The following is an 88,699-nucleotide window of genomic DNA, read 5'->3' as shown; positions in this document are numbered from 1 at the left end:
CGAGCCCCCTGAGTAACCCCCCGCCCGCCCCCGGCAGGGTTTCGGGAAGGGGCGGGGTGGGGGAAATCGATGGTTCTGCCCCGATCCTGGATACGCTCAGACCATGAGCTGGCTCCGGGCGTTGAAGGAGACCGCCCGCTCCGGGCTCACCGTCGAGCGGCGACGGCTCGAGCCCGCCATCGCCGCCCGCGCCGCCCTCGGCCTCGCCCTCGTCGTGGGTTTCTCGCTCGCCCTGTTCGGCCCCGCCGTAGCCGCCTCCTCCGCCTTCGGCGCCTTCCAGGCGGCCATCGCCACCTTCCAACGTTCCTGGCGCCCCCGTCCCACCCTCGCCCTCGCCTCGGGCGCCAGCCTCGCCGTGTCGACGTTCCTCGGCTATCTCACGGGCGCCCACCAGGCCTTCTTCCTCGCCCTGCTGCTCCTCTGGACGTTCCTCTCGGGGCTCGCCTGGGCCGCAGGCCCGACCGCGGGCATCATCGCCTCCTCGAACGTGGCGATGATGCTGGTGACGGTCACCCTCCCCACCTCCGTCGCCACCGCCGCCGGCCACGCGGTCATGATCTTCGCGGGCGGTGTCGTCCAGGCCGCCTTGGTCGTCGTGCTGCCGGTCCGCCGCTGGGGCGCCCAGCGCGACGCCCTCGCGGACGCGCTCGCCGCCGAGGCCGACTACGCCCGCCGGCTCCGCCACGACCCGGTGGCCCCTTTCGACCCCGTACCGCTCATGACGGCCCGCAGCGCCGCCGCCGTGACGCCACGCCAGGCCCGCCGCCGCCCGGCGGAACTGCACGGGGCACGGGGTCTCGCGGAGCGCATCCGGCCGGTGCTCGCCTCGCTCGCGGACCCGGCGGTCGGCGTGCCGGAGGAGGGTCCGCAACGGGCCCGGGTGCGGGAGCTGCTCGCGGCGGCGGCAGCGGTGCTGGACGCCGCGGCGCACGCGATCCGGCACGGCGAACCGGTCACCCTTCCGCCGCCCGCCGTCGCCGTCCTCCGGACCCCGGACACGCACGCGATCCTCACCGGCCCGTCCCGCCGCGCCGCCCTCCGGCTCGCCGCGCTGCTCGGCGACGTCGTCGAGACGGCGGAGCCGAGGACGGAGACCACGGAGGCCACGGAAGCCACGAGGGCCATGGGGGCCACGGAGACCCCAGTAAACCCAACAACCCCAACAACCACGGGCCACGCCCCCGCATCCACCCGCGCCCGCCCCACCCTCGTCCGCCTCGCGCCGCTCGTCGTGGCGAAGGCCCGCGGCGAGCTGCGCCGGGACTCCCCGGTGCTGCGCCACGCGATCCGCGTCTCGTTGGTCACGGCCGCCGGATACCTCCTCGGCGCCGCGCTCCCCTTCGGGCACGGCTACTGGGCGCCGATGGCCTCGGTGATGGTCATGCGCCCGGACTTCTCGCAGACGTACGCGCGCTCGGTGGCGCGGTTCGGCGGCACCCTGGTCGGCGTGGCCCTGGCGACGGCGGTGGTGAGGTCGGCGGACCCGGGCACGTACCTGTCGGCGGCGCTCGCGGTGGTGTGCGCCTTCGCGATGTACCTGCTGATGCGGTCGGGGTACGCGGCCGGTCAGGTCTTCGTCGCCGCGTACGTCGTGTTCCTGCTCGGCATGGAGGGCGCCGGCCTGACCCAGACCGTGCGGGACCGGGTGACGCTGACCCTGCTCGGCGGGGTCCTCGCGATGCTCGCGTACGCCGTCTACCCGGCCTGGGAGACGCCCAGGCTGCGCGCCCGGCTCGCGGACTGGCTGGCGGCGGTCGGCCGGTACGCGGCGGTCGTCACGGCGCGGTACGCCGATCCGGCGGGTACGGGCAGCCCCGACGTACGGGAGGCGCTCCTCGACACCCGGGCGGCCAGGATCGCCTGGCAGGAGGCGGTGGAGCGCGCGACGCACGAACCGGTACGGCACCGGGGCCTCTCGCACGCGGCGGTGGAGCAGGCCGACCACGCGCTCGCGGAGTTCGGGCGGGTGGCGATGCTCCTGGAGGCACACCTGCCGGAACACGGCGCTCCGCCCCTGCCGCCCGCCGCGACCCTCGCGGAGTCCCTGCACCGGGCGACGGAACGGGGCGCCAAGGAGGTACGGGAACACAAGGAGCCGCACTGGGACGACCTGCGCGAGACGCTGGACGCCTGGTCGGACGACCCGCCGGACCACTTCCTGCTGCACAAGGGCGCCACGCTGCTCCTGGAGGCCCTGGACGAGGTCACGACGGCGCTGATGGAGTCCACGCGCGCGCGGTGAGCCCGGCGGTCCTGGCCGGCCGGCTCATCGCCCGCGGGGCGGCGCGGAGCCCCGCGACCCCACCGGGCGTCCGCCTCTCACCAAGAAGCCTTGCGCACCCCCGGAAGGAACCCCGCGTGCGCCTGCCCCCTGACCCGGACCCGGGACAGGCCGAACTTCCGCAGGTGGCCGCGCGGGCGGCCGTCCACGGCGTCGCGGTTGCGGACCCGGGTGGCGCTCGCGTCCCGCGGCTGGCGGTTCAGTTCCCGCACCGCCGCCTCGCGTTCCGCGGCGGGGGTTCCGGGGCGGCGGATGGTCTCCTTCAGCTCGGCCCGCCGCTCGGCGTACCGCGCCACGACCGTCTTCCGGTGCTCGTTGCGGGCGATCTTGCTGCGCTTGGCCATCAGACCTTCCCTCCGCGCGCGCGGATGCGGGCCACGGCGGCCTCGACGCCGATGGTGTCGACGGTCTTGATCGCGCGGGCGCTGAGGGTGAGCCGGACGTACCGGCCCTCGCCGGGCAGCCAGTAGCGCTTGTGCTGGATGTTGGGGTCGAAGCGGCGTGAGGTGCGCCGGTGGGAGTGCGAGATCCGGTTGCCGAATCCGGGGCGTGCTCCGGTCAGCTGGCAGTGGGCGGACACGGGTGACCTACCTCTCCGTCGAGACATTGGAAAATGGGAACCATTTTCATTTACTCTACACGCCATGGCACGCAACGAACTCCGCCCCGTCATCAAGCTCCGGTCCACGGCCGGCACCGGATTCACCTACGTCACGCGGAAGAACCGCCGCAACGACCCCGACCGCCTCACCCTGCGCAAGTTCGACCCGATCGTGCGCCGGCACGTCGACTTCAGGGAGGAGCGCTGACCGTCTAGGGGCGCCCTCTGTCGGCGTACCCGCGTCGCTCCCGCCTACCGGCGAGTAGCACGCTGAGTGGCGTAGCCACTACGCCACCCCCCGTGCACGTGCATCTGCTCATGCATCGACCTGGTGAACACGGCTATGATCCGAGGAAGTTGACTACTGCACCACGCAACTCGGGGAGCTACCAGTGCATCCTGCGCATCACGCGTACAACGGCATGGCGGCCACGGAGCTGCGAGGTGTCCAGTGGCAGAAGAGCAGGCACAGCAACTCCCAGGGGTCCTGCGTGGAGTTCGCCAAACTGCCGGGGGGAAACGTTGCCGTACGCAACTCGCGTCACCCCGAAGGCCCCGCTCTCGTCTACACGCCCGCGGAGATAGAGGCGCTCCTGCTCGGCGTCAAGGACGGGGAGTTCGACCACCTGGTCTGAGATCTCGCCGCTCGTGCGGACCGGACCTCCGAGGTCCGTTCGTACGGACCGGACATGAGAAGGGCCCGGGCGGTATCCGCCCGGGCCCTTCTCATGTCCTTGTCCGTGTCCGTGTGGGTCATGTCCCGCTCAGGTCGTGCCCTGCTCCGGTCCGACCCGGAACAGCGCCCACACCACCTTGCCCCGCAGGGTTCCGGCGAGGGGGTGCCACCCCCAGCTGTCGCTGAACGAGTCCACGAGGAACAGCCCGCGTCCCGACTCGGCGGCGAAGTCCTCCTCGCCGGCGCGCGCCTCCGGGCTCTCCTGGCTCGGGTCGCGCACGGCGCACACCAGGCGCGAGGACCAGCGCATCAGGTGCAGCCGAACCGGTGGGTTCTGGCCTTCTTCCGGGGGCGCGTCGGCGGGCACCGCGTGGCGGAGCGCGTTGGTGACGAGTTCGGAGACGACCAGGGCCACGTCGTCGAAGCGCTCGGTGAGTTCCCAGCGGTCCAGTGTCGCGCTGGTGAACTTCCGGGCCCCGCGCACGGCTTCGTACCGTGCGGGCAGAGCGCAGGAGGCCGAGGTGGAGACGGCGCCGGGATCGATCGGCGGAAGGCCCTGCCGTAACGGCTCGAGCACGGTCGATCCATTCGTCCCCATGCGAGGCACTCCCGGGAATCGCGACTGTGGTGCGACAACACGACAACACGAACGAGTACGCGGCTGCGCGGGCTCCATGGTTCCGAATGCGACCACTGGATGCAAGGGCAGATGCACGTGCACGCGCCTGACCTGTCCGCCCCCGTGCCTAATCTGTGCATAAGTCATCCACAGGTTCCGGGAAACTTCCGAGAAACTTCGGGGCGGCGACCCCGGTATCCGCCCGCGCCGCACGCGCCGGTGCCCGGAACTCGCCGCCTTTCCGTAATCGAATGTGTACGCGCTGAAGCGTTTGGTGGCAGAATCCGGGGCTCGACGGGGGCTCGACACCGTAAAGGGGAGGCTGAGAGCCGTGACCGCAGGCGAATCGAGCGGAACGAGCGGGAGCGTGGTGCGGCGCATCCTGCTGGGCTCCCAGTTGAGGCGGTTGCGCGAGTCGCGCGGGATCACCCGCGAGGCGGCCGGCTATTCCATCCGCGCGTCCGAATCCAAGATCAGTCGTATGGAGTTGGGACGGGTGAGCTTCAAGGCCAGGGACGTCGAGGATCTGCTCACGCTGTACGGGGTCGGGGACGAGGCCGAGCGCGGCTCGCTCCTCGGGCTCGCCCGTGAGGCCAACATCGCCGGCTGGTGGCACAGTTACGGCGACGTCCTGCCGGGCTGGTTCCAGACGTACATCGGCCTGGAAGGCTCGGCCTCCCTCATCCGCGTCTACGAAGTGCAGTTCGTCCACGGCCTGTTGCAGACCGAGGCGTACGCCCAGGCCGTCGTCAGCCGGGGCATGCCCGGCGCCCCGAACGCCGAGATCGACCGGCGGGTCGCCCTGCGCCTCGAACGGCAGAAGGTCCTCGTCTCCGAGCGCGCCCCGCAGTTCCACGTCGTCCTCGACGAGGCCGCGCTGCGCCGCCCGTACGGTGACCGGGCCGTCATGCAGGGGCAGTTGAGGCACCTGATCGAGATGTCCGAGCACCCGGGCGTCACGCTCCAGGTCATGCCCTTCAGCTTCGGCGGCCACGCGGGCGAGAGCGGCGCCTTCACGATGCTGCGCTTCCCCGAGTCCGACCTCTCCGACCTCGTCTACCTGGAACAGCTCACCAGCGCCCTCTACCTCGACAAGCGCGAGGAGGTCGCCCAGTACGAACGGGCGATGGAGCGGCTCCAGAAGGACGCACCGGATCCGGCCGAAAGTCGTGATCTTCTCCGGGGCATCCTTCAACTCACCTGACACATCAGTACGATGACGTGACATCAGTTCCGACGTCACTTCTGTCATCCGTGCAGAGGTAGAGCGGGTAGAGGGGTCTCGATCCATGTCGCACTTCACCGACCTGGCCCACCAGTACATCGACGGCGAGTGGAAGCCGGGCAGCGGCTCGTGGGACATCATCGACTTCAACCCGTACACCGGGGAGAAGCTCGCGTCGATCACCGTCGCCACCGCCGGTGAGGTCGACCGCGCCTACCGGGCCGCCGAGCGCGCCCAGACCGAGTGGGCCGAGACCAACCCGTACGCCCGCCGCCTCGTCTTCGAGCGGGCGCTGCGGATCATCGAGGACCGCGAGGAGGAGATCGCCGAGACGATCGTCGCCGAGCTCGGCGGCACCCGTCTCAAGGCGGCCTTCGAGCTGCACCTCGCCAAGGAGTTCCTGCGCGAGGCGGTGCACCTCGCGCTGCGCCCCGAGGGCCGCATCCTGCCGTCGCCGGTCGACGGCAAGGAGAACCGCGTCTACCGCGTCCCGGTCGGCGTCGTCGGAGTCATCTCGCCGTTCAACTTCCCCTTCCTCCTCTCGATCAAGTCGGTCGCGCCCGCGCTCGCGCTCGGCAACGCGGTCGTCCTCAAGCCGCACCAGAACACCCCGATCTGCGGCGGCACGCTCGTCGCCAAGGTGTTCGAGGAGGCCGGTCTGCCGGCCGGTCTGCTCAACGTCGTGGTCACCGACATCGCCGAGATCGGCGACGCGCTCCTGACTCACCCGGTCCCGAAGGTCATCTCCTTCACCGGCTCCGACAAGGTCGGCCGCCACGTCGCCACGGTCTGCGCGCAGAACTTCAAGCACGCCGTCCTCGAACTCGGCGGCAACAGCGCCCTGATCGTCCTCGACGACGCCGACGTCGACTACGCGGTGGACGCGGCGGTCTTCAGCCGCTTCGTGCACCAGGGCCAGGTCTGCATGGCGGCCAACCGCATCCTGGTGGACCGCAGCCTGGAGGAGGAGTTCACCGATAAGTTCGTGGCGAAGGTGAAGACCCTGCGCGTCGGCGACCCGGCCGACCCCGCCACCCACATCGGTCCGCTCATCAACTCCCAGCAGGCGGAGGCCGTCTCCTCGCTCGTCGACCAGACGGTGGCGGCCGGTGCGACGGCGCTGCTGCACGGCACGGTGGAAGGCAACCTCGTCTCCCCGTCGGTCCTCACCGGCTTCGCGCCGGACGCCCCGATCCTGGGCCAGGAGATCTTCGGCCCGGTGGCCCTGATCGTCCCCTTCGACGGCGAGGCGGAGGCCGTACGGATCGCCAACGACACCCCGTACGGGCTCAGCGGCGCCGTCCACACGGCGGACGTCGAGCGGGGCGTGCGGATCGCCAAGCGCATCCACACCGGCATGATCCACATCAACGACGGCACCGTGCACGACGAGCCGATCGTGCCCTTCGGCGGCGAGAAGCACTCGGGCATCGGACGGCTCAACGGCGACGCGATGGTGGACGTGTTCACCACCCAGAAGTGGATCTCGATCCAGCACGGCCGGAGCCGTTTCCCCTTCTGATCGCACTTTAGGACGCATGCTGTCCGCAAGCCTCCGTAGCGTGGTCGGTGTCGAGAAGGTCCACGGACACGGACGTACGGAAGGCGGACATCATGGTTGCCCTTGTTCCCACGGAGGCCCACGGTGACGAGCGCGGCGCGCTCCTCAACTTCATCGAGGCCCAGCGTGCCGCGATCCGCCGCTCGCTCCTCGGACTCACCGAGGAGCAGGCGGCGAGCCGGCCCAGCGCCAGCGAGCTGAGCCTCTCCGGCCTGCTCAAGCACGTCGCCGAGGTCGAGCTGAACTGGCTCCGGCTGGCGCAGCAACGGCCGAACGAGCGGCAGCGCACCCAGGAGACCTGGGGTGACGCCTTCCGGCTCGTGGACGAGGAGACGATCCCGGAGATCGTGGAGTTCTGGGCGGGCGTGGCGAAGGAGACCGAGGACTTCGTCCGCTCCGTGCCGGACCTGGACGACACCTTCCCGCTGCCGGAGGCGCCCTGGTTCCCGAAGGACGGCCGGGTGTCGGTCCGCTGGATGCTGCTGCACCTCGTCCAGGAGGCGGGCCGGCACGCCGGCCACGCGGACATCATCCGCGAGTCCCTGGACGGCAAGGGCTCCTTCGACCTGATCGCGGAGGAGCAGGGGCGGTGACCACGCGCGCGCGTACCCTGGTCAAAATTGACTAGGAGGTACGTGGGATGTCGGCGATCCGTCTTCTCGTCCTGGGCGCGGTCAAGCAGCACGGCCGCGCCCACGGCTACCAGGTGCGCAACGACCTGGAGTACTGGGGCGCGCACGAGTGGTCCCACGCCAAGCCCGGCTCGATCTACCACGCGCTGAAGCAGATGGCGAAGCAGGGACTGCTGCACGCGTACGAGGTGGCGCCGAGCACGGTGGGCGGGCCGCCGCGCGTCGAGTACGAGCTGACGGACCTCGGTACGGAGGAGTACTTCACGCTGCTGCGCGAGGCGCTGACCACGTACGACCAGAAGATGGACGTCCTGTCGGCCGGCATCGGCTTCATCGTGGACCTGCCCCGCGAGGAGGCGGCGGAGCTGCTGCGCCGGCGGGTGCGGGCGCTCGACGAGTGGCGGGCGGCGGTCACCGAGTACTACACGCCGGAGGGCGGCCCCGGCCAGCTCGGGCACATCGGCGAGATCATGCACCTGTGGGTGCACTCGGCCGACGCCGGCAAGGAGTGGACGCTCGGCCTGATCGAGCGGATCGAGGGCGGGGCGTACGTGTTCGCCGGCGAGGGGGAGCCCTTCGTGGGCGTCCTCGCCGAGGGCCAGGAGAACCCGTTCGCGACGGGGCAGGCGGAGCAGGCGGCGGGGATCCGGCCGGCCGATGCGGCGGAATCCGTCGACTAATCAAGGTTGACTAGAAGCCTGCGAGGGCATACCTTCCTCCGTCGGTGGCAAGTGGTCAAATTTGACTAAGGCGTTTTCGGGAGGAATCGGATATGAACAGGGACGCGATCCTCGTGGAGGGCGCACGCAAGCGGTACGGCGAGAAGGACGCCCTCGCGGGCCTCGACCTGACCGTCGGACGCGGCACCGTCCACGGCCTGCTCGGCCCCAATGGCGCGGGCAAGACCACGACGGTACGGATCCTGGCGACCCTGCTGCGTCACGACGAGGGCGTGGTCCGGGTGGCGGGGCACGACGTACGGACCGAGGCCCGGGAGGTACGGCGGCGCATCGGGCTGCTCGGACAGCACGCGGCCCTCGACGAGGAGCTGGGAGGCCGGCAGAACCTGGAGATGTTCGGCAGGCTCCACCACCTGGGCGCGCGCCGCGCCGGGATCCGGGCCGACGAGCTCCTGGAACGCTTCGGCCTCGCCGACACCGGCCGCAAGCCCGTCAAGCAGTTCAGCGGCGGCATGCGGCGCCGGCTCGACCTGGCGGCCTCGCTGATCACGGAGCCCGAGGTGCTCTTCCTCGACGAGCCGACGACCGGTCTCGACCCCCGGGGTCGCGGCGAGGTCTGGGAGTCGGTCCGCTCCCTCGTCGGCGGCGGTACGACGGTGCTGCTCACCACCCAGTACCTGGAGGAGGCCGACCAGCTCGCCGACCGGATCTCGGTCGTGGACCAGGGCAGGGTCGTGGCGGACGGCACGGCCGACGAGCTCAAGGCACGGGTCGGCGTGGACCGCATCGACGTGGTCGTACGGGACGCGGCGCGGCTCGAAGAGGCGGCGGGGCTGCTGCCCGCGGCGCGGGCAGAGGTCGGCGTGGACGTCGACCGGCGGCGGCTCAGCGCGCCGGTGGCGGACCGGATGGCCTCGCTGACCGCGACCGTACGGGCCCTCGGGGAGGCCGGGATCGAGGCGGAGGACATCGCCCTGCGGCGGCCGACGCTCGACGAGGTCTTCCTGCATCTGACCGACGGGGAGCCGGGCCGGGACGCGTCCCGGCGGAAGGAGGTGGCGGCATGAGCGCGGCGTACGTGGTGAGCGACTGCTGGACGATGACCCGCCGGGAGCTGGCGCACTGGGCGCGGCAGCCGGTGCAGGTCCTGGTCGGGCTCGTGTTCCCGGTGATGATGCTGCTGATGTTCGGCTACCTGGTCGGCGGCGGGCGGAGCGTCGAGGGTGACTACGTCGACTTCCTGGTGCCCGGGATGCTCACCCTGACCATGGTGTTCGGGCTCGAAGGCACCATGACGGCGGTGACGCAGGACCTGAACAAGGGCGTGATCGACCGGTTCCGCTCCATGCCGATGACCGACGGGGCGGTGCTGGTGGGGCGGTCCGCCGCCGACATGCTCCAGTCGACGGTCGGACTCCTGGTGATGGTCGGGGTCGGCTACGCGATCGGCTGGCGGGCGAACGGAGGCCTCGGAAGCACCCTGGGGGCCCTGGGACTGCTGCTCCTGCTGCGCTTCGCGATGCTGTGGATCGGGATCTTCCTCGCACTGGTCGCCGGGCGGGCCGAGCTGGTGCAGGCGGTGCAGATCCTGGTCTGGCCGATCGGGTTCCTGTCCAACGCCTTCGCGTCGCCGGACTCGATGCCGGGCTGGCTCGGCACGTTCGTGGAGTGGAACCCGATGTCGGCGACCGCGACGGCGGTCCGTGAGCTCTTCGGGAACCCGGGCGGCGAACCGGGGCAGATCTGGGCCGCGGTGGTGTGGCCCGTGGTGCTCCTGGTGCTCTTCTTCCCGCTCGCGGTACGGAGGTTCGGGCGGCTGGGGAAGTAGCGGCGCGGAGGTGGGAACCCGGGGGCGGCGAGCGGTGTATTGAAAGCAGCGGTTCACCGCGGACCGCCCCGGGGAGGACAGGGGGACGTGCGATGCGCAGGCCGGTGGGTGGGGTGGCCGGCGCCGTAGTGGCGCTGGTGACGGTGTGGGCGTTGGTGGTACTGGCGGGGTGTACGGGGACGGGGGAGGGAACGGGGACGGGGCCAGGGGCCTCGGGTTCGTCGGGTTCGGCGCGTCAGACGGGTGCCCCCGGTTCGTCGGGTGCCCCGGGCCCCTCCGGTTCGGCGGCTTCCGCGCCGCCGGGGACGTTCGGGGCGCCGCCGCGGATACCGTCCGCGCCGGGGCTGCCCGGTGAGGCGCACAGCCTGGGCCTCGCGCGGGACGGCAGCGGGTTCGCGCTGCTCGCCGAGTGCGTGAGCGACCCGGCGACGCCCGAGACCGGCTTCTGCCGGCAGCACGTGGCCGTGCGGGACACCGGGGCGAAGGAGTGGGTGCTTCGGAAGTCCCCGCTGCCCCGGACCACGGGGACGGACGGCATCTCGGCCCACCTGCTCGCGCTCGGGCCGGGCCGGGCGCTCATCGAGGACGGGGGCGTCGAGCCCCCGGGCGCGCGGAACTGGTTCACCCGGGACGGCGGCCGCACCTGGCGGGCGGTGGACCGGCGTACGGTCGGGACGACCCCGGAGATACCCGCGGGCGCGGTGCTCACCACCGAGTGCGCCTCGCCCCCCCGGGGGCCATCCCGACGCGTGCGAGCGGGAGCGTCTCGTGGTCGTCTCGCCCCGGGACGGGCGGCGCCGGGCGCTGGCCAGGGTGCCGCTGCTCGGGGCGCATCCCCTGCCCGCGGGGCAGCCGGAGCCCGACGGATCCTGGTGGGTCTCCGGCACGGACCCGCTGTCGGGGCGGGCGGCGGTCGCCGTCTCCCGCGACGGGGGGCGCTCCTGGTCGGTCGGCCGGCTGCCGAGCCCGCCGGCCACCGGCCACGGGTGGTACACGTCGGTCGCGGTGGGCCCGGACGCGGTGTACGCGGCGGAGATGGGGGAGCTGACGGGCGGTGAGCCCGTCAAGAACCCGATGCGGGCGCTGCACAGGTCTCTCGACGGCGGCAGGACGTGGCAGCGGATGTGGACCACGGGCCCGACCGCGCAGCCGCGCACGCTCCTTGGCCTGCCGGTCCCGGGGCCCGGTGGCCGGGTCGAGATCGGCGGGGAGCGGGCGGGCTACCGGAGCATGGACGGCGGCCGCACCTTCGTCCCGCTCGACGAGGGAGGCCACCACACCCGCCGCACCCCGCTCGGGCTGCTGCGCGAGTCGTCGAGCTGCCGGTACGAGTTGACCCGCGACGGGGTGCGGTGGTCGGAGTTCGGTCTGGCCTGTGAGAACCGGGCGCCCTGACCGTTCAGTGGTGGAAGGAGGTCGCCGCGCTCTTGTCGTGGGTGAAGGGGCCGGACTGGCGCCGGAGTTCGGGCAGCAGCCGGTTCAGGTCCTCCACGAGGAGTCCGGCCAGGTCGGCCGAGAAGCCGTTGCGGCAGACCACGCGCAGGACGGACAGGTCCTCGCGGTCGGCGGGGAAGGTGTAGGCGGGGACCAGCCAGCCCCGTTCGCGCAGCCGCCGTGACACGTCGAAGACGTCGAAGGAGGTGACGTCGGGAGCGGTGGTGAAGGCGAAGACGGGCAGTTGGTCGCCGCGGGTGAGGAGCCGGAAGTCGCCCATGGCCTCGATGCGTTCGGCGAGGCCCCGGGCGATGTCCCGGGAGGTCTGCTGCACCGCCCGGTAGCCCTCCCGGCCGAGCCTGAGGAAGGTGTAGTACTGCGCGACGACCTGGGCGCCCGGACGGGAGAAGTTGAGGGCGAAGGTGGGCATGTCGCCGCCCAGGTAGTTGACGCGGAAGACGAGTTCCTCGGGGAGTTCGGCGGGGGAGCGCCACAGGGCCCAGCCGACGCCCGGGTAGACCAGGCCGTACTTGTGACCGGAGGTGTTGATGGAGGAGACGCGGGGGAGCCGGAAGTCCCACACCAGGTCCTCGTCGAGGAAGGGGGCGACCATGGCGCCGGAGGCGCCGTCGACGTGGACGGGGATGTCGAGACCGGTCCGTTCCTGGAGCGCGTCCAGAGCGGCGCAGATCTCGGCGACCGGTTCGTAGGAGCCGTCGAAGGTGGAGCCGAGGACGGCGACGACTCCGATGGTGTTCTCGTCGCAGAGCGCGGCGGCGGACTCGGCGTCGAGGTGGAAGCGGTCGCCCTCCATGGGGACGAGCCGGGCCTCGACCTCCCAGAAGTTGCAGAACTTCTCCCAGCACACCTGGACGTTGACGCCCATCACCAGGTTGGGGCGGGCCGAGCCCGGATAGCGGTCGGCGTTCCGCTGGGCCCAGCGGCGCTTGAGGGCCATGCCGGCCAGCATGCAGGCCTCGCTGGAGCCGGTCGTGGAGCAGCCGACGGCCGTGGCCGGGTCCGGGGCGTTCCACAGGTCGGCGAGCATGGCGACGCAGCGGCGCTCCAGTTCGGCGGTGCGCGGGTACTCGTCCTTGTCGATCATGTTCTTGTCGCGGCACTCGGCCATCAGCACCGCGGCCTGGGGCTCCATCCAGGTGGTGACGAAGGTGGCGAGGTTGAGCCGGGAGTTGCCGTCGAGCATCAGCTCGTCGTGGACGAGCTGATAGGCGCTCGCCGGGGGCAGGGGCCCGTCGGGCAGCCGGTGGTGGGGCGGGGCCTCGGTCATGCCGCCGACCGGGTCGGCCTCCCCGAAGAAGGGGTTGAGCGCGAGCCGTCGTTCCGGCTGGGAGGGGGAGGCGGCGGGACCCTGGTGCAGCGGCATGGGAACTCCTTCGGTCCGGAGGGGCGGGGCGGCGGGGGGAATGGGCTCAGCGCAGGGCGTTGCCCCGTTTGTCGAGTTCGAGCTGGGGGCGGCCGGTGACGATCAGCCAGGCGGGCAGGGAGGCGAGGCAGAGCAGGGCGAGCATCGCGGGGGAGGAGGCGAGGACGGCGCCGGTGAAGAGACTGATCCAGCCCTGCCGGGTGGTGGCGAGCAGGACGCCGAGGACCGCGGAGGAGACGGCGACCGCCGGATGGACCTCGGGGACGAGGGCCTGGGCGAGGAGGCCGAAGGCGGCGCCGATGAAGACGGCGGGGAAGATCCGGCCGCCCCGGAAGCCGCACGAGGCGGCGACGAGGAGGGCGAGGAGTTTGATCACGGCGAACTTGGCGAGCTCGCCCGAGGACCAGGCGCCGACCGAGGAGGTGAGTTCCTTGACCTCCTCCAGGCCCTTGAAGAGGGTCAGCTGCCCGCCGAGGGCGCCCAGGAGGCCGAGGACGAGGCCGCCGAGGGGCAGCATCACCATCGGGTGGCGCAGGCGTCGGAAGGCGGCGTGGACGTAGGGGAACAGATAGCAGGAGGCGAGGCCGAAGACGGCTGCGGCGGAGGCGATGACGACGGCGGCGAGGAGATCGCCCCAGCCGGGGTCCGTGAGGGGCGGGAGGCCCAGGTCGAAGCTGGGTTCGGCGAGGAGCTGGGTGGTCATCGCGCCGGCGCCGGCGGCGACGAGCGGGGCGAAGAGCCGGTCCCAGAGGGAGCCGGGCCCCGGCTGCCCCGTGAGGGCCTCGGAGATCACGAGGGCGGCGGCGACGGGGGTGCCGAAGAGGGCGCCGATGGTGGCGGCCGAGGCGAGGGCGACCCAGACGGCGCCCGGCACTGCGGGAGCGGCCTTGCGGCCGAGCCAGTAGGCGAGGGCGATGTTGCACGCGATGATGGGGTTCTCGGGGCCGAGGCTGACGCCGCCGGCGAGTCCGAGCGCGCTCGCGAGCAGCAGTCCCGGTACGACCATGGGGGCGAGCGGTGGTCCGCCGAGGCCTTCGGAGGCCGGGTCCGGACCGGCGTGCCCGGGCACCTTCCAGATGACCAGGCCCACGGCGATGCCGGTCGCCGTGAGCATGGTGATGATCCAGAGGGAGGAGTAGCCACCGATGCCGAGGGCGTCCGGCAGGTCGTGCCAGAGGACGTCCTGGAACTCCTCCGAGAGCGCGCTGATCCCGAGGAACAGCAGACCCGCCCCCACCCCGACCACGAGCGCGGGAAGCACCAGCGGCAGGAGGACCCGCAGCGGGGCCTCGTGGGCGGGGGGCGACGACGGGGGCGGAGCATGATCGGCAGCCACCGCCCCACCATAAGTGAACGAATGCCTCATAACACCCCGAGACCGGGACCGAACGGACGTGCACCTCACGACGCGTCAGGCCGCCACACGAACCGGACCGGCCCCGAAGAGTCCGATCCCCGCCGTCCGGTTCAGGCGCGTGGCGCGATGACCACCGCCGTGCCGTACGCGCAGACCTCCGTGCCCACGTCCGCCGCCTCCGTCACGTCGAAGCGGAACATCAGCACCGCGTTCGCGCCGCGCGCCTGAGCCTGCTCCACCAGGCGTTCCATCGCCTGGTTGCGGGTCTCCACCAGGGTCTTCGTCAGGCCCTTCAGCTCCCCGCCGATCATCGACTTCAGACCGGCGCCGATCTGACTGCCCAGGTGACGGGAACGGACGGTGAGGCCGAAGACCTCGCCGATCACCTGCCGGACCTCGAACCCCGGCACGTCGTTCGTCGTCACGACCAGCACGTCGGGATGCGGCCCCTGGCCGCCTCCGTACTCCTCGATGCCCATCGGCATACACCTCCTGACCCCCAGCCTCAGGGGCGGACGGCCCGTCCGCATCCCGTGGACCCCGGGTGGAACCGGGGGCGTTCCGCTCGCGTTGATAGCTTGGGGCCAGCCCGTCCCCCATGCCCCCACCGACCGCAGGAGCCCGGAACCCGTGAACACGCTTGCCCTCGGACCGAGCTGGCTGGACCCGGACTATCTGATCCAGACCTTTGGTCTGATCGGTGTCCTCGTCATCGTCTTCGCCGAGTCCGGACTCCTCATCGGCTTCTTCCTGCCCGGCGACTCGCTGCTCTTCACCACCGGCCTGCTCGTCACCACAGGAAAGCTCGACCAGCCGCTGTGGATGGTCTGCACCCTGATCGTGGCCGCCGCGATCATCGGCGACCAGGTCGGCTACCTCTTCGGCCGGAAGGTGGGCCCGGCCCTCTTCAAGCGGCCCGACTCGAAGCTCTTCAAGCAGGAGAACGTCGAGAAGGCCCACGAGTTCTTCGAGAAGCACGGCCCGAAGTCGCTGATCCTGGCCCGCTTCGTCCCCATCGTGCGGACGTTCACGCCGATCATCGCCGGCGTCAGCCGCATGAACTACCGCTCGTTCATCACGTTCAACATCATCGGCGGCGTGCTGTGGGGCGCGGGCGTGACCCTGCTCGGCGCCTCCCTCGGCAAGATCGACTTCGTGCACAGGCACATCGAGATGATCCTCATCGGCATCGTCCTGATCTCCGTGATCCCGATCGTGATCGAGTTCCTCAGGGCCCGCTCCCAGTCCAAGAAGGAGCAGACGCGGGGCGACCACGACGCCCCCGGCACCGCCAACCCCCAGAACCCCCGCGGCCGCCACGCCAAGCGCTGAGGTCCACGGGCCGGCGCCCAGAGAAAGCCCTCAGAACCCCCGGGTGCGCTTCGCCGCACGCCGCGCCGCGGCCGCGCCCGGGGCCTGCATGAAGAGGCGGGCCAGCTCGCCTCCCAGGTTCACCCCGATCGCGATCGCCAGGGCCAGGGCCGCCGCCTTCGCCAGCGACGCGAAGCCCTGGTCCAGGTTGTTCTGGGCGATCGCGAGCACCCCGAAGTACGTCGCGGAACCGGGCAGCAGCGGGCCGATCGCCGCCGTCACGTACGGCAGCGACGACGTGTGGTGGTAGCGGGCGATCAGCTGCCCGAAGAGCCCCACCAGACCCGCCGCCACCGCCGTCGCCATCACCGCGGAGCCCTCCGCGGTCACCGCGATCGACGCGTAGATCACCCACGCCACCCCGCCGTTCAGGGTCGCGAACAGCACCGTCGACCGCGACTGCTGCAACAGGATCGCGAAGGTCGCGCACAGCACCATCGACGCCAGGATCTGCGTCACCGGCCGCTCCACCGCCCGCAGCGCACCCTCGGGATTGAGCTGCGCGTCGAACTGCACGGCGATGTAGAGCACCGACAGCACACCCACCACGATCGCGACGAAGAAGTACGCGACCTCCAGGAGTCTGGCCGACGCCGTGATGTAGAAACCGGTCAGACCGTCCTGCACCGCCGCCACGAGCGCCCGCCCCGGGATCAGCGCGAACAGGCCACCCGTGATCACCGCCGACGGCCGCAGATCCGCGTGCAGCAGCGTCAGGAGCACACCCATCGCCGCCGGCGGCATCGCCGCCACCAGGAACTGGTAGAACTCCGGCAGCCCGCGCCCCGCGCAGAACCACGCCAGCCGGTCACCGAGCACCGCGCCGAGCGCCGCCACGAAGAAGACCGTCGTATCGCCGCCGAGGAGCACCGAGGCCGCACCGGCCAGCACCCCGGCCGCCGACGTGAGCACCCAGCCCGGGTACGGGTGCCGGTTGCGCCGTATCTCCGCGAGCCGCCGGTAGGCCTCCTCGGGCGTCACCTCGTGGGCCTGCGCGTTGATGTCGGCGAGCAGCGTGTACACCGCCGCGAGCCGCGTGTAGTCCGTTCCCCGGCGCCGTACCGTCCGGTTCGCCGTGATCGGATCGTCCACGAGGGACGGCTGGTACGTGACGGCCAACAGGGTGAAGGTCACCGTCGGCTCGACCCGGTCGAGACCGTACGAACGGCAGATGGCGAACATCGCCGCCTCGACGTCCTCCGCGCCCTCCCCGCCCGCCAGCAGCAGCTCGCCGATGCGCAGCGTCAGGTCGAGCACACGCGGCACCGAAGGACCCGACTCGTCCTCCTTGCGCGGCGCCTCCGGCACCGGCCGCTCACCCACCGGCAGCCGCAGCATGGTCCGCATCCGGTCCTGCCACGGCGCGTCCTGCGACATCCGCACCAGCGGCACCCCGTACGCCGGGGTGAAGGCGGGCGGCGAGTTCTTGGCCGAGTAGGTCGCGGGCGTCGCGAACGCCGAACCCTCCGGCTCGGCCGGCGGCTCCGTCGTGAGTCCTGGAGGGAGGGCGAACTCGGAGGTCGGATGCTCCTCCTCCGGCGGCGCGGGCTGCTCCACGCCGGCCGGCGGCACGAACGCGCTCCGCGCCTCGTCCGACTGCGGCTTCCGGTCCTCCGGAGCCTCTTCCGGACCGTTCTTCGAGCCGTCCGGCTCCGCCACCACTCTGTCCGCCTCACTCCCCAGGGAATCGTGGATTCCAGTATGGGCATGCGACGGACGTGCGAAAGGCGGTGCACCCCAAGAGGTGCACCGCCTTTTCACACGATCGGAACGGGGGGCTCAGTGACCGCCCTGCTCCTTGGCGCGCGCGTACGACTTCTCGATCTCTTCCTCGGCCTCGGCGCGGCCGACCCAGTCGGCACCCTCGACCGACTTGCCCGGCTCCAGGTCCTTGTAGACCTCGAAGAAGTGCTGGATCTCCAGGCGGTCGAACTCCGCGACGTGGTGGATGTCCCGCAGGTGCTCCATGCGCGGGTCCGTGGCCGGGACGCACAGCAGCTTGTCGTCGCCGCCCGCCTCGTCCGTCATGCGGAACATGCCGATGGCGCGGCACTTGATCAGGCAGCCCGGGAACGTGGGCTCGTCGAGGATGACGAGCGCGTCCAGCGGGTCACCGTCCTCGCCGAGGGTGTTCTCGACGTAGCCGTAGTCGGTCGGGTAGGCCGTCGACGTGAAGAGACGACGGTCCAGGCGGATGCGACCCGTCTCGTGGTCGACCTCGTACTTGTTCCGCGATCCCTTCGGGATCTCGATGAGAACGTCGAACTCCACGGGTGGCTCCTCCTGAATCAACACAAGTGAATGCTCGCGACGACGCGCGGTGATTAAGTGTCCCTCACGCATGTGTGTGATCGCGAAAGGGGCTGGTCAGCAATGCCCGAGCCGAGGATGTGGCAGCTCACGGCGGGCTCCGCCGCCCTCGGACTGGCCCTGGCCGCCGTAGCGGTGACCGCGGCCGGTCCGTGGGACTCGGGTCAGCGTACGGCCGAGCGGGCCCGCGCCGCCGCCCCGCAGGCGGGTGGCGCACATCACGCCCCGGCCCCCGCGCCCGCCCCGCCCCGGCGCCCCGCCCCCGCCCCCAGCGCGCCCGGGGTCCTGACCGCCCTGCACGCCCCCGCCCCCGGCGGGCGCCCGGCGGACCTCGCCGCGCTCCTCGTCCCCCTGCTCGCCGACCCCGGCCTCGGACCGCTCCGCACCGCCTCCGTCGTCGACACCGCCACCGGCGAGCAGCTGTACGGCGAGGGCGCCGGCACTCCCATGACCCCCGCCTCCACGGTCAAGATCGCCACCGCGGCGGCCGCCCTCTCCGCCCTCGGACCCGACCACCGCATCCCCACGACCGTCACCGCGGCCCCCGACGGCCGCACCGTCACCCTCACCGGCGGCGGCGACCCGACCCTCGACCCGGCCCGCCTGAAGGCCCTCGCAGCCGACACCGCACGGGCCCTGAAGAAGCGCGGCCACACCTCCGTACGCCTCACCTACGACACGAGCCTCTACCCGGGCGCCACGCTCCACCCCATCGGCCCCAACGAGAACATCGCTCCCGTCGTCGCCCTCATGACCACCGGGGGCCGCCTCGACGACAGCCGCAGCGGCCCCGCACCCCGCACCGCCGACCCGGCGGGCGACACCGCCAGAGCCTTCGCCGCCCTCCTCACCGAGGCCGGGACCAAGGTCACCGGCGAGCCCACACCCGGCCGCGCCCCGAAGGCCGCCCCCCTCGCCCGTACCGAATCGGCCCCCCTCAACGACCTCGTCGAGCGCACCCTCACCCACAGCGACAACGACCTCGCCGAAGCCCTCGCCCGGCAGACCGCCCTCGCCAGGAAGCAGCCCGCGAGCTTCGACGGCGCCGCCAGGGCCGTACATGACGAACTCGCCCGGCTCGGCCTCCCCGTCGCCGGAGCCCGCTTCGCCGACGGCAGCGGACTCGACCGCCGCGACCGCGTCTCCGCCGCCCTCCTCACCGCCCTCCTCACCCGGGCGGCCGACCCCGCGCATCCCGCCCTGCGCCCCCTCCTCACCGGACTGCCCGTCGGCGGCTTCACCGGCACCCTCGCCGACCGCTTCGGCACCGCACCCGCCACCGCGGGCGCCGGACTCGTCCGCGCCAAGACCGGCACCCTCACGGGCGTCAACACGCTCGCCGGCACCGTCGTCACCGCCGACGGCCGCCTCCTCGCCTTCGCGTTCCTCGCCGGCCGCACCCTCTCCCCGTACGAGGCGCAGCCCGCCCTCGACCGCCTCTCCGCGGCCCTCGCCGGACAGCGCTGACCACGCACCGACCACCCGCGGGACCCCCGGCCGCCCCCACCCCACCCGTGTCCGACCCGCCCCGAACCCTCACCGAACAGGCGCCGAGACCGTACGGTTGACACATGACGAGCATCGGTGGCGCAGGCACATCCGGGATGGTCGACTGGAACCTCGCGGTCGCGACCGCGACCCGCCTCGTGCGGCCCGGACCCGAAGTCAGCCGCGACGAGGCCCGCGAGGTCGTCGCCGAACTCCGCAGGCACGCCAAGGCCTCGGAGGAACACGTCCGCGCCTACACGCGGATGATCCCCGAGGGCACGGAACCGCACGACACCCCCGTCCTCGTCGTCGACCGGGCCGGCTGGATCAAGGCCAACGTCGCCGGCTTCCGCGAACTCCTCACCCCGCTCATCGGCAAGATGCAGGAACGCCGCTCCGCCACCCCCGGCAGCGCCGTGCTCGGCGCCGTCGGCGGCAAGGTCACCGGCGTCGAACTCGGCATGCTCCTGTCGTTCCTGGCCTCCCGCATCCTCGGCCAGTACGAGACCTTCGCCCCCGCCACCCGCGAACTCCCCGCAGGCGCCAACGGCGGCGGACGGCTCCTCCTCGTCGCCCCCAACATCGTCCACGTCGAACGCGAACTCGACGTCAACCCGCACGACTTCCGCCTCTGGGTCTGCCTCCACGAGGAAACCCACCGCACCCAGTTCACCGGCGTCCCCTGGCTCCGCGACCACCTCCAGGGCGAGATCCAGTCGTTCCTCGCCGCCACCGACGTCGACCCCGGCACCGTCGTCGAACGCCTCCGCGAAGCCGTCCAGGCCCTCGCCGGCGGACGCCCCGAAGGCGAGGAGGGCGAACCCTCCCCGTCCCTCGTCGAACTCGTCCAGACCCCCGAACAGCGCGAGATCCTCGGCCGCCTCACCGCCGTCATGTCGCTCCTCGAAGGCCACGCCGACTACGTCATGGACGGCGTGGGCCCCCAGGTCGTCCCCACCGTCGCCGAGATCCGCGAGAAGTTCCAGGCACGAAGGGCCCGCGGCGCCTCCCGCCTCGACCTCGCCCTCCGCAAGCTCCTCGGACTCGACGCCAAGCTCCGCCAGTACCGCGACGGCGAGCGCTTCGTACGCGCCGTCGTCGACCAGGTCGGCATGGACGGCTTCAACCGCGTGTGGACCTCCCCCAACACGCTTCCCACCAAGACCGAGATCGCCGCCCCCGCCGACTGGATCGCGAGGGTGCACCGTAAGGCAGACTCCTGAGACGGGTGCGGCAGACGACACGGGGACACGTCGGAACAGCCCACCAATCACCCATCCGAGGGACCCTGAGCATGGGGTGAGGCGTGCAATGCTCGGGTAACGGCCGGGTTTCTGTCACCATCGACGCACTCTGAGTGACCGAACCCCCCTTTCCGACCGTTAAGACTCCGACCGAGGCACCCCACCCCCATCACGAAGGGCACCGGACATGGGTCCCCATCCTGCGGTCGCGGCGATACGCCTGGCGGTCCGCCGCGTACTCCACGACGTCCTCACCGAACACACCACCGGCGACGAACCGCTCGTGCTCGTCGCCTGCTCCGGAGGCGCCGACTCGATGGCGCTCGCCTCCGCCCTCGCCTTCGAGGCCCGCAAACTCCCCCTGCGCGCCGGCGGCATCACCGTCGACCACGGACTCCAGCACGGCTCCGACACCCGCGCCGACGACGTCGCCGGACGCATGACCGCCCTCGGCCTCACCCCCGTCGAGGCCGTCGCCGTCACCGTCGGCCGCGAAGGAGGCCCCGAGGCCGCCGCCCGCGACGCCCGGTACGCGGCCCTCGACGCCGCAGCCGAACGCCACGGAGCCGCCGCGGTCCTCCTCGGCCACACCCGCGACGACCAGGCCGAAACCGTCCTGCTCGGCCTCGCCCGCGGCTCCGGCATCCGCTCGCTCTCCGGCATGGCCGCCGTCTCCGGCGCCGCCGGACGCTACCGGCGCCCCTTCCTCCAGCTCGACCGCCAGACCGTCCGCAAGGCCTGCGTCGCACAGGAACTCGCCGTCTGGGACGACCCCCACAACAGCGACCCCGCCTACACCCGCTCCCGGCTCCGCCACGAAGGCCTCCCCGCCCTCGAGAAGGCCCTCGGCAAAGGCGTCGTCGAAGCCCTCGCCCGAACGGCCCAGCTCTCCCGCGACGACGCCGACGCCCTCGACACCTGGGCCGCCGACGCCGAGACCTCCGTACGCGACGAGGCGGGCGCCCTCGAATGCGCCAAGCTCTTCGGCCTGCCCCCCGCCGTACGCCGCCGCGTCCTGCGCCGCGCCGTCATCGCCGAGGGCGCGCCCGCCGGCTCGCTCTTCGCCCGGCACATCGAAGAAGTCGACCGGCTCATCACCGGCTGGCGCGGCCAAGGGGCCATCAACCTGCCCGGTCGCGTCGAAGCCCGTCGGCAGGGTGGCAGACTGGTCATCCGGCAAGGCTGACGCACGCTGCAACGAAAGTGACCCGGGTGAACGAGAAGGACATGGGCACCGACCTCCAGTCGGTGCTCATCACCAAGGAAGAGATCGACGCCAAGCTGGCAGAGCTGGCCGCGAAGATCGACGCGGAATACGCGGGCAAGGACCTGCTCATCGTCGGCGTCCTCAAGGGCGCCGTGATGGTGATGGCGGATCTGGCTCGCGCCCTTTCCACCCCCGTCACCATGGACTGGATGGCCGTCTCCTCCTACGGCGCCGGCACCCAGTCCTCGGGCGTCGTCCGCATCCTCAAGGACCTCGACACCGACATCAAGGGCAAGCACGTCCTGATCGTCGAGGACATCATCGACTCCGGCCTGACGCTGTCCTGGCTGCTCTCGAACCTCGGCTCGCGCGAGCCCGCCTCCCTCGAGGTGTGCACGCTCCTGCGCAAGCCCGAGGCCGCCAAGGTCGCGATCGACGTCAAGTGGATCGGCTTCGACATCCCCAACGAGTTCGTCGTCGGCTACGGCCTCGACTACGCCGAGAAGTACCGGAACCTTCCGTTCGTCGGCACGCTCGCCCCGCACGTCTACGGCGGCTGAACATCCGCCCGTACGGGGAACCCCGGCCGCCTTCCCCCCGTTGAACCACGGGAAGGCGGTCGTCGGCGTCGATGCTGAGGTACCGTCCGAAGAACAGCTTTTTCACACTGCAGCTCTCACAGCAGCATTTTCCTACGGGCAGGAGGGACGGAGCGTTCTCGCTCCGTATGGATGGACGTGAAGCGATACTTCCGTGGGCCGGTCATGTGGATCGTGCTGGCCGTCCTCGCCGTGGTCGTGCTGATGCAGGTCGTCGGCTCGTCCGAGGGCTACAAGACGGTGGACACCGGCAAGGTCGTCCAGGCGATCGACAAGAACCAGGTCAAGCAGGCAAAGGTCACCACCGGTGACGAGCAGATCATCAAGATCGAGCTCATCGACGGCCAGAAGATCGACAAGAGCAGCAAGGTCCAGGCCAGCTACATCGGCAGCCAGGGCGTGGACATCGCCGACAAGCTCCAGGAGAAGTTCGAGGCCGGGCAGATCGAGAAGGGCTACACCGTCTCCCCGACGAAGCAGTCGCCCTTCGTCTCGATCCTGCTCTCCCTCCTGCCCTTCGTCCTCATCGTGGTCGTCTTCCTCTTCCTGATGAACCAGATGCAGGGCGGCGGCTCCCGCGTCATGCAGTTCGGCAAGTCCAAGGCGAAGCTGATCACCAAGGACACGCCGAAGACCACCTTCGCCGACGTCGCCGGCTCGGACGAGGCCGTCGAGGAACTCCACGAGATCAAGGAATTCCTCCAGGAGCCCGCGAAGTTCCAGGCCGTCGGAGCCAAGATCCCCAAGGGCGTCCTGCTCTACGGCCCGCCCGGAACCGGCAAGACGCTCCTCGCGCGCGCCGTCGCCGGCGAGGCCGGCGTGCCCTTCTACTCGATCTCCGGCTCCGACTTCGTCGAGATGTTCGTCGGCGTCGGTGCCTCCCGGGTCCGCGACCTCTTCGAACAGGCCAAGGCCAACGCGCCCGCCATCGTCTTCGTCGACGAGATCGACGCCGTCGGACGCCACCGCGGTGCCGGCCTCGGCGGCGGCCACGACGAGCGCGAGCAGACCCTCAACCAGCTCCTCGTCGAGATGGACGGATTCGACGTGAAGGGCGGCGTCATCCTGATCGCCGCCACGAACCGGCCCGACATCCTCGACCCGGCGCTCCTGCGCCCCGGCCGCTTCGACCGGCAGATCGCCGTCGACCGTCCGGACATGCTGGGCCGCCTGGAGATCCTCAAGGTCCACCAGAAGGGCAAGCCGGTCGCCCCGGACGTCGACCTCGGCGCCGTCGCCCGACGCACCCCCGGCTTCACCGGCGCGGACCTCTCCAACGTCCTCAACGAGGCGGCGCTCCTCACCGCCCGTTCGGACAAGAAGCTGATCGACAACCACTCGCTGGACGAGGCGATCGACCGTGTGGTCGCGGGCCCGCAGAAGCGGACCCGGATCATGTCGGACAAGGAGAAGAAGATCACCGCGTACCACGAGGGCGGACACGCCCTGGTGGCGGCGGCCTCGCCGAACTCCGACCCCGTCCACAAGATCACCATCCTGTCCCGCGGCCGTGCCCTGGGCTACACGATGGTCCTGCCGGACGAGGACAAGTACTCGACCACGCGCAACGAGATGCTCGACCAGCTGGCCTACATGCTGGGCGGCCGCGCTGCCGAGGAGCTCGTCTTCCACGACCCGACCACGGGCGCGGCGAACGACATCGAGAAGGCCACCGCCACGGCCCGTGCGATGGTCACGCAGTACGGCATGACCGAGCGTCTCGGCGCCATCAAGTTCGGTGGCGACAACACCGAGCCGTTCCTCGGCCGTGAGATGGCGCACCAGCGCGACTACTCGGAAGAGGTTGCGGCGCTGGTCGACGAAGAGGTCAAGAAGCTCATCGAGACCGCGCACAACGAGGCCTGGGAGATCCTCGTCGAGAACCGTGACGTCCTCGACAACCTGGTCCTCGCCCTTCTGGAGAAGGAGACGCTGGGCAAGGAGGAGATCGCCGAGATCTTCTCCACCATCGTCAAGCGCCCGGCCCGCCCGGCCTGGACCGGCTCCAGCCGCCGTACCCCGTCCACGCGTCCGCCGGTGCTCTCCCCCAAGGAGCTGGCCCTGACGAACAGCGCGAACGGCTCGGCGACCCCGACGGTCGACACCACGAAGGGCATCGAGATCGCCCCCGTGGAGACTCCCGAGGACTGACGCCCCCGGCACCCCGGAATGGCTGCCGCGCCCCCACAGGTTCTAGCCTGTGGGGGCGCGGCTATTTCGCGCGCACACAGTCAGACGGAACGAGGCACAGGATGACCGACCCGGTGACGCTGGACGGCGAGGGCACGATCGGCGTATTCGACGAAAAGCGCGCCGAGAACGCCGTACGAGAGCTCCTCATTGCGGTCGGCGAGGACCCGGACCGCGAGGGTCTGCGGGAGACGCCGGCGCGGGTGGCGCGGGCGTACAAGGAGCTTTTCGCGGGGCTGTGGCAGAAGCCCGAGGATGTTCTGACGACGACGTTCGACCTGGGCCACGATGAGATGGTCCTGGTGAAAGATATCGAACTGACGTCCCAATGTGAACATCATTTGCTGCCATTTCACGGCGTAGCTCACATTGGATATATTCCGGCTGAATCGGGCAAAATTACCGGCCTGTCGAAGCTGGCCCGCCTCGTGGACGTCTTCGCCCGCCGTCCGCAGGTGCAGGAGCGCCTGACCACGCAGATCGCCGACTCGCTGATGCGCATCCTCGAAGCCCGTGGTGCGATCGTCGTTATCGAGGCCGAACACATGTGCATGGCGCTGCGTGGCGTCCGTAAGCCGGGCGCGAAAACGACCACCTCGGCCGTACGTGGTCAACTTCGTGACGCTACTACACGCGCTGAGGCTATGTCCCTGATATTGGCCCGTTAGTAGCGGGCTGCCCGCCTTGCTCCATACCGTCCCCGATCAGTGGAGTTGATCACTGAGCAAGGGGGATCGGTATGGGGTACGGGCCGACCAGCAAGATGCTGGTGAACCTGGTGGACGGCTGCGTCCCGGCGAGGGGCGTGGCTACGGGCAGCGCGATGTGGACGCTGGACGGCGACCGGACGGTGCAGACCACGGTCGTGGGCGTGACAGCGGTGAAAGCGCGTGCCGCTGTCGAGGTGGTCACGGACCACATGACCTTCACCGTCAGTCCGGATCTGCTGCTCTTCACACCGGCCGGCTGGGTGCACGCGGCTGACGCCGTGGGAACGACGGTGGCCTGGACCCATGCGCGGAAGCTGTGCCGGGAACGGCCGACGATCAGGCCGGGGTACGAGTTCGGCTATTTTGTCGGGGCTACGTGCGCTGACGGAACCGTCTACAAGAACTACGTGTCCTTGATCGTCAACGACGAGGGTTTCGCTTCCCGGTATGCGGCCGCTTTGACCGCCAGCACAGGGCTGCTCGCTCGCCTTGAGGCCGTGACCCGGCCGTCTGGCTACCTGAAGCGGGACTTGCCGGGCTTCCGGGTGCGGGTCGTGTCTTCGTACCTCTCCGACGCTATGCGGCACTACGTGGGAGGCGATGCCCACCATATGCGGCAAGGCTTTCCGCGTGTGGTGTTGAGGGACCCCGTCACTTTCCAAGGCTTCCTCGACGGGTACATCGACGGGGACGGCTGTGACCTCAAACACGGCTGGGGCCGCATCATCACCAGCGCCAACGCGCCGTTTCTGACCGAGCTGGCGCAGGTCATCGGTGCGCGGTTCACGCCGTCAAGAAAGCGTGGGTTGGTCTCGCAGCTCTATGTCTCGAATCGCTGGGAGAGTCGCGGTACCTTCATCCCCGAGCACCACCCCATCGAACCGCCCGAATCCTCCTGGGTCCAGGTCCAAGAGGTCCGTCCCCGCCCCGCCCTCGGCACCAAGCCCTTCACTTTCTACAGCTACAGGCTGGCCCCGTACCCCACCTTCCTGGTGAACGGGCACCTCGCTCGCGAGGCCTGGTGACGGCCGCGTTCCGGTATCTACGCTGACCCCCACCGGACCGGCGACAGGGCGGTGGGACCGGGAGCAGGTCAAGGCGTTCAGGCCGCCGGCGCCCGGTTCTCGTCGTCGTCCTCGGGGAGCTTGCAGACGCGTTCGAGGAAGAGGGCCGCGGCGATGACGCCGATGCCCGCCGCGACCGCGAAGGCCGCGTAGAGGGCCTGGTCGCGGCGGGCCGGGACGTCCAGGAAGGCGAGGAGGTAGACGCCCGTGCCGCCGTACATGCCGGCGACGAGGGCGGCCACCAGGGCGCTCGCCTGGCCGAAGACGACCGCGCGGGCCGCCATCAGGGGTTCGACGCCCTTGGCGCCGGGACGGCGCTCGCGCTGGGCCTTGAGGCGGGCGCGGATCGAGAGGGCGGTCGCGGTGAGGACGGCCGCGATCACGGCGAGGACGATGGGCGCGGCGATCGGCACGCTGGGGAGAGTGCCGACCGAGTCCCAGAGGCGGGCGGCACCCCAGGAGAGGATGCCGGCGACGAGGAACAGTCCGGCGAGCACCTTGAGCCGCAGTTGTTTCACCGGATGTCCTTCGCGTGGTCGTCGGTCGCGTTTGTGGCGTCTGCCACGAAGCGTAACGACTACTCGGGCAGACGGAGTTCCAGGTCGGTACGGGGAGTGACGCCCGTGCTGCCGACGGCGGTGAGGAGGGCCGCGACCGGGCCGTGGCCGGTGAGCTGGGCGTCGGGGTCGACGTCGTGCCAGGGGGCGAGGACGAAGGCGCGCTGGTGGGCGCGGGGGTGCGGGAGGGTGAGGACGGGGTCGTCGGAGACCACGTCCGCGTAGGCGACGATGTCGACGTCGAGGGTGCGGGCGCCCCAGCGCTCCTCGCGGACGCGGTGGAAGGCCTCCTCGACGGCGTGGGCCCGCTCCAGGAGGGAGGAGGGCGGCAGCGTCGTCTTCACGAGGGCGACCGCGTTGAAGTACGCGGGCTGGGTGCCGGGCTCGACGCCCCACGGCTCCGTCTCGTACACGGGGGAGACGGCCTTGACCCGGAGGCCCGGGGTGTCGGCGAGGGCGTCGACGGCCCCCTGGAGGGTCTCCAGGCGGTTGCCGAGGTTGGCGCCGAGGGCGAGGACCGCCCAGCGGGGGTTGGACAGGGTCACATCGGCCGCGTCGACGGTGGCGACGACGGAGGCCGGTACGGGCTGGACGGTGGGGTCGCTCTGCGTCGGCTTCATCGTCGGCTCCGGGTGATCGTGATGGTCACGTCGTCGAAGGGCACGGTGATGGGCGCGTCCGGTTTGTGGACGACGACTTCCACCTCCTGGACCCCGGGGTGGCTGAGGCATTGCTGGGCGATGCGCTCGGCGAGGGTTTCGATGAGGTCGACGGGTTCGCCCTGGACGACGTCGACGACCTCTTCGGCGACGATCCCGTAGTGCACGGTCTTCGTCAGGTCGTCGTCGGCGGCGGCCGGGCGGGTGTCCAGGCCGAGGACCAGGTCCACGATGAAGGTCTGGCCCTCCTCGCGCTCCTTGGGGAAGACGCCGTGATGGCCCCGGGCCTTGAGGCCGCGCAGCGCGACACGATCCACGCGAATCACTCCTGCTGTCGTAGTTCGGTGGCCACGCAGCCGGGTGCGGACGGCCGGGTGTCCGCCATCGAATCTACCTGCGGGCACCGACAGCGCTTGCCCGTGGGGGCCGTGGGCGGGTCAGGAGGGGGGTTCGGCCTCGTCGGTGCCGGGCCCGCCGTCCTCGGTCTCCCCGGTCTCCGCAAGGACGGGGGAGGCGTGGTGGGACCAGATCTTCCAGCCGTCGGGTGTGTGGCGGAACACATTGGTGGCGACGACGAGCTGGCCGACGAGGGGGCCCAGCGCGTCGCCGTCCTCGGCGGGGCCGCCGCTGAGGATGTTCTCGGTGCAGGTGACGACGGCGGTGGGTCCCGCGAGGGAGATCTTCAGGTCGGTGAGGAAGAACTGGATGTACTCGGTGTTCGCCATGATCAGCGCGTACGAGCGGAGCACCTCGCCGCGGCCGGTGAGGACGGGCCAGCCGGGGTGGACGCAGGTGATGGGAGTGGCTCCGTCGTCGAGCCAGAGGTCGCAGACGCCTTCGAAGTCGCCGGATTCCATCGCTTCGTAGAAGGCGGTGTTGGCGGCTTCGACGGCCGTCTCCTCGGCGGTGCGGGCCTTCGGGGGCTCCTCCCAGTCGTTCCTTTCGTCCCTGCTCACGCGGCTCCTTCGACGGCCCGGGCGACGCGTACGGCGTCGGCGGTGGCCCTGACCTCGTGGACCCGGACGGCCCACGCGCCCGCGTGGGCGGCCAGGGCGGAGACGGCGGCGGTGGCGGCGTCGCGTTCGCGGGCGGGAGGCGGGGAGGCGCCCTCGCGGGCGAGGACGTGGCCGAGGAAGCGTTTGCGGGAGGCGGCGACGAGGAGCGGCCTGCCGAGGGCGCGGAGCTCGGGGAGGTGGGCGACGAGGGCGAGGTCGTGGGGGGCGAGCTTGGCGAAGCCGAGCCCGGGGTCGACGACGATGCGCTCGGGGTCGATCCCGCCGGCGACGACGGCGTCCAGGCGGGTGCGGAGTTCGGCGAGGACCTCGGTGACGACGTCGTCGTAGACGGCGAGGCTGTTCATGTCCTGGCTGAATCCGCGCCAGTGCATGACGACGAAGGGGACTTCCGCGGCGGCGACGGCGGGGACCATCGCGGGGTCGGCGAGCCCGCCGCTGACGTCGTTGACGAGGACGGCGCCGGCTTCGACGGCGCGGGCGGCGACGCGGGCGCGCATGGTGTCGACGGAGACGGTGACGCCTTCGGCGGCGAGGCCGCGGACGACGGGGACGACGCGGCGGAGTTCTTCCTCCTCGTCGACGCGGGTGGCGCCGGGGCGGGTGGACTCACCGCCGACGTCGACGAGGTCGGCGCCTTCGGCGACGAGGTCGAGGCCGTGTTTGACGGCGGCCGTGGTGTCGAACCAGCGGCCGCCGTCGGAGAAGGAGTCGGGCGTCACGTTGACCACGCCCATGACCGCGCAGCGGTCCCACTCCGGCAGGCCCCGGGCCGTACCCCTGTCGATCGTCGTACTCATGTGTCCAGCGTAGGGCCCAGGGGTGAGATCGGGCCGCGCGGATTCCCCGGTCAGGCCGCGCGGACCTCGCGCTCGGCGGGCGCGGGGACGATGTGGGCGCAGGGCCGGGGGGCGGTCGCGGGGCGTCGGCGGGTGAGGGGCCGGGGCAGGGAGAGGTTCAGGAAGCCTTCGGCCTGCAGGGCGGCGAAGCCGATGCGGGGGAGGTCGCGGCTGGTGCGGTAGACGACGAAGCGGGGTTCCCAGCGTGGCCGGAACTTGGCGTTGAACTTGTACAGCGATTCGATCTGGAACCAGCGGGAGAGGAAGACGAGGAGTCCGCGCCAGACGCGCAGGACGGGTCCTGCGCCGATCTTCTCGCCGCGGGCGAGGGCGGAGCGGAACATGGCGAAGTTGAGGGAGACGCGGTGGATGCCCAGGCCGGGGGCGGCCTGGAGGGCGGCGACGATGAGGAGCTCGTTCATGCCGGGGTCGGCGGAGCGGTCGCGGCGCATGAGTTCGAGGGACATGCCGTCCGGGCCCCAGGGGACGAAGTGGATGATCGCCTTCAGGTCGCCGTAGGGCGAGTCGGGGGCGTCGCCGTCGTCCTTCTTGTGGGCGGTCGCTATCACGGCGTCGCCGTCGCCGGGGGCGCCGATGCGGCCGAGGGCCATGGAGAAGCCGCGTTCGGTGTCGGTGCCGCGCCAGTCGGCGGCGGCGTGGCGGACGTGGGCGAGTTCGGCGTCGTCGAGGTCACGGACGCGGCGGACCTGGGTGGTGTAGCCGTTGCGTTCGATGCGCTTGACCATCTGTCGGACGTTGCGCATGGCCCGTCCGGAGAGGGAGAAATCCGCGACGTCGACCACCGCCTCGTCGCCGAGTTCGAGGGCGTCGAGGCCGGTCTCGCGGGTCCAGACCTGGCCGCCGGTCTCGGAGCAGCCCATGACGGCGGGGGTCCAGGAGTGGGCCTTGGCCTCGTCCATGAAGCGTTCGATGGCGCCCGGCCAGGCCTCGACGTCGCCGATGGGGTCGCCGCTGGCGAGCATGACGCCGGAGACGACGCGGTAGCAGACGGCGGCCTTGCCGCTGGGGGAGAAGACGACGCCCTTGTCGCGGCGGAGGGCGAAGTGGCCGAGGGAGTCGCGTCCGCCGTGCTGGTCGAGGAGGGCGCGCAGCCGGTGTTCGTCCTCGTCGGTGAGGCGGGCGGCGGGGTGCTCGGGGCGGAAGGCGAGGTAGATGGTGGTGAGGGCGGTGAGCATGCCGAGGGCGCCGAGGGAGTAGCCGACGGTCCAGTCCACGCCGTTGCTGTAGGCGACGGGGCCTTCGACGCCGAAGAGTCCGTACAGGACGTGTTCGAGGCGGTCGGCGAGGCTGGGGCTGCCGAGGACGCGGCGCGGGTGGGCGCTGACGATGACGAGGCCGAGGGCGATGGATCCGCCGCCCATGACGACGAAGTTGGCGAGTGCGCGCCAGCGGCTCCGGGGGTCGGGCAGGGCGGCGAACTCGCCCCGGTGGCGCAGGAGCAGGGCGAGGAGTACGAGGGAGAGGAGGGCGCCGAGGACGGAGTGGCGCCAGACGAACTGGGCGGCGGCGCCGAGCGGGAGGAGGACGACGGCGGCCCGCCAGGCGCGGCGCTTGTGGCGCTTGAGGCCGTGGGCGAGCAGCAGGAGGAGGACGCCGGCGCTGAGGGAGAGGGCGGCGGAGAGGGGGCCGAGGGTGCCGGGGAGGACTTCCGCGAGGGCGTGCATGCGGCTGGCGCGGAAGCGGGGGAAGACGCCGGCGGCGATGTCGATGAGGCCGATGAGGGTGCAGGCCGTGCCGACGAGCGCGGGGACCTTCTCGGGGCGCGGCCCGCGGAGAATCCGACGTACCCGAACCGGAACCAATCCTGATTTGTCCCCATCTTGCGTGACAGACATGGCTTCCCGTGCTTCCCGTGGTCCTGCGGAGGGTCTTTGACTCCGGTCGGGCCCTGCGGCGCGTTCGGCGGGCCGTTCCGGCTGGTGCGCCTTCTAGGACGGAGCAGTGCGGAGTCGGGTTCATCGGTTCACAGGAAATTCTCGGAAAGAAGGCTCGGTCGTCCCATGGGTCTCACCAGCAGCAAAGTCCTCGTGGTGGCGGTCACGCTGGCCGTGGCGCTGTTCGTCGCCACGGTGTGGCTGTGGCCGCGCCTCGCACGCCGCGGCTGGCGGGCGTACGCGGGGCGGGTGGGGCTGCTTCTCGTGACGCAGGTGGCGCTGTTCGCGGCGGTGGGTCTGGCGGCGAATCGTTCCTTCCTCTTCTACGGCTCGTGGGCCGATCTGTTCGGCCAGGAGCAGGAGATGGGCGTGGTCGTCGATCACGCGGACGGCTCGAAGGACGTACGGGTGGTGGGGACCCAGGCGCTCGACGTGCCCGGCGGCGGGCATCCCGCGACCGGCGGCCAGATACAGAAGGTCGTGGTGGCGGGGGAGCGGTCGGGGATCGTCTCGCCGGCCTATGTGTACCTGCCCCCGGAGTACTTCCAGGAGCGCTACGCGAAGCGCACCTTCCCGGCCTCGGTGGTGCTCACGGGGTATCCGGGGACGGCGGAGAACCTGATCAAGGGGCTGAGGTACCCGAAGACCGCGTACCTCCAGGCGAAGGAAGGGCGGATGCAGCCGATGATCCTGGTGATGCTGCGTCCGACGGTGGCGCCGCCGCGGGACACCGAGTGCGTGGACGTGCCCGGGGGGCCGCAGACGGAGACCTTCTTCGCCCAGGACCTGCCGAAGGCGGTCTCGGAGACGTACCGCGTGGGAACGAAGCCCCGGAACTGGGGGTTCATGGGCAACTCCACAGGCGCGTACTGCGCGCTGAAGATCGCCCTGCACCACCCGGACCGGTTCGCGGCGGGGGCGGGGTTCTCCGCGTACTACCGGGCGGCGGAGGACGTGACGACGGGCGACCTCTTCCACGGGGACGACCGGCTGCGGAAGCGGGCGGACCTGTTGTGGAGCCTGGATCATCTGCCGCAGGGGAGGACGTCGTTCCTGGTGACGACGTCGAAGCAGGGCGAGGACAACCGGCGGGGCACGCTGGAGTTCATCAAGAAGGTGAAGAGCCCGGCGCGGGTCTCGTCGATCACGCTGGACAGCGGCGGCCACAACTTCAACACGTGGAACCGGGAGATCCCGCCGGGGATGGTCTGGATGGGCGGCAAGCTCAGCGCGACCTGACGCCTGCGCGAAGGACGCCTGCTCGAAGGGGGCGGAGCGCCTGCTCCAGGTGGCGGAGGCGCACTGCTCCACGGCGGCGGAGGCGCCTACTCCACGGTGGCCCGGCGCAGGGCGCGGTGGACGCCCTCCGGGGTGAGGACACCGACCGGGCGGCCGTCGTCTCCGGTGACCGTGAGCCGTCCGGTGTCGTGCTGGAGCAGCGCGGCGAGGGCGTCCTTGAGGGAGGTTCCGAGGGGTACGGGGTCGGGGGCGCCGTCCGTGCCACCTGGCTTCTCCAGGGGTACGGGGTCGAGGTCGGCCTCGGTGACGGGCGTGACGGCGAGCCGCTTGAGGCCGCGGTCGCTGCCGACGAAGTCCGCGACGTACGGCGTGGCGGGGGAGCCCAGGACGGTCGCGGGGGCGTCGAACTGCTCGATGCGGCCCTGCCCGTAGACGGCCATGCGGTCGCCCATGCGGACGGCCTCCTCGATGTCGTGGGTGACGAGGAGGACGGTCTTGCGGACGGTGGCCTGGAGGGCGAGGAACTCGTTCTGCAGGCGCTCGCGGACGACGGGGTCGACGGCGCCGAAGGGCTCGTCCATGAGGAGGACGGGCGGGTCGGCGGCGAGGGCCCGGGCGACGCCGACGCGCTGACGCTGGCCGCCGGAGAGCTGGGCGGGATAGCGGGAGCCGTACGTGGCCGGGTCGAGGCCGACGAGGTCGAGGAGTTCGGCGGCACGCGCGCGTGCCGCGGCCTTCTTCCAGCCGAGGAGGGCGGGGACGGTCGCGGTGTTGTCGAGCACGGTGCGGTGGGGGAAGAGCCCGACTTGCTGAATCACGTAGCCGATTTTTCGGCGCAGGGCGACGGGGTCGACGCCGGAGATGTCCTCGCCGTCGACGAGGACGCGTCCTGAGGTCGGCTCGACGAGCCGGTTCACCATCATCATCGTGGTCGTCTTGCCGCAGCCGGACGGGCCGACCAGGGTGACGAGTTCGCCTTCGGCGACCTCGAAGGAGAGGTCGTCGACGGCTGTGGTGCCGTCCGCGTACCGCTTGGTCACGTGCTCGAACCGGATCATGGTTCCCCATTCTGTCCCCTGGACACCGGGGGCGTGTGAAGGGCGTGTTGCCGCATTGTGGCGGGTCTCGGGGATTGTCGGTGGCGGGGGTTAGGGTCGTCACACATGCGTTCGGAAGATCGACGACATCGACGGCCCCGGGGGGAGGACGGATGAGCGCACCGAACTGTCTGGTCACGAACGACTGGATCTGCGGGGAGTATCTCCGCACCCGCTCCGCGGAGTTGGCGGACGCCACGCTCCAGCATGTGGGAATCACGGTCGTCTCCGTGCTGATCGCGCTCGTCGTCGCGGTGCCGCTCGCGCTGCTCGTCCGGGCCAGGCCCCGGTTCGCGGGACCGGTCCTGGGTCTGACCACCCTGCTCTACACGGTTCCGTCGCTCGCCATGTTCTCCCTGCTGCTGCCCTTCTTCGGACTGTCGGCGGCGCTCGTGGTCACCGGCCTCGTGCTGTACGCGCTGACGATCCTCGTGCGGAACACCCTGGCGGGCCTCGCTGCGGTGCCCGCCGAGACGCGCGAGGCCGCCCGGGGCATGGGGTACGGCTCGCTGCGGCTGCTCTGGCAGGTCGAGCTGCCGCTCGCGCTGCCGGTGCTGATGGCCGGCATACGGATGGCGACGGTCTCCACGATCGCGCTGACCACGGTCGGTTCGGTCGTCGGCCGCGGCGGCCTCGGCAACCTCATCGAGGACGCGCTGCCGACCTTCTTCAAGGCGCAGATGCTCGCGGCATCGGTGCTGTGCGTGCTGCTCGCCGTCGCCGCCGACCTGCTTCTCCTGGGACTCCAGCGGCTGCTGACGCCGTGGACCCGGATACGCACCGCGCCGGGAGGTGGGTGAGACGGTGGTCGTGACGGACGCCTGGGGCTGGCTCACCACCGGCGCGCACTGGACGGGCGAGGAGGGGATCGGGCGGCGCCTCGCCGAGCACGTGTACGTGAGCGGGGCGGCGCTGCTGATCGCGGCGGCGCTGGCGCTGCCGCTGGGGCTGTGGCTCGGGCATATCGGCCGGGGCGGGGCGCTCGCGGTGAACGTGTCGAACGTGGGGCGGGCGATCCCCGTCTTCGCCGTCCTCGCCCTGTTCATGGTGTCGCCCCTGCGGAACGCCGGCTATGTGCCGACCGTCGTGGCCCTGGTGCTGTTCGCGATACCGCCGCTCCTCACCAACGCGTACGTGGGGATGCGGGAGGTCGACCGGGCCGCGGTGCGGGCCGCGCGGGGCATGGGGATGACGGGCGGCCAGCTCTTCCGGCAGGTCGAACTCCCCCTCGCCCGGCCGGTGGTGATGACGGGGGTGCGCTCGGCGGCGGTACAGGTGGTCGCCACGGCGACGGTCGCGGCGATGGTGGGCCAGGGCGGACTGGGCCGGATCATCACGGCCGGCTTCGCCACGTACGACACCGCGCGGGTCGTCGCGGGCGCCGTGCTCGTGGCCCTGCTGGCCCTCCTGGTGGAGGGCGTGCTCGTGGGCGTGGACCGGCTCATCGGACGACGCGCAGGACCGAAGCGCTCAAAACGGAAGCCTGCAGGACCGAAGCGTGCAGAACCGAGACGTACAAGAGCGATCAGAAGCTGACTGGGAATTGGGTGATCTCGTGAACAGGGTCTCGCGTATCGCGGGCGCGGTGCTGGGTACGACGGCGCTGACCGTCGCGCTCGCCGCGTGCGGCGGTGACAGCCTGGAGCAGGGCAAGGAGAAGGGTTCCGGGAGCGCAGGACTCCCCGGCGCCGGATCGCTGGTGGTCGGCGCGGCCGCCTTCACCGAGGCCAAGGTCCTCGCCGAGCTGTACGCGCAGGTGCTGCGGGACGCCGGATACTCCGTGTCCATCACCACCGTGAAGAATCGCGAGCTGTACGAGCCCGCCCTCGAGAAGGGCGAGATCGACGTCATACCGGAATACGCGGCGACGATCGCGGAATTCCTCAACGTGAAGGTGAACGGGCCGAAGGCGCCGGAGGAGAAGCCGGTCGCGTCCGGTGACGCGGCGGCCACGGTCGAGGCGCTGCGGAAGCTCGCCGCACCGCGCGGTCTGAAGGTGCTGGCGTTCGGCGAGGCGGTCGATCAGAACGCGTTCGCGGTGACGAAGGAATTCGCCGAGAAGAACAAGCTGAAGACGCTTTCCGATCTCGGCCGCGCGAAGCTGAAGGTGAAGATCGCCGCCGGTGACGAATGCGCGGTACGGCCGTTCTGCGCGCCGGGTCTGAAGAAGACGTACGGCATCGACGTGGCCGGGATCGACCCCAAGGGTGTCGGCACCCCGCAGGCCAAGCAGGCGGTCAAGGACGGGGTGGACCAGCTCGTCCTGACGACCACCACGGACGCCACGATCGACAGTTACGGCCTTGTCTTCCTGGAGGACGACAAGGACCTGCAGAACGCCGACAACGTGCTGCCCGTGGTCAATGCGAAGGACGCGGGCGCCCCGGAGATAGCCGCCGCCCTCGACAAGATCACCAAGGCGCTGACCACAGCGGATCTCGCCGAACTCAACCGCAAGGTGGACGCCGAGCGGGCGAAGCCGGAGGACGTCGCCAAGGAGTACCTGACGGCGAAGGGGCTGCTCAACAAGTAGGCGACGCGTGAGGGGAGTCGGCCCGAAACGGAACCGGAACGACGGATTTCCACTTCTGATGGCGAGAAGTGGCCAAGAGATTGCCGGGCCGACGCCCCACACAGCCCCTACGCACGGTAAATTTCAGGCCATGCCACGTGGACGCCACCGCCATTCCCCGCCTCTGCACAAGCTGCTGCCGCCCTCCGCGGTCGCCGGCGCCGCGGTCGTGTGCGCCGCCGCCGCCTGGCTGCCCGGCGATCTGCTGGTCGTGCGCCTGCTCGCCGTGGCGGCGGCGGTCGCGGCCGTCACCGGTGCCGTCCTCATGCGCAGTTGGGACCGGGGCGCCGGCCTGAGGGTCGCCGAGCTCGACCGGGCCCGCACCGCCGACCAGTGGAAGGCGGAGGAGCGGCTCGCCGAGCTGGAGTCCGACCTGGAGGAGTCCCGCGCGCTGCGCTCCCGGCTCGACGCCAAGCTCCGCGCCAAGCGCGTGGAGCTCGCCGGGCTGCGCGGTGAGCACGCCGACCTGCTCCGCCGGTACGCCACGGCGGAGACCGAGCGGGCCAGCGCCCTCGAAGGCCGTCGCGTCCTCGCCCTGGAGACGACGGACAAGGAGTCCGGCGCCGGGTCCGGCGCGGCCTCCGCCGCCAGGGCGCTGCCGGCCGGTGGCTCCACGCCCACCCCCGAGGCCTACCGCCGCGCCGCCCAGGCGCTGCGTGACCTCCCGCGCAACGCCGCCGCGCAGCAGGCCCGCCGTACCGCGGAGGCGGCACGCGCGCGTGACCTCGCCGAGCGGGCCCGTGAGACGGAGGAGCCGCAGGGGAAGCACGCGGCGGCCGCCGGATCCGAGCAGCACTCCCGCCCGGCCGCCCCCGCCCTCGCGCTCCCGCCGGCCGTGCCCGTCCCGCCCGCCTCCACGCGGGTGCCGGCGGTGCCGACCGCGACCGCGATCGTCCCGTACGCGGCGCGCAGGCCCGTCCCGCGCCCCGAGGGCGGCTTCGACTTCTTCGGCACGCAGAAGGCGGCGGCGGCCATCGAGGCCGTACAGAACACGGACCTCGCCGACGTCGTGGGCGAGGAGGTCCTCGAAGAGGTCCTGGCGGCCCGGACGGCGCTCGGCACCCCGCTCCTCACCCCGGTCGTCACCCCCGGCGGCACCGCGGGCAACCCGCTCGCCCCGGGCGCCGCGGCCCCGTCCCAGGCGGTCGGCCACGTCATCGACCTGACCGCGCACGACGAGACCGAGCAGCTCGACCTGGCCGAGCTGCGCGGAGCGGTCAACTCCTGACGAACCGGGAGGGCCGACGAGCCGGCTCCGCTGCCCGGCTCCTCGGCCGCCCGGTCACTTGTCGATGTCGCCGACGACGAAGAACAGCGACCCCAGGATCGCCACCATGTCCGCGACGAGCGTCCCGGGCAGCAGCTCGACGAGCGCCTGGATGTTGTTGAACGAGGCCGAGCGCAGCTTCAACCGGTACGGGGTCTTCTCGCCCTTCGACACCAGGTAGTAGCCGTTGACGCCGAGCGGGTTCTCGGTCCACGCGTACGTGTGGCCCTCCGGCGCCTTGAGCACCTTCGGCAGCCGCTGGTTGATCGGCCCCGGCTGCAGCTCCGCCATCCGGTCGAGGCAGGCGTCCGCCAGGTCCAGGGAGTTGTGCGTCTGGTCGAGCAGGCACTCGAACCGGGCCAGGCAGTCGCCCTCCTCGCGCACGGCGACCCGCAGGGTGTCCTGGAGTTCCCCGTAGGCGAGGTACGGCTCGTCGCGGCGCAGGTCGAAGTCGACGCCGGAGGCGCGGGCGATGGGACCCGACACGCCGTACGCGTGGACCGCGGCCGGGGACAGGACGCCGACCCCGCGCGTACGACCCCGGAAGATCTCGTTGCCGAGGACCAGCCGGTCGTACACGTCCATCCGTGAGCGCACGTCCGCGACGGCCTGCCGCGCCCGGCCGAGCCAGCCCGCGGGCAGGTCCTCCTTGAGGCCGCCCACCCGGTTGAACATGTAGTGCATCCGGCCGCCGGAGACCTCCTCCATCACCGCCTGGAGCTCCTCGCGCTCCCGGAAGGCGTGGAAGACCGGGGTGATCCCACCCAGTTCGAGGGGGTACGAGCCGAGGAACATGAGGTGGTTGAGGACCCGGTTCAGCTCGGCGAGGAGCGTACGGGTCCACACCGCGCGCTCCGGGACCTCCATGCCCAGCATCCGCTCGACGGCCATGACGACGCCCAGCTCGTTGGAGAAGGCGGACAGCCAGTCGTGACGGTTGGCCAGCATGATGATCTGCCGGTAGTCCCGCGCCTCGAAGAGCTTCTCGGCGCCGCGGTGCATGTAGCCGATCACCGGCTCGGCCTGCCGGACGACCTCGCCGTCGAGCACGAGCCGGAGCCGGAGCACACCATGGGTCGAGGGATGCTGCGGCCCGATGTTCAGCACCATGTCGGTGCTCTCCGCCGCGCCGCCGATGCCGACCGTCGTCTCCGTCATGCGGCCAGTATCCCCTGCGCCCCGAACCCGGGAAGTCCTGCCCACGAAGCCGCGGAGGCGGACCGTGGGGTCAGTTCGGCGCGGGGACCCGCTGGGTCAGCCAGAGGAAGTCGCCGAGACCGCCGCGGGCGGTGAGTTCGGCGGCCTCGCCGGCGGCGGCGAGCGCGCGGACGTACCCGGCGGGATCGGTCGAGGCGAGCGCGAGCGGCGGCCGCTCCCCGGACACCCCGAGCCGCCGCAGCGCCTCCCGCTGGGTGAGCAGCTCGGCCGCGGGAAGCCCCGGGCCCGCCGCCCCGGACGCCCGCACGTGGCCCTCGCCGACCCGGCCGCCCGCCGGGTCCGGGCCCGCGCAGGCGTCCATGGCCACGTGGGCGGTCAGGTCGCAGCTGCCGTCAGGGACCGGCGGGACCTCGCGGCCCGCGCGGAAGCCGGTCAGGGAGCCGAAGGGCGGCCGGGAGTCCCGTACGTGCGCGTAGTCCACGGCCACCGCCCGGCCCGCCGCAAGCGAGGCCACCGCCGCCGCCCAGGCCTCGTCCCGCGGCCGGCCGATCTCGGCCCGCGCACCAGGCTCCCGCAGCGGCCACCAGCGGGCCAGCCACTCCGCGTCAGGGCCCGAGACGGGCGCGCCGAGCCGCTCGGCGCCGTCGGCGCGGACCTCCACGTACCGGACCGTGCCCTCCGCGTCCGCCTCGGCCACGTCCACCGGCACGTTGTCGAGCCACTCGTTCGCGAAGAGCAGCCCCCGTACCCCCCGGGGCGGCCGGTCGGTCCAGACGACGCGGTCGTCGAGCCCGGCCGGGCGGGCGGCACGCTCGACGGCGTACGCCCGAACGGTGAGGCCGCTGCCCTCCGTCGCTGCGAGCACCCCCGCGAGCAGCTCACCGCGGCCCGCGCCGACGTCCACGAGGTCGGCCTCCGCCGTCCCCAGCTCCTCCGCGACCTCGTGGAGCAGCCGCGCCACGGCCGCCGCGAAGAGCGGCGAGGCGTGCACCGAGGTGCGGAAGTGCCCCGCGGGCCCCTCGGGGCGCAGATAGAAGCCTCCGGGGCCGTACAGCGCCCGTTCCGTGGCCTGGCGCCACCCCTGCCACTGACACGTCTCATCCGTCACGGGCCCCAGTCTCCACCCCGGGGAGTACGGGTCCCGTGTCAAGGATCGACCCCACGGTTGATCCGTGTGCCTGCCCCTCTTCTTTACTCTGGGTGACGTGCAGCGCCTCTACGACTTCATCCGCAGACACCCGACGGGCGTCGACACCTTCTGGGCCGTCGTCCTCCTCGGGCTGTCCCTGCTGTGGGTGGGGTCCTCGGACCCCGAGAGCGGGAACCTCGTCGGGTACGGCGTCGTCTCCGCGCTCTACTCCCTGGTGGTTGCCCTGCGGCGGCGCGCCCCCGAGAAGATGCTGCTCCTCGCGGTCGGCCTCGGGGTCGCGCAGCTCGGCTTCGGCCTGATGCCGTTCATCGCCGACTTCGCCATGCTCGTGATCGTCTTCACCGTCGCGGCGCACGACGGAGCCCGCTGGGCGTCCCGTCTCGCGCTCGCCGGCGGCCTCAGCGCCTCCACGCTCTCCCAGCTGAGATGGCCCATGGAGGAAGCCGGGTCCGGCGCCGCCAAGGTCTTCTTCACGGTGATCATGACCGTGCCGTTCGCGCTCGCCTGGGTCCTCGGCGACTCGCTCCGCACCCGCCGCGCCTACTTCGCGCAGCTGGAGGAGCGGGCCTCCCGCCTGGAGAAGGAGCGCGAGGCCCAGGCCAAGGTCGCGGTCGCCGCCGAGCGGGCCAGGATCGCCCGCGAGCTGCACGACGTCGTCGCGCACAACGTGTCGGTGATGGTCGTGCAGGCCGACGGCGCCGCCTACGTCATGGACTCCTCCCCGGAAACCGCCAAGCAGGCCCTGGAGACCATCTCCACCACGGGCCGGCAGGCGCTCGCCGAGATGCGCAGACTCCTCGGCATCCTGCGCACCGGTGAGCACCAGGAGGCCGGGGAGTACGTGCCGCAGCCGGACGTGAAGCAGATCGAGGACCTCGTCGAGCAGGTGCGCGGGGCCGGTCTCACCGTGGACTTCGCGATCGAGGGGAGCCCGCGCCCGCTGCCCAGTGGCGTCGAGCTCACCGCGTACCGGATCGTGCAGGAGGCCCTCACGAACACGCGCAAGCACGGCGGTCCCGATGTCGGTGCCGCCGTCCGGCTGGTCTACTTCGACGACGGCCTCGGGCTGCTCGTCGAGGACGACGGCCGGGGCGCGCCCCAGGAGATGTACGAGGACGGGGGCGCCGACGGCCGGGGCCATGGTCTGATCGGCATGCGGGAGCGGGTCGGCATGGTCGGCGGCACGCTGGACGCGGGACCGCGTCCCGGCGGCGGCTTCCGCATCAGCGCACTGCTTCCCCTCAAGCCCGCTCACTGACGACCCCGAAGGAATCAGATGTCCATCCGCGTGATGCTCGTCGACGACCAGGTGCTCCTGCGTACCGGTTTCCGCATGGTGCTGGCCGCCCAGCCGGACATGGAGGTCGTGGCGGAGGCGGGCGACGGGGTCGAGGCCCTGGAGGTGCTGCGCGCGACGGCGGTCGACGTCGTCCTCATGGACGTGCGCATGCCCAAGCTCGACGGGGTGGAGACGACCCGGCGGATCTGCTCGCAGCCGGACGCCCCGAAGGTGCTGATCCTGACGACGTTCGACCTCGACGAGTACGCGTTCTCGGGTCTGAAGGCGGGCGCGAGCGGCTTCATGCTGAAGGACGTGCCCCCGGCGGAGCTGCTCGGGGCGATCCGCTCGGTGCACAGCGGGGACGCCGTGGTGGCGCCTTCGACGACCCGCCGGCTGCTCGACCGCTTCTCGCCGATGCTGCCGTCGACGGGCACGGAGACCCGGGCCGTCGACAGCGCTCTCGCTCGGCTCACGGACCGGGAGCGTGAGGTGATGATGCTCGTCGCGCAGGGCCTGTCGAACGGCGAGATCGCCGCCCGGCTGGTCCTGTCGGAGGCGACGGTGAAGACCCACGTCGGCCGGATCCTGACCAAGCTGGGCCTGCGCGACCGCGTCCAGGTCGTCGTCCTCGCGTACGAGTCGGGGCTCGTCCGGGCGGGCGGCGGCGCGGTGTAGGGCCCGCCCTTCCCCCGTGCGCGCCTCGCCGGCTACCGCAGCACCGACTCCAGGAAGTCGCTGCCGAGACGGGCGACGACGGAGACGTCGAGCTGGTGGAGCACGTACCGGCCGCGGCGCTGGGTGGTGAGCAGCCCGGCCTTCTTCATGACGGCGAGGTGCCGGGAGACCTCGGGGGCGCTGATGTTGTACGCGTCGGCCAGCTCGCTCGTCGTGTTCGCGCCGCGGGCCAGGCTGCGGCAGAGCCGCATCCGCATGGGGTGGGCGATGGCCTCCAGGCGCAGTTTGACCAGTTCGGTGGCGGCGGCGCCGCCGAGGTCGCCCGCGGGCACCGGGTACTGGACGACCGGCTGCCAGCCGGGCGCGTGCAGCGCGAAGAGGTGCGGCCAGCCGAAGGCGGTCGGCAGGAACGTCACACCGGTGCCCTCGGCGCTCGTGTACCCCTGGACCAGCTTGTCGACGACGATCCGGGACCCCCGCTCGTCCTCCTCCAGGGCCATCGCGGGCGAGGCAGCGGAGACGGCGTCGGCGAGGCCCTTGCGGCGCATCAGCTCGGTCTTGTGGCGGGCGTCGGCGGCGAGCTGGATGCCGACCCGGCGCCAGGTGTCGGCGAAGAAGGCCTCCTCGCAGTCCTCGAGGAGCCGCCGGATCCACGCGCGCGTGCCGGGCGGGTCGGCCAGCATCCGCTCCACGAAGGCGGTCTGCCGGGGCCCGCGCGCGGCGGCCAGGTCGAGGGCGCGGCGGCGCATCCGCTCGTCGACCAGCGGAGAGGGGGCACCCTGCGTGTACTTGCTGTTGCAGGAGATCTCCAGGGCGGAGCCGACGAACTTCTCGTCGTCCATGCGGTCGAGGTCGTCCAGTTCCTCGGCGAGGGTCTCCCGGGGCCGCGCGGGCAGCAGGATGTCGGAGCGGGTGGAGTTCCACATGAAGTCGGCCTCGTGGAGCCGGTCCGCCAGCTCGGGCTTGAGGGCGGCGGAGGTCGTGGTCGTCCAGGCGTGGAGCCGGGGGTGGTGCGTGGGCTCGGCGAGGGCGTGCAGGGCGGCGCCCAGCTCGGCCAGGGGCGAGGGGCAGAAGACGATGCGCTCCTGCGGCAGTCCGGTGATGTCGATGGTCACGCTCACCCGTCCATGGTGAGGGGTGCGGCGGGGGTGGTGTCGCGCCGTTTGACGAGGGCCGTCAATCGACGTGCCGGGAGGGCCGCGGGCGCCGTTTGACGGGTGCGGTCAATCGGCGCGCGAGGGGGCCGGGGTGCGGCGCACGGTGAGGCCATGAACGCGCTGCATCAGTACCTCTTCGACACGTACCGCGCCGCTCGGCTCGGTGAGCCGGCGCCCCCGGCGCCCGGCACCCATGACATCGCCGTCCTGCGGGCGGTCCGCGAACGGCGCCGCTTCGAGCGGGTCCTGGCGGGCCGCCGGGCGCGGGGCCGCCTCGGCACGGCCCTGCGGCACCGCTGGCGCGGGGGCGCACCCTGACCCGGCCGGGAGGCCGGTGCTCAGCCCTCGACGCGGGTCAGGAAGTCCCGTACCGCCGCCCTCACGTCGTCCGCCGTCCACTCCAGGCCGGGCTCCGCCACCGTCAGCTCGGTCACGGCGACCCCCGGCGGACCGCCCGGGTCCGGGGTGAACCAGCGGCGGAAGAGAACCGTGCCGGTGGCCTCGGTCTGGGCGAGGGCCGCCGCCGTCAGGCTCTCGGCGTCGTACGGCAGCCAGACCTGGAACTGGTGGGTGTGCGGGGTCTCCGGGTGGACCCGGAACCAGCCCGTGCCCGCCTCCTCGAACGCCTCCCGCACCGCGTCGGCCACCACGCGCGCGTGGGCCACGTACGAGGGCAGCCGAGGCAGCTCGACGTCCAGGCCACGGAGCGCGGAGAGCGCCGCCGGGTACTGCTGGAAGACCAGGCCCCCGTACCTGTGCCGCCAGACCCGGGCCTCGGCCATGACGTCCTCGGGGCCGGCGAGCGCGGCGCCGGACAGTCCGCCGAGGGACTTGTAGAACGAGACGTACACGCTGTCGGCGAGCCCCGCGATCTCCGCGAGCGGACGGCCGAAACGCGTCGGGCACTCCCAGAGCCGCGCACCGTCGAAGTGGACCACCGCGTCCCGCTCCCGGGCCGCCTCCACCACGTCGGTCAGCTCGTCCCAGGACGGCAGGACGAAACCGGCGTCCCGCAGCGGCAGCTCCAGCATCAGCGTGCCGAAGGGCTCCGGATGGTCCCGTACCTCCTCGGCCGTCGGCAGCCGGGGCGCGTCGGTGGGGTGGACCGTACGGAGCCCGGAGACGGCCCCGAGCGCGCCGCCCTCGTGGACCTCGGGGTGGGCGAGCGGATGGAGGGCGACGACGGAGCTGCCGGTCCGGCCCGCCCAGCAGCGCAGCGCCACCTGCTGGGCCATGGTGCCGGTCGGGAAGAAGACGGCGGCGGGGTGTCCGAGCAGCTCGGCGACGCGCTGCTCCAGCTCCTCGACAGGCCCGTCCCCGTAGACGTCGAGCGGCCCCTCGGCGCGGCCCGACGCCTCCGTCCAGTCGGCGAGCTCACGCAGGCGCGTGCCCACCGTGCCGTCCATCGGGGTGTGCCACAGCTTGCGGTCGGCGCCGCCCCAGACCTTCGCCCGACGGAGCCGGACCGCTTCCTCGTCCACAGAGGTCTCCACAGAAGTCTCCACAGAAGTCTCCACAGGATTCTCCGCAGGGCTCGCAGGTTTCATGGGCCGATCATCACACCACCACCCACACCCTGTGGACAGCCACGGAACAGCGCGAAACGCTGGCGTAGCATGACCAGAAATCGTCCGGTACCCGCCGAGGACTGGAACGGAAGGCCGTCCCCACCGTGAACGCACCAGCAGCGCCAGAGCCCCGAGCCACAGAGCCCCGAGCCACAGAGCCCCGGTCTTCGGAGCCCCGAGCCGAGGACCGACCCGCCCGCCTCACCGTCGGGGTCGTCGGCGCCGGCCGCGTGGGCCCCGCCCTCGCCGCCGCCCTCCGGCTCGCCGGGCACCGCCCCGTCGCCGTCTCGGCCGTTTCCGACGCCTCCAGGCGCCGCGCCGCGGCCCTCCTGCCCGGGGTTCCGGTCGTCGAGCCCGCGCGCGTCCTCGCCCTCGCGGACCTGGTCCTGCTCACCGTGCCGGACGACGCGCTGCCCGGTCTGGCCGAGGGCCTCGCCGACACCGGAGCCGTACGGCCGGGACAGCTGATCGTGCACACCTCCGGGCGGTACGGCGCACGGGTCCTCGACCCGGTGCGGCGGGCCGGCGCCCTGCCGCTCGCCCTGCACCCCGCGATGACCTTCACCGGCACCGAGGTCGACGTCCAGCGCCTGGCCGGCTGCTCCTTCGGGGTGACCGCGCCCGAGGAGCTGCGGCTCGCCGCCGAGGCGCTGGTGATCGAGATGGGCGGCGAGCCCGAGTGGATCGAGGAGGAGGCCCGTCCGCTGTACCACGCGGCCCTCGCCCTCGGCGCGAACCACCTGGTCACCCTGGTGGCCCAGTCGATGGAGCTGCTGCGCAAGGCAGGGGTCGCCGCGCCCGACCGGATGCTCGGGCCGCTCCTCGGCGCCGCCCTGGACAACGCCCTGCGGTCCGGGGACGCGGCCCTCACGGGACCCGTCGCGCGCGGGGACGCCGGTACGGTCGCCGCCCACGTCGCCGAGCTGCGCAAGCACGCGCCCGGCACCGTCGCCGGGTACCTGGCGATGGCCCGCACGACCGCCGACCGGGCGCTCGCGCACGGTCTGCTCAAGCCCGAACTGGCCGAGGACCTGCTGGGCGTACTGGCCGCGGGCACCACCGCGTCCGACGGGCCGCAAGGAGACGACCGATGACCCTGTTCGCCCGCAAGAGCACCGGGAGCGGCCGCCGCTACGAGCCGGCCGAGCTCGTCCCCACGGTGGAGGATCTGGAGTACGCGGCGGCTCACTGGGGCGCGCCCGGCCACAACGCCGTCGTGATGACCATGGGCGCCCTCCACGAGGGCCACGCCACCCTGATCCGTACCGCACGCGAGCGCGTCGGCGACAAGGGTTTCGTCGTCGTCACCGTCTTCGTCAACCCCCTCCAGTTCGGTGCGGGCGAGGACCTCGACCGCTACCCGCGCACCCTCGAAGCCGATCTGGAACTGGCCTTCGCCGCGGGCGCGAGCGTCGTCTTCGCTCCCTCGGTCGACGCGGTCTACCCGGGCGGCGAGCCCCAGGTCCGGATCACCGCGGGGCCCATGGGCGAGCGTCTCGAAGGCGCTTCCCGGCCCGGCCACTTCGACGGCATGCTGACCGTCGTCGCCAAGCTCCTCCACCTCACCGCGCCCGACCTGGCCTTCTTCGGCCAGAAGGACGCGCAGCAGCTGGCCCTGATCCGCCGCATGACCCGCGACCTGAACTTCCCGGTGGAGATCGTCGGCGTGCCGACCGTCCGGGAGAGCGACGGCCTCGCCCTCTCCAGCCGCAACCGCTACCTGTCGGCACAGGAGCGCCGTACCGCCCTCGCGCTGTCGCACGCGCTGTTCTCGGCCAGTGACCGGCTCGCCGCCCAGGAGGCACTGCGGGCGCGTGCCGCGTCCCTGCCGGGCGCCCAGAACCGGGCCGAGAACCGTGCGGAGGCGCTCTCCCGGCTCGGCGAGGCACGGGCCGCCGCGGACGCCCACGCGGTCGCCCAGGTCGCCGAGGGCCACGGCGCGGGGGCCGTACGGGCCGCCGCCCGCGCGGTCCTCGACGACGCGGCGAAGGCCGATCCCCCGCTCGTCCTCGACTACCTGGCCCTCGTCGACCCGGCCGACTTCACCGAGGTCGCCGACGACCACGCGGGGGACGCGATCCTCGCCGTCGCCGCGCGGGTCGGGACCACCCGGCTCATCGACAACACCCCCTTGACCTTCGGAGCCACCCAGTGACCGGAATACGGCTGCACGCCCCCGCGCCCGGCTGGGCCATCGAAGCCGACGTCGTCGTCGTCGGCTCCGGCGTCGCCGGTCTCACCGCCGCCCTGCGCTGCACCGCCGCCGGGCTCCGTACGGTCGTCGTCACCAAGGCCACCCTCGACGACGGATCCACGCGCTGGGCGCAGGGCGGCATCGCCGCCGCGCTCGGCGAGGGCGACACGCCCGAGCAGCACCTCGACGACACGCTGGTCGCCGGCGCCGGGCTGTGCGACGAGCGGGCCGTGCGGGCCCTCGTCACCGAGGGCCCGGACGCCGTCCGCCGCCTGATCGCGACCGGCGCCGACTTCGACAAGAACGCCGACGGCGAGATCGCGCTGACCCGCGAGGGCGGCCACCACCGCCGCCGCATCGCCCACGCGGGAGGTGACGCGACCGGTGCCGAGATCTCCCGCGCCCTCGTCGAGGCGATACGCGACCGGGGCGTGCGCACCATCGAGCACGCCCTCGTCCTGGACCTTCTGACGGACGCCGAGGGCCGCACGGCCGGCGTGACCCTGCACGTCATGGGCGAGGGGCAGCACGACGGCGTCGGCGCCGTCCACGCGCCCGCGGTGGTGCTCGCCACCGGCGGCATGGGCCAGGTCTTCTCCGCCACCACCAACCCGGCCGTCTCCACCGGCGACGGCGTGGCGCTCGCGCTGCGCGCCGGCGCCGAGGTCTCCGACCTGGAGTTCGTCCAGTTCCACCCCACGGTGCTCTTCCTCGGCGCAGGCTCCGAGGGCCAGCAGCCGCTGGTCTCCGAGGCGGTACGGGGCGAGGGCGCGTACCTGGTCGACGCCGACGGGGTCCGCTTCATGACCGGACAGCACGAGCTGGCCGAGCTGGCGCCCCGGGACATCGTCGCGAAGGCGATCATGCGCCGGATGCGGGAGCAGGGCACCGAGCACATGTACCTCGACGCCCGCCACTTCGGCGCCGAGATGTGGGAGCAGCGCTTCCCGACGATCCTCGCGGCCTGCCGCTCCCACGGCATCGACCCGGTGACGGAACCCATCCCGGTGGCACCCGCCGCCCACTACGCCTCCGGCGGCGTCCGTACGGACCTGCGCGGGCGGACGACGGTCCCCGGCCTGTACGCCTGCGGCGAGGTCGCCTGCACGGGCGTCCACGGTGCCAACCGGCTCGCCTCGAACTCGCTCCTTGAGGGCCTGGTCTTCGCCGAGCGGATCGCCGACGACATCACGGCCGCCGCACCGCGCGTGCCCGGTGCCCCGGTGCCGCACCCGGCGCCGGTGACCCTGCCGCTGCCCGTGGGCGGCGCCAGGACCCGTATCCAGCGGATCATGACGGCCGGCGCCGGCGTGCTGCGCTCCGAGGCCAGCCTGCGGGAGGCCGCCGAGGCCCTCGACGCCCTGCACGGCGACGCCCTCGCGGGCGGCAGCGACGACACCAAGGCGGCCGAGCCCGGCGTGGACTCCTGGGAGACCACCAACCTGCTGTGCGTCGCCCGGGTGCTCGTCGCCGCGGCCCGCCGCCGCGAGGAGACCCGCGGCTGCCACTGGCGCGAGGACCACCCGGACCGCGACGACACGGACTGGCGCCGCCATCTCGTCGTACGCCTGACGCCTGAGCGGAACCTCGACGTCCGGACGACCGCCACCCATGACCTTCCCCCCACCGCCGATGCCCCCAGGGAGCCGTAAGTGACCACGCCCGAGGAAGCCCGTCCCGAGCCCGTGGACGTCCCTCTGATCCAGATCAACACGGTCTCCTCCGACGAGACCGAAGGCTGCGGCGACGGCTGCGCCTGCGACGGTGGCGAGGAGTTCGAGTGCGGGCTCGACCCCGCGCTCGCCGGGCTCCTCGCGGACGCCGGTCTCGACCCGGTCCAGGTCGAGGACATCGCCCACCTCGCCATCGCCGAGGACCTCGACGGCGGGGTCGACGTGACGACGGTGGCGACCGTCCCCGAGGACGCCGTCGCCACTGCCGACTTCACCGCCCGCGAGGCCGGTGTCGTCGCCGGTCTGCGGGTCGCGGAGGCCGTGCTGTCCATCGTGTGCGCGGACGAGTTCGAGGTCGAGCGCCACGTCGAGGACGGCGAGCGCGTCGAGGCCGGGGACCTGCTCCTCAGCGTCACCGCCCGCACCCGTGACCTGCTCACCGGCGAGCGCAGCGCGCTCAACATCCTGTGCCGCCTCTCCGGCATCGCCACCGCCACGCGCGCGTGGGCGGACGCCCTGGAGGGCACGAAGGCCAAGGTCCGCGACACCCGCAAGACGACGCCTGGCCTGCGCGCCCTGGAGAAGTACGCGGTCCGCTGCGGCGGCGGCGTCAACCACCGCATGTCGCTGTCCGACGCCGCCCTGGTGAAGGACAACCACGTGGTGGCGGCCGGCGGTGTCGCCGAGGCCTTCAAGGCCGTGCGCGAGCAGTTCCCCGAGCTGCCGATCGAGGTCGAGGTCGACACCCTGCGCCAGGTCCACGAGGTCCTGGACGCGGGCGCCGACCTGATCCTGCTCGACAACTTCACCCCGGCCGAGACCGAGGAGGCCGTCGCCCTGGTCGCCGGCCGCGCGGTCCTGGAGTCCTCCGGCCGGCTGACCCTGGAGAACGCGGCGGCGTACGCGGCGACCGGTGTGGACTACCTGGCGGTCGGCGGGCTCACCCACTCCTCCCCGATCCTGGACATCGGCCTCGACCTGCGCGAGGTGCGGGCCTGATGCTGCTCACCATCGACGTCGGCAACACGCACACGGTCCTCGGCCTCTTCGACGGTGACGAGATCGTCGAGCACTGGCGGATCTCCACGGATCCGAGCCGCACGGCCGACGAGATGGCGGTCCTGCTGCAGGGCCTCATGGGCATGCACCCGCTGCTCGGCGTCGAGCTGAGCGACGGCATCGAGGGGATCGCGATCTGCGCGACGGTCCCCTCGGTGCTGCACGAGCTGCGCGAGGTGACGCGGCGGTACTACGGGGACGTCCCCGCGGTCCTGGTGGAGCCGGGCGTCAAGACCGGCGTCCCGGTCCTCACGGACAACCCCAAGGAGGTCGGCGCGGACCGCGTGATCAACGCGGTCGCCGCCGTCGAGCTCTACGGCGGTCCCGCGATCGTCGTCGACTTCGGTACGGCCACGACCTACGACGCGATCACCGCGCGCGGCGAGTACGCGGGCGGCGCGATCGCGCCGGGCATCGAGATCTCGGTCGAGGCGCTCGGGGTGAAGGGGGCCATGCTCCGCAAGATCGAGCTGGCCAGGCCGCGCAGCGTGATCGGCAAGAACACGGTCGAGGCCATGCAGTCGGGCATCGTCTACGGCTACGCGGGCCAGGTCGACGGCGTCGTCGCCCGCATGAAGCGGGAGCTCGTCGGCCCCAACGGCGACCCGTCGGACGTGACGGTGATCGCGACGGGCGGTCTGGCGCCGATGGTGCTCGCCGACTCCAAGGAGATCGACGAGCACGAGCCCTGGCTCACCCTGATCGGCCTGCGCCTGGTCTACGAGCGCAACGTCTCCCGCATGTGAGGGACGGCGGCCGGCGAGGCCCGCGGTCGACGGGCCCGGGGCTCCCACCGGGGCCGCCGTCGACGCGCCGGAATGATCGCTAAGAGAAAATTGTCCGATTAGCGCGTATCGTCGGCCCATGCCCACGCCATACGGATCCCGCGGCGGCATGGCGTTCAGCGCGGACGAGCTGCGTGTGCTCCGCCGTGCCCTCGCCATCGCCCTCCACCCCGCCCCCCTCCAGGACGAGGACGTCCGGGACGCGCTGCACCTGGCCGAAGCCGTGGACGAGGCCGTACGCGAGGCAGGCCGACTGCGCGCCTTCCTCCTCGACGACCTGGCCCGCTACCGCGAGGCGCTCCCCGGCTCCCTCAGCGGCTACCTGGGGCTCCTCCAGGACGCGCTGGCCGCCGGGTACGATCCCGCCGCCGACGACCTCGCCGCCCTGCGCGCGCTGCGCCACAACCCCAGGGCCGCCGGACTGCTCGCCCGCTGCCAGACCCTCGCCGAGCGCTCCGTACGCGCGCGCCTGGCGCGGGTCTCCCAGGCCACCGAGACCCCCGTCCGGACCACCGCCCCCAGGGCGAGACTGCTCGCCCTTCCCGGCGGACGCGCGGCGGCCGACGAGCCCAAGCCGACGCCACCCGCACCGGCCGAGCGCCCGGTGCCGAAGCCCTCCGAGGTCTTCCCGCCGCGCCGGCGGCCCGTACCCCCGCCCCCGCCAGAGGAACGGGCCGCCGGATAGCTACTCTGGTCGGCATGGACTACGTATCCGCGCTCCTGCCCCCCGTCGTGATGGCCGCGTTCTTCATCGGCCTCGTCGTCACGATCGTCAAGAGCCAGGGCGGCCCGAACAAGGCCAAGGAGGACGCGGTCGTGGACGCCGCCCTCGCCCGCGCCGAGGCCACCCGCCAGGCGGACGGCCCCGCCACCTCCTAGGGCCTGCCGTTCGGATCATGCCGACGGCACCGCGCCACCCGGGACGTACGACCCTTCACGGTCGTACGTCCTTTTGCTGTGTCTGTCTCCCTCAATAGCCCCTTATCGGCGTTTTGCGCACTAAAGTGACGTTGTGCCCCGTCCTTTGGGAGAGCTCGAAGACGCCGTCATGACGCGCGTCTGGCAATGGAACCGTCCGGTGACCGTCCGGGAAGTTCTGGAGGACCTTCAGCGGGAACGGTCCATCGCCTACACCACCGTCATGACCGTCATGGACAATCTTCATCAGAAGGGCTGGGTCCGCAGAGAAGTCGAAGGCCGCGCCTATCGATATACGGCGGTCTCCACCCGCGCCGCATACGCCGCCGCGCTGATGAACGAGGCCTGGGCCCAGAGCGACAACCCGGCGGCGGCGCTCATCGCCTTCTTCGGGATGATGTCCCACGACCAGCGCGAAGCCCTGAACGACGCCATCCGAATCGTCCAGCGCGACAACCCGATCGCCACCCCGCCCGAGCAGGGCGCCGAAGGCACCGGAGCGCAGGAGCGATAGCGTCCCCCCATGTCGCCGTCTGCTTCCCGGGCCGCTTCCGGGGCCTCCGCAAAAACCGTCACCGTACGCAGGGCACGCACCGGCGATGTCGCCGCGGTCCAGCGTCTCGTCGAACCGTTCGTCCGGCGCGGCATCCTGCTCGACAAGGCGACCGTCACCCTTTACGAGTCCATCCAGGAGTTCTGGGTCGCGGAACGCGACGAGGACGCCACCGTCGTCGGCTGCGGCGCCCTCCATGTGATGTGGGAAGACCTTGCCGAAGTGCGCACTCTCGCCGTGGATCCGGAGTTCAAGGGAGCCGGTGTCGGACATCAGGTGCTCGACAAGTTGCTGCACACCGCCCGATGGCTGGGGGTGCGGCGGGTATTCTGCCTGACCTTCGAAGTCGACTTCTTCGCGAAGCACGGCTTCGTCGAGATCGGCGAGACCCCGGTCGACGGAGATGTCTACAGCGAGCTGCTCCGTTCCTATGACGAGGGAGTCGCCGAGTTCCTCGGTCTCGAACGAGTGAAGCCGAACACCTTGGGCAACAGCCGGATGCTTCTGCACCTGTGACGCGGAACCCGGCCCTGAACGCCAGATGGAACGCCGCACGGAACCCTATGTCCGAATCGCGCACGTTTCCCGCGTTGCCGAGGTTCTGAACCTCTGCCAGGGGTTTGTGTTTTTCCGGGAAAAGCGGTTTCCTTTCCGCGTACTGCATTTTCGATGAAAGGAAATCCGGTGGCACAGAAGGTTCAGGTCCTTCTTGTCGACGACCTCGACGGCGTCGAGGCGGACGAGACCGTGACGTTCGCGCTGGACGGCAAGACCTACGAGATCGACCTCACCACCGCCAACGCGGAAAAGCTCCGTGGCCTGCTCGAGCCGTACACCAAGAGCGGACGTCGCACCGGCGGCCGCACCACCGGTGGGCGCGGCAAGGGCCGTGCCGTGGCGGCGGGCAGCCCGGACACCGCGAAGATCCGCGCGTGGGCCAAGGAGAACGGCATGAACGTGAACGACCGTGGTCGCGTTCCCGCCGACATCAAGGCTGCTTACGAGGACGCGAACCGCTGAGGCGGCAGCTGCTGAGCCTCAGGCCTCCGGGCCCGGGCACTCAGCAGCCGCACCCGGTGGCACTCCGCGGCGGCGGCTGCCACGAGACGTACCAGGCAGGGGGCACCCGCGTCGCCCCAGGGCGTGGACCGCAGCGCCGGCAGCGAGGACTCGACCTCGCGGCCCGGTGCCGGGGCCCGCAGCCACACGGCGGCGCCAGGCGCGCCGGATCCGCCCCGCCCCGGGGGAAGGGGCGCGGTCATCCGGCCGTCGGCGCCGAGTACCGCGAGGTCGAGCGAGATCCCGCCCCACTCGAGCCAGTCGAGCAGGCCCGGTAGCTCCTCCGCGCTCCCCGCGGCCACGAGCAGCCGCATCCGGCGCCCGAGCAGGGCCACGGGCCCGGTCGCCGGGCCCATCCGCCGCAGCACGCCCCGGCCCGCCTCGGCGGGCAGCTCCAGGACGTCGAAGCGCAGCCCCGTGACCAGCTGCACCGGCGGGCCCGCCACCGTCGCCCAGCCGAGCTCGTGCTCGTACCACCGCGCGAGCCCGCCGTCGGGCGGCGTACGGGGAAGCGGGACGGTGAGGGCCATGCCCGTGGAACTCCGCGGAGGGCGCGTTGGTTACGCCCGGGACGGGTCCCCGAAGTGACGTTCGGTCGGCCGCCGCGCACGCAATGTGTCCGTGATGGGGCGTACGCGTGCATTCGGGAGCGCAAGGGTGTTCGCTGGTAGCGGAGGGAACCGGGGTGCGCCGCATGGAGTGTCAGTCCTTACGGGTAAGACATTCCTAGTGGAGAGGGGCGAGTCGCAGGCTTCGGCGTCTCACGTTCGCCATCGGCGTACTGATGACGTGGCTAACTACTTGGCCTGCGGGAACATCGTCTCGCACCATCGGGTTGGAGCATTTGTCGGCTGTTCGGCAGCAGGTCTCCCCGCGGAAGAGGGGGTGATCCGGACGGATGTCGGCAGTTGGAATGAGCGGTCCCCGCTTGCGGGACTAAGCTGCGGAAGGACAGGGAGGGGATCGACCCCTAACTGACTGACCGCTCTGAGGAGCGATTAACGATGTTCGAGAGGTTCACCGACCGCGCGCGGCGGGTTGTCGTCCTGGCTCAGGAAGAAGCCCGGATGCTCAACCACAACTACATCGGCACCGAGCACATCCTTCTGGGCCTTATCCATGAGGGTGAGGGTGTCGCCGCTAAGGCCCTGGAGAGCCTCGGGATTTCGCTCGAGGCGGTCCGCCAGCAGGTTGAGGAGATCATCGGGCAGGGGCAGCAGGCCCCGTCCGGGCACATCCCCTTCACCCCGCGTGCCAAGAAGGTCCTGGAGCTGTCGCTCCGAGAGGCCCTCCAGCTCGGCCACAACTACATCGGCACCGAGCACATCCTGCTCGGCCTGATCCGCGAGGGCGAGGGCGTCGCCGCCCAGGTCCTCGTGAAGCTGGGCGCCGACCTCAACCGGGTGCGGCAGCAGGTCATCCAGCTGCTCTCCGGCTACCAGGGCAAGGAAGCCGCCACGGCCGGCGGCCCTGCCGAGGGCACCCCCTCGACGTCCCTGGTCCTCGACCAGTTCGGCCGCAACCTCACCCAGGCGGCCCGCGAATCCAAGCTCGACCCGGTCATCGGGCGCGAGAAGGAGATCGAGCGGGTCATGCAGGTGCTGTCCCGCCGCACCAAGAACAACCCGGTGCTCATCGGCGAGCCCGGCGTCGGCAAGACCGCCGTCGTCGAGGGCCTGGCGCAGGCCATCGTCAAGGGCGAGGTGCCCGAGACCCTCAAGGACAAGCACCTCTACACCCTGGACCTCGGCGCGCTGGTCGCCGGCTCCCGCTACCGCGGTGACTTCGAGGAGCGCCTGAAGAAGGTCCTCAAGGAGATCCGCACCCGCGGCGACATCATCCTGTTCATCGACGAGCTGCACACCCTCGTGGGTGCGGGTGCCGCCGAGGGCGCGATCGACGCCGCCAGCATCCTCAAGCCGATGCTGGCCCGCGGTGAGCTCCAGACCATCGGTGCCACCACGCTCGACGAGTACCGGAAGTACCTGGAGAAGGACGCGGCCCTCGAGCGCCGCTTCCAGCCCATCCAGGTCGCCGAGCCGTCGCTGCCGCACACCATCGAGATCCTCAAGGGTCTGCGCGACCGGTACGAGGCCCACCACCGGGTCTCCATCACGGACGAGGCCCTCGTCCAGGCCGCGACCCTGGCCGACCGGTACATCTCGGACCGCTTCCTCCCGGACAAGGCGATCGACCTGATCGACGAGGCCGGCTCCCGGATGCGCATCCGCCGGATGACCGCGCCGCCGGACCTCCGCGAGTTCGACGAGAAGATCGCCGGCGTCCGCCGCGACAAGGAGTCCGCGATCGACTCGCAGGACTTCGAGAAGGCCGCCTCTCTCCGGGACAAGGAGAAGCAGCTCCTCGCCGCGAAGGCCAAGCGGGAGAAGGAGTGGAAGGCCGGCGACATGGACGTCGTCGCCGAGGTCGACGGCGACCTGATCGCCGAGGTCCTCGCGACCGCCACCGGCATCCCGGTCTTCAAGCTGACCGAGGAGGAGTCCAGCCGCCTGCTCCGCACGGAGGACGAGCTCCACAAGCGCGTCATCGGGCAGAAGGACGCCGTCATCGGCCTCTCGCGGGCCATCCGCCGTACGCGGGCCGGTCTGAAGGACCCGAAGCGCCCCGGTGGCTCGTTCATCTTCGCCGGTCCGTCCGGTGTCGGTAAGACCGAGCTTTCCAAGGCGCTCGCCGAATTCCTCTTCGGCGACGAGGACGCGATGATCTCCCTCGACATGTCGGAGTTCAGCGAGAAGCACACGGTTTCCCGTCTCTTCGGTTCGCCGCCCGGATACGTCGGCTACGAAGAGGGCGGCCAGCTCACCGAGAAGGTGCGCCGCAAGCCGTTCTCCGTCGTCCTCTTCGACGAGGTCGAGAAGGCCCACCCCGATATCTTCAATTCCCTTCTCCAGATCCTGGAGGACGGTCGCCTGACCGACTCCCAGGGCCGGGTCGTGGACTTCAAGAACACGGTCATCATCATGACGACCAACCTCGGGACCAGGGACATCTCGAAGGGCTTCAACCTGGGCTTCGCCGCCCAGGGCGACACGAAGTCCAACTACGAGCGGATGAAGGCGAAGGTCAGCGACGAGCTGAAGCAGCACTTCCGCCCGGAGTTCCTCAACCGTGTGGACGACGTCATCGTCTTCCCGCAGCTGACCCAGGACGACATCCTCCAGATCGTCGACCTGATGATCGGCCGCGTCGACGAGCGCCTCAAGGACCGGGACATGGGCCTCGAGCTCTCCCAGTCCGCGAAGGAGCTGCTCGCCAAGAAGGGTTACGACCCGGTGATGGGCGCCCGGCCGCTGCGCCGGACGATCCAGCGCGAGGTCGAGGACACGCTGTCGGAGAAGATCCTCTTCGGCGAGCTGCGTCCCGGCCACATCGTGGTCGTCGACACCGAGGGCGAGGGTGAGGAGAAGAAGTTCACCTTCCGCGGCGAGGAGAAGACGGCTCTGCCGGACGCCCCGCCGATCGAGGCGACGGGCGGCACGGGCCCGAACCTGTCGAAGGACGCGTAAGGCGTAGCGCCTGAGCACAAGGGGCGGCCCCGGAACCTGATGGTTCCGGGGCCGCCCCTTTGCGTGGGGTCAGGAGAGGGCGATCTCGATGTCGGGCGGGAGGTGCTCGGCTCCGTGGAGGACGAGGCCGCGTCCGATGATCTTCCGCAGGGCGGGGAATGCCGCCGCGACCGGTTCCAGTGAGTGGGAGCTGCGACTGCCCGGCAGGAGGTGCAGGGTGACGACCGCCGGGAGTACGACGTCGGCGGGGCAGGAGTCCAGGGAGTCGGCCTCGACAGTGAGGCCCGCGAGGTGGGTCAGCGCGGCCAGGTCCCGCCATGAGTCGGGGGTGAGGCGGACGAGCCCCAGGGTGAGGTGGCGCAGGTCCTGGTAGCGGGCGAGGCCCCGCGTCCCCTCCTGCGGAGGTGAGGCGAAGTACAGCTCCTTGAGCGGTGCCGTGGCCGGCAGGTCGCCGAGCCGCCACGGGGTCTGGTGGGGAAGGTTGACGGAGAGGGCTTCGAGGCGGCCGAGTGAGTCCAGCGCGGGCAGAGCCACGTCCTCGGCTCCCCTGGTGAGGTACAGCTGTCGCAGGTCGCAGCGGGCGATCAGTGCCGAGACCCGGGTGGACGAGACGCCCCTGCCGATCTGCAGTCCCTCCGGAGCGAGGCCGAGGCGGAGGACCTCATCCGCCCGCAGGTCGTCCTGCAGGACGAAGTGCAGGTCGGTGGGGTCCAGGCGGGCGACGACCGCCTCCGCGTACGGCCGGGCTTCGAAGCGCCGCCAGGCCCAGACCAGCTGCGACCGGACTTCCAGCGCCGGGTGAGAGGCGAACCGGGACAGGTACGGGATGGCAGCGTCGACGGTGATGTGGCTCGCTGCGATCACCACCATCTGGGCTTCCTCGTCGCTCAGGCCCTCCGGGCCCGGGAGCAGGTCGAGGACAAGCCGGCCCACCAGCGCGAGCTCGCGGGCCTCGTCCGGATCGCGCGGGGGGATCACCTCGGCCGTACGGCTCAGGACCTCCTCCCGTACCGCCGGCGGCACTTCCGTCGCGTGTTCGAGGGCGGTCGCCGCGAGGAGCGTCAGGCGCAGGCTGGTCTCCCGGTCCTCGGCCCGGTCCGCCGCCCTCAGCAGCTCGCGGAGGATCTCCGCGCACTCGCGCGGCCGCGCGTGGCCCACGGCCATGCGGATGACGTCCTCCCACTGGTCGTCCGTCGCGTGGCGGACCAGGACGCCGATGTCCCAGTGGTCCACCAGGGCCTTGGCCGCCAGGTAGTCCTGGAAGGTGCGGTGGACGAAGTCGATCGTGTCCGCCGTCGGCTCGCGCAGCAGGCCGCTGCGGTGGAGGAGGTGGGTGAAGATCCTGCCGGGCTCGTGTCCCGAGGCCTCCACGACGGCGGGGACGGCCTCTGCGATCATCGCTTCCGCGTGGGCGCGGTCCATCTGGAGGCGGCCGTTCAGCGTCAGCCAGTACGCGAGCCGCTGGATCAGCTGGATCTGCGGGGCCTCGTCGAGGGTGATCCCGTACGGGGCGCCCATGTCCCGCTCGCGGTCGCGGCGGGTGAGGAGCATGGACAGGGCTGCCTCGTAGAGCGCTTTGCGGCCTCGGGGCAGGTGGCTGCGCCGGTCGCGGTGCAGGGCGCAGATGAGGCCGCACATCAGGGGGTTGGTGGCGAGCTGGGCGACGTGCTCGGTGGTGCGGAGGGCGTCGAGGAGCGGCTGCTCGTACGGCTGCGCCTCCGGCCCCGCGGCCCGGTGCCAGCGGCGTACGAACGTGGCGACGTCGGCGCGTGACATGGGGGCGAGCGTCAGCTCGGTGAAGCCGTCGGGGGCCAGCCAGTCGTCCCTTACGGCCGTGGGGCGGGAGGTCACGAGCCAGCGGTTGCCGTCGTAGGCGTCGAGGAGGCCCCGGAGCCAGTCGCGGGCCCGGCCGCGTTCGGCCTCGGGGATCTCGTCGATGCCGTCGACGAGGACCAGGCCGCGCCCGGCGGCCAGGACCCGGTCGGCCCAGCCCTCGGGCGGGGTGAGCGGGCAGCCGGCGGCCGAGAGGAAGTGGTCGGGGGCGGGGAGTCGCTCGCCGTGGCGGGTGAGGGTGCGCAGGGGGAGGACGAAGGGGATACGGCCGGCCAGGTACGCCATGCCTTCCGGCTGTCCCTCTGCCGCCGCCGAGACCGTCAGCCACTGGACGAGCGTCGTCTTGCCGGAGCCGGCGAGGCCGCGCAGCAGGACCTTGTCGTGGCGGGTGAGGGCGAGGTCGGCGCGGAGGGGTGCGTGCTCGCGCTCCGGCGGGATCAGGTTCCCTCTCTCGTCCACGAGGACGATCTCGGACTCCCACCCGGTCGTCTCAAGCGACAGATACGCCATGTCCAGTGGCCAGCGGTCCGGCGAGTCGTGCAGGTCGACGCCGTAGATCGTCAGGCGCCCGTGCTTCTTCGCCAGGTGGGCCAGGTAGCGCCGCTCGAACTCCGCGTCCCGCGTGTCCGCCCGGGGTGTGCGGCGGATGAGCTCGTCCGTCTTCGCGAGGAGTTCCGTCTGGTCCCGGCTCTGCTCGACGAGGCTGCGGGCGGTGAAGGTCGAGCGCTGGGTGAAGAACTCCAGGATGTGGAGGCAGGCCCACTCGGTCATCGACTCCAGGTAGCGGACCGAGTCGGTGGAGAGGCCGTCGGGGGCCGGGGCCGCCGCGCGCAGGCGCCGGGCGAGGGCGGTGTCGCCGAGACGGACGGCCTGGACGTCGTCCATGTCGAGGTCGCCGAGGGCCAGGAGCGTCCTCCCGAGCGTGTGGATGACGGCCTCGGTCTCGTCGGCGGGGAACGGCGCCTCTCCCGGACCGTCGACGGTGCGCTCGACCAGCGTCCTGGCGAGCTTGCGGACGTCCTTCTCCGTCAGGGTGCGCTTCTCACCGTGGAAGGAGACGAGGCCGGAGAGCCGCACCTTGGGCGCCTTGCCCGTGAGACCGGCTCCCGGATCGTCGCTGACCAGCAGTTTCTTCAGGAGAGGGCTGATCGCCGCAGAGGCGAGGCGCGCGCCGATGAGTGCCGGTTCCATGTGTGTCCCCCCGTGGGTCCCCGATGCGGTCAGCGTAGTGCGGGACGGCCTTCCGGACGGTTCGGTTGCGTGACCCAGGTCGCTTTCGGGGCCGGCGTCTGGTGACAAGGCGCACAGGGGTTTGGAGGGGTACTAACCGGAATAGTGGCGACCTTTGGTGTTGATTCGGGACGTTCAGGGGTGAACCGCCGGGGCTTTGGTCCCGAGGAGTCCCGAACCGGACGTAGCGCGGCCTTTTGGGCGGTTCCGGCCACCCGTGACATGCGAATAAACCGATTCTCTTGTGCCGGTATGTCCGATTTGAAGGGGGGCTCCGGGGGTCGTCAAGAGCTGAACTTCTCCGGAGATCGCTACGACGCGATGTCGTAGATGGGGTGTTTTGGCCGGGGTGGGGGTCCGGGTTACCAAGGATGAGCAAGCCCGGCGCAGCACCGTCCGCGTCGGGTCCCGTACTTCCCGGAGGTTTTCCCCCGTATGTCGAAGCGCGTCATGAACCCCGCCGCCCGTATCACCGCCGTCGCTCTCGCCGCCGCGGGTCTGGGAGCGACGATGGTGGCCGGAGCAGGGTCCGCCTTCGCCGCCGAGGGCAACGCCGCCGCCGCTCCGGTCGCGGTCACCGCGTCGGCCGCCGTCGCCGCCCAGGCCGACACCCAGGCCCACGTCGCCGCCCAGGTCAAGGCCGCCGCCGCGAAGGCCTCGGCCGCCAAGCAGGCCGCCGTCGTCAAGCAGGCCGCCGCGAAGGCCGTCGCCGCGAAGAAGGCCCCGTCCTGGGTCAAGCCGGTCACCTCGTACACCCTGACCGCCAGCTACAACCAGGGCGGCGCCATGTGGTCCCACAAGCACTCCGGCCAGGACTTCGCCGTCCCGGTCGGCACCCCGGTCAAGGCCGCGGGTGCGGGCACCGTCGTGAAGGCCGGCCCGAACGGTGGCGGTGACGGCCCCGCGTACGGCAACGCGATCGTCGTCAAGCACACCAACGGCACGTACTCGCAGTACGCCCACCTGTCGAAGATCAAGGTGCACGTCGGCCAGAAGGTCGGCGCCGGCCAGCAGATCGCCCTCTCGGGCAACACCGGCAACTCCTCCGGCCCCCACCTGCACTTCGAGATCCGTACGACCCCGAACTACGGCTCCTCCGTGAACCCGGCCGCCTTCCTGCGGTCCCACGGCGTGAGCATCTAAGCTCCCGCCACCGGCCCCCCGTGGGCCTGGCTCAGCAGATCGAGGGCGACCTCGAGGACGGCTTCGCGCTTCTCCTCGGGGTCGCCCTCGACGTTGTCCATGAAGAACATCCCCGCGTGCAGCGTGAAGATCGCGCTGACGCAGCGCACCCGGTCGCGCACGGTGAAGTCCGGCTCCTGGATCAGGCCGCTCAGTTCGAGCATCCGCTCCTTGAAGGTCAGGCCGATGCTCAGCTCGCGGACGGCCGCCTGGTTCTCCTGCATGAAGCGGAACAGCGGGTACGCGCCGATCAGGGACTCCTGGTAGCGGCGCAGGATCTCCTCCCTGACCTCCAGCGTCCGCGGCTGCTCGCGCGCCCAGTCGATCAGCTCGTCCACGGGCCTGGTGAGGTCCTGGAAGATGCCGATGATGATGTCTTCCTTGGTCTTGAAGTGGTAGTACAGCGCGGCCTTGGTGACGTCGAGGTGCTCGGCGATCTCGCGCAGCGATGTCTTCTCGTACCCCTGCTCGGCGAAGAGTCCCAGGGCCACGTCCTGGATCCGCTGGCGGGTGTTGCCTCGGGCCATGGCTGCTCTCCACTTTCCAGAAAACTTACTTGACGACCGGCAAGTTACGCGTCTACCGTCCCCAGTGTAGTAACTAGCCGGGCGGCAAGTAAGGGGACACCGATGGCAGCGCGAGCGACAGCGAATCCAGTAGCAGAGGAATCGGACAAAGCGCCGCGCAGCGTCCGCGTCGTCCTCCTCGCCCTCATGATCGCGATGCTCCTCGCGATGCTGGACAACATGATCATCGGCACCGCGATGCCGACGATCGTCGGCGAACTCGGTGGCCTCGAACACCTCTCCTGGGTCGTCACCGCCTACACCCTGGCCACCGCCGCCTCCACGCCCCTCTGGGGCAAGGTCGGCGACATGTTCGGCCGCAAGGGCGTCTTCCTCGCCTCGATCGTGATCTTCCTGATCGGTTCGGCGCTGAGCGGCATGGCCCAGGACATGGGCCAGCTCATCGGCTTCCGTACGATCCAGGGCCTCGGCGCCGGCGGCCTCATGGTCGGCGTCATGGCCATCATCGGCGACCTCATCCCGCCCCGCGAGCGCGGCAAGTACCAGGGCATGATGGCCGGCGTGATGGCCCTCGCCATGATCGGCGGCCCCCTCGTCGGCGGCACCATCACCGACCACTGGGGCTGGCGCTGGTCCTTCTACATCAACCTGCCGCTCGGAGCCGTCGCCCTCGCCATGGTCACCACCGTCCTGCACCTGCCGAAGAAGCAGCGCGCCACGGGCACCCGGATCGACTTCCTCGGCGCCGCGCTGCTGACCGTCGGCATCACCGCGATCGTCCTCGTCACCACCTGGGGCGGCACCGAGTACGCCTGGGGCTCGGCCACCATCGTCGGCCTCGGAGTCGGCGGAGCCGCCGCGCTCGCCGCCTTCCTGTACGTCGAGACGCGGGCGAGCGACCCGATCATGCCGCTGCACATCTTCCGCAGCCGCAACTTCACCGTGATGTCCCTGATCGGCTTCATCACCGGCTTCGTGATGTTCGGCGCGGTCCTCTACCTGCCGATCTTCCAGCAGTCCGTCCAGGGCGCCTCGGCAACCAACTCCGGTCTGCTGCTCCTGCCGATGCTCCTCGCGATGATGCTCGTCTCGCTGCTCGTCGGCCGCTTCACCACCAGCACCGGGAAGTACAAGATCTTCCCGATCGCGGGCGGCGCCCTCATGACGGTCGGCCTCTTCCTGCTGTCCCAGATGGACACCGGCACCTCCCGGCTGACTTCCGGGATCTACATGGCCGTCCTCGGCGCCGGCATGGGCTTCCTCATGCAGATCACCATGCTCGTCGCCCAGAACAGCGTCGAGATGAAGGACATGGGCGTCGCCTCGTCCTCCACCACCCTCTTCCGGACCCTCGGCTCCTCCTTCGGCGTCGCGATCATGGGCGCGCTCTTCACGAGCCGCGTCCAGGACGAGATGGCGGCGCGCGGCGGATCCGGACTCACCGAGCAGACCGCCCAGCTCGACGCGGCGAGCCTGGCCAAGCTGCCGCAGGCGCTCCGCGAGGCCTACCAGCACGCGGTCGCCTCGGGCACGCACAGCGCCTTCCTGGTCGCCGCCGCGGTCTCCGTCCTCGGCTTCGCCCTCGCCTTCCTCGTCAAGGAGGTCGCGCTCCGCGGCGCCGGCCCCGCGCCGGCCCCGAAGGCGGCGGGCGACGACCAGGCGAAGGTCGCCGAGACGGTCTGATCGCGGCAGGGGTACGAAAAAACGGTACGAAAAAGGGGGGCCGGTCCCGGAGGGGACCGGCCCCCTCGCGTAGGCGGCCGGAGGCTCAGTCCGGCGGCCGCAGCACCGGGAAGCTGCCCGTGTTCGTCGGCGCGTGGTCCGGCAGCCACAGCACCGCGATGGCCCCGCCCACCCCGTTCGGCGCGCTCTCGGAGGCCACGTTCCGGAAGGTCAGCCGGGCGCCGAGGACCCGGGCCTGGCCCGCCGCGATCGTGAGGCCCAGGCCGTGGCCCTGGCCCGCCCGGTCGCTCGATCCCGTACGGAACCGGCTCGGGCCCTCCTTGAGGAGCGCCTCGGGGAACCCCGGCCCGTGGTCGCGGACGCGCACCACCCGGCCCTCGACGGTGACCTCCACCGTCGGCCTGCCGTGCTTGGCCGCGTTCGCGAGGAGGTTCCCCAGGACGCGTTCCAGGCGCCGCGGGTCGGTGTTGACCCAGGACTCGTGGACGACCCGGACGACCACCTCCGGGTCGAGCGCCCGCACCCGCCGCTCCACGAACTCGCCGAGCGCGATCTCCTGGAGCTCGGCCCGTTCCGACGCGCTGTCGAGCCGGGCCACCTCCAGGACGTCCTCGACGAGCGTCCGCATGGCCTGCGCCCGGTCCCGTACCAGCTCGGTGGGGCGCCCGGGCGGCAGCAGCTCGGCCGCGGTGAGCAGCCCGGTCACCGGGGTGCGCAGCTCGTGCGCGATGTCCGCGGTGACCCGCCGCTCGGCCTCGATCCGTTCGTTGAGGGCGTCGGTGAGGGCGTCGACCGCCCACGCCAGGTCGTCGGTCTCGTCCCGTACGACCCCGCCGACGGCCTCCCGTACCCGGACGTCCGTGTTGCCCTGGGCGACCCGCCCGGCCGCGACGGCGGCCTTCCGCAGCCGCCGGGAGAGCTGGCCGCCGATGAGGACGCCGAGCGCGCAGCCGCCGAAGACCACCGAGACGGAGCCGATGACGAGGGCCCGGTCCAGATCGTTCATGATCGTCGCGCTGCGGTCGGCGAAGGGGATGTGCAGCGAGAGCACGTCGCCGTTGGCGAGCGGTACGGCCGCCCACACGTCGGGCGGCCCGCCGTCCCGGTGCTCCTGCACGTAGGTCCCGCGCCGCTTGTCCCGCATCAGCTGGTCGAGCTGGGCGGGCAGCGAGGGGTCGTTGATCTTCGTGCCGAAGCGCGGTTCCTTGGGCTTGGACGTCTCGTACATCCGCTGGGCGAAGAGCAGCCGCTCCATCTGCACCTCGCGCGCGTTGTCGAGCATCGAGATCCGGGCGGCGTTGTGCACGACGACGCTCAGGGTGACCGCGATCAGCGCGCCGACCGCCGCGATGGCGACGGCGATCTTCCAGCGGACCCCGGTGCGGAGCGGGAACGGTCTCACACCCCGGCCCTAACCCTTGAGCTTGTAGCCGAAGCCGCGGACCGTCTCGATCCTGTCCTGGCCGATCTTGGCGCGCAGCCGCTGCACGTGGACGTCCACGACCCGGGTGTCGCCGCCCCAGCCGTAGTCCCAGACCCGTTCGAGGAGCTTGTCGCGGGACAGCACGGTGCCGGGCGCGGACGAGAACTCCAGGAGCAGCCGCATCTCGGTCGGGGTCAGCGCGACCGGCGCCCCGTCCCTGCGGACCTCCATGCCCTCGGTGTCGACCTCCAGGTCGCCGAAGACGAGCAGCCCGCAGCCCGGCCCCTCCCCGCCCTGCTCGCCCGCGCCGGGCCCGCCCGCGTGCCCGAAGCGGCGCAGTACGGCGCGGATGCGGGCCATCAGCACGGAGCCGTCGAAGGGCTTGGTGACGTAGTCGTCGGCGCCGGCCTCCAGGCCGAGGACGACGTCGATCGAGTCGGCGCGCGCCGACAGCATGATCACCGGCACGGTCGACTCGTCGCGGATGCGGCGGCAGAGGCTGACCCCGTCCATGCCCGGCAGCATCACGTCGAGCAGGGCGATGTCCGGCCGCTGCGCCCGGAAGGCGTCCAGGCCCGAGAGCCCGTCGGGGACGGCCGTGACGCGGAAGCCGTCCCGCTCCAGGGCGAGCTGGGTGGCCTCACGGATGACGTCGTCGTCCTCGACGAACAGGACATGGGTCTCGGCCATCGTGCGTGCCCTTCGGGTGCGTGTGCTGCTGCGGTGGTGGTGGGGGAGGGGGGATCAGTTGGCGGTGGGCTCGCTCGGCGCGGGCTCCTCGATGCCGCCGTCGCCGACGGCCCGGCTGTAGTCGTTGTGCACCCAGTCGTGCTGGGTGAACCTGTTCCCCGACCAGCGGTACGTGATCACGTCCTCGCCGGAGGGATACGCGACCGGGTCGCCCTTCGCGTACACCTGCTTGGTGACGATGAGCTCGCCCCGGTCGATCGTGGCGTAGACCGCCGCGTCCTCCGCCATGAAGACGTTCTCGTACCGGTCGCTCTGCTTCCGGTAGACGTACGTACCGATGCCGACGGCATCGCCGCAGGTCATCACGTTGACGACGACATCGGGGGCGGGTCCGTCCGTGAGATTGCCGTAGGAGGCGTCCACCGGGTAGGCGTCCGCGACGCACGGCTTCAGATCGGCCTTGAGGCGCGAGCCGATCTTCGGGTCGGCCTTGAGCAGCGCGATCGGGTCGACCCGCTCGGCGGCCCGTGGCTCACCGTCGGCGGACCCGGAGGGGGTGGGGGCCGATGCCACGTCGTGGGTGCCGGCCGCGCCCTCGTCGCGGGATCCGGTGCCGCCGGTGGAGCAGGCGGCCATGGACAGCCCGAGGGCGACGAGCCCGGTCGCCGCCGTGATGCTCGCCGCCTTGACGGTACGGCGCCGACGGCGGTCCCCTGCCCCGTCCCGACCGGAACCGGTGTCCCCGCCGTTGCCGCTGCCCCCTCCGCTGCCGAGGTCGCGTCTGTCGCCGTCGTGTCGACCGTCGTCGTGTCTGCTGCCGTCGGCTTCGCCGTCTAGGCCGCGCACCGCTCCCGCTCCCGTTCGTCGCCTCGTACGGTCGTCCGCTCCCCGGACCGCCCCAGGGCCCGGGCGTCGAGCTCACGGCTCTCCAGCTCCTGGCGGAGCCGTGCGAGCGCGCGGTGGAGCGTCGACTTCACCGTACCCGTCGACATGCCGAGCGCCGCCGCCGTCTCCTCGGTGCTCATCTGTTCCCAGTGGCGCAGGACGACGACGCTGCGCTGCTTCGGCGCGAGCACCTTCAGGACGTCCATGAGGAGGGCCCGGTCGGCGTGCTGCTCGGTGGGGTCGTCGCCGCAGGCGTCGGGCAGCTGCTCGGTGGGCACTTCTTCGAGCTTGCGGGAGCGCCACCACTCGGTCCGGGTGTTGATCATGACCCGGCGCAGGTAGGCGTCGGCGAGGGACTTGTCGGCGATGCCGTCCCAGCGTCCGAACGTGCGGGCGAGGGCCGTCTGCAGAAGGTCCTGGGCGTCGACGGGGTCGGCGACGAGACGGCGGGCACTGCGCAGCAGCGCCTCCTGCCGCGTGCGTACGTACTCCTCGAAGTCGAGTACCTCGCCATGCCTCATCCGAACCGCCTCCGCATACCCCGTGACCAGCTTTTCCTCGTGTCGTGGCCGACGCTACGGAGCTGTTGTCACGGGGCTGTGCGGGGCAGCCGTCGGTGGACGCACGGCTGTCCATCGGTTGTGTAACAGAGGGGGCGGCGGAGGTTTCGCGGCCGCGGTCGCCTCCGCCGGTCCTCAGGACACCGGAAGCCGGTAGTACCCGCCCTCCAGCGGTTCCACGAGCCCGTCCGCGACCAGCCCGTCCAGGGCCCTGGCCCGCTGCACCGGCTCGTCCCAGACCGCGTCCAGGGCCGCCTGCGCCACCGGTTCGCTCGTGTCCCGCAGCACCGCGAGGAGCCGGCCGCGGACCTGACGGTCGGTCCCGGCGTACGTCTGGCCGCGCCGCGGCGGGCCGTCGTGGGCCGGCTTCCCGGAGAGCAGCCAGGCGCACTGCCCGGAGATCGGGCAGCGCCCGCAGTCCTCGTTCTTCGCCGTGCAGACCAGCGCGCCCAGCTCCATGGAGGCGGCGGCCCAGCGGGAGGCCGTCGCCTCGTCCTGGGGCAGCAGGGCGCGGGCGAGCCGCCGCTCGGCGGCGGTGGTCGCGTTCGGCGGGTACTGGACGCCGGTCGCGGCCCGCGCGAAGACCCGGCGCACGTTGGTGTCGAGGACCGCGTGCCGCTGCCCGTACGCGAAGGAGGCCACCGCGGCCGCCGTGTACTCGCCGATGCCGGGGAGCGCGAGCAGCTGGGCGTGATCGCTCGGCACGTCGCCCCTGTGCCGTTCCGTTATGGCCACGGCGGCGGCGTGCAGCCGCAGGGCCCGCCGCGGATAGCCGAGCCGTCCCCAGGCGCGGACCGCCTCGCCGGGGGCGTCGGCGGCCAGGTCGGCCGGGCGCGGCCAGCGCGCGAGCCACTGCTCGTACACGGGCAGCACCCGGACGACCGGGGTCTGCTGGAGCATGAACTCGCTGACCATGACGCCCCAGGCCCCGGCCTCGGGGCGGCGCCAGGGCAGGTCACGGGCGTGCCGGTCGAACCACGCGAGGACCGGCCCGTGCAGCTCGGCCGGGGGCGTGGGCAGGGCGGAGGCGGCGTCGGCCTCAAGAGCTTCCCGAGCCTCCAAGGCGGCGGAGGCAGGGGAGGCGGCGGCGGGGGCGTCAGGGGTGAGGGGAGCGTCGATGGAAGTCATGGCACCCCGATCCTGACACGTCCACGACGCGAACCGTACGTGCCGTGGCTCGGGCTCCGGGCGAGCGGCTCAGTACGCGCCGTGGCGCGCGCGCCGGGGTTCCTCAGCGCGCGAGGAGGCGTGCGCCCGGGGTCCGCGCCCCGCGCACCACACCACGGCCGAGCTGCGGCTCGACCGGGCCGTCTCCACCAGGGCGCCCACCGGGCGGACCGCCGCCCTCATGACGAGGAAGGCCACCAGGCCGCCGAGGAGCAGACCGGCGGTGACGTCGTGCGGGTAGTGCACGCCGACGAAGACGCGCGAGAAGGCCATGAGGACGGCCATCGGCACGGTCAGCCAGACGATCCCGCGCCAGGACAGCGCGAGCGCGACGGCCGCGGCGCCCGCGATGGCGGAGTGGTTGCTGGGGAAGGACCAGTCGCCGTAGGGGGGACAGGTGACCAGCGATGCCGGCGCCCCGACGACCGCGCGGCACGGACGTTCCTCGTCGATCAGCGACTTCAGCCCCTCGCTCACCACGTATCCGAAGGCGGTGGCGAGCGGCGCGAGCAGCGCGAGCGACATCGCACGGCTCGAACCGTCGCGGGAGCGCCACCAGCCGGCCAGGAACAGTGCGCCGAACAGCAGAAGTCCTGCCTCGGTCCAGACCTCGGCGAGCCACTGGAACCAGTGGGGGGTGGAGTGGGCGAAGTCGGCGACGTCGAGGTACAGCCGGTCGGACAGGTCGAGGAGCGTGTTCATGGTGGACGACGCTAACCGGAATCCGGAGTGCACCGCCCCGGGCCAACGGCCAGAACGACCCCCTACGAAAGTGGGGGTCGTCACCGGTCCCGTCCTTCCGTCCGGTTCCCGCTGTTTTCTGGTGAGTTCGCGAGGCGATCGGGGCCTCCTCACCGGAAAAGTTCCCGGAACCGACGGATGTGATCATCGGCAAAACTTGAGATCTCGGGCGGCGGGTGGGGCGGGAGTTGGCCCGGATCTCTCGTAAGGTTCGGGTCGTGGGATCTTTGCGCAATCCGGTCGGGCCGCTTCCCTCCACCATCTACTGGCGACGGAGGGCGGTGGCGGCGTGCCTGGTGGCGCTTCTCGCGCTCCTCGCCGTATGGGCCGTCACCTCCGGTGACGGGGGCGGGAAGAAGACGAACGACGCGGCCAACGGCTCGTCCCCCACCCCTCCCTCGATCACCCCCGGCCCCTCCGGCAGCGGGCCCGCGATCAGCCAACAGCCCGGCGGACGCGACGAGTCGGACGAGTCCGGCGACTCCGCCGGCGGTGACGGCGACCCGGGTGACTCCGGCACGGACACGGGCTCGGGCACCGACTCCGGTACGGCCGCCGGTACCGCGGCGGGCGCCGGTGACGGCGGCAAGAACGGCGACACCGACGGCGCGGGCGGCGACGGGGGAGCGGGCACCGGCGCGGCCCGGCAGGTACCGGCCGACTCGCCGCTCCCGAACTGCCCCGCCGGATCGCTGCAGTTGACGCTCCGCACCGCCAAGGTGAGCTACGAGGCGGGGGAGAAGCCCCGGTTCCACCTCGTCGCGAAGAGCACCTCGAACGCCGACTGCAAGGCTGACTTCGGGCCCCGCAGCGCGGTTCTGACGATCAGTGACGCCCGGGACGAGCAGATCTGGTCCTCCGCCGACTGCCCGCGCCCCGGCACCCCGATCCTGCTGCGCGTCCCCGCGAAGGCCACCGTCACCCACACCGTGGAGTGGGACCGGGGACAGAGCGCACCGCGGTGCGCCACCGCCCCGAAGGGCCAGGCCGGCCCCGGCACCTACCTCGTGGAGGCGACGATGCCGGGCGCGAAGGTGCTCCCGGCCTCGTTCACCCTCGCCAAGGACTGACGGGCGGTACGGCCCCGGACGCACGGCGCCCGGGGATCAGACGTACCGCTCCAGGATCGAGGACTCCGCGAGCCGCGACAGGCCCTCGCGCACGCTGCGGGCACGGGCCTCGCCGACACCGTCGACGGTCTGCAGGTCGTCGACACTGGCCGCGAGCAGCTTCTGCAGCCCGCCGAAGTGCTCCACGAGCCGCTCGATGATCGCGCCCGGCAGCCTCGGCACCTTGGCGAGCAGCCGGTAGCCACGCGGCGAGACCGCCGAGTCGAGGGTCTCGGGCGAACCGCTGTAGCCCAGTGCCCGTGCCACCACCGGAAGTTCGAGCAGCTCGGTGTGGGTCAGGGCGTCCAGCTCGGTGAGCGCCTCGGGGACCGTCCGCGACCGCTTGGCCGTCGGCTCCGGCACGTAGTCCCGGATCACCAGCTCCCGCTCCGGCTCCACTCCCGCGATCAGCTCGTCGAGCTGCAGCGAGAGGAGCCGCCCGTCGGTACCGAGCTCGACCACGTACTCCGCGATCTCGGTGGCGATCCGGCGGACCATCTCCAGACGCTGGGCGACGGCGGTGACGTCCCGGACCGTGACCAGGTCCTCGATCTCCAGGGCGGACAGCGTGCCGGCCACCTCGTCGAGCCGGAGCTTGTACCGCTCCAGGGTCGCGAGCGCCTGGTTGGCTCGGGACAGGATCGCGGCCGACTCCTCCAGGACCCGCCGCTCACCGTCCACGTACAGCGCGATCAGCCGCATGGACTGGGAGACGGAGACGACCGGGAAGTTGCACTGCTTGGAGACCCGGTCCGCCGTACGGTGCCGGGTGCCGGTCTCCTCCGTGGGGATGGAGGCGTCCGGGACCAGCTGCACACCCGCGCGGTGGATCTTGGTGATGTCCTTGTCCAGGACGAGCGCGCCGTCGAGCTTGCACAGCTCACGCAGGCGCGTGGCGGCGAACTCGACGTCCAGCACGAAACCGCCGGTGCACATCGAGTCGACCGTCTTGTCCAGGCCGAGCACGATGAGCCCACCGGTGTTGCCGCGCAGGATCCGTTCCAGGCCGTCGCGCAGCGCGGTGCCGGGCGCGACCGCGCTCAGCGCGGCACGCATCAGTGCTTCGTTGCCGGAGCCCGCGCCGGACTTTCCAGGACCTGTTGCCCCGTCCTTGGCTGCCACTGCACTCCTCCGGCTCGTACGGATGGGCGAGACCAGGGCAAAGTCTAGCGACACCACCCCGCCGCCCTCCGCCCCCGACCGATCCCGGGTGGTCCGAAAGGGGTCCCCGCCCTGACGCGGACCTAACCCTCCGCGCCTTTGCGAAGCGTACGGAGCGAACCTGTCACCCCACGCGCGGGGTGCCCGCGCCGGGGCCCGTGCGGCGAATCATGGCGGGGGCCTGTCCTCCGGATCAGGCCCTGATCCCTCCGCTATCCCTCCGCCGCCTCCGGGGCCTTCGCGCGCCGCCCGCGCGGCAGCACCCGCAGCGCGTCGCCCATGTCCGCGACCTCGGTCACCTTCATGCCCGCCGGCACCCTGCCCGGGTCCGTGGGGACCAGTGCGTGCGTGAAGCCCAGCCGGTGCGCCTCGGCGAGCCGGCGCTGGACGCCGGTGACCCGCCGGACCTCGCCCGCGAGCCCGACCTCGCCGATCGCCACCAGGTTCTTCGGCAGCGGGGTGTCGCTCGCCGCGGAGGCGAGGGCGAGCGCGATCGCCAGGTCGGCGGCGGGCTCGGTGAGCTTCACACCGCCCACGGTGGCGCTGTAGATGTCCCGCTTGCCCAGCGCGCTGATCCGGCCGCGCTGCTCGAGGACCGCCAGCATCATCGAGACCCGGGAGGTCTCGAGACCGGAGACGGTCCGGCGCGGGGACGGGATCTGGGAGTCCACGGTCAGCGACTGGACCTCCGCGACGAGGGGCCGACGCCCCTCCAGGGTGACCGTGAGACAGGTGCCGGGCACGGCCACGTCACGCCGGGTCAGGAAGAGCCCGGAAGGGTCGGTGAGCCCGGTGATGCCCTCGTCGTGCAGCTCGAAGCAGCCGACCTCGTCGGTCGCCCCGTACCGGTTCTTGACGCCCCGGACCAGGCGCAGGCGCGCGTGCCGGTCGCCCTCGAAGCTCAGGACGACGTCGACCAGGTGCTCCAGGAGCCGGGGACCGGCGATGGCCCCGTCCTTGGTGACGTGGCCGACGAGGAGCGTGGACATGCCGCGCTCCTTGGAGGCCCGGATGAGCGCCCCGGCGACCTCGCGGACCTGCGCCATGCCGCCGGGCGCGCCGTCGATCTCCGGGGAGGCGACGGTCTGCACCGAGTCCATGATCAGCAGGGAGGGCTTCACGGCGTCCAGATGCCCGAGCACGGCCGACAGATCGGTCTCGGCCGCCAGATAGAGATGGTCGCTGAGCGCGTTGATCCGGTCGGCGCGCAGCCGGACCTGGCTCGCGGACTCCTCGCCCGTCACGTACAGCGTGCGGTGCTCGTCGCTCGCCGCCTTGGCCGCCACGTCGAGCAGCAGCGTGGACTTGCCGACGCCCGGCTCTCCCGCGAGCAGCACGACGGCGCCGGGCACCAGACCCCCGCCGAGGACCCGGTCCAGCTCGTCTACGCCGGTGGAGCGGGCGGTCGCCTGCCGGCCGTCGACCTGCCCGATGGGCACGGCGGCGGTGGAGACCCGGCCCGCCGCGGTCGTACGGACGGCGGGCGCGCCGTACTCCTCGACCGTCCCCCACGCCTGGCACTCGGGACAGCGGCCGAGCCACTTGGCCGTCTGCCAGCCGCACTCGGTGCAGCGGTAGGACGGCCGGTCCTTGGTCGATTTCGTACGGGCAGCCATGGCGCCCACCGTAGCGGCCCCCACCGACAACGAGTCCCGGGCCGGTCGGGGGTCGCGGAATCCCCGGTTCCTGTCCCCTTTCGAGCGATACCTTCACCCGTAAGAATGAGAAGAACGCGACCGGTACGAAAAGTGCCCCCCGCGCTGCCTACGGTCACCGAGTGACGAGCAGCAGGCCGGAATCTCCCGCACGCACCACCGGCGCACACCGGGCGCACCCCGCCGCGGACGAGGGACCGCGCACGCTCGGCCGCCGGCCCCCCGCCCGGTACGAGGCCGCCCTCGACGGGCTCTTCACGTACTGCCTCTCCGTGCTCTGCGACCACGACACGGCCACCGCCGTCCTCGGCGACGTCCTCGCCGTCGCAGAGCGGCACCACGGGCGCTGCCCTTCCGACGAGGACGGCCGTACGGCCTGGCTGTACGCCCTCGCCCGCTGGGCCTGTCTGCGCAGCCTCGGCGAGCAGCGCCGCAAGCGCCAGGGCGCCCACACCGGCCGCCCCGCCGTCACCGCGCCCGAGCCGCCCCGGATCCCCGAGGAGACCGCCGAGCGGCGCCGCGCCGAACTCGCGCTGCTCGCCTGGCCCGAGGCCGCCGGCACCACGCCCGAGCAGCGCGAGGCCCTGGAGCTCGCGGTACGGCACGGCCTCAGCCACCGTCAGGTCGCCGCCGTGCTCTCCCTCGACCCGCTCGCCGCCCGGGAGCTCCTCGCCACCGCCGGCTGCGAGGTCGAGCGGACCCGGGCCGCCCTCGCCGTCGTGGAGACCGGCAGCTGCCCCACCGTCGCCCGGCTCACCGGCGACCACCAGGTGCTTCTCTCGGCCGCCCTGCGCGCCGAACTCGTCCGGCACGTCGACGACTGCCCCCGCTGCCGCCGGGCGGCCGAACGCGTCGGCGCCACCGGCTCCTGGCCGGGAGCCGGCGGCCTGCCCCCGGCCCGGCTGCCGCTCGTCGAGGCGCCCCGGGCCGCCGCGTACATGGCGATGCTGCACGTCCCACGCGCGCGTGCCGGAGCCCCGCGCTTCACCCCGACCGGCTTCCCGATGGACCCGAAGGACCACGTCGCCCGCCGCGACCGGATGCGGGCCCGCGCGGTGACGACCACCGTCGTCGCGGCCGTGGTCGCCGCGCCCGTCCTCGCCCTGTGGACCTCCTACCGGGGCGTGCCGGCCGCCGACGCGAGTGCCCGCGACGGGTCCCGGATCAGCGCGCGCGAGGCGGACGAGCCGATCGGCCCGGACGGACGCCCCCACGACCGCTACGAGAACGCGGGCAACGCCCGCACCACCCCCGAGCCCCGCTTCACCCGCGGCAGCCGAGCCCCCGACGTCTCCGTCGAGGTGATCAGCCCCGGCGGCCCCACCGGCCCGGGAGCCTCGGCGCCCGGCGAGGCGGCCCCCGGCTGGATCACGGTCTCCGCGCGCGGCCAGGGCGACCTGACGCTGCTGACCCTCACCGCCTCGGGCGGCTCCCCCGTCGAGTGGTCGCTGTGGACGGACGCGCCCTGGCTGTACGTGAACCGGGCCTCCGGCACGCTCCGCCCCGGGGAGACGGTCACGATCGCCGTCCGCGTCGACCACGCCCGCGAACCGCGGGGTGCCTGGAGCGCCAGGATCGGGGTGAACCCCTCGGGCGCGGTGGTCCGGATCGACGGGCACGGGGTCGGCGCCCCGCCCCCGGCCGCGGGCCCGGTCCCGAGGCCCCCGACGACGACCGAGCCGACGACGCCGCCGACGAGTCCGCCGACCACGGAGCCGACGACCCCGCCGCCGACGACGGAGGAGCCGCCCCCGACCACGACGGACCCGGGTCCGACCGAGCCGACGACGCCGCCGACGAGTCCGCCGACCACGGAGCCGACGACCCCGCCGCCGACGACGGAGGAGCCCCCTCCGACCACGACGGACCCGGGCCCGACCGAGCCGACGACGCCGCCGACGGAGGAGCCGCCCCCGCCGTCCACGTCGTGAAGCGCCGGCCTCAGACCTTCGGGTCGGCCGGGTGCGGGGCCACCAGCGGCAGCTGCGAGGAGAGCCGCGCCTCGCACAGCCCCGCCAGGACCTCGTACGCCTCCTGGCCCATCATCTCGGTGAGCTCGGGCCGGTACGTGACGTAGACCGGCTCCCCGGCCCCGTGCGCGGAGGTGGCCGACGTGCACCACCAGTGCAGGTCGTGGCCGCCCGGACCCCAGCCCCGGCGGTCGTACTCACCGATCGACACCTGGAGGACCTTCGTGTCGTCGGGCCGCTCGATCCAGTCGTACGTGCGCCGCACCGGCAGCTGCCAGCAGACGTCCGGCTTGGTCTCCAGCGGCTCCCTGCCCTCCTTCAGGGCCAGGATGTGCAGCGAGCAGCCCGCGCCGCCCGCGAAGCCGGGACGGTTCTGGAAGATGCAGGACCCCTCCCAGCGCCGGGTCTGCCGGTCGCCGTCCTCGTCGAGCTGCGTCCAGCCGGAGTCCGTACCGACGTCGTGGAACTGCCAGAGCTCCGGCGTGAGACGCGCCACATGGGTCGCGACCCGCTTCTCGTCGTCCTCGTCGGAGAAGTGCGCGCCGAGCGTGCAGCAGCCGTCGTCGGCCCGGCCCGCCTGGATGCCCTGGCAGCCGCTGCCGAAGATGCACGTCCAGCGCGAGGTCAGCCAGGTCAGGTCGCAGCGGAAGACCTGCTCCTCGTCGGCGGGGTCCGGAAACTCGACCCACGCGCGCGCGAAGTCGAGGCCCTTCTCGTCCGGCTCCATGTCCTTGCCCCGCTTCTTGCCGCTCTTCACGGCCTTGCCCGCCTGGGTGGCCTTACCGGCCTTGGCCGCCTTGCCGGTCCCGCCCGCAGCCACGCCCGTCACGCCCGTCACGTCTGTCACAGCCGTGTCGTCGCCGCTGGTCTTGCCCGGCTTCGCCTTCTTCGTCTTTGGCACAACGCCAAGCGTATGCGGGCGCGCGCAGTAGCGTTCCGCCCATGAGACTCGGAGTCCTCGACGTCGGTTCGAACACAGCACACTTCCTGGTGGTGGACGCCCACCCGGGCGCCCGGCCGCTGCCCGCCCACTCCCACAAGGCGGAGCTCCGGCTCGCCGAGCTCCTCGACGAGCGCGGCGCCATCGCGCCGCACGGCGTCGAGCGGCTCATCGCGACCGTCCGGGACTCGCTCCTGGCCGCCGAGGACAAGGGCTGCGAGGAGGTGCTGCCGTTCGCCACCTCCGCGATCCGCGAGGCCAGCAACGCCGACGCCGTCCTCGCGCGCGTGAAGGACGAGACGGGGGTCGACCTCCAGGTCCTCACCGGCGAGGAGGAGGCCCGGCTCACCTTCCTCGCCGCCCGCCGCTGGTTCGGCTGGTCCGCGGGCAAGCTGCTCCTGCTCGACATCGGCGGCGGCTCCCTCGAAGTCGCCTACGGCATCGACGAGGACCCCGACACGGCGGTCTCCCTGCCGCTCGGCGCGGGCAGGCTGACCGCCGGCTGGCTGCCGGGCGACCCGGCCGACCTCGACGACGTGAAGGCGCTCCGCCGCCATGTGCGCGCGCAGATCGCCCGGACGGTCGGCGAGTTCAGCCGCTCCGGCCGCCCCAACCACGTCGTGGCCACCTCCAAGACCTTCAAGCAGCTGGCCAGGATCGCCGGCGCCCCCGGCTCGGGCGAGGGCCTCTACGTCCAGCGGACCCTGACCCGCAAGTCCCTGCAGGAGTGGGTCCCGCGCCTCGCCGGGATGACCATTCCCGAGCGCGCGGCCCTGCCGGGCGTCTCGGAGGGCCGCGCCGGCCAGCTCCTGGCGGGCGCGCTCGTCGCGGAGGGCGCGATGGACCTGCTGGGGGTGGAGGAGCTGGAGATCTGCCCCTGGGCCCTGCGCGAGGGCGTCATCCTGCGCCGCCTGGACCATCTGCCGGAGCACTGACCCCACCCCGGCCGGGCACGAGGCAGTGCGGTGGTGGTCCCGGCGTGACCGGAACCACCCCACGACCCCCCGGCCCGCCCCGTACCCTGTCTGCGTGGCAGAACCAGCGGTGCGCGTCCCGGATGCGAAGGTCGCCCTGTCGACGGCCTCGGTCTATCCGGAGTCGACGGCGACGGCCTTCGAGATCGCCGCGCGCCTCGGCTACGACGGTGTCGAGGTCATGGTGTGGACCGACCCGGTCAGCCAGGACATCGAGGCGCTGCGCCGCCTCTCCGACTACCACCAGGTCCCGATCCTGGCCGTGCACGCCCCCTGCCTCCTCATCACCCAGCGCGTCTGGTCCACCGACCCGTGGGTCAAGCTCCAGCGCGCCCAGGCGGCGGCCGAGAAGCTCGGCGCGTCCACCGTGGTCGTCCATCCCCCGTTCCGCTGGCAGCGCCAGTACGCCAAGGACTTCGTGACCGGCATCTGGCGGATGGCCGACGAGACCGACGTACGCTTCGCCGTCGAGAACATGTACCCGTGGCGGTACAAGGACCGCGAGATGCTCGCGTACGCCCCCGAGTGGGACGTCACCAAGGACGACTACCGGCACTTCACCCTCGACCTCTCGCACACGGCGACCGCCCGCACGGACACCCTCGCGATGATCGACCGCATGGGCGACCGGCTCGGCCACGTCCACCTCGCCGACGGCAGGGGTTCGGCGAAGGACGAGCACCTCGTCCCCGGTCGCGGCAACCAGCCCTGCGCCGAACTCCTGGAGCGCCTCGCGCTCACCGGCTTCGACGGCCATGTGGTCATCGAGGTCAACACCCGCCGCGCGATGTCAGCCGCCGAACGCGAGGCCGACCTCGCGGAGGCCCTCGCCTTCACCCGGCTCCACCTGGCGTCGGCGGCCGGCCGCCCCTCCAGAGTCCCGCGACCGTGACCGAACCGGCTCCGCGCAGGCGCGGCCGCCCCTCCCGTACCGGCGAGGAGAGCGGACCGGGCGCACGGGAACGCATCCTGGAGGCCGCCCGAGGCCAGTTCGCCGAGCGCGGCTACGACAAGGCCTCGGTCCGGGGCATCGCCAAGGCCGCCGGGGTCGACCCGGCCCTCGTCCACCACTACTTCGGCACGAAGGACGAGGTCTTCGCCGCCGCGATCGAGGTCTCCTTCGAGCCGGCGCTCGTCGTCCCGGCGATCGTCGGCGGTCCGCGCGAGGCCATCGGGGAGCGGCTCGCGCGGTTCTTCATCGGCGTCTGGGAGAACCCGGTCAGCCGGGCCCCGCTGCTCGCGATCGTCCGTTCCGCGCTGACCCACGAGGCGGCGGCCAAGGTGCTGCGGACCTTCGTGCTGCGGCGGCTCCTGGAGCGGATCGCGGACGACCTCGACGTACCGGACCCGAAGTTCCGCGCGGAGCTGGCGGCCTCCCACATGATCGGGATCGCGATCATGCGGTACGTGATCCAGGTGGAGCCGCTGGCCTCGGCGGACCCGGAGAAGATCGTGGCGATGGTCGCCCCGACCCTCCAGCGGTACCTGACCGAGGCCTGACCGACCCGCCCGCCCGGAAGCTGACCGAAAGCTGAACACCTCGTCCGGCATACGGACACGCTGTCCAGATCTTGGGCCGTCGGCGTACGCTCGAAGGCGAGCACACCCATCACGAGGAGCGAGCGACGATGCCCGAGCTGAGGTCCCGCACAGTCACCCACGGTCGCAACATGGCGGGCGCACGCGCCCTTATGCGCGCCTCCGGTGTACCCGGCGCGGACATCGGCCGGAAGCCGATCATCGCGGTCGCCAACTCCTTCACGGAGTTCGTCCCGGGCCACACCCATCTCCAGCCCGTCGGCCGGATCGTCTCCGAGGCCATCACGGCCGCCGGCGCCATCCCGCGCGAGTTCAACACGATCGCTGTCGACGACGGCATCGCGATGGGCCACGGCGGCATGCTCTACTCCCTGCCCTCCCGCGACCTGATCGCGGACAGCGTGGAGTACATGGTCGAGGCGCACTGCGCCGACGCCCTGATCTGCATCTCCAACTGCGACAAGATCACGCCCGGCATGCTGATGGCCGCCCTGCGCCTCAACATCCCGACGGTCTTCGTCTCCGGCGGCCCGATGGAGGCCGGACGCGCGACCCTGGTCGACGGCACGGTCCGCACGCTCGACCTGGTCGACGCCATGTCCGACGCCGTGAACCCGAAGATCTCGGACGAGGACATGCTCCGGATCGAGGAGAACGCCTGTCCGACCTGCGGCTCCTGTTCCGGCATGTTCACCGCCAACTCCATGAACTGCCTGACCGAGGCCATCGGCCTCTCCCTCCCGGGCAACGGCTCGCTGCTCGCCACGCACACCGCCCGCAAGGACCTGTACGAGAACGCGGCCCGCACGGTCGTCGACATCACCCGTCGGTACTACGACGAGGACGACGCCTCCGTCCTGCCCCGCTCGATCGCGACCCGCGCGGCCTTCGAGAACGCCATGGCCCTCGACATCGCCATGGGCGGCTCGACCAACACGATCCTGCACCTGCTCGCCGCCGCCCAGGAGGCCGAGCTCGACTACGGCCTGCCCGACATGGACGAGGTCTCGCGCCGGGTGCCCTGCCTGGCCAAGGTCGCCCCGAACGTCGCCAAGGACCGTACGTACTACATGGAGGACGTGCACCGGGCGGGCGGCATCCCGGCCATCCTCGGCGAGCTCTACCGCGCGGGTCTGCTCGACGAGGACGTCCACGCCGTCCACGCCCGCTCCATCAAGGAGTGGCTGGACACCTGGGACGTGCGCGGCGGCTCCCCGTCCGACGAGGCCGTCGAGCTGTTCCACGCCGCCCCCGGCTGCGTCCGCTCGGCGACCGCCTTCTCCCAGTCCGAGCGCTGGGCGGCGCTCGACGTGGACGCGGCCGGCGGCTGCATCCGCGACGCGGCCCACGCGTACTCGAAGGACGGCGGCCTCGCCGTCCTGCACGGCAACCTCGCCGCCGACGGCTGCGTCGTCAAGACGGCCGGTGTCGACGAGTCGATCTGGACCTTCGAGGGCCCGGCCGTGGTCTGCGAGTCGCAGGACGAGGCCGTCGAGAAGATCCTGAACAAGCAGGTCACGCACGGCGACGTGGTCGTCATCCGCTACGAGGGCCCGCGCGGCGGCCCCGGCATGCAGGAGATGCTCTACCCGACGTCCTTCCTCAAGGGCCGTGGCCTGGGCAAGACCTGCGCGCTCATCACGGACGGCCGGTTCTCCGGCGGTACGTCGGGCCTGTCCATCGGCCACGCCTCGCCGGAGGCGGCCTCGGGCGGCACGATCGCCCTCGTCGAGGACGGCGACCGCATCCGCATCGACATCCCGAACCGGTCGATCGAACTCCTCGTCGACGAGGCCACCCTCGCCGCCCGCCGTGAGGCGCTGAACGGCGTGTACGCGCCGAAGAACCGCCAGCGCAAGGTGTCGGCGGCCCTGCGCGCGTACGCGGCGATGGCGACGAGCGCCGACAAGGGCGCGGTCCGCGACGTGTCGAAGCTGGGCTGACCCCGGCGCGGTGTCCGCGTCGGATCAGTACGTGGAGCCCGTACGCGTGTGTACGCGTACGGGCTCCACGCGCGCGTGGCTCACCAGGACGCCGGGTCGCGCGCGTCCACCGCGAAGACCGAGCCGTCCGGAGCGGTCCCGAACACCCTGTCCCCGACGACCAGCGGTGCCGGCACCCGCGGCGCGTACTCGAGCCGGCCGTTGAGCAGCCTTGGCCGGGTCTGGCCGATCAGGGCCCCGCGTACGGTGTCGACGGCCAGCAGCCGCCCGTCCTGGACGGAGAAGTAGAGCCGGTCGCCGGGACCGAGCGCGGGCTCCGAGATGTTGCCCGCGCCCGTCTCCAGCTCCCACAGCACCCGTCCCTTGGGCGCCGCCGTGTCGAAGGCGGTGAGGCGCCCGTTCGCGTCGAGGATGTGGGCGGCCGTACCGCGCACGGCGACTCCCCGGACGTCGATCCGGTGGGGGAGGGGGAGCCGGCGTACGGTGCCGTCCGCCGTTTCGAGGAGGACGAGGGCGTCGATCAGACCGGCCTCGGGGAGCGAGCTGAGCAGCAGTGTTCCGTCGCCGGTGCGGCCCAGCGGATCGAGGTCGCCCTCCAGGTCGTGCCGCCAGGCCACCTCACCGGTCCGGGGATGGACGGCGCCGACCCGCGTGCTGGTCCCGTCGAACGAGGTCTCGGACACGGTGACCAGCCCCGTCACGGCGTCGTACGGCCCCGGCATCGGAACCTCGAAACCGGCCAGAGCGTGCCGCCAGAGTTCCTTTCCGGTGCGGCTGTCGACGGCCCGGATCCCGCCCTGCCCGTCGGACAGGACGACGGCGGAGCCGGCCGGCACGTACAGCTCGGGGAGGTCAGCCTCGGCGCTCCAGCCGGGTGTGCCGCCGGTGGCCGCGTACGCCCGCAGCGGGCCCGTGGGGGCGGCGGCGCCGACGAGACCCTCCGTGAGGAGGAAGGGAGCGATGGGGGACTCCGCCTTGACGGGGGCGGTCCGCGACCAGAGGACCCGGCCGGTGACGGGGTCGAGCCGGGCGAGGCCGACGCCCCGGGCCGAGCAGTACAGCGCGCCCCCGCCGTGCCCGCACGCGGGCGCGGCCGTGGGTCCGTGCTTCTGGAGGGTGGTCTGCCAGCCGGCGAAGGCGGTGGCCACCTCCGCCGGCCGGGTGCGGGTCTCGCGTCCGCCGGGTGCAGTGGGGCTCAGGGCCGCGTAGAGGCCCGCCCCGGTCAGGGCGAGCGCGGCGGCGACGGCGATGGTGAGGCGGGGCCGCAGGCGCGGGCGGCCGAGGCGCGGGCCCCGGCGGGTTGCGGGAGGCGCGGGGGCCCGTACCGGCGTGTCGGCGTCCCACGCGGCGGAGGGGCCGGCCCCGGCATCGCCCTCCGGCAGGGCGGGCCGCCGCCGCTGCGCCGGTATGAAGGCCTCCGCCGCGTACGAGGGCGGCAGCAGCGCCGCCATGATCTGGCCCGGTGTCGGCCGCTCGGCCGGATCCTTGGAGAGGCAGCGGGCGACCAGCGGCGCCAGCTCCACCGGCACCCCCGTCAGATCAGGCTCGTCGTGCACGACCTGGTACGCCACGATGTACGGGCTGTCGGAGTCGAACGGCCCGTGCCCGGTCGCCGCGTGCACGAGCACGGAGCCCAGCGCGAACACGTCCGCCGCGGGCCCGACCTCCCTCGGCCGCTGGAACTGCTCCGGCGCCATGAACGGCGGCGAACCGATGAGCTTGCCCGTCTCGGTGCGCAGGTCGCTGTCGACGGGCCGGGAGATGCCGAAGTCGATGACCTTGGGGCCGGTGTCGGTGAGCAGGACGTTGCTCGGCTTCAGATCGCGGTGCACGACCCCGGCGCGGTGGATGTCGCGCAGGGCCTCCGCGAGCCCGGCGGTGAGCCGGCGCAGCTCGGCGGGGGCCAGCGGCCCGTTCCGCTTCACCTGGTCGGCGAGCGTGGGACCGGGTACGTAGAGGGTGGCCATCCAGGGGCGTACGGCATCAGGGTCGGCGTCGACGACCGGTGCGGTGAAGGCTCCGCTGACCCGGCGGGCGGCGGCGACCTCCTGGCGGAAACGCGCCCTGAACTCGGGGTCCTCCGCATACCGTGCGTGCACGACCTTGACCGCGAGCCGCAGCCCCGAGGCCGAGGCCGCGAGGTGGACGACCCCCATGCCGCCGGCGCCCAGACATGCCTGGAGACGGTAGCCGCCCGCGAACTCGGGCCCCTCCGCTTCCCGGTCGGCACCGGTACCGCGCAACGGCGGCATCGCCCACCCCCGTGTGATTCACCGTCACCTGGCGCGCACCCGCGCGACCCGACGGAGCCTAGTCCATGGGGCACCCGATGTCGGTGGGGCTTGCTAGCCTGCGCGTCGCGGAGAGTGAAACTCAGTGGAGCGCTTTTGCGCCAGGGGGAGAACACCATGGGTACGGACGCGAACAAGACCACCGACGACGCCGTGACCACGCTGAGCGCGACGCGCTACGCGGTCGCGCCGGGCTACCGGATCAACGTGCGCTCGGGCCCGAGCACCCAGTACCCGATCGTCCGGGTCCTGCCCCTGGACGCCACGGTGGCGATCTCCTGCCAGAAGTACGGCGAGTGGATCACCGGCCCGTACGGCACCACCCGGCTCTGGGACAACATAGCGCCGGGCGAGTACGTCTCCGACGCCTACGTGCGCACGGGCAGCGACGGCCTCGTCGCGCCGCGCTGCGCCTGAGACCCTCCTCCGTCGCCCCGGGGATAATCGACTCGTGAGCGACGAAGAGAAGAGCCCCAGCACGACCGGCGGCACCGCCGCCGGTCCCCGGCCCGAAGAGATCCGCTTCTTCGGCACGACCTGGGTCGACCACAGCGGCCACTACGCGCTGCGCCGCGCCGGCCTGGCCGCCGGCTCGCTCGCCGCCGCCGTCGCGTCCGGCTTCGTCCTGCGCTTCGCCTACGAGGGCCTGGAGATCGCGGACGTCGGCGGCATCGTCAACACGCTGGTCGTCGTCATGTTCGCGGTCTGCAGCGCCATCGCCTTCCGCAAGACCTGGGAGGGCTTCCTCCGCCGGCCCGCGGACCCGGCCCGCGAGGACTCCCTGCGCAGCCTCAAGGCGATCGGCTTCATCGGCTCGCTCCTCGCCTACTGCGTCCGCTGCTTCGTCGAGGCCCCCGGCGAGAAGCTGCGCCGCGCCGAGTACGAGACGGCCCTCACGCGGTACGAGAAGCGCCGGGGCACCCGCACGGGCAACCCCTCGGCCCGCAAGAAGCCCAAGCGCAAGTAACCCGGAAGCCCCCACCCAAGAGCCACCCACCGCAAAGCCCCCCGTCGACGACCGCACGGACCTTGACGACGGGCACCCCCAGGCGCACTATTCATCACATGATGAATTACCCGGCGGGTGAGGCCGCCGACAGAGCGGCCGCCAGGGCCACGGACCGAGCCGCCGCCGAACCCGCCATCACCGCCCACGCCCTCACCACCGTCCGAGGAGACCGCACCGTCCTCCGAGGCCTCGACTTCACCGTCCCGGCCGGGCAGATCACCGGCCTCCTCGGCCCCTCCGGCTGCGGCAAGTCCACCCTCATGCGCGCCGTCGTCGGCACCCAGGCCAAGGTCGGCGGCAGCCTCCAGGTACTCGGCCGCCCCGCGGGCGACCCCGCCCTCCGCTCCCGCATCGGCTACGTCACCCAGGCCCCCTCCGTCTACGACGACCTCACCGTCCGCCAGAACCTCGACTACTTCGCCGCCGTCCTGCTCCCCGGCCGCGCCCTGCGCCACGACCGCCGCACGGCCGTCGACCGGGCCATCGCCGACGTCGACCTCGCCTCGCACGCCGACTCCCTCGCCGGCCGGCTCTCCGGCGGCCAGCGCAGCCGCGTCTCCCTCGCCGTCGCCCTCCTCGGCACCCCGGAGCTCCTCGTCCTCGACGAACCCACGGTCGGCCTCGACCCCGTCCTCCGCCGCGACCTGTGGAACCTCTTCCACCAGATCGCCGCCGACCGCGGCACGACGCTCCTCGTCTCCTCCCACGTCATGGACGAAGCCGAACGCTGCCACCGGCTCCTCCTCATGCGCGAGGGCGAGATCCTCGCCGACGACACCCCCGAGGCCCTCCGCCGACGCAACGACACCGCCACCGTCGAAGAGGCCTTCCTCCGCCTGGTCGACGCCGCCGCCACCCGAGCGGCGCACCCGCACCCCCGGACCACCCACGAGGAGCCCCGGTCATGAGCAGCGCCCGCACCCTGGCCACCGCCGCCCGCGTCCTGCGTCAGCTGCGCCACGACCCCCGCTCGATCGCCCTGATGCTCCTCGTCCCGTGCCTGATGCTCTTCCTGCTCCGGTACGTCTTCGACGGAAGTCCAGGCACCTTCGACAACATCGGCGCCTCCCTCCTCGGCATCTTCCCGCTCATCACGATGTTCCTGGTGACCTCCATCGCCACCCTCAGGGAACGCACCTCCGGCACCCTGGAACGCCTCCTCGCCATGCCCCTCGGCAAGGCCGACCTCATCGCCGGCTACGCCCTCGCCTTCGGACTCCTCGCCGTCGTCCAGTCCACCCTGGCCACCGGCCTCGCCGTCTGGTTCCTCGGCCTCGACGTCATCGGATCCCCCTGGCTCCTCCTCCTGGTCGCCCTCCTCGACGCCCTCCTCGGCACCGCCCTCGGCCTCTTCGTCTCCGCCTTCGCCGCCTCCGAGTTCCAGGCCGTCCAGTTCATGCCGGCGGTGATCTTCCCCCAGCTGCTGCTCTGCGGACTCTTCACCCCGCGCGACCGGATGGCCCCCGCCCTCGAAGCGATCTCCGACGTCCTGCCCATGTCGTACGCCGTCGACGGCATGAACCAGGTCCTCCGCCACCCCGACGTCACCGGCGACTTCGTCCGTGACGCCCTCGTCGTCGCCGGCTGCGCCCTCCTCGTCCTCGGCCTCGGCGCGGCCACCCTCCGCCGCCGCACCGCGTGACCGCCCCTCGGACAACGGCGCGCCACCAGGCCCGCCGGTGCGAGGATGACGACACGTACCCCCTCCGTCGAGGTGAACAGAGCCATGACCCAGACCGTCGCAGTCCTCGGCACCGGCAAGATCGGTGAAGCGCTCCTCAGCGGCATGATCCGCGCCGGCTGGCGCCCCGCGAACCTCCTGGTCACCGCCCGCCGCGCCGAACGCGCCGAGGAACTGCGCGCCCGCTACGGCGTCGAGACCGTCACCAACGCCGAGGCCGCCAAGCGCGCCGACACCCTCATCCTGGCCGTCAAGCCCCAGGACATGGGCCGCCTCCTCGACGAACTCGCCCCGCACGTCGCCGCCGACCGCCTGATCATCAGCGCCGCCGCCGGCATCCCCACCTCCTTCATCGAGGACCGCCTCACCGCCGGCACCCCCGTGGTCCGCGTCATGCCCAACACCCCCGTCCTCGTCGACGAAGGCATGTCCGTCATCTCCGGCGGCAGCCACGCGACCCCCGAGCACCTCGTCCACACCGAGGAGATCTTCGGCGGTGTCGGCAAGACCCTCCGCGTCCCCGAGTCCCAGCAGGACGCCGCCACCGCCCTCTCCGGCTCCGGCCCCGCCTACTTCTACTTCCTCGTCGAGGCCATGACCGACGCCGGCATCCTCCTCGGCCTGCCCCGAGCCCAGGCACACGACCTCATCGTCCAGGCCGCCATCGGCGCCGCCGTGATGCTCCGTGACAGCGGCGAACACCCGGTCAAGCTCCGCGAGGCCGTCACCTCCCCGGCCGGCACCACCATCAGCGCCATCCGCGAGCTGGAGAACCACGGCGTCCGCGCCGCCCTCATCGCCGCCCTCGAAGCCGCCCGCGACCGCAGCCGCGAACTCGCCTCCGGCAACAGCTGAGCAGCCTGCCCCCCGCCGGGGTCACCGGACCCCGGCGGACGCCCCCTTCACGACCTCCTCCGTCGACACGACCTTCGCGAACAGCCCCCCGTGCAGGGACACGGCCGTCGCCTGCGCCAGCTCATCGGCGCTCCGCGACCATCCGAACGGCCCCTCCAGGTCGAAGGTGTGCATCGCGTCCAGCGGGAACACCACATCGAAGCCGAGGTTTCCGCCCATCCGGGCGGTCGTCTCGTTGCACATGTTCGTCTGGATCCCGACGATCACGATCTGCGCGATGTCCTGCCCGGTCAGCCACTCCTGCAGCGACGGCTCCCCGTAGAAGGCCGAGTTCACGGACTTCGTCACCAGCAGCTCGGGCCCGGCGCCCTTTCCGCGCCGCTCCTCGACGAAGTCCTTGAAGTCGTTCCCCACGTATCCCGTCCGCAGAGGCGAACGCGAGCCCTCCACGGAGTCGTGCCGCACGAAGACGACCGGCCGCCCCGTCTCCTGCCACAGGTCGATCAGAGCCGCGATGTTCTCCTCCGCGGCCGGGTTGTTCCGCTTCCCCCAGAATTCCTCCTCGAAGCCCTTCTGTACGTCGATGACAACCAGCGCTGCGTTCTCTGCGATCTCCATACCCCCGATCCTTCCGCCGGCCCGCCCCCTCTCCCAGAGGGGTGTATGACAGCGATCGATGGTTTACTGCCATACGTGGCGACCATCCCCGCACCCCGTCCCCAGCGCATCGCGCTCCTCGCCTTCCCCGGCATCCGCGCCTTCGACCTCTCCGTCATCACCGAGGTCTGGGACAGCGACCGCACCCTCCGAGGCGTCCCGCCGTTCGAGCTCCGCAGGACCGCCGCCGACCCGCACACCCCCATCCCGCTGCGCGGCGGCCTCACGCTCACCCCCGACCGCCCGCTCACCTGGCTCGACGAGCTCACCACCACCGACCTGGTCCTCGTCCCCGGCATCGAAGACCCCGACGCCGACATCCCGGCCCCCGTCCTCGACGCCCTCCGACGCGTCCACACCACGGGCACCCCGGTCGCCTCGCTCTGCGCGGGTGCCTTCGTCCTCGCCCGCGCCGGACTCCTCGACGGCCGCCGCGCCGTCACCCACTGGCACCTCGCCGACACCCTGGCCGCCCGCCACCCTGAGATCCAGGTCGAACCCGACGCCCTCTTCGTCGAGGACACCGGCGTCTGGACCTCCGCCGGCACCGCCGCCGGCATCGACCTCTGCCTCCACCTCGTCCGTACCGCCCACGGAGCCGAAGCCGCCGCCTCCATCGCCCGCTCGATGGTCACCGCCCCCTTCCGCACGGGCACCCAGGCCCAGTTCATCGAGCACCCCACTCCCCGCGCCGACCGCGACGCCGACGCCCTCGCCGAGGTCCGCGCCCACGCCCTCGCCCACCTCGACGAGCCCCACACCGTCGCGACCCTGGCCGCCCGCGCCGGCATGTCACCCCGCTCCTTCGCCCGCCACTTCCAGGCCACCACCGGAACCACCCCCCTGCACTGGCTCATCACCCAGCGCGTCGCCGCCGCCCAGAAACTCCTCGAACTCACCGACCACCCCCTCCCCGAGGTGGCCCGCCGCGCGGGCTTCGGCAGCGAGGTCACCATGCGCCAGCACTTCGCCTCGCACCTCGCCACCAGCCCGCGCGACTACCGCAACGCCTTCCGTCACCCGGCAGGCAACAGCCCGATCGCCCGATAGGCACGGTCCACCAACGGCCGCGCCGCTCCCCGGGCCCGCTCGGCCCCGTCCCGTAGCACCTGATCCACGAAGCCGGGGTCCGCCGCGAGCTCGGCATGCCGCTCCCGCAACGGCCTCAGCAGCTCGACGACCGCGTCCGCCGTGTCCTTCTTCAACGCTCCGTACGTTTTGAATACACCGGCCAGCTTGTCGGGGTTCCCACCTGTCGCGGCCGCCAGCACATCGAGCAGGTTCGCGACCCCGGGCCTGGCCTCCCGGTCGTACTCCACATCCCGCCCGCTGTCCGTGACGGCCCGCATGATCTTCCGCCGCACGGTCTCCGCGTCATCGAGCAGATAGACGATCCCGGCCCCGTTCGCGTGGGACTTCCCCATCTTCGACGTGGGGTCCTGAAGATCCATGACCCGTGCCGCCACCTCCGGCCGCGTCGCCCTCGGCACCGTGAACGTGTGCCCGTACCGCTGGTTGAACCGCACCGCCAGGTCCCGGGTCAGCTCCACGTGCTGCGTCTGGTCCTCACCGACCGGCACCTCGTCGGCCCCGTACGCCAGGATGTCCGCCGCCATCAGCACCGGATACGTCAGCAACGACAGCCGCACCCCCTGCCCCGAGGCCTGCGCCTGGACGCTCTTCTCCCTGTACTGGATCATCCGCCGCAGCTCGCCGTCCGTGGCCGTGCACTCCAGCAGGTACGACAGCCTCGCGTGCTCGTCCACATGACTCTGTACGAACAAGGTGCACAGCTGCGGATCGAGTCCCGCGGCGAGGAGCAGAGTGGCCGCCTGCCGACTGAGCCGGCGCACCCGCGCCGGGTCGTGCTCCACGGTCAGCGCGTGCAGGTCCACGACGCTGAACAGCGCCTCCGCCCGATGCTGATCGACCTCGACCCACCGTCGGACGGCCCCGAGGTAGTTGCCCAGCGTCAGGTGCCCGGTCGGCTTGACCCCGCTGAAGATCCTCGTCATCGCGTTCGTTCTCCCTCTTCTCCTGGGCGCCGACCCGACGGCCGCCTCCCGGAGGGGGATACGCGAACGGCCGCCGAGGCGGCGGCCGCGTGGTGCATGCGCGAGTGCGGGCCGCCGTCAGGCGGCCCACCACTGGGTGGTGTGCGCACGCGTAGTCATACGCAGAGGCTACGCCCAGGCCCAGGGTTGACACGGGATTATCCGATCCGTAAGGTTCTCCGAGTTGTCCGACGTGAGCACCGACCCCGGTCGGCCCCGGACAGCCATCCCGCAAGATCCACAGAACTGATGGTGCTTTGCTGTGCCGTTCTGCTTCCGTGCGTTTTTGCGAAATGAGGAATCCGTGTTCGAAGTTTGGACGCAGCCGCCCGATTAGCGTCGGAGGCAGGGAATCCGCTAAAGTCTCACTCGTCGGAACGGCCCAACAGCCGGAAAGACAAATCCCGCTGACTGGGAATCAGACGCCGAAAGGATCTGATAGAGTCGGAAACGAAGGAAGCGCCCGGAGGGCCTGGAAACAGGAACGAAGGAAGCGTCCGTTCCTTGAGAACTCAACAGCGTGCCAAAAATCAACGCCAGATTAGTTGATACCCCGTCCATCTTCGGATGGCGAGGTTCCTTT

Annotated in this window: 86 protein-coding genes; 51 read left to right on the top strand and 35 right to left on the bottom strand. The window is 71.9% G+C overall.

The genetic code is table 11. The annotated features are described in order from the left end of the window. The first annotated feature begins 103 nt into the window (after window positions 1–103). Window positions 104–2,242 (top strand): FUSC family protein, encoded by a 2,139-nt coding sequence (locus IO20_RS0127045; RefSeq protein ID WP_030554484.1) that lies wholly within the window; start codon window positions 104–106, stop codon window positions 2,240–2,242. Window positions 2,243–2,319: 77 nt separating this feature from the next. Here IO20_RS0127045 and rpsN read toward each other — a convergent pair whose 3' ends face one another. Both rpsN and rpmB read right to left on the bottom strand, forming a co-directional pair. Beyond that, window positions 2,320–2,625, bottom strand: a complete 306-nt coding sequence (gene rpsN, locus IO20_RS0127040; protein WP_030554487.1) for a 30S ribosomal protein S14 — start codon at window positions 2,623–2,625, stop codon at window positions 2,320–2,322. After that, complete coding sequence (rpmB, locus tag IO20_RS0127035) at window positions 2,625–2,861, bottom strand: 50S ribosomal protein L28 (RefSeq protein ID WP_030209322.1); 237 nt, start codon at window positions 2,859–2,861, stop codon at window positions 2,625–2,627. Before rpmB ends, rpsN begins: the two co-directional genes overlap by 1 nt. 64 nt (window positions 2,862–2,925) lie before the next feature. Between rpmB and rpmG the strand changes: the two genes are divergently transcribed. Together rpmG and IO20_RS0127025 are read left to right on the top strand one after the other, a co-directional pair. Beyond that, on the top strand, window positions 2,926–3,090 hold the full coding sequence (rpmG, locus tag IO20_RS0127030) for a 50S ribosomal protein L33 (RefSeq protein WP_030209324.1): 165 nt from the start codon (window positions 2,926–2,928) through the stop codon (window positions 3,088–3,090). Between the two features lie 214 nt (window positions 3,091–3,304). Further along, window positions 3,305–3,517 carry a DUF397 domain-containing protein gene (locus IO20_RS0127025; RefSeq protein ID WP_030209327.1) on the top strand — a complete coding sequence of 71 codons (213 nt, stop codon included), beginning with the start codon at window positions 3,305–3,307 and terminating at the stop codon, window positions 3,515–3,517. A 129-nt stretch (window positions 3,518–3,646) separates the two neighbouring features. Here the strand turns inward: IO20_RS0127025 and IO20_RS0127020 are convergent, their stop codons facing one another. Next, complete coding sequence (locus IO20_RS0127020; protein WP_030209330.1) at window positions 3,647–4,156, bottom strand: ATP-binding protein; 510 nt, start codon at window positions 4,154–4,156, stop codon at window positions 3,647–3,649. 391 nt (window positions 4,157–4,547) lie between these two features. Between IO20_RS0127020 and IO20_RS0127015 the strand changes: the two genes are divergently transcribed. The 6 genes from IO20_RS0127015 (at window position 4,548) to IO20_RS0126990 (ending at window position 10,103) form a co-directional block, all read left to right on the top strand. Next, window positions 4,548–5,381, top strand: a complete 834-nt coding sequence (locus IO20_RS0127015) for a helix-turn-helix domain-containing protein (protein ID WP_030554489.1) — start codon at window positions 4,548–4,550, stop codon at window positions 5,379–5,381. Between the two features lie 85 nt (window positions 5,382–5,466). Next, on the top strand, window positions 5,467–6,924 hold the full coding sequence (locus IO20_RS0127010) for an aldehyde dehydrogenase family protein (RefSeq protein WP_030554491.1): 1,458 nt from the start codon (window positions 5,467–5,469) through the stop codon (window positions 6,922–6,924). 92 nt (window positions 6,925–7,016) lie between these two features. Further along, the gene (locus IO20_RS0127005; protein WP_030554493.1) at window positions 7,017–7,556 is read left to right on the top strand and encodes a DinB family protein; all 540 of its coding nucleotides are present in this window, start codon (window positions 7,017–7,019) and stop codon (window positions 7,554–7,556) included. Between the two features lie 47 nt (window positions 7,557–7,603). Next, entirely contained in the window at window positions 7,604–8,275 is a 672-nt protein-coding gene (locus IO20_RS0127000) for a PadR family transcriptional regulator (RefSeq protein ID WP_030554495.1), read from the top strand. Window positions 8,276–8,367: 92 nt separating this feature from the next. Beyond that, a complete protein-coding gene (locus IO20_RS0126995) occupies window positions 8,368–9,342 on the top strand; it encodes a daunorubicin resistance protein DrrA family ABC transporter ATP-binding protein (RefSeq protein ID WP_030554497.1) in 975 nt (324 codons plus the stop codon). Continuing rightward, window positions 9,339–10,103: an ABC transporter permease gene (locus tag IO20_RS0126990; RefSeq protein ID WP_030554498.1), complete on the top strand. Its 765-nt coding sequence runs from the start codon at window positions 9,339–9,341 to the stop codon at window positions 10,101–10,103. Before IO20_RS0126995 ends, IO20_RS0126990 begins: the two co-directional genes overlap by 4 nt. A gap of 235 nt (window positions 10,104–10,338) precedes the next feature. Here IO20_RS0126990 and IO20_RS41565 read toward each other — a convergent pair whose 3' ends face one another. After that, window positions 10,339–10,812, bottom strand: coding sequence for a hypothetical protein (locus IO20_RS41565; protein WP_245685059.1), 474 nt, complete (start codon window positions 10,810–10,812; stop codon window positions 10,339–10,341). Window positions 10,813–10,871: 59 nt separating this feature from the next. Here IO20_RS41565 and IO20_RS41560 point away from each other — a divergent pair, with 59 nt between their 5' ends. Continuing rightward, window positions 10,872–11,498 (top strand): WD40/YVTN/BNR-like repeat-containing protein, encoded by a 627-nt coding sequence (locus IO20_RS41560; RefSeq protein WP_245685058.1) that lies wholly within the window; start codon window positions 10,872–10,874, stop codon window positions 11,496–11,498. A 4-nt stretch (window positions 11,499–11,502) separates the two neighbouring features. On the opposite strand, the gene gad is transcribed toward IO20_RS41560, so the two are convergent. The 3 genes from gad to IO20_RS0126970 all read right to left on the bottom strand — a co-directional run bounded on the left by gad (window position 11,503) and on the right by IO20_RS0126970 (window position 14,757). Next, window positions 11,503–12,921, bottom strand: coding sequence for a glutamate decarboxylase (gene gad / locus IO20_RS0126980; RefSeq protein ID WP_030554500.1), 1,419 nt, complete (start codon window positions 12,919–12,921; stop codon window positions 11,503–11,505). 46 nt (window positions 12,922–12,967) lie between these two features. Then, entirely contained in the window at window positions 12,968–14,257 is a 1,290-nt protein-coding gene (locus IO20_RS0126975; RefSeq protein WP_030554501.1) for an ion channel protein, read from the bottom strand. Window positions 14,258–14,388: 131 nt separating this feature from the next. Continuing rightward, window positions 14,389–14,757 carry a YbjQ family protein gene (locus tag IO20_RS0126970; protein WP_030554503.1) on the bottom strand — a complete coding sequence of 123 codons (369 nt, stop codon included), beginning with the start codon at window positions 14,755–14,757 and terminating at the stop codon, window positions 14,389–14,391. Between the two features lie 151 nt (window positions 14,758–14,908). On the opposite strand from IO20_RS0126970, the gene IO20_RS0126965 reads away from it, so the two are divergent. Continuing rightward, window positions 14,909–15,610: a DedA family protein gene (locus tag IO20_RS0126965; RefSeq protein ID WP_030554505.1), complete on the top strand. Its 702-nt coding sequence runs from the start codon at window positions 14,909–14,911 to the stop codon at window positions 15,608–15,610. Between the two features lie 30 nt (window positions 15,611–15,640). Here the strand turns inward: IO20_RS0126965 and IO20_RS0126960 are convergent, their stop codons facing one another. Together IO20_RS0126960 and IO20_RS0126955 are read right to left on the bottom strand one after the other, a co-directional pair. Continuing rightward, a complete protein-coding gene (locus IO20_RS0126960) occupies window positions 15,641–17,311 on the bottom strand; it encodes a threonine/serine exporter family protein (protein ID WP_030554506.1) in 1,671 nt (556 codons plus the stop codon). 117 nt (window positions 17,312–17,428) lie between these two features. After that, window positions 17,429–17,920: an inorganic diphosphatase gene (locus IO20_RS0126955; protein ID WP_024758444.1), complete on the bottom strand. Its 492-nt coding sequence runs from the start codon at window positions 17,918–17,920 to the stop codon at window positions 17,429–17,431. Window positions 17,921–18,022: 102 nt separating this feature from the next. Here IO20_RS0126955 and dacB point away from each other — a divergent pair, with 102 nt between their 5' ends. The 7 genes from dacB (at window position 18,023) to IO20_RS0126920 (ending at window position 26,422) form a co-directional block, all read left to right on the top strand. Further along, window positions 18,023–19,426 carry a D-alanyl-D-alanine carboxypeptidase/D-alanyl-D-alanine endopeptidase gene (dacB, locus tag IO20_RS0126950; RefSeq protein ID WP_031127718.1) on the top strand — a complete coding sequence of 468 codons (1,404 nt, stop codon included), beginning with the start codon at window positions 18,023–18,025 and terminating at the stop codon, window positions 19,424–19,426. Between the two features lie 104 nt (window positions 19,427–19,530). Continuing rightward, window positions 19,531–20,670, top strand: coding sequence for a zinc-dependent metalloprotease (locus IO20_RS0126945; protein WP_030554508.1), 1,140 nt, complete (start codon window positions 19,531–19,533; stop codon window positions 20,668–20,670). A gap of 208 nt (window positions 20,671–20,878) precedes the next feature. Beyond that, window positions 20,879–21,877: a tRNA lysidine(34) synthetase TilS gene (gene tilS / locus IO20_RS0126940; RefSeq protein ID WP_030554510.1), complete on the top strand. Its 999-nt coding sequence runs from the start codon at window positions 20,879–20,881 to the stop codon at window positions 21,875–21,877. A 41-nt stretch (window positions 21,878–21,918) separates the two neighbouring features. Next, window positions 21,919–22,458, top strand: a complete 540-nt coding sequence (gene hpt, locus IO20_RS0126935; protein WP_030219931.1) for a hypoxanthine phosphoribosyltransferase — start codon at window positions 21,919–21,921, stop codon at window positions 22,456–22,458. Between the two features lie 171 nt (window positions 22,459–22,629). Further along, window positions 22,630–24,648: an ATP-dependent zinc metalloprotease FtsH gene (ftsH, locus tag IO20_RS0126930; protein WP_030554512.1), complete on the top strand. Its 2,019-nt coding sequence runs from the start codon at window positions 22,630–22,632 to the stop codon at window positions 24,646–24,648. Between the two features lie 101 nt (window positions 24,649–24,749). Continuing rightward, on the top strand, window positions 24,750–25,355 hold the full coding sequence (gene folE, locus IO20_RS0126925) for a GTP cyclohydrolase I FolE (protein ID WP_030554514.1): 606 nt from the start codon (window positions 24,750–24,752) through the stop codon (window positions 25,353–25,355). Between the two features lie 71 nt (window positions 25,356–25,426). Then, window positions 25,427–26,422: a hypothetical protein gene (locus tag IO20_RS0126920; protein ID WP_245685057.1), complete on the top strand. Its 996-nt coding sequence runs from the start codon at window positions 25,427–25,429 to the stop codon at window positions 26,420–26,422. 77 nt (window positions 26,423–26,499) lie between these two features. Here the strand turns inward: IO20_RS0126920 and IO20_RS0126915 are convergent, their stop codons facing one another. From IO20_RS0126915 to IO20_RS0126890, 6 genes are all read right to left on the bottom strand, one after another. Next, a complete protein-coding gene (locus tag IO20_RS0126915) occupies window positions 26,500–26,979 on the bottom strand; it encodes a DUF3180 domain-containing protein (RefSeq protein ID WP_030554518.1) in 480 nt (159 codons plus the stop codon). Between the two features lie 59 nt (window positions 26,980–27,038). After that, window positions 27,039–27,638: a 2-amino-4-hydroxy-6-hydroxymethyldihydropteridine diphosphokinase gene (folK, locus tag IO20_RS0126910; protein WP_030554519.1), complete on the bottom strand. Its 600-nt coding sequence runs from the start codon at window positions 27,636–27,638 to the stop codon at window positions 27,039–27,041. Next, window positions 27,635–27,994: a dihydroneopterin aldolase gene (folB, locus tag IO20_RS0126905; RefSeq protein ID WP_030219916.1), complete on the bottom strand. Its 360-nt coding sequence runs from the start codon at window positions 27,992–27,994 to the stop codon at window positions 27,635–27,637. The genes folK and folB overlap by 4 nt, the downstream gene beginning before the upstream one ends. A gap of 120 nt (window positions 27,995–28,114) precedes the next feature. Continuing rightward, window positions 28,115–28,633 (bottom strand): nuclear transport factor 2 family protein, encoded by a 519-nt coding sequence (locus tag IO20_RS0126900; RefSeq protein WP_051874703.1) that lies wholly within the window; start codon window positions 28,631–28,633, stop codon window positions 28,115–28,117. After that, window positions 28,630–29,490 (bottom strand): dihydropteroate synthase, encoded by an 861-nt coding sequence (gene folP, locus IO20_RS0126895; protein WP_030554523.1) that lies wholly within the window; start codon window positions 29,488–29,490, stop codon window positions 28,630–28,632. The genes IO20_RS0126900 and folP overlap by 4 nt, the downstream gene beginning before the upstream one ends. A 50-nt stretch (window positions 29,491–29,540) precedes the next feature. Then, a complete protein-coding gene (locus IO20_RS0126890; protein ID WP_030554525.1) occupies window positions 29,541–31,385 on the bottom strand; it encodes a phosphatidylglycerol lysyltransferase domain-containing protein in 1,845 nt (614 codons plus the stop codon). Between the two features lie 165 nt (window positions 31,386–31,550). On the opposite strand from IO20_RS0126890, the gene IO20_RS0126885 reads away from it, so the two are divergent. Beyond that, window positions 31,551–32,663, top strand: coding sequence for an alpha/beta hydrolase (locus IO20_RS0126885; RefSeq protein WP_030554527.1), 1,113 nt, complete (start codon window positions 31,551–31,553; stop codon window positions 32,661–32,663). An 86-nt stretch (window positions 32,664–32,749) separates the two neighbouring features. On the opposite strand, the gene IO20_RS0126880 is transcribed toward IO20_RS0126885, so the two are convergent. Beyond that, entirely contained in the window at window positions 32,750–33,721 is a 972-nt protein-coding gene (locus tag IO20_RS0126880; protein ID WP_030554529.1) for an ABC transporter ATP-binding protein, read from the bottom strand. Between the two features lie 152 nt (window positions 33,722–33,873). On the opposite strand from IO20_RS0126880, the gene IO20_RS0126875 reads away from it, so the two are divergent. The 4 genes from IO20_RS0126875 (at window position 33,874) to IO20_RS0126860 (ending at window position 37,560) form a co-directional block, all read left to right on the top strand. Then, window positions 33,874–34,560: an ABC transporter permease gene (locus IO20_RS0126875; protein ID WP_030554530.1), complete on the top strand. Its 687-nt coding sequence runs from the start codon at window positions 33,874–33,876 to the stop codon at window positions 34,558–34,560. Continuing rightward, complete coding sequence (locus tag IO20_RS0126870) at window positions 34,553–35,296, top strand: ABC transporter permease (protein ID WP_211270428.1); 744 nt, start codon at window positions 34,553–34,555, stop codon at window positions 35,294–35,296. Before IO20_RS0126875 ends, IO20_RS0126870 begins: the two co-directional genes overlap by 8 nt. Before the next feature lie 19 nt (window positions 35,297–35,315). Then, window positions 35,316–36,293 carry an ABC transporter substrate-binding protein gene (locus IO20_RS0126865; RefSeq protein WP_030554532.1) on the top strand — a complete coding sequence of 326 codons (978 nt, stop codon included), beginning with the start codon at window positions 35,316–35,318 and terminating at the stop codon, window positions 36,291–36,293. Between the two features lie 130 nt (window positions 36,294–36,423). After that, window positions 36,424–37,560: a hypothetical protein gene (locus tag IO20_RS0126860; RefSeq protein ID WP_030554533.1), complete on the top strand. Its 1,137-nt coding sequence runs from the start codon at window positions 36,424–36,426 to the stop codon at window positions 37,558–37,560. Window positions 37,561–37,614: 54 nt separating this feature from the next. Here IO20_RS0126860 and IO20_RS0126855 read toward each other — a convergent pair whose 3' ends face one another. Both IO20_RS0126855 and IO20_RS0126850 read right to left on the bottom strand, forming a co-directional pair. Then, on the bottom strand, window positions 37,615–38,757 hold the full coding sequence (locus IO20_RS0126855; RefSeq protein ID WP_030219878.1) for an NADH-quinone oxidoreductase subunit D: 1,143 nt from the start codon (window positions 38,755–38,757) through the stop codon (window positions 37,615–37,617). Between the two features lie 70 nt (window positions 38,758–38,827). Beyond that, complete coding sequence (locus tag IO20_RS0126850; RefSeq protein WP_030554535.1) at window positions 38,828–39,865, bottom strand: SAM-dependent methyltransferase; 1,038 nt, start codon at window positions 39,863–39,865, stop codon at window positions 38,828–38,830. Window positions 39,866–39,962: 97 nt separating this feature from the next. On the opposite strand from IO20_RS0126850, the gene IO20_RS0126845 reads away from it, so the two are divergent. Continuing rightward, a complete protein-coding gene (locus IO20_RS0126845) occupies window positions 39,963–41,165 on the top strand; it encodes a sensor histidine kinase (RefSeq protein WP_030554537.1) in 1,203 nt (400 codons plus the stop codon). Window positions 41,166–41,183: 18 nt separating this feature from the next. Further along, a complete protein-coding gene (locus IO20_RS0126840; protein WP_030554539.1) occupies window positions 41,184–41,864 on the top strand; it encodes a response regulator in 681 nt (226 codons plus the stop codon). Window positions 41,865–41,896: 32 nt separating this feature from the next. Here the strand turns inward: IO20_RS0126840 and IO20_RS0126835 are convergent, their stop codons facing one another. After that, a complete protein-coding gene (locus IO20_RS0126835) occupies window positions 41,897–42,985 on the bottom strand; it encodes a DUF5937 family protein (protein ID WP_030554541.1) in 1,089 nt (362 codons plus the stop codon). 147 nt (window positions 42,986–43,132) lie between these two features. On the opposite strand from IO20_RS0126835, the gene IO20_RS0126830 reads away from it, so the two are divergent. Beyond that, a complete protein-coding gene (locus IO20_RS0126830) occupies window positions 43,133–43,339 on the top strand; it encodes a hypothetical protein (protein WP_030554543.1) in 207 nt (68 codons plus the stop codon). A gap of 20 nt (window positions 43,340–43,359) precedes the next feature. On the opposite strand, the gene IO20_RS0126825 is transcribed toward IO20_RS0126830, so the two are convergent. After that, window positions 43,360–44,514 carry a threonine aldolase family protein gene (locus tag IO20_RS0126825; RefSeq protein WP_245685056.1) on the bottom strand — a complete coding sequence of 385 codons (1,155 nt, stop codon included), beginning with the start codon at window positions 44,512–44,514 and terminating at the stop codon, window positions 43,360–43,362. Between the two features lie 179 nt (window positions 44,515–44,693). Here IO20_RS0126825 and IO20_RS0126820 point away from each other — a divergent pair, with 179 nt between their 5' ends. The 10 genes from IO20_RS0126820 (at window position 44,694) to IO20_RS0126775 (ending at window position 52,791) form a co-directional block, all read left to right on the top strand. Beyond that, on the top strand, window positions 44,694–45,683 hold the full coding sequence (locus IO20_RS0126820; protein ID WP_078946182.1) for a Rossmann-like and DUF2520 domain-containing protein: 990 nt from the start codon (window positions 44,694–44,696) through the stop codon (window positions 45,681–45,683). Continuing rightward, entirely contained in the window at window positions 45,680–46,744 is a 1,065-nt protein-coding gene (panC, locus tag IO20_RS0126815) for a pantoate--beta-alanine ligase (RefSeq protein ID WP_030554549.1), read from the top strand. The genes IO20_RS0126820 and panC overlap by 4 nt, the downstream gene beginning before the upstream one ends. After that, the gene (locus IO20_RS0126810; RefSeq protein ID WP_030554551.1) at window positions 46,741–48,435 is read left to right on the top strand and encodes an L-aspartate oxidase; all 1,695 of its coding nucleotides are present in this window, start codon (window positions 46,741–46,743) and stop codon (window positions 48,433–48,435) included. The genes panC and IO20_RS0126810 overlap by 4 nt, the downstream gene beginning before the upstream one ends. Next, window positions 48,436–49,455, top strand: a complete 1,020-nt coding sequence (gene nadC / locus IO20_RS0126805) for a carboxylating nicotinate-nucleotide diphosphorylase (protein WP_030554552.1) — start codon at window positions 48,436–48,438, stop codon at window positions 49,453–49,455. Continuing rightward, complete coding sequence (locus IO20_RS0126800; protein ID WP_030219841.1) at window positions 49,455–50,261, top strand: type III pantothenate kinase; 807 nt, start codon at window positions 49,455–49,457, stop codon at window positions 50,259–50,261. Before nadC ends, IO20_RS0126800 begins: the two co-directional genes overlap by 1 nt. 148 nt (window positions 50,262–50,409) lie before the next feature. Continuing rightward, window positions 50,410–50,985, top strand: a complete 576-nt coding sequence (locus IO20_RS0126795; RefSeq protein WP_030554554.1) for a hypothetical protein — start codon at window positions 50,410–50,412, stop codon at window positions 50,983–50,985. Between the two features lie 14 nt (window positions 50,986–50,999). Then, a complete protein-coding gene (locus IO20_RS0126790) occupies window positions 51,000–51,179 on the top strand; it encodes a hypothetical protein (protein ID WP_030554556.1) in 180 nt (59 codons plus the stop codon). Between the two features lie 133 nt (window positions 51,180–51,312). Further along, window positions 51,313–51,732, top strand: a complete 420-nt coding sequence (locus IO20_RS0126785) for a BlaI/MecI/CopY family transcriptional regulator (protein WP_030554558.1) — start codon at window positions 51,313–51,315, stop codon at window positions 51,730–51,732. A gap of 9 nt (window positions 51,733–51,741) precedes the next feature. Continuing rightward, window positions 51,742–52,287 carry an amino-acid N-acetyltransferase gene (locus IO20_RS0126780; protein ID WP_030219827.1) on the top strand — a complete coding sequence of 182 codons (546 nt, stop codon included), beginning with the start codon at window positions 51,742–51,744 and terminating at the stop codon, window positions 52,285–52,287. A 168-nt stretch (window positions 52,288–52,455) separates the two neighbouring features. Then, entirely contained in the window at window positions 52,456–52,791 is a 336-nt protein-coding gene (locus IO20_RS0126775) for a histone-like nucleoid-structuring protein Lsr2 (protein WP_030219825.1), read from the top strand. Here the strand turns inward: IO20_RS0126775 and IO20_RS0126770 are convergent. Then, window positions 52,770–53,360 carry an SCO3374 family protein gene (locus tag IO20_RS0126770; RefSeq protein WP_030554559.1) on the bottom strand — a complete coding sequence of 197 codons (591 nt, stop codon included), beginning with the start codon at window positions 53,358–53,360 and terminating at the stop codon, window positions 52,770–52,772. The genes IO20_RS0126775 and IO20_RS0126770 overlap by 22 nt on opposite strands. A 474-nt stretch (window positions 53,361–53,834) precedes the next feature. On the opposite strand from IO20_RS0126770, the gene IO20_RS0126765 reads away from it, so the two are divergent. Continuing rightward, entirely contained in the window at window positions 53,835–56,357 is a 2,523-nt protein-coding gene (locus tag IO20_RS0126765) for an ATP-dependent Clp protease ATP-binding subunit (protein ID WP_030554560.1), read from the top strand. 69 nt (window positions 56,358–56,426) lie between these two features. Here the strand turns inward: IO20_RS0126765 and IO20_RS0126760 are convergent, their stop codons facing one another. Continuing rightward, on the bottom strand, window positions 56,427–59,381 hold the full coding sequence (locus tag IO20_RS0126760; protein WP_078946183.1) for an NACHT domain-containing protein: 2,955 nt from the start codon (window positions 59,379–59,381) through the stop codon (window positions 56,427–56,429). 474 nt (window positions 59,382–59,855) lie between these two features. Here IO20_RS0126760 and IO20_RS0126755 point away from each other — a divergent pair, with 474 nt between their 5' ends. Beyond that, entirely contained in the window at window positions 59,856–60,563 is a 708-nt protein-coding gene (locus tag IO20_RS0126755) for a M23 family metallopeptidase (RefSeq protein ID WP_051874706.1), read from the top strand. On the opposite strand, the gene IO20_RS0126750 is transcribed toward IO20_RS0126755, so the two are convergent. Continuing rightward, window positions 60,560–61,129 carry a TetR/AcrR family transcriptional regulator gene (locus IO20_RS0126750; RefSeq protein WP_030554563.1) on the bottom strand — a complete coding sequence of 190 codons (570 nt, stop codon included), beginning with the start codon at window positions 61,127–61,129 and terminating at the stop codon, window positions 60,560–60,562. The two genes, IO20_RS0126755 and IO20_RS0126750, sit on opposite strands and share 4 nt — an antisense overlap. Before the next feature lie 102 nt (window positions 61,130–61,231). Here IO20_RS0126750 and IO20_RS0126745 point away from each other — a divergent pair, with 102 nt between their 5' ends. After that, window positions 61,232–62,812, top strand: coding sequence for an MDR family MFS transporter (locus IO20_RS0126745; protein ID WP_030554565.1), 1,581 nt, complete (start codon window positions 61,232–61,234; stop codon window positions 62,810–62,812). A gap of 85 nt (window positions 62,813–62,897) precedes the next feature. Here IO20_RS0126745 and cseC read toward each other — a convergent pair whose 3' ends face one another. The 6 genes from cseC to IO20_RS0126710 form a co-directional block, all read right to left on the bottom strand. Then, on the bottom strand, window positions 62,898–64,214 hold the full coding sequence (cseC, locus tag IO20_RS0126740) for a two-component system sensor histidine kinase CseC (protein ID WP_030554567.1): 1,317 nt from the start codon (window positions 64,212–64,214) through the stop codon (window positions 62,898–62,900). Between the two features lie 9 nt (window positions 64,215–64,223). Next, window positions 64,224–64,925, bottom strand: coding sequence for a two-component system response regulator CseB (gene cseB / locus IO20_RS0126735; RefSeq protein ID WP_030554569.1), 702 nt, complete (start codon window positions 64,923–64,925; stop codon window positions 64,224–64,226). Window positions 64,926–64,979: 54 nt separating this feature from the next. Further along, window positions 64,980–65,771, bottom strand: coding sequence for a hypothetical protein (locus tag IO20_RS0126730; RefSeq protein WP_030554571.1), 792 nt, complete (start codon window positions 65,769–65,771; stop codon window positions 64,980–64,982). Then, window positions 65,759–66,331 (bottom strand): SigE family RNA polymerase sigma factor, encoded by a 573-nt coding sequence (locus IO20_RS0126725; protein ID WP_030554572.1) that lies wholly within the window; start codon window positions 66,329–66,331, stop codon window positions 65,759–65,761. Before IO20_RS0126725 ends, IO20_RS0126730 begins: the two co-directional genes overlap by 13 nt. 174 nt (window positions 66,332–66,505) lie before the next feature. Continuing rightward, window positions 66,506–67,498, bottom strand: coding sequence for an HhH-GPD family protein (locus IO20_RS0126720; RefSeq protein ID WP_245685055.1), 993 nt, complete (start codon window positions 67,496–67,498; stop codon window positions 66,506–66,508). 69 nt (window positions 67,499–67,567) lie between these two features. Continuing rightward, entirely contained in the window at window positions 67,568–68,239 is a 672-nt protein-coding gene (locus tag IO20_RS0126710) for a phosphatase PAP2 family protein (RefSeq protein ID WP_030554575.1), read from the bottom strand. 257 nt (window positions 68,240–68,496) lie between these two features. Here IO20_RS0126710 and IO20_RS0126705 point away from each other — a divergent pair, with 257 nt between their 5' ends. Further along, on the top strand, window positions 68,497–69,348 hold the full coding sequence (locus IO20_RS0126705; RefSeq protein ID WP_078946184.1) for a hypothetical protein: 852 nt from the start codon (window positions 68,497–68,499) through the stop codon (window positions 69,346–69,348). Window positions 69,349–69,384: 36 nt separating this feature from the next. Here the strand turns inward: IO20_RS0126705 and disA are convergent, their stop codons facing one another. Then, complete coding sequence (gene disA, locus IO20_RS0126700; RefSeq protein WP_030219786.1) at window positions 69,385–70,509, bottom strand: DNA integrity scanning diadenylate cyclase DisA; 1,125 nt, start codon at window positions 70,507–70,509, stop codon at window positions 69,385–69,387. 251 nt (window positions 70,510–70,760) lie between these two features. Next, window positions 70,761–72,164, bottom strand: coding sequence for a DNA repair protein RadA (gene radA, locus IO20_RS0126695; protein ID WP_030219784.1), 1,404 nt, complete (start codon window positions 72,162–72,164; stop codon window positions 70,761–70,763). 161 nt (window positions 72,165–72,325) lie between these two features. On the opposite strand from radA, the gene IO20_RS0126690 reads away from it, so the two are divergent. Further along, window positions 72,326–74,134 (top strand): BACON domain-containing protein, encoded by a 1,809-nt coding sequence (locus tag IO20_RS0126690; protein ID WP_030554579.1) that lies wholly within the window; start codon window positions 72,326–72,328, stop codon window positions 74,132–74,134. 10 nt (window positions 74,135–74,144) lie between these two features. On the opposite strand, the gene IO20_RS0126685 is transcribed toward IO20_RS0126690, so the two are convergent. Further along, a complete protein-coding gene (locus IO20_RS0126685) occupies window positions 74,145–74,900 on the bottom strand; it encodes a DUF3109 family protein (RefSeq protein WP_397792808.1) in 756 nt (251 codons plus the stop codon). A 215-nt stretch (window positions 74,901–75,115) separates the two neighbouring features. Here IO20_RS0126685 and IO20_RS0126680 point away from each other — a divergent pair, with 215 nt between their 5' ends. The 4 genes from IO20_RS0126680 to ilvD all read left to right on the top strand — a co-directional run bounded on the left by IO20_RS0126680 (window position 75,116) and on the right by ilvD (window position 79,569). Further along, the gene (locus IO20_RS0126680; RefSeq protein ID WP_030554581.1) at window positions 75,116–76,048 is read left to right on the top strand and encodes a Ppx/GppA family phosphatase; all 933 of its coding nucleotides are present in this window, start codon (window positions 75,116–75,118) and stop codon (window positions 76,046–76,048) included. 94 nt (window positions 76,049–76,142) lie between these two features. Next, window positions 76,143–76,979, top strand: a complete 837-nt coding sequence (locus IO20_RS0126675) for a sugar phosphate isomerase/epimerase family protein (RefSeq protein WP_030554583.1) — start codon at window positions 76,143–76,145, stop codon at window positions 76,977–76,979. Further along, window positions 76,976–77,587 carry a TetR/AcrR family transcriptional regulator gene (locus IO20_RS0126670; RefSeq protein ID WP_030554585.1) on the top strand — a complete coding sequence of 204 codons (612 nt, stop codon included), beginning with the start codon at window positions 76,976–76,978 and terminating at the stop codon, window positions 77,585–77,587. Before IO20_RS0126675 ends, IO20_RS0126670 begins: the two co-directional genes overlap by 4 nt. Window positions 77,588–77,715: 128 nt before the next feature. Next, window positions 77,716–79,569, top strand: a complete 1,854-nt coding sequence (gene ilvD, locus IO20_RS0126665) for a dihydroxy-acid dehydratase (RefSeq protein WP_030554586.1) — start codon at window positions 77,716–77,718, stop codon at window positions 79,567–79,569. A gap of 80 nt (window positions 79,570–79,649) precedes the next feature. Here the strand turns inward: ilvD and IO20_RS0126660 are convergent, their stop codons facing one another. After that, window positions 79,650–81,821: a protein kinase domain-containing protein gene (locus tag IO20_RS0126660; RefSeq protein ID WP_030554587.1), complete on the bottom strand. Its 2,172-nt coding sequence runs from the start codon at window positions 81,819–81,821 to the stop codon at window positions 79,650–79,652. 156 nt (window positions 81,822–81,977) lie between these two features. On the opposite strand from IO20_RS0126660, the gene IO20_RS0126655 reads away from it, so the two are divergent. The 5 genes from IO20_RS0126655 to proC all read left to right on the top strand — a co-directional run bounded on the left by IO20_RS0126655 (window position 81,978) and on the right by proC (window position 85,405). Further along, entirely contained in the window at window positions 81,978–82,277 is a 300-nt protein-coding gene (locus IO20_RS0126655) for a peptidase (protein WP_030554588.1), read from the top strand. Between the two features lie 34 nt (window positions 82,278–82,311). Beyond that, entirely contained in the window at window positions 82,312–82,827 is a 516-nt protein-coding gene (locus IO20_RS0126650; RefSeq protein WP_030554589.1) for a hypothetical protein, read from the top strand. A 98-nt stretch (window positions 82,828–82,925) separates the two neighbouring features. Continuing rightward, window positions 82,926–83,777, top strand: a complete 852-nt coding sequence (locus tag IO20_RS0126645) for an ABC transporter ATP-binding protein (RefSeq protein WP_051874708.1) — start codon at window positions 82,926–82,928, stop codon at window positions 83,775–83,777. Further along, entirely contained in the window at window positions 83,774–84,511 is a 738-nt protein-coding gene (locus tag IO20_RS0126640) for an ABC transporter permease (RefSeq protein WP_030554592.1), read from the top strand. Before IO20_RS0126645 ends, IO20_RS0126640 begins: the two co-directional genes overlap by 4 nt. A gap of 84 nt (window positions 84,512–84,595) precedes the next feature. Beyond that, window positions 84,596–85,405, top strand: a complete 810-nt coding sequence (gene proC / locus IO20_RS0126635) for a pyrroline-5-carboxylate reductase (RefSeq protein WP_030554593.1) — start codon at window positions 84,596–84,598, stop codon at window positions 85,403–85,405. Between the two features lie 21 nt (window positions 85,406–85,426). Here proC and IO20_RS0126630 read toward each other — a convergent pair whose 3' ends face one another. Beyond that, window positions 85,427–86,023 (bottom strand): cysteine hydrolase family protein, encoded by a 597-nt coding sequence (locus IO20_RS0126630; protein ID WP_030554595.1) that lies wholly within the window; start codon window positions 86,021–86,023, stop codon window positions 85,427–85,429. Between the two features lie 45 nt (window positions 86,024–86,068). On the opposite strand from IO20_RS0126630, the gene IO20_RS0126625 reads away from it, so the two are divergent. Beyond that, on the top strand, window positions 86,069–87,112 hold the full coding sequence (locus IO20_RS0126625) for a GlxA family transcriptional regulator (RefSeq protein WP_051874709.1): 1,044 nt from the start codon (window positions 86,069–86,071) through the stop codon (window positions 87,110–87,112). Here IO20_RS0126625 and trpS read toward each other — a convergent pair. Continuing rightward, window positions 87,079–88,077: a tryptophan--tRNA ligase gene (gene trpS / locus IO20_RS0126620; RefSeq protein WP_030554599.1), complete on the bottom strand. Its 999-nt coding sequence runs from the start codon at window positions 88,075–88,077 to the stop codon at window positions 87,079–87,081. The two genes, IO20_RS0126625 and trpS, sit on opposite strands and share 34 nt — an antisense overlap. Between the last annotated feature and the right edge of the window lie 622 nt (window positions 88,078–88,699).

The organism is Streptomyces exfoliatus, from assembly GCF_000725545.1.
Lineage (GTDB): Bacteria > Actinomycetota > Actinomycetes > Streptomycetales > Streptomycetaceae > Streptomyces > Streptomyces exfoliatus.
Note: the sequence above shows the minus strand (reverse complement) of the source record. Positions and strands in the feature narration are given on the sequence as shown.

What these genes read in the sequence shown, in the direction of transcription:
- IO20_RS0127045 (WP_030554484.1), top strand. Translation starts at nt 104, where the DNA reads ATGAGCTGGCTCCGGGCGTTGAAGGAGACCGCCCGCTCCGGGCTCACC.
- rpsN (WP_030554487.1), bottom strand. Translation starts at nt 2,625, where the DNA reads ATGGCCAAGCGCAGCAAGATCGCCCGCAACGAGCACCGGAAGACGGTC.
- rpmG (WP_030209324.1), top strand. Translation starts at nt 2,926, where the DNA reads ATGGCACGCAACGAACTCCGCCCCGTCATCAAGCTCCGGTCCACGGCC.
- IO20_RS0127025 (WP_030209327.1), top strand. Translation starts at nt 3,305, where the DNA reads ATGGCGGCCACGGAGCTGCGAGGTGTCCAGTGGCAGAAGAGCAGGCAC.
- IO20_RS0127020 (WP_030209330.1), bottom strand. Translation starts at nt 4,156, where the DNA reads ATGGGGACGAATGGATCGACCGTGCTCGAGCCGTTACGGCAGGGCCTT.
- IO20_RS0127010 (WP_030554491.1), top strand. Translation starts at nt 5,467, where the DNA reads ATGTCGCACTTCACCGACCTGGCCCACCAGTACATCGACGGCGAGTGG.
- IO20_RS0127005 (WP_030554493.1), top strand. Translation starts at nt 7,017, where the DNA reads ATGGTTGCCCTTGTTCCCACGGAGGCCCACGGTGACGAGCGCGGCGCG.
- IO20_RS0127000 (WP_030554495.1), top strand. Translation starts at nt 7,604, where the DNA reads ATGTCGGCGATCCGTCTTCTCGTCCTGGGCGCGGTCAAGCAGCACGGC.
- IO20_RS0126995 (WP_030554497.1), top strand. Translation starts at nt 8,368, where the DNA reads ATGAACAGGGACGCGATCCTCGTGGAGGGCGCACGCAAGCGGTACGGC.
- IO20_RS0126990 (WP_030554498.1), top strand. Translation starts at nt 9,339, where the DNA reads ATGAGCGCGGCGTACGTGGTGAGCGACTGCTGGACGATGACCCGCCGG.
- gad (WP_030554500.1), bottom strand. Translation starts at nt 12,921, where the DNA reads ATGCCGCTGCACCAGGGTCCCGCCGCCTCCCCCTCCCAGCCGGAACGA.
- IO20_RS0126970 (WP_030554503.1), bottom strand. Translation starts at nt 14,757, where the DNA reads ATGGGCATCGAGGAGTACGGAGGCGGCCAGGGGCCGCATCCCGACGTG.
- dacB (WP_031127718.1), top strand. Translation starts at nt 18,023, where the DNA reads ATGCCCGAGCCGAGGATGTGGCAGCTCACGGCGGGCTCCGCCGCCCTC.
- IO20_RS0126945 (WP_030554508.1), top strand. Translation starts at nt 19,531, where the DNA reads ATGACGAGCATCGGTGGCGCAGGCACATCCGGGATGGTCGACTGGAAC.
- tilS (WP_030554510.1), top strand. Translation starts at nt 20,879, where the DNA reads ATGGGTCCCCATCCTGCGGTCGCGGCGATACGCCTGGCGGTCCGCCGC.
- hpt (WP_030219931.1), top strand. Translation starts at nt 21,919, where the DNA reads ATGGGCACCGACCTCCAGTCGGTGCTCATCACCAAGGAAGAGATCGAC.
- ftsH (WP_030554512.1), top strand. Translation starts at nt 22,630, where the DNA reads ATGGACGTGAAGCGATACTTCCGTGGGCCGGTCATGTGGATCGTGCTG.
- folE (WP_030554514.1), top strand. Translation starts at nt 24,750, where the DNA reads ATGACCGACCCGGTGACGCTGGACGGCGAGGGCACGATCGGCGTATTC.
- IO20_RS0126920 (WP_245685057.1), top strand. Translation starts at nt 25,427, where the DNA reads ATGGGGTACGGGCCGACCAGCAAGATGCTGGTGAACCTGGTGGACGGC.
- folK (WP_030554519.1), bottom strand. Translation starts at nt 27,638, where the DNA reads ATGAAGCCGACGCAGAGCGACCCCACCGTCCAGCCCGTACCGGCCTCC.
- folP (WP_030554523.1), bottom strand. Translation starts at nt 29,490, where the DNA reads ATGAGTACGACGATCGACAGGGGTACGGCCCGGGGCCTGCCGGAGTGG.
- IO20_RS0126890 (WP_030554525.1), bottom strand. Translation starts at nt 31,385, where the DNA reads ATGTCTGTCACGCAAGATGGGGACAAATCAGGATTGGTTCCGGTTCGG.
- IO20_RS0126885 (WP_030554527.1), top strand. Translation starts at nt 31,551, where the DNA reads ATGGGTCTCACCAGCAGCAAAGTCCTCGTGGTGGCGGTCACGCTGGCC.
- IO20_RS0126880 (WP_030554529.1), bottom strand. Translation starts at nt 33,721, where the DNA reads ATGATCCGGTTCGAGCACGTGACCAAGCGGTACGCGGACGGCACCACA.
- IO20_RS0126875 (WP_030554530.1), top strand. Translation starts at nt 33,874, where the DNA reads ATGAGCGCACCGAACTGTCTGGTCACGAACGACTGGATCTGCGGGGAG.
- IO20_RS0126860 (WP_030554533.1), top strand. Translation starts at nt 36,424, where the DNA reads ATGCCACGTGGACGCCACCGCCATTCCCCGCCTCTGCACAAGCTGCTG.
- IO20_RS0126855 (WP_030219878.1), bottom strand. Translation starts at nt 38,757, where the DNA reads ATGACGGAGACGACGGTCGGCATCGGCGGCGCGGCGGAGAGCACCGAC.
- IO20_RS0126840 (WP_030554539.1), top strand. Translation starts at nt 41,184, where the DNA reads ATGTCCATCCGCGTGATGCTCGTCGACGACCAGGTGCTCCTGCGTACC.
- IO20_RS0126830 (WP_030554543.1), top strand. Translation starts at nt 43,133, where the DNA reads ATGAACGCGCTGCATCAGTACCTCTTCGACACGTACCGCGCCGCTCGG.
- panC (WP_030554549.1), top strand. Translation starts at nt 45,680, where the DNA reads ATGACCCTGTTCGCCCGCAAGAGCACCGGGAGCGGCCGCCGCTACGAG.
- IO20_RS0126800 (WP_030219841.1), top strand. Translation starts at nt 49,455, where the DNA reads ATGCTGCTCACCATCGACGTCGGCAACACGCACACGGTCCTCGGCCTC.
- IO20_RS0126795 (WP_030554554.1), top strand. Translation starts at nt 50,410, where the DNA reads ATGGCGTTCAGCGCGGACGAGCTGCGTGTGCTCCGCCGTGCCCTCGCC.
- IO20_RS0126790 (WP_030554556.1), top strand. Translation starts at nt 51,000, where the DNA reads ATGGACTACGTATCCGCGCTCCTGCCCCCCGTCGTGATGGCCGCGTTC.
- IO20_RS0126780 (WP_030219827.1), top strand. Translation starts at nt 51,742, where the DNA reads ATGTCGCCGTCTGCTTCCCGGGCCGCTTCCGGGGCCTCCGCAAAAACC.
- IO20_RS0126770 (WP_030554559.1), bottom strand. Translation starts at nt 53,360, where the DNA reads ATGGCCCTCACCGTCCCGCTTCCCCGTACGCCGCCCGACGGCGGGCTC.
- IO20_RS0126765 (WP_030554560.1), top strand. Translation starts at nt 53,835, where the DNA reads ATGTTCGAGAGGTTCACCGACCGCGCGCGGCGGGTTGTCGTCCTGGCT.
- IO20_RS0126760 (WP_078946183.1), bottom strand. Translation starts at nt 59,381, where the DNA reads ATGGAACCGGCACTCATCGGCGCGCGCCTCGCCTCTGCGGCGATCAGC.
- IO20_RS0126755 (WP_051874706.1), top strand. Translation starts at nt 59,856, where the DNA reads ATGTCGAAGCGCGTCATGAACCCCGCCGCCCGTATCACCGCCGTCGCT.
- IO20_RS0126750 (WP_030554563.1), bottom strand. Translation starts at nt 61,129, where the DNA reads ATGGCCCGAGGCAACACCCGCCAGCGGATCCAGGACGTGGCCCTGGGA.
- IO20_RS0126745 (WP_030554565.1), top strand. Translation starts at nt 61,232, where the DNA reads ATGGCAGCGCGAGCGACAGCGAATCCAGTAGCAGAGGAATCGGACAAA.
- cseB (WP_030554569.1), bottom strand. Translation starts at nt 64,925, where the DNA reads ATGGCCGAGACCCATGTCCTGTTCGTCGAGGACGACGACGTCATCCGT.
- IO20_RS0126725 (WP_030554572.1), bottom strand. Translation starts at nt 66,331, where the DNA reads ATGAGGCATGGCGAGGTACTCGACTTCGAGGAGTACGTACGCACGCGG.
- IO20_RS0126720 (WP_245685055.1), bottom strand. Translation starts at nt 67,498, where the DNA reads ATGACTTCCATCGACGCTCCCCTCACCCCTGACGCCCCCGCCGCCGCC.
- IO20_RS0126710 (WP_030554575.1), bottom strand. Translation starts at nt 68,239, where the DNA reads ATGAACACGCTCCTCGACCTGTCCGACCGGCTGTACCTCGACGTCGCC.
- radA (WP_030219784.1), bottom strand. Translation starts at nt 72,164, where the DNA reads ATGGCTGCCCGTACGAAATCGACCAAGGACCGGCCGTCCTACCGCTGC.
- IO20_RS0126685 (WP_397792808.1), bottom strand. Translation starts at nt 74,900, where the DNA reads ATGGAGCCGGACGAGAAGGGCCTCGACTTCGCGCGCGCGTGGGTCGAG.
- IO20_RS0126680 (WP_030554581.1), top strand. Translation starts at nt 75,116, where the DNA reads ATGAGACTCGGAGTCCTCGACGTCGGTTCGAACACAGCACACTTCCTG.
- ilvD (WP_030554586.1), top strand. Translation starts at nt 77,716, where the DNA reads ATGCCCGAGCTGAGGTCCCGCACAGTCACCCACGGTCGCAACATGGCG.
- IO20_RS0126660 (WP_030554587.1), bottom strand. Translation starts at nt 81,821, where the DNA reads ATGCCGCCGTTGCGCGGTACCGGTGCCGACCGGGAAGCGGAGGGGCCC.
- IO20_RS0126655 (WP_030554588.1), top strand. Translation starts at nt 81,978, where the DNA reads ATGGGTACGGACGCGAACAAGACCACCGACGACGCCGTGACCACGCTG.
- IO20_RS0126645 (WP_051874708.1), top strand. Translation starts at nt 82,926, where the DNA reads ATGATGAATTACCCGGCGGGTGAGGCCGCCGACAGAGCGGCCGCCAGG.
- IO20_RS0126640 (WP_030554592.1), top strand. Translation starts at nt 83,774, where the DNA reads ATGAGCAGCGCCCGCACCCTGGCCACCGCCGCCCGCGTCCTGCGTCAG.
- proC (WP_030554593.1), top strand. Translation starts at nt 84,596, where the DNA reads ATGACCCAGACCGTCGCAGTCCTCGGCACCGGCAAGATCGGTGAAGCG.
- IO20_RS0126630 (WP_030554595.1), bottom strand. Translation starts at nt 86,023, where the DNA reads ATGGAGATCGCAGAGAACGCAGCGCTGGTTGTCATCGACGTACAGAAG.
- IO20_RS0126625 (WP_051874709.1), top strand. Translation starts at nt 86,069, where the DNA reads ATGACAGCGATCGATGGTTTACTGCCATACGTGGCGACCATCCCCGCA.
- trpS (WP_030554599.1), bottom strand. Translation starts at nt 88,077, where the DNA reads ATGACGAGGATCTTCAGCGGGGTCAAGCCGACCGGGCACCTGACGCTG.